Annotated in this window: 103 protein-coding genes, 1 tRNA gene and 1 pseudogene (2 of these 105 only partly in view); 56 read left to right on the top strand and 49 right to left on the bottom strand. The window is 67.4% G+C overall.

Annotation, left to right across the window (positions count from 1 at the left end):
* The 3 genes in view from ABD115_RS07365 to ABD115_RS07355 are tightly spaced (at most 1 nt apart) and all read left to right on the top strand, a layout consistent with a single transcriptional unit that may run on beyond the window.
* Positions 1-528: the 3' end of a DUF3375 domain-containing protein gene (locus ABD115_RS07365; protein WP_343959712.1), read on the top strand. 1014 nt of this gene lie to the left of the window's left edge; only the last 528 of its 1542 coding nucleotides appear in the window; its start codon lies off the left edge, out of view; its stop codon occupies positions 526-528.
* A 1-nt stretch (position 529) separates the two neighbouring features.
* Positions 530-1330, top strand: coding sequence for a DUF4194 domain-containing protein (locus ABD115_RS07360; RefSeq protein WP_343959896.1), 801 nt, complete (start codon positions 530-532; stop codon positions 1328-1330).
* Positions 1327-4683, top strand: a complete 3357-nt coding sequence (locus tag ABD115_RS07355; RefSeq protein WP_343959710.1) for an ATP-binding protein — start codon at positions 1327-1329, stop codon at positions 4681-4683. The genes ABD115_RS07360 and ABD115_RS07355 overlap by 4 nt, the downstream gene beginning before the upstream one ends.
* Before the next feature lie 8 nt (positions 4684-4691).
* On the opposite strand, the gene pdxY is transcribed toward ABD115_RS07355, so the two are convergent.
* Together pdxY and ABD115_RS07345 are read right to left on the bottom strand one after the other, a co-directional pair.
* Positions 4692-5546: a pyridoxal kinase PdxY gene (gene pdxY / locus ABD115_RS07350; RefSeq protein ID WP_343959708.1), complete on the bottom strand. Its 855-nt coding sequence runs from the start codon at positions 5544-5546 to the stop codon at positions 4692-4694.
* A 130-nt stretch (positions 5547-5676) separates the two neighbouring features.
* Entirely contained in the window at positions 5677-7131 is a 1455-nt protein-coding gene (locus tag ABD115_RS07345; protein WP_343959706.1) for an FAD-binding oxidoreductase, read from the bottom strand.
* A gap of 93 nt (positions 7132-7224) precedes the next feature.
* Here ABD115_RS07345 and gluQRS point away from each other — a divergent pair, with 93 nt between their 5' ends.
* Positions 7225-8193, top strand: coding sequence for a tRNA glutamyl-Q(34) synthetase GluQRS (gluQRS, locus tag ABD115_RS07340; RefSeq protein WP_382389085.1), 969 nt, complete (start codon positions 7225-7227; stop codon positions 8191-8193).
* 125 nt (positions 8194-8318) lie between these two features.
* On the opposite strand, the gene ABD115_RS07335 is transcribed toward gluQRS, so the two are convergent.
* Positions 8319-9926: an HNH endonuclease signature motif containing protein gene (locus ABD115_RS07335; RefSeq protein ID WP_343959894.1), complete on the bottom strand. Its 1608-nt coding sequence runs from the start codon at positions 9924-9926 to the stop codon at positions 8319-8321.
* Between ABD115_RS07335 and ABD115_RS07330 the strand changes: the two genes are divergently transcribed.
* A complete protein-coding gene (locus ABD115_RS07330) occupies positions 9906-10127 on the top strand; it encodes a hypothetical protein (RefSeq protein WP_343959903.1) in 222 nt (73 codons plus the stop codon). The genes ABD115_RS07335 and ABD115_RS07330 overlap by 21 nt on opposite strands.
* A 332-nt stretch (positions 10128-10459) precedes the next feature.
* Here the strand turns inward: ABD115_RS07330 and ABD115_RS07325 are convergent, their stop codons facing one another.
* Both ABD115_RS07325 and ABD115_RS07320 read right to left on the bottom strand, forming a co-directional pair.
* A complete protein-coding gene (locus ABD115_RS07325; RefSeq protein ID WP_343959702.1) occupies positions 10460-10804 on the bottom strand; it encodes a hypothetical protein in 345 nt (114 codons plus the stop codon).
* Between the two features lie 108 nt (positions 10805-10912).
* A complete protein-coding gene (locus tag ABD115_RS07320; protein WP_343959893.1) occupies positions 10913-11677 on the bottom strand; it encodes an SGNH/GDSL hydrolase family protein in 765 nt (254 codons plus the stop codon).
* A 304-nt stretch (positions 11678-11981) separates the two neighbouring features.
* Here ABD115_RS07320 and ABD115_RS07315 point away from each other — a divergent pair, with 304 nt between their 5' ends.
* The 4 genes from ABD115_RS07315 (at position 11982) to ABD115_RS07300 (ending at position 16523) form a co-directional block, all read left to right on the top strand.
* Complete coding sequence (locus ABD115_RS07315; protein WP_382389087.1) at positions 11982-13793, top strand: DEAD/DEAH box helicase; 1812 nt, start codon at positions 11982-11984, stop codon at positions 13791-13793.
* Positions 13794-13867: 74 nt separating this feature from the next.
* Complete coding sequence (ybaK, locus tag ABD115_RS07310) at positions 13868-14356, top strand: Cys-tRNA(Pro) deacylase (RefSeq protein ID WP_343959700.1); 489 nt, start codon at positions 13868-13870, stop codon at positions 14354-14356.
* A 158-nt stretch (positions 14357-14514) separates the two neighbouring features.
* Positions 14515-14600: transfer RNA gene (locus ABD115_RS07305), tRNA-Leu, on the top strand.
* Between the two features lie 249 nt (positions 14601-14849).
* Positions 14850-16523: an ABC-F family ATP-binding cassette domain-containing protein gene (locus ABD115_RS07300; RefSeq protein ID WP_343959699.1), complete on the top strand. Its 1674-nt coding sequence runs from the start codon at positions 14850-14852 to the stop codon at positions 16521-16523.
* Here ABD115_RS07300 and ABD115_RS07295 read toward each other — a convergent pair.
* The 4 genes from ABD115_RS07295 to ABD115_RS07280 form a co-directional block, all read right to left on the bottom strand.
* The gene (locus ABD115_RS07295) at positions 16520-17293 is read right to left on the bottom strand and encodes an SDR family NAD(P)-dependent oxidoreductase (protein ID WP_343959697.1); all 774 of its coding nucleotides are present in this window, start codon (positions 17291-17293) and stop codon (positions 16520-16522) included. The genes ABD115_RS07300 and ABD115_RS07295 overlap by 4 nt on opposite strands.
* 15 nt (positions 17294-17308) lie before the next feature.
* Positions 17309-18223, bottom strand: a complete 915-nt coding sequence (locus ABD115_RS07290; protein ID WP_343959695.1) for a M23 family metallopeptidase — start codon at positions 18221-18223, stop codon at positions 17309-17311.
* Between the two features lie 247 nt (positions 18224-18470).
* A complete protein-coding gene (locus tag ABD115_RS07285) occupies positions 18471-20222 on the bottom strand; it encodes an ABC-F family ATP-binding cassette domain-containing protein (protein ID WP_343959693.1) in 1752 nt (583 codons plus the stop codon).
* Between the two features lie 20 nt (positions 20223-20242).
* Positions 20243-21181, bottom strand: coding sequence for an EamA family transporter (locus ABD115_RS07280; protein ID WP_343959691.1), 939 nt, complete (start codon positions 21179-21181; stop codon positions 20243-20245).
* Positions 21182-21340: 159 nt separating this feature from the next.
* Here ABD115_RS07280 and ABD115_RS07275 point away from each other — a divergent pair, with 159 nt between their 5' ends.
* From ABD115_RS07275 to mshC, 3 genes are all read left to right on the top strand, one after another.
* Entirely contained in the window at positions 21341-22651 is a 1311-nt protein-coding gene (locus tag ABD115_RS07275; RefSeq protein ID WP_343959689.1) for a M20/M25/M40 family metallo-hydrolase, read from the top strand.
* 74 nt (positions 22652-22725) lie between these two features.
* Positions 22726-23595: an undecaprenyl-diphosphate phosphatase gene (locus tag ABD115_RS07270; protein WP_343959687.1), complete on the top strand. Its 870-nt coding sequence runs from the start codon at positions 22726-22728 to the stop codon at positions 23593-23595.
* Complete coding sequence (gene mshC, locus ABD115_RS07265) at positions 23592-24878, top strand: cysteine--1-D-myo-inosityl 2-amino-2-deoxy-alpha-D-glucopyranoside ligase (protein WP_343959684.1); 1287 nt, start codon at positions 23592-23594, stop codon at positions 24876-24878. Before ABD115_RS07270 ends, mshC begins: the two co-directional genes overlap by 4 nt.
* A gap of 52 nt (positions 24879-24930) precedes the next feature.
* On the opposite strand, the gene ABD115_RS07260 is transcribed toward mshC, so the two are convergent.
* The gene (locus ABD115_RS07260; RefSeq protein WP_343959682.1) at positions 24931-25959 is read right to left on the bottom strand and encodes a PAC2 family protein; all 1029 of its coding nucleotides are present in this window, start codon (positions 25957-25959) and stop codon (positions 24931-24933) included.
* Here ABD115_RS07260 and ABD115_RS07255 point away from each other — a divergent pair.
* From ABD115_RS07255 to lnt, 8 genes and pseudogenes are all read left to right on the top strand, one after another.
* Positions 25853-26578 (top strand): annotated as a pseudogene (locus ABD115_RS07255) (HAD family hydrolase); the annotation flags it as partial. The gene ABD115_RS07260 and the pseudogene ABD115_RS07255 overlap by 107 nt on opposite strands.
* 96 nt (positions 26579-26674) lie before the next feature.
* Complete coding sequence (locus tag ABD115_RS07250) at positions 26675-27814, top strand: tRNA (adenine-N1)-methyltransferase (RefSeq protein WP_343959890.1); 1140 nt, start codon at positions 26675-26677, stop codon at positions 27812-27814.
* A 68-nt stretch (positions 27815-27882) separates the two neighbouring features.
* Positions 27883-28821: a peptidylprolyl isomerase gene (locus ABD115_RS07245; protein ID WP_343959680.1), complete on the top strand. Its 939-nt coding sequence runs from the start codon at positions 27883-27885 to the stop codon at positions 28819-28821.
* 12 nt (positions 28822-28833) lie between these two features.
* Positions 28834-29883 carry a helix-turn-helix transcriptional regulator gene (locus ABD115_RS07240; protein WP_343959678.1) on the top strand — a complete coding sequence of 350 codons (1050 nt, stop codon included), beginning with the start codon at positions 28834-28836 and terminating at the stop codon, positions 29881-29883.
* On the top strand, positions 29880-30911 hold the full coding sequence (locus ABD115_RS07235) for a helix-turn-helix transcriptional regulator (RefSeq protein ID WP_343959676.1): 1032 nt from the start codon (positions 29880-29882) through the stop codon (positions 30909-30911). The genes ABD115_RS07240 and ABD115_RS07235 overlap by 4 nt, the downstream gene beginning before the upstream one ends.
* Positions 30912-30949: 38 nt before the next feature.
* Positions 30950-31846, top strand: a complete 897-nt coding sequence (gene tatC / locus ABD115_RS07230) for a twin-arginine translocase subunit TatC (protein ID WP_343959674.1) — start codon at positions 30950-30952, stop codon at positions 31844-31846.
* Positions 31843-34092 (top strand): DEAD/DEAH box helicase, encoded by a 2250-nt coding sequence (locus ABD115_RS07225; protein WP_343959672.1) that lies wholly within the window; start codon positions 31843-31845, stop codon positions 34090-34092. Before tatC ends, ABD115_RS07225 begins: the two co-directional genes overlap by 4 nt.
* Positions 34089-35744: an apolipoprotein N-acyltransferase gene (lnt, locus tag ABD115_RS07220; protein WP_343959670.1), complete on the top strand. Its 1656-nt coding sequence runs from the start codon at positions 34089-34091 to the stop codon at positions 35742-35744. Before ABD115_RS07225 ends, lnt begins: the two co-directional genes overlap by 4 nt.
* Before the next feature lie 30 nt (positions 35745-35774).
* On the opposite strand, the gene ABD115_RS07215 is transcribed toward lnt, so the two are convergent.
* Entirely contained in the window at positions 35775-36134 is a 360-nt protein-coding gene (locus tag ABD115_RS07215) for an RNA polymerase-binding protein RbpA (protein WP_343959668.1), read from the bottom strand.
* A 263-nt stretch (positions 36135-36397) separates the two neighbouring features.
* On the opposite strand from ABD115_RS07215, the gene ABD115_RS07210 reads away from it, so the two are divergent.
* From ABD115_RS07210 to ABD115_RS07190, 5 genes are all read left to right on the top strand, one after another.
* Positions 36398-37174 (top strand): SDR family oxidoreductase, encoded by a 777-nt coding sequence (locus ABD115_RS07210; RefSeq protein ID WP_343959666.1) that lies wholly within the window; start codon positions 36398-36400, stop codon positions 37172-37174.
* 377 nt (positions 37175-37551) lie between these two features.
* Positions 37552-42195 carry a glutamate synthase large subunit gene (gene gltB, locus ABD115_RS07205; protein WP_343959664.1) on the top strand — a complete coding sequence of 1548 codons (4644 nt, stop codon included), beginning with the start codon at positions 37552-37554 and terminating at the stop codon, positions 42193-42195.
* Complete coding sequence (locus ABD115_RS07200) at positions 42188-43654, top strand: glutamate synthase subunit beta (protein ID WP_343959662.1); 1467 nt, start codon at positions 42188-42190, stop codon at positions 43652-43654. The genes gltB and ABD115_RS07200 overlap by 8 nt, the downstream gene beginning before the upstream one ends.
* 173 nt (positions 43655-43827) lie before the next feature.
* A complete protein-coding gene (locus ABD115_RS07195) occupies positions 43828-44472 on the top strand; it encodes an NAD(P)-dependent oxidoreductase (RefSeq protein ID WP_343959660.1) in 645 nt (214 codons plus the stop codon).
* An 88-nt stretch (positions 44473-44560) separates the two neighbouring features.
* Positions 44561-46156, top strand: a complete 1596-nt coding sequence (locus ABD115_RS07190; protein WP_343959658.1) for a DUF7059 domain-containing protein — start codon at positions 44561-44563, stop codon at positions 46154-46156.
* Here ABD115_RS07190 and ABD115_RS07185 read toward each other — a convergent pair.
* Positions 46149-46901 carry a sulfite exporter TauE/SafE family protein gene (locus tag ABD115_RS07185; RefSeq protein WP_343959657.1) on the bottom strand — a complete coding sequence of 251 codons (753 nt, stop codon included), beginning with the start codon at positions 46899-46901 and terminating at the stop codon, positions 46149-46151. The genes ABD115_RS07190 and ABD115_RS07185 overlap by 8 nt on opposite strands.
* Before the next feature lie 160 nt (positions 46902-47061).
* On the opposite strand from ABD115_RS07185, the gene hisD reads away from it, so the two are divergent.
* The 3 genes from hisD to ABD115_RS07170 are packed head-to-tail and all read left to right on the top strand — an operon-like array spanning position 47062 to position 49957.
* On the top strand, positions 47062-48375 hold the full coding sequence (gene hisD / locus ABD115_RS07180; RefSeq protein ID WP_343959888.1) for a histidinol dehydrogenase: 1314 nt from the start codon (positions 47062-47064) through the stop codon (positions 48373-48375).
* Positions 48375-48878, top strand: a complete 504-nt coding sequence (nrdR, locus tag ABD115_RS07175; protein WP_343959655.1) for a transcriptional regulator NrdR — start codon at positions 48375-48377, stop codon at positions 48876-48878. The genes hisD and nrdR overlap by 1 nt, the downstream gene beginning before the upstream one ends.
* 8 nt (positions 48879-48886) lie before the next feature.
* Positions 48887-49957, top strand: a complete 1071-nt coding sequence (locus tag ABD115_RS07170; RefSeq protein WP_382389097.1) for a quinone-dependent dihydroorotate dehydrogenase — start codon at positions 48887-48889, stop codon at positions 49955-49957.
* A 96-nt stretch (positions 49958-50053) separates the two neighbouring features.
* On the opposite strand, the gene ABD115_RS07165 is transcribed toward ABD115_RS07170, so the two are convergent.
* The gene (locus ABD115_RS07165; protein ID WP_343959653.1) at positions 50054-50656 is read right to left on the bottom strand and encodes a DUF3043 domain-containing protein; all 603 of its coding nucleotides are present in this window, start codon (positions 50654-50656) and stop codon (positions 50054-50056) included.
* 118 nt (positions 50657-50774) lie between these two features.
* Here ABD115_RS07165 and ABD115_RS07160 point away from each other — a divergent pair, with 118 nt between their 5' ends.
* The 6 genes from ABD115_RS07160 to ABD115_RS07135 all read left to right on the top strand — a co-directional run bounded on the left by ABD115_RS07160 (position 50775) and on the right by ABD115_RS07135 (position 55151).
* Positions 50775-51125 carry a HesB/IscA family protein gene (locus ABD115_RS07160; RefSeq protein WP_343959651.1) on the top strand — a complete coding sequence of 117 codons (351 nt, stop codon included), beginning with the start codon at positions 50775-50777 and terminating at the stop codon, positions 51123-51125.
* Between the two features lie 137 nt (positions 51126-51262).
* Positions 51263-52135: an aa3-type cytochrome oxidase subunit II gene (gene ctaC, locus ABD115_RS07155; protein WP_343959649.1), complete on the top strand. Its 873-nt coding sequence runs from the start codon at positions 51263-51265 to the stop codon at positions 52133-52135.
* Between the two features lie 14 nt (positions 52136-52149).
* On the top strand, positions 52150-53793 hold the full coding sequence (ctaD, locus tag ABD115_RS07150; protein ID WP_343959647.1) for an aa3-type cytochrome oxidase subunit I: 1644 nt from the start codon (positions 52150-52152) through the stop codon (positions 53791-53793).
* 18 nt (positions 53794-53811) lie between these two features.
* On the top strand, positions 53812-54234 hold the full coding sequence (gene ctaF / locus ABD115_RS07145) for an aa3-type cytochrome oxidase subunit IV (RefSeq protein ID WP_343959645.1): 423 nt from the start codon (positions 53812-53814) through the stop codon (positions 54232-54234).
* A 9-nt stretch (positions 54235-54243) separates the two neighbouring features.
* A complete protein-coding gene (locus tag ABD115_RS07140) occupies positions 54244-54687 on the top strand; it encodes a GNAT family N-acetyltransferase (protein ID WP_343959642.1) in 444 nt (147 codons plus the stop codon).
* A gap of 2 nt (positions 54688-54689) precedes the next feature.
* Positions 54690-55151, top strand: coding sequence for a helix-turn-helix domain-containing protein (locus tag ABD115_RS07135; RefSeq protein WP_343959640.1), 462 nt, complete (start codon positions 54690-54692; stop codon positions 55149-55151).
* An 845-nt stretch (positions 55152-55996) separates the two neighbouring features.
* On the opposite strand, the gene qcrB is transcribed toward ABD115_RS07135, so the two are convergent.
* Genes qcrB through ctaE form a run of 4 tightly spaced genes read right to left on the bottom strand, consistent with a single transcriptional unit; the run spans position 55997 to position 60193 of the window.
* Entirely contained in the window at positions 55997-57610 is a 1614-nt protein-coding gene (qcrB, locus tag ABD115_RS07130) for a cytochrome bc1 complex cytochrome b subunit (protein WP_343959638.1), read from the bottom strand.
* The gene (gene qcrA / locus ABD115_RS07125) at positions 57607-58695 is read right to left on the bottom strand and encodes a cytochrome bc1 complex Rieske iron-sulfur subunit (RefSeq protein WP_343959636.1); all 1089 of its coding nucleotides are present in this window, start codon (positions 58693-58695) and stop codon (positions 57607-57609) included. The genes qcrB and qcrA overlap by 4 nt, the downstream gene beginning before the upstream one ends.
* A gap of 59 nt (positions 58696-58754) precedes the next feature.
* Positions 58755-59558, bottom strand: coding sequence for a cytochrome bc1 complex diheme cytochrome c subunit (qcrC, locus tag ABD115_RS07120; RefSeq protein WP_343959634.1), 804 nt, complete (start codon positions 59556-59558; stop codon positions 58755-58757).
* Positions 59559-59578: 20 nt separating this feature from the next.
* Complete coding sequence (ctaE, locus tag ABD115_RS07115; RefSeq protein WP_343959884.1) at positions 59579-60193, bottom strand: aa3-type cytochrome oxidase subunit III; 615 nt, start codon at positions 60191-60193, stop codon at positions 59579-59581.
* 168 nt (positions 60194-60361) lie between these two features.
* Here ctaE and trpD point away from each other — a divergent pair, with 168 nt between their 5' ends.
* Positions 60362-61432 (top strand): anthranilate phosphoribosyltransferase, encoded by a 1071-nt coding sequence (trpD, locus tag ABD115_RS07110; RefSeq protein ID WP_343959632.1) that lies wholly within the window; start codon positions 60362-60364, stop codon positions 61430-61432.
* Positions 61433-61446: 14 nt separating this feature from the next.
* Here trpD and ABD115_RS07105 read toward each other — a convergent pair whose 3' ends face one another.
* Positions 61447-62082, bottom strand: coding sequence for a phosphoribosylanthranilate isomerase (locus ABD115_RS07105; RefSeq protein WP_343959630.1), 636 nt, complete (start codon positions 62080-62082; stop codon positions 61447-61449).
* Between the two features lie 147 nt (positions 62083-62229).
* Between ABD115_RS07105 and ABD115_RS07100 the strand changes: the two genes are divergently transcribed.
* From ABD115_RS07100 to ABD115_RS07075, 6 genes are all read left to right on the top strand, one after another.
* Positions 62230-62910 (top strand): HAD family hydrolase, encoded by a 681-nt coding sequence (locus tag ABD115_RS07100; RefSeq protein ID WP_343959628.1) that lies wholly within the window; start codon positions 62230-62232, stop codon positions 62908-62910.
* A gap of 97 nt (positions 62911-63007) precedes the next feature.
* Positions 63008-64027 (top strand): phosphate/phosphite/phosphonate ABC transporter substrate-binding protein, encoded by a 1020-nt coding sequence (gene phnD, locus ABD115_RS07095; protein ID WP_343959626.1) that lies wholly within the window; start codon positions 63008-63010, stop codon positions 64025-64027.
* Positions 64024-64878 (top strand): phosphonate ABC transporter ATP-binding protein, encoded by an 855-nt coding sequence (gene phnC / locus ABD115_RS07090; protein WP_382389104.1) that lies wholly within the window; start codon positions 64024-64026, stop codon positions 64876-64878. Before phnD ends, phnC begins: the two co-directional genes overlap by 4 nt.
* Positions 64875-65669, top strand: coding sequence for a phosphonate ABC transporter, permease protein PhnE (gene phnE, locus ABD115_RS07085; protein ID WP_343959624.1), 795 nt, complete (start codon positions 64875-64877; stop codon positions 65667-65669). Before phnC ends, phnE (ABD115_RS07085) begins: the two co-directional genes overlap by 4 nt.
* Entirely contained in the window at positions 65666-66490 is an 825-nt protein-coding gene (gene phnE / locus ABD115_RS07080) for a phosphonate ABC transporter, permease protein PhnE (protein WP_343959622.1), read from the top strand. The genes phnE (ABD115_RS07085) and phnE (ABD115_RS07080) overlap by 4 nt, the downstream gene beginning before the upstream one ends.
* A complete protein-coding gene (locus ABD115_RS07075; RefSeq protein WP_343959620.1) occupies positions 66477-67349 on the top strand; it encodes a MurR/RpiR family transcriptional regulator in 873 nt (290 codons plus the stop codon). Before phnE (ABD115_RS07080) ends, ABD115_RS07075 begins: the two co-directional genes overlap by 14 nt.
* Before the next feature lie 5 nt (positions 67350-67354).
* Here the strand turns inward: ABD115_RS07075 and ABD115_RS07070 are convergent, their stop codons facing one another.
* From ABD115_RS07070 to ABD115_RS07045, 6 genes are all read right to left on the bottom strand, one after another.
* A complete protein-coding gene (locus tag ABD115_RS07070) occupies positions 67355-69379 on the bottom strand; it encodes a BCCT family transporter (protein ID WP_343959618.1) in 2025 nt (674 codons plus the stop codon).
* A 241-nt stretch (positions 69380-69620) separates the two neighbouring features.
* Positions 69621-69887: a hypothetical protein gene (locus tag ABD115_RS07065; protein WP_343959616.1), complete on the bottom strand. Its 267-nt coding sequence runs from the start codon at positions 69885-69887 to the stop codon at positions 69621-69623.
* Between the two features lie 436 nt (positions 69888-70323).
* Positions 70324-70887: a GNAT family N-acetyltransferase gene (locus ABD115_RS07060; protein WP_343959614.1), complete on the bottom strand. Its 564-nt coding sequence runs from the start codon at positions 70885-70887 to the stop codon at positions 70324-70326.
* A gap of 84 nt (positions 70888-70971) precedes the next feature.
* Positions 70972-71790, bottom strand: a complete 819-nt coding sequence (locus tag ABD115_RS07055) for a phosphatase PAP2 family protein (protein WP_343959611.1) — start codon at positions 71788-71790, stop codon at positions 70972-70974.
* Positions 71787-72704, bottom strand: a complete 918-nt coding sequence (locus ABD115_RS07050) for a TrmH family RNA methyltransferase (RefSeq protein ID WP_343959608.1) — start codon at positions 72702-72704, stop codon at positions 71787-71789. Before ABD115_RS07050 ends, ABD115_RS07055 begins: the two co-directional genes overlap by 4 nt.
* Positions 72701-73630, bottom strand: a complete 930-nt coding sequence (locus tag ABD115_RS07045; protein ID WP_343959606.1) for an alpha/beta fold hydrolase — start codon at positions 73628-73630, stop codon at positions 72701-72703. Before ABD115_RS07045 ends, ABD115_RS07050 begins: the two co-directional genes overlap by 4 nt.
* Before the next feature lie 108 nt (positions 73631-73738).
* Here ABD115_RS07045 and ABD115_RS07040 point away from each other — a divergent pair, with 108 nt between their 5' ends.
* Positions 73739-74437, top strand: a complete 699-nt coding sequence (locus ABD115_RS07040) for an exonuclease domain-containing protein (RefSeq protein ID WP_343959604.1) — start codon at positions 73739-73741, stop codon at positions 74435-74437.
* A gap of 78 nt (positions 74438-74515) precedes the next feature.
* Here ABD115_RS07040 and ABD115_RS07035 read toward each other — a convergent pair whose 3' ends face one another.
* Together ABD115_RS07035 and ABD115_RS07030 are read right to left on the bottom strand one after the other, a co-directional pair.
* Positions 74516-74764 carry a type B 50S ribosomal protein L31 gene (locus ABD115_RS07035; protein WP_343959602.1) on the bottom strand — a complete coding sequence of 83 codons (249 nt, stop codon included), beginning with the start codon at positions 74762-74764 and terminating at the stop codon, positions 74516-74518.
* A 160-nt stretch (positions 74765-74924) separates the two neighbouring features.
* Positions 74925-75719 (bottom strand): ABC transporter ATP-binding protein, encoded by a 795-nt coding sequence (locus ABD115_RS07030; RefSeq protein ID WP_343959600.1) that lies wholly within the window; start codon positions 75717-75719, stop codon positions 74925-74927.
* Between the two features lie 29 nt (positions 75720-75748).
* Between ABD115_RS07030 and serB the strand changes: the two genes are divergently transcribed.
* On the top strand, positions 75749-76387 hold the full coding sequence (gene serB / locus ABD115_RS07025; RefSeq protein ID WP_343959598.1) for a phosphoserine phosphatase SerB: 639 nt from the start codon (positions 75749-75751) through the stop codon (positions 76385-76387).
* 72 nt (positions 76388-76459) lie between these two features.
* Here serB and fabG read toward each other — a convergent pair whose 3' ends face one another.
* Positions 76460-77179 carry a 3-oxoacyl-ACP reductase FabG gene (gene fabG, locus ABD115_RS07020; protein WP_343959596.1) on the bottom strand — a complete coding sequence of 240 codons (720 nt, stop codon included), beginning with the start codon at positions 77177-77179 and terminating at the stop codon, positions 76460-76462.
* Positions 77180-77289: 110 nt separating this feature from the next.
* Here fabG and ABD115_RS07015 point away from each other — a divergent pair, with 110 nt between their 5' ends.
* The 4 genes from ABD115_RS07015 to ABD115_RS07000 are packed head-to-tail and all read left to right on the top strand — an operon-like array spanning position 77290 to position 79678.
* Complete coding sequence (locus ABD115_RS07015; protein ID WP_343959593.1) at positions 77290-77679, top strand: DUF3099 domain-containing protein; 390 nt, start codon at positions 77290-77292, stop codon at positions 77677-77679.
* Positions 77676-77912, top strand: coding sequence for a hypothetical protein (locus tag ABD115_RS07010; RefSeq protein WP_343959591.1), 237 nt, complete (start codon positions 77676-77678; stop codon positions 77910-77912). The genes ABD115_RS07015 and ABD115_RS07010 overlap by 4 nt, the downstream gene beginning before the upstream one ends.
* Entirely contained in the window at positions 77905-78762 is an 858-nt protein-coding gene (locus ABD115_RS07005) for an SURF1 family cytochrome oxidase biogenesis protein (protein ID WP_343959589.1), read from the top strand. Before ABD115_RS07010 ends, ABD115_RS07005 begins: the two co-directional genes overlap by 8 nt.
* The gene (locus ABD115_RS07000; RefSeq protein WP_343959587.1) at positions 78755-79678 is read left to right on the top strand and encodes a cutinase family protein; all 924 of its coding nucleotides are present in this window, start codon (positions 78755-78757) and stop codon (positions 79676-79678) included. Before ABD115_RS07005 ends, ABD115_RS07000 begins: the two co-directional genes overlap by 8 nt.
* Here ABD115_RS07000 and ABD115_RS06995 read toward each other — a convergent pair.
* The 6 genes from ABD115_RS06995 to sufB all read right to left on the bottom strand — a co-directional run bounded on the left by ABD115_RS06995 (position 79675) and on the right by sufB (position 85558).
* Positions 79675-81273: an ABC-F family ATP-binding cassette domain-containing protein gene (locus ABD115_RS06995; protein ID WP_343959585.1), complete on the bottom strand. Its 1599-nt coding sequence runs from the start codon at positions 81271-81273 to the stop codon at positions 79675-79677. The genes ABD115_RS07000 and ABD115_RS06995 overlap by 4 nt on opposite strands.
* 188 nt (positions 81274-81461) lie before the next feature.
* On the bottom strand, positions 81462-81848 hold the full coding sequence (locus ABD115_RS06990; protein WP_343959583.1) for a metal-sulfur cluster assembly factor: 387 nt from the start codon (positions 81846-81848) through the stop codon (positions 81462-81464).
* 23 nt (positions 81849-81871) lie between these two features.
* Positions 81872-82630 (bottom strand): Fe-S cluster assembly ATPase SufC, encoded by a 759-nt coding sequence (gene sufC / locus ABD115_RS06985; RefSeq protein ID WP_343959580.1) that lies wholly within the window; start codon positions 82628-82630, stop codon positions 81872-81874.
* Complete coding sequence (locus ABD115_RS06980; RefSeq protein ID WP_343959578.1) at positions 82627-82959, bottom strand: non-heme iron oxygenase ferredoxin subunit; 333 nt, start codon at positions 82957-82959, stop codon at positions 82627-82629. Before ABD115_RS06980 ends, sufC begins: the two co-directional genes overlap by 4 nt.
* Entirely contained in the window at positions 82959-84137 is a 1179-nt protein-coding gene (sufD, locus tag ABD115_RS06975; protein ID WP_343959576.1) for a Fe-S cluster assembly protein SufD, read from the bottom strand. Before sufD ends, ABD115_RS06980 begins: the two co-directional genes overlap by 1 nt.
* Positions 84138-84139: 2 nt before the next feature.
* Positions 84140-85558 carry a Fe-S cluster assembly protein SufB gene (gene sufB, locus ABD115_RS06970; RefSeq protein ID WP_343959574.1) on the bottom strand — a complete coding sequence of 473 codons (1419 nt, stop codon included), beginning with the start codon at positions 85556-85558 and terminating at the stop codon, positions 84140-84142.
* A gap of 230 nt (positions 85559-85788) precedes the next feature.
* On the opposite strand from sufB, the gene ABD115_RS06965 reads away from it, so the two are divergent.
* From ABD115_RS06965 to ABD115_RS06945, 5 genes are all read left to right on the top strand, one after another.
* Positions 85789-86727: a COX15/CtaA family protein gene (locus ABD115_RS06965; protein ID WP_343959571.1), complete on the top strand. Its 939-nt coding sequence runs from the start codon at positions 85789-85791 to the stop codon at positions 86725-86727.
* 145 nt (positions 86728-86872) lie between these two features.
* Complete coding sequence (tkt, locus tag ABD115_RS06960) at positions 86873-88993, top strand: transketolase (protein WP_343959569.1); 2121 nt, start codon at positions 86873-86875, stop codon at positions 88991-88993.
* A gap of 24 nt (positions 88994-89017) precedes the next feature.
* The gene (tal, locus tag ABD115_RS06955) at positions 89018-90127 is read left to right on the top strand and encodes a transaldolase (protein ID WP_343959567.1); all 1110 of its coding nucleotides are present in this window, start codon (positions 89018-89020) and stop codon (positions 90125-90127) included.
* Positions 90124-91674 (top strand): glucose-6-phosphate isomerase, encoded by a 1551-nt coding sequence (locus tag ABD115_RS06950; RefSeq protein ID WP_343959564.1) that lies wholly within the window; start codon positions 90124-90126, stop codon positions 91672-91674. Before tal ends, ABD115_RS06950 begins: the two co-directional genes overlap by 4 nt.
* Positions 91675-91765: 91 nt before the next feature.
* Entirely contained in the window at positions 91766-92281 is a 516-nt protein-coding gene (locus tag ABD115_RS06945; RefSeq protein WP_343959562.1) for a PaaI family thioesterase, read from the top strand.
* A gap of 105 nt (positions 92282-92386) precedes the next feature.
* Here the strand turns inward: ABD115_RS06945 and ABD115_RS06940 are convergent, their stop codons facing one another.
* The 9 genes from ABD115_RS06940 to uvrA form a co-directional block, all read right to left on the bottom strand.
* A complete protein-coding gene (locus tag ABD115_RS06940) occupies positions 92387-92752 on the bottom strand; it encodes an RNA polymerase-binding protein RbpA (RefSeq protein ID WP_343959560.1) in 366 nt (121 codons plus the stop codon).
* Positions 92753-92773: 21 nt separating this feature from the next.
* Positions 92774-93022 carry a preprotein translocase subunit SecG gene (secG, locus tag ABD115_RS06935; RefSeq protein WP_343959558.1) on the bottom strand — a complete coding sequence of 83 codons (249 nt, stop codon included), beginning with the start codon at positions 93020-93022 and terminating at the stop codon, positions 92774-92776.
* Positions 93023-93123: 101 nt separating this feature from the next.
* The gene (gene tpiA, locus ABD115_RS06930; RefSeq protein WP_343959556.1) at positions 93124-93948 is read right to left on the bottom strand and encodes a triose-phosphate isomerase; all 825 of its coding nucleotides are present in this window, start codon (positions 93946-93948) and stop codon (positions 93124-93126) included.
* Entirely contained in the window at positions 93945-95162 is a 1218-nt protein-coding gene (locus ABD115_RS06925; RefSeq protein ID WP_343959554.1) for a phosphoglycerate kinase, read from the bottom strand. The genes tpiA and ABD115_RS06925 overlap by 4 nt, the downstream gene beginning before the upstream one ends.
* A 38-nt stretch (positions 95163-95200) precedes the next feature.
* Entirely contained in the window at positions 95201-95818 is a 618-nt protein-coding gene (locus ABD115_RS06920; RefSeq protein ID WP_343959552.1) for a superoxide dismutase, read from the bottom strand.
* Positions 95819-95901: 83 nt separating this feature from the next.
* A complete protein-coding gene (gene whiA, locus ABD115_RS06915) occupies positions 95902-96876 on the bottom strand; it encodes a DNA-binding protein WhiA (RefSeq protein WP_343959550.1) in 975 nt (324 codons plus the stop codon).
* A gap of 58 nt (positions 96877-96934) precedes the next feature.
* Positions 96935-97813: an RNase adapter RapZ gene (gene rapZ, locus ABD115_RS06910; RefSeq protein ID WP_343959548.1), complete on the bottom strand. Its 879-nt coding sequence runs from the start codon at positions 97811-97813 to the stop codon at positions 96935-96937.
* A gap of 13 nt (positions 97814-97826) precedes the next feature.
* On the bottom strand, positions 97827-99845 hold the full coding sequence (gene uvrC, locus ABD115_RS06905; protein WP_343959547.1) for an excinuclease ABC subunit UvrC: 2019 nt from the start codon (positions 99843-99845) through the stop codon (positions 97827-97829).
* 10 nt (positions 99846-99855) lie between these two features.
* The gene (uvrA, locus tag ABD115_RS06900) at positions 99856-102894 is read right to left on the bottom strand and encodes an excinuclease ABC subunit UvrA (RefSeq protein ID WP_343959545.1); all 3039 of its coding nucleotides are present in this window, start codon (positions 102892-102894) and stop codon (positions 99856-99858) included.
* 157 nt (positions 102895-103051) lie between these two features.
* On the opposite strand from uvrA, the gene ABD115_RS06895 reads away from it, so the two are divergent.
* Together ABD115_RS06895 and ABD115_RS06890 are read left to right on the top strand one after the other, a co-directional pair.
* Positions 103052-103888: a siderophore-interacting protein gene (locus ABD115_RS06895; protein ID WP_343959543.1), complete on the top strand. Its 837-nt coding sequence runs from the start codon at positions 103052-103054 to the stop codon at positions 103886-103888.
* 96 nt (positions 103889-103984) lie between these two features.
* On the top strand, positions 103985-104383 hold the full coding sequence (locus tag ABD115_RS06890) for a VOC family protein (protein ID WP_343959541.1): 399 nt from the start codon (positions 103985-103987) through the stop codon (positions 104381-104383).
* A gap of 183 nt (positions 104384-104566) precedes the next feature.
* Here the strand turns inward: ABD115_RS06890 and uvrB are convergent, their stop codons facing one another.
* The gene (gene uvrB / locus ABD115_RS06885; RefSeq protein ID WP_343959539.1) at positions 104567-106654 is read right to left on the bottom strand and encodes an excinuclease ABC subunit UvrB; all 2088 of its coding nucleotides are present in this window, start codon (positions 106652-106654) and stop codon (positions 104567-104569) included.
* A gap of 69 nt (positions 106655-106723) precedes the next feature.
* Positions 106724-107761 carry an alcohol dehydrogenase catalytic domain-containing protein gene (locus ABD115_RS06880; protein ID WP_343959537.1) on the bottom strand — a complete coding sequence of 346 codons (1038 nt, stop codon included), beginning with the start codon at positions 107759-107761 and terminating at the stop codon, positions 106724-106726.
* Positions 107762-107908: 147 nt separating this feature from the next.
* Between ABD115_RS06880 and ABD115_RS06875 the strand changes: the two genes are divergently transcribed.
* A complete protein-coding gene (locus ABD115_RS06875) occupies positions 107909-108433 on the top strand; it encodes a DIP1984 family protein (RefSeq protein WP_343959535.1) in 525 nt (174 codons plus the stop codon).
* Positions 108434-108716: 283 nt separating this feature from the next.
* Here ABD115_RS06875 and ABD115_RS06870 read toward each other — a convergent pair whose 3' ends face one another.
* Both ABD115_RS06870 and ABD115_RS06865 read right to left on the bottom strand, forming a co-directional pair.
* Complete coding sequence (locus ABD115_RS06870; protein WP_343959533.1) at positions 108717-109943, bottom strand: winged helix-turn-helix domain-containing protein; 1227 nt, start codon at positions 109941-109943, stop codon at positions 108717-108719.
* Positions 109940-110782, bottom strand: coding sequence for a helix-turn-helix transcriptional regulator (locus ABD115_RS06865; protein WP_343959531.1), 843 nt, complete (start codon positions 110780-110782; stop codon positions 109940-109942). The genes ABD115_RS06870 and ABD115_RS06865 overlap by 4 nt, the downstream gene beginning before the upstream one ends.
* A 73-nt stretch (positions 110783-110855) precedes the next feature.
* Between ABD115_RS06865 and ilvD the strand changes: the two genes are divergently transcribed.
* Positions 110856-112715: a dihydroxy-acid dehydratase gene (gene ilvD, locus ABD115_RS06860; RefSeq protein ID WP_343959529.1), complete on the top strand. Its 1860-nt coding sequence runs from the start codon at positions 110856-110858 to the stop codon at positions 112713-112715.
* A gap of 221 nt (positions 112716-112936) precedes the next feature.
* Here ilvD and ndk read toward each other — a convergent pair whose 3' ends face one another.
* The 3 genes from ndk to ABD115_RS06845 form a co-directional block, all read right to left on the bottom strand.
* Positions 112937-113353 (bottom strand): nucleoside-diphosphate kinase, encoded by a 417-nt coding sequence (gene ndk / locus ABD115_RS06855; RefSeq protein WP_343959527.1) that lies wholly within the window; start codon positions 113351-113353, stop codon positions 112937-112939.
* Positions 113354-113477: 124 nt separating this feature from the next.
* Positions 113478-113987, bottom strand: coding sequence for a DUF4233 domain-containing protein (locus ABD115_RS06850; protein WP_343959525.1), 510 nt, complete (start codon positions 113985-113987; stop codon positions 113478-113480).
* Positions 113984-114052, bottom strand: partial view of a bifunctional folylpolyglutamate synthase/dihydrofolate synthase gene (locus ABD115_RS06845; protein WP_343959523.1) — the end only. 1278 nt of this gene lie beyond the right edge of the window; the window shows 69 of its 1347 coding nt (coding positions 1279-1347); its start codon lies beyond the right edge, outside the window — the gene reads right to left on this strand; it ends in the stop codon at positions 113984-113986. Before ABD115_RS06845 ends, ABD115_RS06850 begins: the two co-directional genes overlap by 4 nt.

Raw genomic sequence — 114052 nt, 5'->3', positions numbered from 1 at the left:
CGCAGCGTGATGGCGGGCCTGCAGGCCTGGGTGCCCGAGTCAAACGCGAGGGATCGCGTCGACCCGCTGCGCGCGCTGCCGACCGCCGGTATTCACCACCTGCGCCAGACCGTCAGCGACCCGCGGCCGCCGAACGCGCCTGCGCCGCTGCGCGACCCGGAGGCCGCAGCGAACGCCGCCGAATTCACCGATGCCGACACGCGCGCGTGGGGCGGCCCGAACTACGTCGAACTCGAGGCGTACGTCGCCGGGCTCGGGGGAGCCGAGTACGACCTCGCCGCAGCCTTCGACGGCATCGCCGACGACGCGAGCCGCCGCCCCGCCGACCTGCTTGGGCTCCTCGAGCTCGCGCACCGCGCCGGCATGACCGAGAGCGCCGACGTGTCGACGGTCGAGGCGATCCGCCCCGATGGCACGACGCGCACCTTCGCGTTCGCCGCGGTGACCGCGAATACGGCGACGCACGACACGGCGACGAACGATACGGCGACGAACAACGCCACAGCAGAAGCAGATGCAAATGAGTGAGATGACTGAGACAGAGACCGAGACAGCCATCGAGGCAGGCGTCGAGACCGTGCCCGTCGAGACCGTGCCCGACGCGTTCGTTGCCACGGCGCCGATGGAGCGCGACCCCGAGGAGATTTTTGTGGGGGATCGCGGTGTGCTCGACCCCGCCGTTCGCCGCGTGCTCGTGCGGCTGCTCCAGCGCCGCGTAGTTTTCGCCGATCGACACAAAGACGACTGGAAGGTGCTCCTCGAGAACCAGCAGGTCATCGAGTCACGCCTGCACGACCTGTTCATCAGGCTCGTCGTCGACCCCGAGCGCGGCGTCGCCTACAAGCAGCAGGTGCGCTCCGAGGAGCTCGATGTGCCGGTGCTGCTGCGCGACGAGGCCTACAACCGCGCCGAAACGCTCGTGCTCGTCTACCTCCGCACGGTCTACCAGCGCGAATCCACCGCGGGCGAACCGTCGGTGCGCATCGACGTCGAAGAGATCGAGCAGACCGTGCTCAGCTACTTCACCGACAGCGACGGCCCGACCGCGGCCCGCCAGAAGACAATCGAGAAGGCGCTCAACCGGCTGCGCAACGAGGGCATCATCGACGAGGAGTCCGAGGGTCGCTACCTCGTGACGCCGCTCGTCGAGGTCGTGCTCAGCGCCGACAGGCTCGGCGAGCTGCAGCGCTGGCTCAAGGATCAGGTGGCAGCGGATGCGGATCCGCCAGCCGCGGGCGTTAGCGCCGGCGCCGCAGACCTCGACCGCGCAGACGACGCCGGCACCGCGCCCGACACCACCGACAGCAACGACGAGGACACCGCATCATGACCATGCTCGACACTCTCTTTGGCCTCATCCCTGCGGCCTCGCGCGGTCAGCAGTGGGTCGCAGACGAGCTGCAGCTCGTGAACTGGGGCGGTTACGACGGCGCGCACCGCGTGAGGTTCTCGCCGCAGGCGACGCTCCTCTGCGGCGGCTCCGGCTCGGGCAAGTCGACGCTCATGGACGCGTACATCGCGCTCATGATGCCCCACACGACGCCGTTCAACGGCGCGTCGAACGGGGGAGTGGCCGGCCGTTCGCGCGGCGAGGAGCAGCGCAACATTCTCTCCTACGGCCGCGGCAAGCTCGACGAGTCGCGCACCGACGAGGGCACGAGGGTGCGCGTACTCCGCGGCGACGGCGAAGACACCTGGACAGCGATCGCGGCGACCTGGCTCGACCACGACGGCTCGCGCTTCACCGCGATCCGCGCCTGGTATATCCCCGCGACCGCGCGCATCATCGAGGACGCGGTGCGCGTGCGCGCGACGATCGATGGTCCGTTCGATCTCAGCCGGCTCGAGCAGGCGGCGACGCAGCGGCTCAGCGATGCCGCGGTGAAGGCCGCGGGCCTCGACACCTACTCGACCGACCGCGAATTCTCGGCGAAGATCCACTCGGTGCTCGGCATTGGGGCCTCTGGCGCCGGCGCGAAGGCGATGAGCCTGCTCGCGCGCATCCAGGCGGGCCAGCAGATCACGACGGTCGACGAGCTGTACAAGCGCATGGTGCTCGAAGAGCCCGACACGCTCGCCACCGCCGACGCCGTCGTCGAGCACTTCGACGAGCTCGAGAGCACCCGCATGCGCATGGTCACCGCGCAGCGCCAGGTGAAGGCGCTGCGGCCGATCCGTGAAATGCGGGGGCGGATCGTCGCCGCGGCCGACCAGCTGCGCCTCATCGATGACATCGGCAGGTTCGACGACCCCGAGTCGCTCTCCTCGCTCTGGCGCACGGGCCGCAGGCTCGAGCTGCTGCGCGACGTCGAAGCGGAGCTGCAGCAGGACAAGGCCGCCGCCGACACCGAGGTGCGCACACAGCAGGCGCTCGCGTCGGCCGCCGAGGCCGAGCGCGACGGCCTCGTCGAGGTGCTTCGAAACGCCGGCGGCGACCAGATCGAGCGCGCTGAGCGCGACCTCTCGATCATCGAGAAGCAGCTCGACACGGTGGCCGCAACCAGGCGCCGGTTCGACGAGGCGATCGCCCCGATCGGCGAGGAGGCGGGAACCGAGAAGGCGTTCAGGCAGCTCATCGCCCGCGCGCAAGCAGCGCTCGCCGACCCGCAGGCCAAACTCGACGTGCGTGACGCGTATGCCGACGCACGCGGCAAGACCAACGCGCTGCGCGAGCAGGTGTCAGATCTCGCGAAAGAGAGCGGCCGCGCAGAGGGGCTCAGGGGCAACATCCCCGGTCACCTCCACGAGGCCCGCGAGCTCCTCGCGAGCGCCGCGGGCATTCCGATCGAGGAGCTGCCCTTCGTTGGCGAGCTGATCGAGGTGCGCACCGAGTTCGAGCCGTGGCGGCAGGCGTTCAACCTCGCCCTCGGCGGGTTCGCGACGACACTGCTCATTGACACCGCAAACCTCGGCAAGTTTCGCCAGGCCATCAACGAGGTGCGCCTGCCCATGCGGCTGCGCTACGAGGGCGCCCACACCGACCGAGGCTGGCACGCCAGGCTCGACGCGGCCAAGCTGCCCGGCCGCCTAGAGTTTCGCGACACCCCGTTTACGGGCTGGCTCATGGATCGCCTCGAGGAGCAGTTCGGCTTCGTCTGCGTCGACACCGCGGCGGCGCTGTCAGATCACCGCATGGCGCTGAGCATCAGCGGCCAAATGTCGCAGGGCTCGCGCGGCGCGCACGGCGGCCACGGCCGCTCGAACGTGCTCGGGTTCTCGAACCAGCGCAGGCTCGACGAGCTCGCGAACCAGGCGGGAGACCTCTCGGCCCGCCTGACCGCGGCAACAAAGATCGAGAAAGAGGCCGCGGCTGCCCTCGACGCGCTCGATGCCCGGCACGCCGCCTACGCGAAGATCAGTGCACTCACCTGGGATCAGGTCGATGTAAAGACCCTCGAACAGCAGCGCGACAAGTGGACGGCGCTCGTCGCCGAGCTCGTCTCCGGCAACCCGAAACTCGAACCACTCAAGCAGCAGATCAACGATCTGAAGCTCAAGCTCGTCGAGCTGCAGAAGGCTGTTGGGCGTGCAGAGGCGCGGCAGGAGAAGATCGCTTCCGACTGGGCCCACATCACCGATGAGGTCGACGAGGCGCAGCGCGCCGTCGACGACGCCGAAGATGCGGATCGGGTGCTCGACGCCGCGCAGCTTTCCTACCTCGACGAGCGATTTGAGGGCACGACCGGCAAAGCCGCGCGCAGCAAGCTCGAGGCGCTCGCACGATTCGACGCGGCGCTCGATACCGCCTCGAAGCTACTCCACGACGATCAGGCCGCAGCACAGGCGACGCTCGAGGAGCAGCGCACAGGCCTGAAGCGTGCCCTCGAGGCGTTCCTAGAGAGCTGGCCGAACCCGAACCTGCGGGCCGACCCCGACTCCTCAATGAAGGACTTCGAGCGCATCCTTGCGGAGCTCGAGACGAGTGGGCTGCACGAACTCGAGACCGAGTGGAAGCACAGCCTGCTGAAGCTCTCGGGCAACGATCTCACGAACCTCGATTCGTCGCTCAGCCGCGCGCTGCGCGAGATCAAGGAGCGCATCGAGCCGATCAATGCGATCATGCGCGACCTCCCGTTCTACGACGACGAACACCGGCTGCAGATCACGCCCCGCGAGAACCAGTCGGAGGCGCGTCGCCGCTTCCGGGCGGAGCTGCGCGACGTACGCACGCTCATCGGCGAGGCCGAGACCGATGCCGATCGCGAGGTCGCCTACGAGCGGATGAAGAAGTTCATCGGGCGGATCCGCCGCAGCGCCCCCGACTTTGCCGAACTCGTTGATGTTCGCAACCACGTGCGGGTGAGCGCCGAGAAGATTCACGCCGTCACCAAGCAGCACGCGGCACTCTACGACCACATCGGGGAGAAGTCGGGCGGCGAATCGCAGGAGCTCATCGCGTTCATCGTCGGTGCCGCGCTGCGTTACCAGCTCGGTGACGCCGATGCCGAGCGGCCGCGCTACGCGCCGGTCTTCCTCGACGAGGCGCTCATCAAGGCAGACGCGCACTTCACGAAGCGCGCGATCGGTGCGTGGCGGGGCCTCGGCTTCCAGCTGGTTATCGGCGCGCCGAACGATAAATACAGCGCGATCGAGCCGCACGTCGACGTCGAGTACGACATCTTGAAGGACACGACGGGCCGCTCGTGGGCGAAGCCGAAGGTGGGGCTGCCGGCGGTCGCGTAGCGGGCGGGTTACCGCACGCGGCGCGCGTCGAACTGCATCGCCGGGTGCGCGTAGGCCTCCTGCGACTCGACGAGCTGCAGCTCGCGCTGGCCCGAAGCGAGCGTGTTCTCGAGCAGCGTGAAGACGCTCGACGCGGTGCGGGCGAGGGCCCCGGCGGCGCTCCCCGTGCCGAGCAGATGAGCGGTGAAGAGGGCGGCGGTGACGTCGCCCGAGCCGTTGGCCTTGAGCGGCAGCTTCGGGGTCTCGATGATCCACGCCTCGTCGCCGGTGACGGCGAGCATCTCCATGACGTTGTCGTCCGCGCGCTCGGGCCGCTGCACGCTCGTCACGAGCACGGTGCTCGGGCCGAGCTCGCGAACCCTGTCGACTGACTCGAGCGTTGACTCGAGTGTCGTCGGGTTCGTGTTCGTGATGAAGCCGAGCTCGAACTGGTTTGGCGTGATGAGATCTGCGTGCGGCACGACGCGATCGCGAATGAGGTTCTGCACCTCTGGCGCGACGTGGCATCCCGAGGTGGCGTTACCGAGAACGGGATCGCACGCGTAGATGGCGTTCGGGCTGTGGTGCTTCACGCGATCCACCGCGTCGAGAATCGCATCGCCGATGTCGTCGCCGCCCTGGTAGCCAGAGAGCACCGCGTCGACGCCCTCGAGCCCACCGCGCTCCTCAATGCCCGTGACGATCTCGCGCACGTCGGTGCCCGTGAGCATCGGCCCGCGCCAGGCACCGTAGCCGGTGTGGTTCGAGAATGCGACGGTGTAGACGGGCATGACCTCGACGCCGATTCGCTGCAGCGGGAAGACGGCGGCGGAGTTGCCGACGTGGCCGTAGGAAACGGAGGACTGGATCGACAACATGCGCATCTTTCGATCCTGCCACTGGACCTCCCGGTGATCCACTTTGGCCCGGCTCGGCTGGACCAATCGGTGGCTTGTGCTCCCGTGCTTCCGTGCTCACGCGGTCCTGTGGGCCCGTCCTCCCGCGGCGCTGCGGCTAGATGCCGCGACCCGGGGTGAGGATCCCGCGCGGATCGAGCGCGTCTTTGATCGCGCGCTGCACGTCGATCGCGACCTCATCGAGCTGCCAGGGGAGCTCGTGCTGCTTCACCTGGCCGATGCCGTGCTCGCCAGTGATCGTGCCGTCGAGCGACAGCGCAAGTCGCGTGATGTCGTCGATGAGCGCATCTGCGGCGGCGATCCCGCTCGGCGTATCGGGCGCCGCGACCTTACAGTGCAGGTTGCCGTCACCGGCGTGCGCGACGCTCGCGACCTCGATCCCGTGCTGTTCAGAAATCTCGGCGACACCCGCGAACATCTCGGCGAGGCGTGAGACGGGCACCCCAACATCGCAAGCGATCTTCAGCCCGCGGGCGCTGAGCGCAGGATTCGACTTGCGCCGTGCTTCCACCAGGGAATCGTCGGCTGCGATCGCCGATTCTGTTGCGCCGTTTGCTTCGCACAGCGTAAGAATCGCCTCCGCATGGGCCGCGGCGTGCGGGCCAACGGTCTGGCCGACGAGCAGCGCGCCCGCCGGGATGCGCATTCCTGATGGGAAGACCTCCTCGATCGCGCGTACGGTAAACGCATCGAGCAGCTCGAGCACCTCGGGGCGCGACGGCGACGCCACGATGTCGGTGACCGCGCTGCCCGCCGCGGCGAGGCCGTCAAAGTCTGCCCAGAACGTCACCGGGTCGCCCTCGGGCAGCGACTCGAGCCGCACTACGGCCTCGACGATCACGCCGAGCGTTCCCTCGGAGCCCACGAAGAGTCGGGTGAGGTCGTAGCCGACGACGTTCTTGCGGGTGCGCGCCCCGGTGCGGAGAACGCGGCCGTCGGCGAGCACAACCGTGAGCGCCGCGACCCAGTCAGAAGTGACGCCGTGCGCAACGCAGCGCAGCCCGCCGGCGTTCGTCGCGATGTTGCCGCCGACGGTGCAGGTGTGCACGCTCGCGGGGTCGGGCGGGAAGAAGAGGCCGTGTTCGTGCGCTGCGGCGTCGAGATCGGCGGTGATGACGCCGGGCTGCACCGTGGCGAGTCTGTCTTGCGGGGCGATCTCGACGATGCGGTTCATGCGCTCGAGCGACACAATGAGCCCGCCATCGTAGGCGGTCGCGCCCCCAACCAAGCCCGTGCCTGCACCGCGCACGCTCACGGGTATGTTCCGCGCGTGCGCCCACCCGAGCGCCGAGGCGACGTCTTCGGCAGAAGTTGCGAGCACCACGCCGAGGGCCTCACCTGAGAAGACGGCGCGCGACGAGTCGGTCTCGTAGAGGGATACGATGCTGCGCTCCGTGACGAACCGGCCGCGGAGAGCTGCCGTCAGGTCAGTGAAATCGATGGTGGAGTGGGCGCTGGCGGCGCGGGTGTTGTTGGTGCCAGTGTCAGCGGTGTCATCGGTGTCAGCGGTGTCACCTTCGTTGCCGTGTAGCCCTGAGTCGTGCGTTTCCACGCTGTGCTCCCTCATGGTTGCGGTGAGTGCGAACGCGGCGCTGGATGGCCGCGGTGCCGTGTGGCTCAAGCGTAGCGCGCGCGACGTGGCAAGATGGAGCCCGTGAACGATGCGCCGCGGGACAGTGACGAAGCCGCCAACGAGTCGGGTGCCGGCCGCTACGCCCCAAGCCCTTCAGGTGACCTGCACCTCGGCAACCTGCGCACGGCGCTCGTCGCCTGGCTGTTCGCGCGGGCAAGCGGCCGCCGCTTCCTCATGCGGATCGAGGATCTCGACCGGGCGCGCGACGCCGGCGCGGCGGCAGCGCAGCTGGCAGACCTCGCGGCGCTCGGCATTGATTGGGACGGCGAGCCCGTTCTGCAGACTTCCCGAGGCGCGGCCCACGAGGCGGCCATCGCGCAGCTTGCGGCAGCCGGGTTTGTCTACGAGTGCACCTGCACCCGGAAAGACATTCTCGCCGCCCCGACCGCCCCGCACGCCCCACCCGGCGCCTATCCCGGCACCTGCCGCGACCTGAGCGATGACGAGCGCGAGGCCGCGCGGGCACGCATTGCGCCGAGGCTGCCCGCGCTGCGACTGCGGGCCCCGGCGGGGGAGTCGTCGCTCGCGTTCGATGACCTGTTGCTGGGAAACGTCGTTGGTGACATCGACGATCTCGTGTTGCGTCGCGGCGACGGCACGGTGGCCTATAACCTCGCGGTCGTGGTTGACGACGACGCGATGGGCGTCGACCAGATTGTGCGCGGCGATGACCTCGCCTCGTCGACCCCGAGGCAAATCTTGCTGCAGCGGCTGCTGGGGTTGCGCACGGTGCCGCAGCTTCAGTACGCTCACGTGCCGCTCGTGCTTGGGCCAGGCGGGGCCAGACTGGCGAAGCGAGACGGTGCTGTGACGCTCGCAGACCTACGTGCAACCGGTGTCGGTGCGGCTGAGGTGCGTTCCTTGCTCGCTGAGTCATTGGGGCTAGCAGGCCACGGCGAGCCTGTCACGCCAGATCAGATCGTCGAACGCTTTGACCCGACGGCACTGCCGCGCGCTGCGTGGGCCTGGCCGGGGGTCTGAAACTTCCACGGGTGTCGCCCTCGACCCCGCGCAGGCCAACACCAACACCAACACCAACGCCAACACCAACACCAACACCAACACCAATGCCAACGGCTTAGGGCGCGACCTCGGCAAACCCAAACTTAGAACGCAGGGATTGCATCGTCGAGCGGGTCCTCGGCGTCATTCTCCCTGACCCGAGCGCGAATCTCTTCGAAAGTCTTCGAGGTTCGATGCCTTTCCGGCGTGTGTTTGCGGCGCTTGCCAGGGGCAGTTGGTTGCCACGAGGAGTTTGGGTGGCATTCATTGCCTCCCGTGGGTTCGCCCCCAATCTGTTGGTGGGGTGGTATCGACGCTGAAACTGTTTCATGGGCCCTAAAGCGAACCCGACTCGGCGGTTGCGATACGTGCTCATGGCCGGTGGGGCTTGTCCACGTCAGTACCCCTCCGTCGTGCTGCTCCACTCGCCAGTTGGAGTGGTGCTTCAAGACGTGATGGCCGCGGCAGAGTACGGCGAGGTTGTCGGTTGAGGTCGTCCCTCCCTTGGCAGCGTCAATAGTGTGGTCGACGTCGCTCCGACTTGCCTTCGCGCGGCACCCCGGAGCGCGGCAGTGCACATCGCGTGCTGCGAGGAAGCGAAACTGGGCCGGCGTTGGCCGGTAGCGCTCGACAGAGAGCACGGTCCCGCCGAAGTTGACGCTGACCACCTCCCAGGCGGCGGAGTCTGCCGCGATGCTCCGGCCCGCGGCGTCACTGATCGGCCCGTAGCCAATGAGCTCGGGCACGCCGCCGACGCGGGCCCGGTGAGCTGCTGAGTTGCCCCCGGGAGCGAGCGTGGCGGCAGCTCCGCCGGTAGCTCCGCCGGTAGCTCCGCCGGTAGCTCCGACGGCTGCTCCGGCGACCAATCCACCGACCAGCACCCCCTCCGCGCCGAGCCCGAGTGCGTGGCCTGGAACGATGACCTGCACCTGCGCGCGAACCCTCCGACCGACGGGGGTCGAGTGTTCCCCCGTCACGGGAACCTCGCCGACAAGGAGTATGTCTGCGAGCACGTCAGCTTCGACCTGTGGCAGCTTTCGCTCAGCGGTGGGGCCGGGGGTGCCTCTATCGGGCGCGGCTGCGCGGTCGGCTTTTGCGGCTGCGCGTTCGGCATCGATGACTGATTTTGCGACCTGCTTGACGCGATCTCGGATTGCGTAGGCTGTCGGCGCCGGCAGGAAGGCCGTGAGCTCCGCCATCCCGTCATCTGCCTCCCGCACCTGCACGCAGCGCCGCGCCGCGGCTTCCTCGTGCCGGTCAGCGACCGGGAGCTCGGCAAACTGGATCGCCAGCCGCCGTGCGATCGGGCGTAACCGATTGGGAGTCTCTACACGAGCGTGGGGGAGGATCGCTGCTTCATAGGCAGCGCGCCTGGCCTCGGCGGTAGCGCCCTCGAGCGACAAGAAGACTGCGGCCTCGTCGATGATCACGCCAAAGGACTGCGCGCCGTATGCGCCGCACGCGAGGCCGGCAAGCGCAGCGGGGAAGAGGTCGTGTGCCTGGTGCGCCGTGTCCATGAAGCGCGCTGCCTGGTGCTCTGACATGTGGAAGCGCGTGGAGATCTCCAGTCGTAGCGAGCGGTAATCGAGGTCAGGAGATGAGCGGCCTGCTGCCGACGACGACCGAGGGGCGCGTGAAGGAGCGCCGGCGAGGCTAGCGGGCCTGCCCGGGGCGCCCGCAACTTGCGCGGGGTGCCCGAACGTGCGGTGCATGATCTGGCCAAGGGCTCGGTACTGGATTGCCTCGGCGCGACGCGCGTGCCTGGTGGCTGCCTCGATTGCTTCGAGATCAGCGGCGTCAGCGAGGTCAGCGGCGTCGGCGAGATCGGCGAGGTCAGCGAGCGCGGCTGGAGCGGAGGAACCCAGCAGGGCGGGCGAATCGGGCGAATCGGTCGGATCACCCCGACCCCGTGAGTCTGGCGGATAGGGCTGCGGAGAAGGAGAATTAAGTAACATGCGTCTAGTGAAACACGCACGTCCGACATTCACAGTGACCGCGTTGGCGACTGAGCACGCACGGCCCAAACACCGCTTTCCGAAACCTGGTGACAGCGCTCCCTGCCCCTGCGCATCAGCCTCCCTGCGTGGCCGCGCGAACCCTGAGGGTGGCGGGGATCCCGACGACACTTCGCGGTCCCGGCAACTCGATGTCAGTTTGCCCCAGAAATCGGGCCGAAAATGTCTGGAACGTGGGGCAAACTGACATCAACTTCCCGCGCGGGGCGGATCCGCGGGCCGAAACGCCCCTACCGCTTCAGCGCGCGAATCACGCGCGCGAGCGCCCGGCCGGCAACCCAGACGAACGGTACGCCAACGGTGAGGAGCGCGATGAGGTTCGGCTCGAACTTCGTGTGGCCGTCGCGGGTGACGTACGCGCCGATGGGAAGCGACATGCCGCCCCCGCCGCCACCAGAGCCCTCGCCGCTCACGGTGCCGTCGGCCCCTCCGCCGCCCTCGCCTGCGCCGAACATGTAGCTGCCGACGGCGACCGGGAGAATCGTGGTCCCGTCGATCTCAACTGCCTCGCCGTAGGCCGTGTTGACCCCGGTCTGAGTTACGGTGTCTGCGATCTGCTTCGTGATGTTGGGCATGTCTCCACCCTACTTCTCAGGGCTCGACGAATGAAGTGCGACTTTCCCAGGAGTAGCTGCGCGTCGGTGTCGCTGCGCGTCGGTGCAGCCGCGCCTCGCGGGCGGCAGTTAGCCGTCGTGCCCGTGGCGCGGCTTGAGCGCCTGCGGCTCTGGCCGCTTCGCGGAGATGTCGTCGCCAGACGACACGTGCTTGATGCGGCGCACCACCCAAGGAACGAGGTGCTCGCGCGCCCAAACAACGTCTTCCTTACGGGCCTGCCGCCAGGTGCGCTCGGGGAGCGCAGGCGGGTCGAGCGGCCCGAGCTCGTGTGGAACGTTCAGCGCGTCGAGCGCCGCTCGGGCGATCGTGTGGTGGCCGAGCGCGTTCATGTGCAGGCGGTCGCCGGCCCAGTATCGACTGTCTTGCAGCTCTTCGATGGCCCACTGATCCACAACGTAGCAATCGTGGCGCTGGGCGACCTTGCGCACATTCTCATTGAAAATCGCGACCTTGCCGCGAATCGAGCGGAACACGGGCTGGAACGCGACATCGACGCCGGTGAAGATCAGCACGGTTGCGCCGGTCTCCTTGAGGCGCGAGACGATGTAGTCGAGCTTTGCGGCGACCTCGTCGGGGTCTGTGCCCGGGCGAATCACGTCGTTGCCGCCGGCACAGATGCTCACGAGGTCGGGGCGCAGCTCCATTGCGGTGTCGAGTTGCTCGTCAATAATCTGCTGGATGAGCTTCCCTCGCACCGCGAGGTTCGCGTACGCGAACTCCTCGTTGTGCTCGGCGAGCACCTCTGCGAAGCGATCTGCCCAGCCGCGAAGACCGCCTGGGCTCTCGGGGTCGGGGTCGCCGAGGCCCTCGGTGAACGAATCTCCAATTGCGATGAATCGCGACCAGGGGAGTTCGATATTGTCTGCAGAAGCTCCGTTCGTGCCGCCGGTCTGGCGTGAATCGTCAACCACGTGCTTTGCTCCTTCTAGCGGTCGGCTGTTGTTATAACTCCGATCGTATATGGCATCGGCTAGCCTGCCTATACGCCGATCTCTGCCTTGCGCTGACGCGACCGCTGCGGCGGCCCATGACGCGACCGACGACGCGACCGCGGTTTGCGAGGCGGCCCCACCGCGACTCGCGAGGCGGTGGCGCACTCAGGGCGACGCTGGGCGATCTTCGGTAGTCTAAGACGTTGTGATTGAATCGGCAGAAGACGGGACTCTCCTCCCGGGGACATTTGCCGCCGAGCACCTGCCGCCCGCCTACCCAGAGCGGGCCGCACGTGGCACCGCGGGCAGTCTCCGGGCCTGGCAGCAGGAGGCAATCAACCTCTACTTGGAACGTAACCCGCGCGACTTCCTCGCCTCGGCGACCCCCGGCGCGGGCAAGACGACGTTCGCGCTCAGGCTCGCGGCGACGCTCCGCGGCAACCAGACGGTGTCGCAGATCATCGTGGTCGCCCCCACCGAGCACCTGAAGGTGCAGTGGGCTGATGCGGCGGCGCGCGCGGGCATCAGGCTGAACCCCCGCTACTCAAACGCCGACGGCCTTTCGCTCGGGCGCCACTTCGACGGCGTCGTCGTCACCTACGCCCAGGTCGCGATGAAGCCTGTGCAGCACCGGCTGCTCACGGAGTACACCGACACCCTCGTCATCATGGACGAGGTGCACCACGGCGGTGACGCGCTGAGCTGGGGCGAGGCGATTCGCGAGGCCTATGGCACCGCAAAGCGCAGGCTCTCGCTCACCGGCACGCCGTTCCGCTCCGACGAGGCCCCGATCCCGTTCGTGCAGTACGCGCCGCAGGGTGACGGATCCCGCATCTCGCTTACCGACTACGACTACGGCTACGGTCGCGCGCTCGCAGACGGCATTGTTCGCCCCGTGATCTTCATGGTCTACGCCGGCAAGATGCGCTGGCAGACCTCCGCGGGCGAGGAGATGGAGGCGCGCCTCGGCGAGGGCAACACGAAAGACGTTACGAGTCAGGCGTGGCGAACCGCGCTCGACCCGGCAGGCGACTGGATGGGCAAGGTGCTCCGCGCGGCGGATCGTCGCCTCACCGAAGTGCGCGAGCACATTCCCGACGCCGGCGGGCTCGTCATCGCGACCGATCACGCCTCGGCGAAGGCTTACGCGCAGATGCTGCATCAGATCTCTGGCGAGGAGGTGGCGCTCATCCTCTCCGACGACGCGGGCGCCTCTGAGCGTATCGACAGTTACTCGGCGGGCACGTCTCGCTGGATGGTCGCCGTGCGCATGGTGTCGGAGGGCGTTGACGTGCCGCGCCTCGCCGTTGGCGTGTACGCGACGAGCTCGTCGACCCCGCTGTTCTTCGCGCAGGCGATTGGCCGCTTCGTGCGCTCGCGGCGCCGCGGCGAGGTCGCCTCGGTGTTCATTCCGAACGTGCCGCCGCTCATGGAGCTCGCTGCGCAGCTGGAGAAGGAGCGCAACCACGTGCTCGAGGGCCCGAAGTCGGCCGAAGAAATGTGGGATGCCGAGGCTGCGCTCATGGCGGAGGCCGAGCGCGAGGACAAGGCTTCAGACGAGCTCATCGAAGACGAGTTCAAGTATCAGGCGCTCGAATCAGACGCCCACTTCGATCGGGCGGTGTTCGACGGCGCAGAGTTCGGCGGATACGCCGAGGTCGATAGCGAGGAGGAGCTCGACTTCTTGGGCTTCCCCGGCATTCTTGAGCCGCAAGAGGTGCGCGCGCTCTTGCAGCAGCGACAGTCGAAGCAGGCGAGGCGCAGCGCGCAGAGCCAGGGCATTCTCGAGCACGCCCCCGAGAAGGCGGAGGCGCCGGAGGCGCTGCACCGCACGCTCGGCGAACAGCGCAAGCTCCTGTCGAGCCTCGTTGGCATGTACGCCCGAGTGAGCGGCGAGCCGCACAAAGACATTCACACCGAGCTGCGGCGCATGTGCGGCGGGCCGGCGGTGCCGCAGGCCTCGGTTACGCAGCTGCAGAAGCGCATCGACGTGCTCAGGCAGCGGCTGCGGCCGTAGGGGATGGCGGGCGGCGGTGCGCCCCTGCGCCCTGCGCCCCTGCGCCCCCGCGTGCGCACCGTAGGCTTGCAGGCATGGCGAAGCAGGCTGCCGGGGCGACCCCGGCGATGACGGCACTCACGAAGCTCGGTATCGACTACGTCGTGCGCGGTTACACGCACGACCCGGCCGAGTCTGATTTCGGGGGAGAAGCCGCGCGCGAGCTCGGCGTCGCGCCCGAACGGGTGTTCAAGACGCTGCTCGCAGACATCGACGGCACCCTCACCGTCGCAGTCGTGCCGGTGTCGGGCATGCTCGACCTCAAGGCACTGGCTGCCGCCGTCGGCGGTAAGCGCGCCCGCATGGCAGAGCCAGAGCTCGCGGAGCGCAAGACAGGCTACGTAGTCGGCGGCATCAGCCCCGTGGGGCAGCGCACGAGTTTGGCTACAGTCATAGACATATCCGCGCCCGAGATGCCAAGCATATTCGTCTCGGGGGGCCGCCGCGGGCTCGATATCGAGCTGTCGGCGGCCGATCTCGCGCGCGCCACGCGCGGCACGTTCGCGGCGATCGCAAAGCACTGATCTGGGGGCGGATCGGCCCGGTGATTGGGATCCGCGGGCTCCAGGTGCCGCATCACCGCTCGCGCCGCGCCCGGCTTCGCGGGGCGATTCGCTTTGCCTCGAGTTTCCGTGCTAAATTATTCTCTGTTCGGCCGGTGAGAAACCAGTCAGACAGATTCGCGCGGATGGCGGAATTGGTAGACGCGCTAGCTTGAGGTGCTAGTGCCCGTATTAGGGCGTGGGGGTTCAAGTCCCCCTTCGCGCACGTGAATCGAGTAAGGCCCCTGCTTCGGCAGGGGCCTTCTTGCGTTTCGCGTGGCCCGGCGCGGCCAGGCGCCCCGATCACCGGAACACACGATAATCACCGGAGCACACGAAGTTTGCGGCAATTAACGTGTGCGCTGGTGACTAACGTGTGCGCTGGTGACTAACGTGTGCTGTGATGACGAGTTGCTTCTTGCGCCCTTCGCAACAGGCAGGGTGCGCGCCCCGCGCACCGTGCTAGTTTTGCTCCATGGCTCATGTCGACATCGCCGCCGTGAGCTACACGCTCTCTGACGGGCGGCCACTTCTCTCTGAAATCTCCTTCGCCGTGGGCAGCGGTAAGCGGGTCGCGCTCATCGGCGCGAACGGTGCTGGCAAAAGCACGCTGCTGAAGATCGTCATCGGCGAACTCGCCGCAGACTCCGGTGCGATCGCCAAGACTGGCACGATCGGCGTGATGCGCCAGTTTATCACCGGCGGCACCGTGCGCGGGCTGCTGCTGTCGGTGTCGCCGCCGGCGCTGCGGGAGGCCGCCACGAGGCTCGCGAGGGCCGAGGAGAAGATGCACGAGGCCGGCACCGAGAAATCGCAGCTCGCGTTTGCGAACGCGGTTACGGCCTGGGGCGACGCCGGGGGCTACGACGCAGAGGTGCTGTGGGATACGTGCACGGTCGCGGCGCTTGGCGTGCCCTACGACGACTGCCGAGACCGTGCCCTCACGAAGCTGTCGGGTGGCGAGCAGAAGCGGCTCGCGCTGGAAGCGCTGTTGCGCGGCCCAGACGAGATCTTGATTCTCGACGAACCAGACAACTCGCTCGACGTGCCGGGCAAGCGATGGCTCGAGGAGCAGCTGCGTGCCACAGAGAAAGGTGTGCTGTTCGTCAGCCACGACCGCGAGCTGCTCGCGCGCACGGCGACGTCGATCGTCACCCTAGAGCTTGGGGCAGTGGGGAGCACCGCCTGGATTCACCCGGGCAGCTTCGCCACTTACCACGAGGCCCGCAGGCAGCGGTTCGCCCGCCTCGACGAGCTGCGCAAGCGCTGGGACGAGGAGCACGCCAAGCTCCGCGAGCTCATGCTGATGTACAAGCAGAAGGCCGCCTACAACTCAGACATGGCGTCGCGCTATCGCGCAGCGCAGACCCGCCTGGCACGCTTCGAGGAGGCCGGGCCCCCTGAGGAGCAGCCGCACGACCAGCACCTCGAGATGCGCCTGCAGGGCGGTCGCACTGGTAAGCGGGTGCTCGTGTGCGAGCGGCTCGAGCTCACGGGGCTGATGCTGCCGTTCGACTTCGAGGCCTGGTATGGCGATCGCGTCGCCGTGCTCGGCTCCAACGGCTCGGGTAAGTCGCACTTCTTGCGGCTGCTCGCCGCTGGTGGTAGCGACCCGGCCCCCGAGCATGCGCCCGTGAGCGAGGCCACGATAGCGCCGGTCGCCCACAGCGGGCAGGCGAGGCTCGGGGCGCGGGTACGGCCGGGGTGGTTTGCCCAGAATCAGGGCAGGCCAGACCTTGTCGGTCGCACGCTGCTCGAGATCTTGCACCGCGGAGACGAACACCGGGCGGGCATGCCGCGCGAGGAGGCCGCGCGGGCGCTGGCGCGCTACGAGCTTGCACGCTCGGCCGAGCAACTCTTCGAATCGCTCTCGGGCGGGCAGCAGGCAAGGTTTCAGATCTTGCTGCTCGAACTCGGGGGCGCGACGCTGCTGCTGCTCGACGAGCCGACCGACAACCTCGACCTGGTGTCGGCCGAGGCCCTGCAGCACGCGCTCAGCCGCTTCGCGGGCACCGTCGTTGTCGTCACGCACGACCGTTGGTTCGCGCGCGATTTCGAACGCTTCCTGATCTTCGGGAGCGACGGCTCGGTGCGGGAGTCGGCGACCCCGGTGTGGTCGGAGGCCCGGGTCGAGCGCGATCGGGGCTAGCGGAGCCCTGGGTCGTTTGTCGTGCCGAGCCGTTCGAGTAGGCGGTCGGGTAGCAGCGCGCGGAGCGGCAGCGCGAGCCGGTAGCGCCAGTCTGAGACGAGTACCGGCTTGCCCCGGTAGAGCGCGCGGAGCCCCTCGCGCGCGACCCTCCCGGTGTCGGCCCACGCGATCGACGGGAGCGCGGGGAGGTGATCTTCGCCCATGCGCTCGTGAAACTCGGTCGCGAGCAGCCCGGGGCACAGCGCCGTGACCCGGAGCCCGCTGGCCCGGTAGCGCGCGCTCAGCGAGCGCGACAGCGAGACCGCGGCCGCCTTGGCTGAGCCGTAGCTGCCGCTCGGCAAAAACGCTGCGGCGCTTGCGACGTTCAGGATCCACCCCGAGCCGCGCTCGAGCATTCCGGGCACTGCCGCGTGAGCGAGCCGCAGCGGTACCCACGAGAGCAGCTCATGCAGCCGGCGCTCCTCGGTGATGTCGCTCGCCTCAAAGCCCGCGTAGACGCCGAACCCGGCATTGTTGATGAGAATGTCGATGGGGCGCTCTTCGGCGCTCAGGCGCCCGGCCACGGCCTCCAGCGCAGCTGATGCCGTGAGGTCGGCGGCGAGTACCTCGACGTCGACCCCGTATCGACTGCGCAACACGTGGGCGAGCCGCTCGAGTCGCGCGGCGTCGCGGGCGACGAGCACGAGATCGACGCCGAGTGCCGCGAGCTGCCGCGCGAACTCCGTGCCGAGGCCCGCAGATGCGCCGGTGATAAGCGCACGATACGACATGGCCGCAGTGACTCGCTACTTGGCCGCGGCAGCAGCCGCGCGCTTGGCGGCCTTGTCGATCTGCTCCTGAATGTAGGGGAGCGGGTCGATGGGCACGCCCGATCGCCGGAGCGCGAGGTGCAGGTGGTCGCCGAATGACATGCCGGTGTTACCCACCCGGCCAATCTGGTCGCCGATCTCGATCGTGTCGCCGACCTTTCGATCGTGCGAATCGACCTGCATGTGGCAGTAGCGGCTCGTGAGGGTCTCCTCGCTGACCTTGTGCTGCAGTTTGATGCTGAAGCCGCAGCCGTCGTTCGCGTACCCGGCCTCGATGACGACACCGGAGCCGATCGCGAGCACCGGCGTGCCACCGGGGGCGGCGATGTCTTGGGCGTCGTGGAACTGTTCGACGGGGGCGGTGCGGTAGGCGAAGCCGTCGGTGAGCGGGTAGTCGCGATCGAACGCGTTGCGAATCTCGGTGTTCTCGAGCGTCGCGGGGTCGACGAGGCCGGCCTCTGGCGTGATCTGCTTGTACGAACCCGGGTCGACGCCAAGCTCGACCGAGCCGATCGCGTCGAGCGCGTCTTGTGAGCCAGAGGTCTGAGAGCTCTGCAGCTGCTGCGCAGCGTGAGCGGCCGCTGCGTCGACGTCGCCGAAGCTCGAGGAGAACGCCGGCATGGTCGTGGTCACAGCCAGTGTTCCGACGCACGCGAGCGAGAACGTAGCGGCGACGAGCTTCTTTGCCGTGCGACGCTTCGTTGGTGCGACCTGTGCGGTGAGAGTGTCAGGCTCCGTGGCTTCGGGGTTGCCGCCAAGGGTGAACTCTGGCAGCGGTGTCAGAAACAGCCCGCCTGGGGGAGTGCTCTCCTCCTGGTGAAGCTGTTGCTGTGCCTCCCGTAGGGAACGTCGACTCGGATACGCAGTCGGCTCTTGCGGGGAATCAGACATGTAGTAATCGTCAGCGGGAGATCGACTTCATGAAAGCACCGAACCGCTTCACCCGGGCCTCCATAGCTGGAATTGTGCAACCATAGCAGACCGAACAGCGCTCTGGCGAGTGTCGCGGAGCGCCCGCGAGGGGGGAGCGAGCGCGGGCTTCGACGGCCGTTTCGGCAACAATTCGGCAACGATTTAGGTAATGGGTTGCGAATCCAGGCGCTTGCGCGGGCAAGAAACTCCGGGCCTATCTGGGGTTTCATGACCGCTTTCCGGGCTCGAGTCGCAGCTCTTCGCCTGCCCAGCGACGGCGCAACCACCGGTCATGTGACGCGACAACGACGGTTCCTGTGAACTCCATGACAGCGCGCTCGAGGGCGTCGGCGAGCGCGAGCGACAGGTGGTTTGTCGGCTCGTCGAGCAGCAACAACTCGGGCGGCTCGGCGAGCAGAATAGCGAGCGCCAGTCGTCGCCGTTGGCCGACGCTGAGGGCGCCGAGCGGCTGCGACTCATCGCGCGCGGCGATCAGCCCAAACTGCGAGAGCGGAACAGCCTCGGCGAGTTCGGGCCTGACGCCGTCGACGTACGTCTCGCTCACGGTGCGCGCGGTGCCACGGCCGCTCGGGTCGGCGAACTCCGTATGCTGCCGCAGCAGGCCAACGCGCGGCGCCCCGGGCAAGCGAAGCTCGCCGGCGGTGAGCGCAATGGACCCGGTGAGCGCCCCGAGCAGCGTCGATTTCCCCGCGCCGTTCGGGCCGGTGACGAGCAGCTTCTTGCCCGTCTCGACACACACCGTGACGGGAGCGAGCCGCCCCGCGACGGCTGCGCCCGTGGCCACGATCGCCGGGCCATCATCGTTCGTGTCGCGCGCCCCGCGAATTCCCGCAAACGTGAGCTCGGCCGGCGGCTCCGAGATCTGTCTCGCAGCAAGCGCCTCGAGCCGGGATCTGGCGTCATTGACGCGGCGTGAGACCACCTTGGCGTTTCGATCGGCGTAAAACTTTTGCGCCATGCGGGTCTCAGTGCGGGGCTTCCACTCCTCGTGGCCGACGGTGTGGCTCGTGCCAACCGCCGCCCGCAGGCGGCGCAGCTCGCTCTGTTCCGCTGCGAACTGCTCCTCCCATCGCACTCTCGCCGCTGCGCGCGCCGCGAGGTACTCGCTGAAGTTACCTCCGAAGCGCGTGATGCCAATGCCGCTTCCTGTCCCGTCTTGCACGAGCGGGGCGGTGCGCATCTCGGGCTGCGGCGCCGGGTCGAGATCGACGAGTGCGGTCGCCGCCTCGTCGAGAAAGGCGCGGTCGTGGCTCGCGAATAGCACCGGGCTGCGCTGGCGCTGCAGCACGCGCACCAGGTACTCGGTCGCGCTGTCATCGAGGTGGTTGGTCGGCTCGTCGAGCAGCAGCACATCGGGCACGTTGAGCAGCACCCAGGCGAGCCCGAGGCGTGCGCGCTGGCCGCCGGAGAGCTCCCCGGTCAGTCGATCGCGCGGCAGCTCGGCGATGCCAAGGCCGGCGAGCATCTGTTCGACGGTCGCGTCAAGCTGCCAGGCGTCGAGCCGTTCGGCGTTGTCGAGCGCCGCGGAGTAGTCGCGTTCCGCGCTCGCGGGGTGCAAGCCCGAATGCTCTGTCGAGGGCAGCCCATTCGAGGCTCCCGCGAGCGCTGCGCCGGCGCGGTCGAGTTCGTCGAGCGCTGCCCGCACGGGGGCGGTCGCAGCGCGCAGAGCTTGTTCAATGGTGTGGCTCGGGGCGAAGGGCTGCTCCTGGTGGAGCAGGGCAACGCGAGCGGCGGTGGCCCCTGGGGTGACCGCGACTGCGCTGCCGCCGGCGGGCTGGTCGATTCCGCCGGCGATGCGCAGCAGCGTCGACTTGCCAGACCCGTTCTCGCCGATCAGGCCGACGCGGGAGCCCGCAGCGACCGTGAACGAAATGTCGGTGAGCACGCGGCGCGCGCCGAATGTTTGCGAGACCCCCTCGAACTTGAGATGCGTCGCCGCGGTGGGTGAGGTGTGCAATATGGAGGCTCCAACTGTGATCAAAGGGCCCGGCTGCGCCGAAGCTCGCCGATCTTTACGGTGATGACCCCGGCGACGATGAGCCCGGCGCCGAGCCACTGCAGCGGTGTCGGCACGACCGCGAGCAGCACGATCGTCCACACAATGCCAAACAGCGGCTCCGAATAGCCGGTGAAGCTCGAGACGGTCGCGCCCAGTCTGCGGGAGGCCGCCACCCCCAAGAGATACGACAGTACCGTAGAGATCAACACCATCCCCGCGACGACGAGCCACGGCGACACCGCAACACCGGCGATCTCCGTCTCGGCAGAGCTTACAGCGAACGGCAGCGCACCGGTGGCGCCGGCGACGAGCAGGGGCACAGCCCCAACGCACAGCCCGAGGCCGACGAAGGGCAGAGTGGGAATGCCGTGGTCGCTCGCGGCGCCGGTCGCGTAGTATGCGGCATTTCCGGCCGCGGCGATGAGCGCGAAGGCGATCCCGAGCGGGTGCAGCGAGACTCCGGCGAGCACGCCGGAGATTGCGACGACTCCGAGCACCGCGATGCCTGCGCCGAGCAGGGTGAGCGGCGACGGCGCGACGCGGCTTCGCGCCCACATCCAGAACACGAGCATCACCGGGCCCGTGAACTCGATGAGCAACGCCAGGCTCGGCGCAATGAATTGCACCGCGAGAAAGAAGGCGAGCTGGCACCCGGCGATGGCGAGCACACCGAACACCAGCAGCTGCGGCCACGCGCGCCGCACGAGGCCCCACTGGCCGCGCAGCATGATGAGGGTTGGCCAGAGCAACACGAGCGCCGAAAGCGTGATGCGCGCGGTCGTTGCTGCGCCGGCTGACCACCCCGCCTGCATCAGTGCGCTCGCGAAGCTGCCAGAGAGAGCGAACGAGGCGGCTGAGCCGACGGCGAGCAGAAACCCGGTCGCGGCTGTGCCCTGGCCAGGGTTGTGTGCCTGCATGAGACCCTCTCGACTTCGGCGGCGGTGGGCCGTACCCACGAGGCGACGTTCGCGTGTTCGGCGCCGGGCAAGCGAAGCGAGAAGCCCTCGCGCCCTAGCCCGAGCGTAACAGGGAGTATCACTGGTCGCACAGGGGCCGGAGCGGGCTATGGTGGGAGCATGGCTACCGAGCACGTTGGCGAACTGTCAGAGACCGCGAGGATCGCGCGCGACCTCATCCGCATCGACACCTCAAATCGTGGCGGGGGAGACGCGAACCCGGAGCGCCCGGCGGCCGACTACGTCGCCGCCTATCTGCGCGATCTCGGCCTCGACCCGGTGATCATCGAATCGGCGCCCGGCCGCGCAAGCGTCGTCGCCCGCGTGGCGGGGCGAGAAGCCGAGCTCCCAGCGCTCGTGCTGCACGGCCACCTCGATGTCGTGCCGGCCGACCCGGCAAACTGGTCGGTCGACCCGTTCGCGGGCGTTGTGAAAGATGGCCTGCTGTGGGGGCGCGGCGCCGTCGACATGAAAGACATGGACGCCATGATTCTCACGGCGATCGCCGAGCTGCTGCGCGCGGGCGAGAGGCCCCGGCGCGACGTCGTGCTCGCGTTCTTCGCCGATGAGGAGAACGGCGGCATCTACGGCTCGCACCACCTCGTCGAACACCACCCCGAGCTGTTCGAGGGAGCCGGCACCGCAATCAGCGAGGTCGGCGGCTACTCGATCGACATCGCTGGCAACCGCGCCTACCTCATTCAGACGGGAGAGAAGGCGCTCGACTGGATCAGGCTGCGCGCCCGAGGAACCGCCGCGCACGGCTCGCGCGTCTGGCACGACAACGCGGTGACGCGCCTCGCGGAGGCGGTCGCCGCGCTCGGCCGGCACGAGTGGCCGATCGCGCTGTGCGATACGACGCGCGAGCTCGTCGACGAGATCGCGCGACTTGTCGGGGAGGATCCGCGACAGATCAACCCGGAGGAGCTCGTGCTGAGCCTCGGCAAGGGCGCGGGTTTCGTGCAGGCGAGCCTGCGAAATACTTCGAACCCGACGGTGCTCACGGCGGGCTACAAACACAACGTGATTCCAGACACCGCCGAGGCCCTCGTCGACGTGCGCACGCTGCCGGCCGAGCGCGACGCGGTGCTCGCCCAGATCCAAGAGATCGTGGGCGAAGACATCGAGATCGAGACGGTGCACTCCGATATTGGGCTCGAGGTGCCGTTTGCCGGGGAGCTCGTCGAGGCGATGAGGGCGGCGCTTGAGGCCCATGACCCCGGGGCCAAGGTGCTGCCGTACCTGCTCTCGGGTGGCACCGACAACAAGGCGCTCGCGCGGCTCGGCATCACCGGTTACGGTTTCGCGCCGCTCAGGCTGCCGGCCGACCTCGACTTTCCCGGGATGTTCCACGGGGTAGACGAGCGCGTTCCCCTTGACGCCCTTGATTTCGGGCACCGCGTGCTCGCCGATCTGCTCCGCTCCTACTGAACCCACAGTGGCGTGTGAGCTAGTCTTGACGACGGCTCGCAGCGCGCGCCACGAGACGGAAGGCCACTCACCGCATGGGTATTTTCGAGGCGATCATCCTCGGCATCGTTCAGGGGCTCACTGAGTTTCTGCCGGTTTCTTCGAGCGCACACCTGCGGGTGACGAGCGAGCTGCTCGGCATTGGCGATGCGGGGGCGGCGTTTACCGCGATCACGCAGATCGGCACCGAGGCCGCGGTCATCGTGTTCTTCTGGCGCGACATCGTGCGCATCATCGGGCGCTGGGCCAAGTCGCTCTCGGGCAAGACTGTGCCGCGCAACGACCCCGACGCGAAGATGGGGTGGTGGATCATCCTCGGCACGATACCGATCGTGGTGCTTGGGCTGCTTTTCCAAGACGCGATCGAGACGACGCTGCGCTCGCTGTGGTTCACCGCGATCTCACTCATCGTGTTTGGCCTGCTGCTCGGCGTCGCCGATCGCGTCGGGCAGAAGGTGCGCCCCATCGAGAAGCTCACCTGGAAGCACGGCCTCATCTACGGCCTCGCCCAGGCCGCCTCACTCATTCCCGGGGTGTCGCGCTCCGGCGGCACGATCACCGCGGGCCTCTTCATGGGCTACAAGCGCGAGGCCGCGGCCCGCTACTCCTTCCTGCTCGCAATCCCGGCCGTGCTCGGGTCTGGGTTCTACCAGGTCTTCAAGGTCATCAAGTCGCCCGAGAACCAGACGCCTTGGAGCATGACGATCGTCGCCACCGTGGTCGCGTTCGCGATTGCCCTCGTGGTCATCGGGTTCTTCATGCGCTACATCTCGAAGCGCAGCTTCATGCCGTTCGTGATCTACCGCGTGCTCATCGGCGCGGCCATCATCGTGCTGCTCATCACCGGGGTGCTCACCCCGGGCGGAGAGGTGCCCGCAATTGCTTGGGAGGGAGCCGCCCAGTGAGAACCTGGACCCCGCCCGTGACCCCCAAACTCCCGGGGCACGGAGAAGCACCACGCCTGTTCAACACCGCGAAGGGCCGGCTCGAACACCCGGCGATTCAAGACGGCCGCGCGACGCTGTATGTGTGCGGCCTCACGCCCTACGACGCGACCCACATTGGGCACGCGTTCACCTACACGACGTTTGACACCATGCAGCGGGCGTGGCGCGACGCCGGCATCGAAACGGTCTACGCCCAGAACATCACAGATGTCGACGACCCGCTGCTCGAGCGGGCGAACGCCACCGGGGTTGACTGGCGCGCCCTCGCCGACGAACAGATTGGGCTGTATCGCTCCGACATGCACAGGCTCGGCATGCTGCCACCCGAGCACTTCGTCGCCGTCACCGAGGCGATCGAGGAGATCGCCTACGGAGTGAAGCAGCTCGTCGAGCGCGGCTTCGCCTACAGCGTCGCAACGCCAGACTCCGCCGCCGGCGACGATATCTACTTTGACGTGCGCGGCGCCCAGAAGGATTCGCAGTGGCGCCTCGGTGACGTCGCCCCCTACGACAGGTCGCTGCTCGAAACACTGAGCGCAGAGCGCGGGGGAGACCCCGAGCGCGAGGGCAAGCGAGACGTGCTCGATCCGCTGCTGTGGCGCGCGGCCCGCGCCGGCGAGCCGAGCTGGGAGTCGCCCGTCGGTGAGGGGCGGCCGGGGTGGCACATCGAGTGCACCGTCATCGCAAGGCAAGCGCTCGGCGACCTCTTCACCGTGCAGGGCGGCGGGCACGACCTCGTGTTCCCGCACCACGAGTTCACCGCCGCGCACGCGACTGCGATCACCGGCAAGCCGCTCGCGCACGCGTTCTGCCACGCAGCGCTCGTGTCGTACGAGGGCCACAAGATGTCGAAGTCGCGCGGCAACCTCGTGTTCGTGTCGAAGCTGCTCGACGGTAGCCACGCCGGGCACTGCGTCGACCCGGCCGCGATTCGCCTCGCGCTGCTCGCTAACCACTACCGCAGCGAGTGGGAGTGGTTCGACAGCGACCTCGAGCGCGCCGAGCGCAGGCTCGCAGCCTGGCGCGAGGGGCTCGGGCGCACGGGAGGGGAACTCGTCTCGGCGACGACGGTGCTGCAGCAATTGCGCGCGGCCCTCGCGAACGATCTCGACACGCCGGTGATGCTCGCCACGCTCGACGCCGCGCTCGACGCGGGCGTTGACGACCCGGGTCTCATCGCCGACGCGATTCAGTCGCTGCTCGGCGTGCAGCTCGTGCGACCGGAGGGCTGCCAGGCCTGACGCTCACCGGGCAGCGGGCAGCGGGCACCTGGCAGCATGACGTTGCTGCTGGCTAGTTGCCCGGCGCCTCATCGGAGTCATCGTTCTCGGGTGCGTTGCCTGGAGCAGCGGCGGTGTCGCCGGCTGCCGGGTCGCCGGCTGCCGGGTCGCCGGCTGCCGGGTCGCCGCCAGGCTGCTCGTCGACACGCGAGTCTTGCTCGAGGAACTTCTCGAACTCGGCTGCGAGGGCATCGCCGGTGGTCTCGGCAGCAAGCGCCTCGTCGCGGGCGTCTTCGAGGCTGCGAATGTAGCGCGTCATATCGTCGTCGTTCTCGGCGATGCGATTGATGTTGCTCTCCCAGTCGGTGGCCTGAGCGAACAGCTCGCCGCGCGGAATGACGATGTCGAGTAGCTCCTCGAGCTTGTCGAGAATCGCGAGGGTGGCCTTCGGCGAGGGCGCCGAGTGCACGTAATGCGGCACCTGCACCCACAGCGACAGGCTATCGATCGTCGCCGCCTCGAGCGCCATGTCGACCGCTGAGACGATGCCAATTGGCCCCTCGTAGTCGCTGCGCTCAGCGCCGTAACGCTCCCGCAGCTCGGGGTCTTCGGCCGAGACGCTCGTGATGATTGGCCGCGAGTGCGGCGCGTCGGAGTACATTGACCCGAGCAGCACAACGAGGTCGACCCCCCACACCTCGGCGAGCTCGACGATCTCGTCGGCGAAGCCCTCCCAGTCACGACCCGGCTCATAGCCAGGTAAAAAGAACAGGTCGTGTACGGGCGAGCCGTCGATGCGCGTGATCGATTCGTGGCCGGCGGCCGGCTCCGCTGCCGGGGCTCCCGGCCGGTGCACCGTGCCATACAGCCGAGTGTCGGGCCACTCGATCGACCGCTGCCCGTGCTCGTCACGCAGCATTCTGGGGCGTTGCAGCTGCAGATCGACGAAGCTTTCGCCCCCGATGATGTGGAGCAGCTCGGCGCCCTGCAGCCTGATGAGATGCTGCAGCGCCTCGGTTGTCGCGTCGCCGGCATCGCTCCAGCCCTGGAACGCGGCGATGAGCACGCGGGGCGCGAGTTCAGCGTCGGTCGAATGGTTCACACACTCCAGACTATCTCGCGACTGGGGGAGCTCGCCGACCGGAGGTAGGATTAACCAAATGACGACTCAGACGACCACCGCCCTGCCAGCGGCAGCCCTGTGGGACATGGACGGCACCATCATCGACTCCGAGCCGCTCTGGATAGAGGCCGAACTCGCGATGCTTCGCCGCTACGGCCTGAGCTTCCCCGAGGGCATGGAAACCGAGCTCGTCGGCCTCGGGCTGCGGGCCGCGGCCGCGCACTTCCAAGACTTTGGTGTGCCGCTGAGCGCTGACGAGATCATCGACGAGTGGAGCGAAGCGCTCATTGCGGGCGTCGCCCGCACGCGCCCGAACTGGGTTGCTGGCGCGCCCGAGCTGCTCGCGGGGTTTCGCGAGCTCGGGATCCCGAACGTGCTCGTCACCATGTCGGTGCGGCGCATCGCCGACGCCGTGGTTGCGCTGTTGCCAGAGGGCACCTTCGCCGCGATTATCGCTGGCGACGAGGTCGAACACGAGAAGCCACACCCAGACCCGTACCTGCGCGGCGCGGCCGCCGTTGGCGTCTCGCCCACCAACTGCGTCGCCTTCGAAGACTCGCGGCCCGGTGCGGCGGCGGCCGTTGCGGCCGGCGCGGTGACGATCGCTGTGCCCGGCATCGTACCGCTGCCCGCGGGCGCCGCTCACGTCGTGCGCGAGAGCCTCGTCGGCCTCGACGCCGCAGGGGCGTGCGCGCTGTGGGCGGAGCACGCCACAAGCGCGGGCAGCGCGGGCAGCGCGGGCAGCGCGGCTAGCGCCACCGACGGGGCCGACGCTCCGGCGCTCAGCGGCCCGTTCCGCTTCGGCGACCGCGTGCAGCTGACCGGCCCCAAGGGGCGCATGAACACCATCACGCTCGAGCGCGAGGCAGAGTTTCACAGCCACAAGGGCATGATTCGGCACGCCGACATCGTCGGGCTCCCAGACGCCTCAGTCATAGCGAACAGCAGCGGCGAGGAGTACCTCGCGCTGCGGCCGCTGCTCTCAGACTTCGTGATGTCGATGCCGCGCGGTGCGGCGATCGTGTACCCGAAAGACGCGGCACAGATCGTCTCGCTCGCCGACATCTTCCCTGGTGCCCGCGTCGTAGAGGCCGGCGTCGGCTCGGGGGCGCTCTCGCTGCATCTGCTGCGCGCCGTTGGCCCAGAGGGCGAGGTGCACTCGTTCGAGCGCCGCGAGGAGTTCGCCGAGATCGCGCGCGCCAACGCCCGGGCCTACGCCGGGGCCGACCCCGCGAACTGGTGGGTGCGGGTCGGCGACCTGCAGCAGGAGCTGCCGAACGCGCTTGCGGCGGGCACCGTCGATCGAGTGGTGCTCGACATGCTGGCCCCGTGGGAGTGCGTCGACGTGACCGCCGACGCGCTCGCGCCCGGCGGAGTGGTGATTTGCTACGTCGCCACCGTGACCCAGCTCTCGCGCACGGTCGAGCAGCTGCGGCGCTCGGGGCGCTTCACGCACCCGCAGGCCTCGGAAACGATGGTGCGCGGCTGGCACGTTGAGGGCCTCGCCGTGCGCCCAGACCACCGGATGGTCGGCCACACCGGCTTCCTCGTCACGGCGCGCAAGCTCGCTCCGGGCACGAACCTGCCGAGCCTGAAGCGGCGCGCCTCGAAGAGCGATTTCTCTGAGGCCGACATGGCGAGCTGGCTGCCCGACATGGGCCCAGACGGCGACCCAGGGGCCTGGAGCGAGGAGAGTGTCGGCCAGCGCGTCAAGAGCGACAAAATTCTGCGCAAGAAGGCGCGGGAGGCGCAGCGCATCGCCGAGCACCGCGCCGGCGTCGATGCTGCGGGTGCGCCGGCCGCTCCCGAGACCACTGACCACGCGGGCGCGTAACGCCCGAACCCCAGCGATAGCCCGGTAGGATGGGCTGGTTCGCATTCGACGCACTCGAGAGGTGTTCCATGCTTCGTCGCATTGCCCCAGCGGTTCTTACCGTCGCCGTATCCGCCGCAGTTCTCACCGGCTGCAGCTCGACCGATGTCGTCGAGGTGGATCGCGGTGAGTGCGCGCCCTCGCTTGGCGCCGGAGCACTCAGCGACAGCGTCGTTGTGCTCGGCGGTTTTGGCACCGAACCTGAGGTCTCGATTCCGACCGACACGGAAATTCCCGTGTCGCAGCGATCGATCGTTGACGCCTCGGGCGTCACGCCCGGCGCGAAAGTCGCGGAGAACGACACGATCGCCTCGGTTAACTTCGCGTTCTACGACCAGGCGACCGGCGACAAGCTGTTCTCGAGCGCGGGCTTCGGCGGCAAGTCGGATGGCAAGGAGTTCTTCGTGCTCGCCGAGGAGATGCTCAACCCGTTGAGCGCCGCCGTGCAGTGCGCAGTTCCGGGCGAGCGCGTCGTGCTCGCGATGAGCCCGCAGGATGCGCTGCCGCTGAGGCAGCAGCTCGGCGGCACCGCGGATTCAGCCCTCGTCGCTGTGATGGACGTCGAGGGTGTCTCTGGCTTCAAGGCCGAGGGGCGATCGAAGGGGCTGCCAAACGGCTTCCCTGCCGTCGTCACCGACGAGACAGGTCAGCCCGGGCTCGTGCTCCCACCGAGGGACGCGCCGGTCGGCATGAAGTCGGGCGTTCGCGTCGTTGGCGACGGCGAAGAGGTCACTGAAGACGAGCGGTTGCTCGTGCAGATGTTCGCGGTGAGCTGGGACGGCTCGGTGCTCACGAACACGTGGGCCTCTGGCGGCCCGCAGCTCATGCCGGGTGAGGTTGAGGCCGCAGCGCAGGGACTGACCTTCCGCACGGAGCTCACCGGCAAGAAGATCGGTTCGCAGGTGGTCATCACCGAGGGCGGCGAGAACGCCCGCGTTGTCGTGCTCGATATTCTCGCGGCGGGCTAGTTCGGCTGCACAGTGGCCAGGTCGAGGGTTCCGAGCGAAGAGCGCGTTTTTAGCCTGGTGCTCGCACTGGTTGCGAGCTCCAGCGGGCTGACGAAGCACGAGCTGCTCTCTTCGGTCTACGGGTACTCCGACCGCTACCGCGAGAACACGCAGCGCGCCTCGCTCGAGCGACAGTTCGAGCGCGACAAGGAGCAGTTGCGCCAGCTCGGCATTCCCGTCGAGACGATCGACTCGCCCGGCGAGCCTGGCAACAACCAGCTGCTGCGCTACCGCATCTCGAAGGCGGCGCTTGAGGTGCCAGAGGGGCTCACCTTCAGCGACCGCGAGCTGATGATGCTGCGCATGGCCGTGCTCGCCTGGCGGGAGGGGAGTCTCACCGACGAGGCCAGGCGAGCTGCGATGAAGCTCGAGTCGCTCGGCGGCGGGCGAGACGCCCTGAGCCTCGGCGTGAGCGCCGGGTTCGGCATGTCTGAACCCTCGGCCCCGGCGCTGCTCGGCGCGATCGAGGCCGGCCAGATTGCGGAGTTTGGCTATCAGCTGCCGCAGCGCGACCTGCCGCTCGCCCGCAGGGTGTTTCCGCTGCAGCTGCATCGCTTTGAGGGCAGGTGGCACCTCATCGCGTTTGATGCTGATCGTGCAGCCACCCGCGTCTTTCTGCTCGCCCGCATTGCCGGGCAGGTCTCCGTGCGAGACTCCCGTGCCGATGAGCCTGAACGGCCGGCAGACGCAGCCGAGCGCGTGGCGCAGGCGGTGGCCGAGCTGCAGCAGCTGCAGCGCGACACTCGGGTGCGACTGCGGGTGCTGCCGCGCACTCGCGCCGAGGCACGATTCTCGCCGGGGGCCGACGCGACGATCGAGCCCGATGGCTCGCGCGTGCTCGAGTTCGGCACGACAGATCTGCACGAGCTCGCGGCGCTCGTCGCAAGCTACGGCTCTGAGGCGGTCGTGCTCGAGCCCGCGGTGCTGCGCGACGCGGTGGTGTCGCTGTTGCGCGCCGTCGACGCAGTGCACGGCGGCGAGCGTGCCGCGGGTCTCAGCGGCGGAATGGGGGAGGGCGCATGAGCCGTTCGTTGCTCGCAGCAGACCGGGTGCTGCTGTTGCTCTCACTGGTACCGTACCTGCGCGAGCACGGGCCGACGCGGGTCGCTGAGCTTGCGGAGACCTTCGAGGTGGATCCGCGCACGCTGCGATCGCTCATCGGCTTTCTCGGCACCGCGGGGATTCCGGGCGAGACCCTGTCGTATCAGCACAACGACCTCTTCGACATCGACTGGGACGCGCTCGAACAAGACGACACAGTGTCGCTCACTCACACCGTCGCGATCGAGGAGACGCCGCGCTTCTCTGGGGCAGAAACAGCGGCCCTGTTGGCTGGCCTAGCCGCGCTGCAGCCGCTGCTGTCGCCCGCCGACGCCAGGCTCGCCGCCGAGCTCGGCGCGCGGCTCGGCGAGGCCATGGGTCGGGCCGAGGTGCCGGCCGTCGTCGTCTCTCAGGCAGAGCCCCGCGACGAGCTCGCGGTGCTCGTTCGGGCGATCGAGCGCGGCGCGCCTGTGCGCTTTAACTACCGCGACGCCACGGGTGCCGAGAGCAGTCGCACCGTGCTGCCCGAGACGCTGACAGAGCGCGAGGGCGTGTGGTATCTCCACGGCTTCAACGTCGAGCGGCAGGCACAGCGCACGTTCAGCGTGGCCCAGCTGACCGAGCTCACCGAGCTGACCGGTGGCGCCGTGCCAGCGGGGGGCAGCACCGCGGGGCAGGCGGCACCATCGTCACCTGCCAGCTCCGGCGGCAGCGGCCGGCCGGCCGCAGAGGAGCGACAGGGCAGCGAGATGCTTGCGCTCGTGCCGGTACGCCTGCTCGGCGCGATTCGCGGCTTCGCGCCCGAGGTCGTCTCCGACCCCGAGTCGGCAGGGCTCGCTATCGCCGTGCCTCCCGGGCGGGCGCTCGTGCGGGTCGAGGCGTGGCACTCAGGCGCGGCGGTGCGGCTCGCGCAGCACGGCCCCGGCGAGATCGAGATCGTCGCCCCGCCTGCGGCGCGCGCCGCGGTGAGCGCCTGGGCCGAGGCCGCACTCTCGGCGTACGGCGAGTAGCGCGGCTGTTCTAAGCCGGGAAACGATACACTGTCGCCATGGCGAAACAGGCGCGGTCGGCGCGCAACCGAGAGGGGCGCATGAGCCTCGGCGAACACCTCGTCGAACTCCGCAAACGCCTGATCTACGCTGCGATTGGGCTCGTGCTCGGCCTCATCGGCGGCTGGTTTCTCGTTAACCCGGTGTGGGACATGCTGCGCAAGCCGATCAACGACCTGCAGCTCCAGGGGCGCGAGGCGACCCTGGCATACGGCTCGATTACCGAGGCGTTCGACCTGCGCATTCAGATCGCGCTGTTCATCGCCGTGGTGATCACCGCGCCGATCTGGCTGTATCAGATCTGGGCGTTTCTTGCCCCCGGGCTCACGCGACGTGAGAAGCTCTACGGCGTCGGGTTTCTGGCGGCCGCGGTGCCTTTGTTTCTCGGCGGGGTGTTCGCCGCCTGGATGGTGCTGCCCAACATCGTAAAGCTGCTCGCGAGTTTTCAGCCGATCGAAGACGCCTTCTTCTTGCAAGCTCGGCTCTATATCGACTTTGCGGTCAAGCTGCTCCTCGCAGTCGGCGTCGGCTTCGTGATGCCGGTCGTGCTCGTCATGTTGAACTTCGTTGGCATTCTGCGCGGCAAGACGATTCTCAAGAGCTGGCGCGTCGCGATCATCGTGATCGTGCTGTTCGCGGCGATCACGACGCCCGCAGCTGACCTCTGGAGCATGTTCTTGCTCGCAGCGCCGATGGTCGTGCTCTTCTTCATCGCCGTCGGCATCGCGCTGCTGCACGACCGCAGGGCCGACAAGCGCAGAGCAGCCGAGTTCGAGGAGTACGGCCTTGATCTCTCGGAGCCAGACCTCAGCGAATTCGACGACGACGCGGGCGCTTCGGCGAAGCCCTCGAAACCCTCGGCTCCCAAACCCCGAAAGGTGCGCGGCGACACGTGAACGACTCGGCCCTTGCCCACTTCGAATCGCGCCTTGAGTACCCGCTCGACCCGTTCCAGCGCAACGCCTGCGAGCGGCTCGAGGCCGGTCGCAGCGTGTTGGTCGCGGCCCCAACGGGGTCGGGTAAGACGACGGTCGCCGAGTTCGCGGTCTATCTCGCGAGGCGCGAGCGCGACGCAAAGATCTTCTACACCGCCCCGATCAAGGCGCTCTCAAACCAGAAGTTCCACGAGCTCTGTGCCGAGTACGGCGAGAGCGAGGTCGGCCTGCTCACGGGCGACGTGAACATTCGCGGCAACGCGCCCATCGTGGTGATGACCACCGAGGTGCTGCGCAACATGATCTACGCCGACTCCGAGGCGCTCCAAGACCTCGCGTTCGTGGTGCTCGACGAGGTGCACTACCTCGGCGATCGCTTTCGCGGCGCGGTGTGGGAGGAGATCATTCTGCACCTGCCGCGCACGGTGCGGCTCGTCTCGCTGTCGGCGACGGTGTCGAACGCCGAGGAGTTCGGCGACTGGATGCACGCGGTGCGCGGCGAGACCGACGTTGTGCTCTCGGAGCACCGGCCGGTGCCGCTCTACCAGCACGTGCTCACCACGAAGGCGCTGCTGCCGCTGTTTGTCGGCCGCGACGGCGAGCTCGCGCGGGGCGGCAGGGTGAACCCCGAGCTGCGTGTGCTCGGCGGCAGGGGTCGCGGATCCACCGGCGACCGGCGGCGCTCGCGCGGCGGCCCCCCACAGCGCAGGGCGAGGCGCATCTCGCGCGGCGACATCGCGCGCGCGCTCGACGAGACCCGGCTGCTGCCCGCGATCGTGTTCATCTTCAGCCGCAACGGTTGCGACCAGGCCGTGCGGCAGTGCCTGTACGAGGGCATCGCGCTCACGAACCGCGAGGAGCGCGAGGAGATTCGCCGCGTCGCGCACAAGCTCGTCGACAGCCTGAGCCCCGAAGACCGCCGCGTGCTCGAAACACGCGAGTGGATCGCGGGCCTCGAGCGCGGCGTTGCCGCGCACCACGCTGGGCTCTTGCCCGCGTTCAAGGCCGTGGTCGAGCAGCTGTTTCAGCGCCGGCTCGTGAAGCTCGTGTTCGCGACAGAGACGCTCGCGCTCGGCATCAACATGCCAGCGCGCGCCGTTGTCATCGAGCGGCTCGACAAGTTCAACGGCGAGCAGCGCGTGCCGCTCACCACGGGTGAATTCACGCAGCTCACCGGCCGGGCGGGGCGCCGCGGCATCGACGTCGAGGGGCACTCGGTCGTCGTGTGGAGCGACGCGGTCGACGTCGACGAGCTCTCGCAGCTCGCAGGCACCCGCTCGTTCCCGGTGAAGTCGACGTTCAGGCCGACGGCAAACATGGCGGTCAACCTGCTGCAGCGCCTCAGCTACGAGCAGGCGCGCGACACGCTCGAGCTGTCGTTCGCGCAATTCCAGGCAGACCGAGCGGTCGTCGACCAGGCGCGCGAGCTCCAGGCGGCACAGGCGTCGCTCAAGGGCTACGAGGCCGCCGCCGCCCGCGCGAGCGGCTCCGACAAGAAGCGCTGGGAAGATCGCGCGCGCAAGCTTCGCCGCCAGCTCGAGCGCGGCAGGCGCCAGGTCGCAAACAAGACAGGCACGATCGCCCGCACCTTCGAGCGCGTCGTCGAGGAGCTCGTCGAGCTCGGCTATCTCGAGGGCGACACGAAGCGCGGGGAGCTCTTAGTGGCGCCCTACGGCGAGCTGCTCAGGCGCATCTATGGCGAGCGCGACCTACTCATTGCCGAGTGCCTGCGGCTCGACCTCTGGCGCGGGCTCGACGCGCACGGGCTGGCGGCGATGTGCTGCGCGCTCACCTACGAGCCCCGCCGCGATGACGAGGCGGTGGATCGCGGCCCCGGCGGCAAGTTCGGTCAGGCCTTTGACAGGGTGCTCGACCGGTGGATCGTGCTCGACGATCTCGCAGAGCACTACCGCCTGCCTCGCGCCGACATGCCGCACGCTGGCCTCGCTGCCGCGATGTATGACTGGGCGAAGGGCGTCACGCTCGAGCGCGTGCTCGAGTCGAGCGGTCTCGGCGCCGGCGACTTCGTGCGCTGGGCCAAGCAGACGATCGACCTGCTCGACCAGGTCTCGCAGGCCTGTGACGTGGCGGTCGCGCACGCGGGGCTCGCCGACGACGCAGTGCGGCTTGGTGTGCTCGGCGGGCTCGCGCGCGACGCGAAACGCTCGATTCGCCGCGGCATCGTGGAGGCGTCGAGCACATCGTGAGTGCTGAGAAAGCAGGCGCCGCCATGTCTGATGGCCTCGCCACGTCGACGACGCTCAGCGGCCCTCCGGCCGTCGCGCGGCTGCCGTGGTGGATCGCGCTGCCGGCGGCCGGGCTCGGCGGCTGGCTGTTCGACCTCGCGAACCCCGGGGCAGCGATCTGGCCGCTCGTGTTCCCTGCGCTACTGCTCATACTTGCGAGCTGGTGGCAGCAGCGCATCGGCGTCGCCGCCCTCGCCGGGCTCGCGGCCGGAGCCGCGTTCTGGTTCTCGCACCTGAGCTGGCTGACGCTGTACCTCGGGCCGGTGCCCTGGCTCGCGCTCGGCAGCGTTATGACCGCGTGGTTCGTGTTGCAGGGCATGGTGACCGCGGTCGCAACCCGCGGGATCGCGCGCATGGGCGCCCGGAGGCGCCTGCCGGGCGCGGCGATCGCCGCGGCACAGGCCGTAGCGGCCTCTGGCATCTGGGTGCTGCGCGAGGGCGTGCAGGGCAGCTGGCCCTACGACGGTTTCGCCTGGGGCCGGGTCGCCCACGTGTTCGCGGAGAGCCCGCTTGGCGCGCTCGTCTCCTGGCTTGGCTTCGCGGGGCTGAGCGCCGCCGCGGTGCTCGCGATGGCGTGCATCGTTGCTGCGGCTGCGGCCACGCGCGCAGGCCTTCGCGCGGCGCTTCGCGGGGGAGCCGCGGCGGCCCTCGTTGTCGCAGTCGCGGGCGTCGGGCTCGCGTTCGTGCCGCCGGCTGAACTCGACCGCACCGGCGAGCTGCGCGTTGCCGCGGTGCAGGGCAACTCGAAGTCTGGCATCTTTGACAACCGCGAGGCAGGCGATGTCTATGCCGACCACGTGCTGGCGACAGAGCGCCTGCTTGACGAGCTCGAGGCCTCCGGTGACGGCGTCGACGTGATCGTGTGGCCCGAGAACTCGGCGGAGTTCGCGATCACCGACAATCCGCTTCGCGGGCGCGAGGTTGCGCTCCTATCGCAGCGAGCTGACGCTCCCATCATCGTTGGCTCGATCCTTGCAAACGACGACGGCACCTACACGAACAGTTCCGTGGTGTGGGGGCCAGACGGTCAGGCCGAGTCGGCCGCCGGCACGCGCTACGACAAACGCTTCCCCGTGCCGTTCGCCGAGTATATGCCGAACCGCGATTTCTTCCACGCGCTCGCGCCCGAACTCGTCGATCTCGTGCAGCTCGAGTACGCGCACGGGCAGTTCGCCCCAGTGCACGGCGTGCCGGCGCTCGGCCGCGAGGTCGTCGCGGGCGTTGCCATCTGCTTCGACATCATCTTCGACGATCAGGCGAAGCGCATGGTTGACGAGGGCGCCGAGGTGATCTTCGCGCCGACGAACAACGCCGACTTCGGCCGCACCGACGAGAGTGTGCAGCAGCTGCAGATAGCGCGGCTGCGCGCCATCGAAACGGGGCGCGCGGTCGTGAACATCTCGACGGTCGGCACGAGCCGCATCATCGCGCCCGACGGTACGAATGTCGACGCGCTCGAGCCGTTCACGAGCGGCGCCATGGTCGCGACGGTGCCGCTCGTGAGCGGTACAACCCCCGCGGTCGCGGCGGGGGCGCTCGGCTCGACCCTGTGGATGCTCGCGGGCGCAGCGGGCATCGTCGTCGGCGCAGTCGGGCTTCGCCTCAGGCGGTAGCGCTAGCGGCTGAGGGCGTGGCTGCGGGCGCTAGCCTTCGGTGCCTCGTCGCGCGCGCAGCAGCTTCAGGCGCTCGGCGAGCAGCTCCTCGAGCTCCTCGCGGGAGCGGCGCTCGATGAGCATGTCCCACGGGGTGCGCTGCGACGACTCCTTCGCCTCGAGCTCGGCGCGGGCGGTGCGCCCGGCCTCGTCGTCGAGAAACCCGACCTCGCCCGAGCGCTGATCAACCCACTCGGGCGGCGGCTCTGCGTCGGCGTCGAAGACCACGGCGAAGCTCACCCCCTTATCGGTGATGTACTCGACCGTGCGGCGCGGGGAGAGCTCGACTCCCGTCTCGCCCTGCAAGCTGGTCGAACCGATGCGTGAGCCCTTAAGTGTTCGATCGGCCATGAAAGCCTCCCTCGCCGTCGGCGGCGAAGTGTGGCGCCCTCTGGGTTGACGCTGCGTGGGTTGCACTGCCGCCGAGTTCTTCGCAGCGTATCGCGAATCGGGCGCCGAGTACACCCTTTGTTCGAGGAGCGGGTATCGCAGGTGCTGTGAGTGCACCATTTCTCGGCCGCGCCACGCGCGCTGACCATGCCGGCGCGATCCGGGCGGTGGGCTACGCTTGAACTCGTTCATCCGCCGAATACGCACCCAGAGGGAACCACACAGTGACTGAGAACGCCGCACCACACACGCTCGATGCCGGAAGCCTCGCAGGCCGCAGGGCACTCGTTACCGGATCGTCGCGCGGCGTCGGCGCCGACACCGTGCGCTACTTCGCAGAGGCCGGCGCAGACGTCGTCGTGAACTTCCGCAACAAGGCACCGCGCGCCGAGAAGCTTGGCGCGCAGCTTCGCGAGCTCGGCGTGCGCGCACTGGTGCAGGGCGCTGACCTCACCGACGAGGCGTCGGTGCAGGCGATGATGGCCGAGATCAAGGCCGAGTACGGCGGGCTCGACATCCTCGTGCTCAACGCCTCGGGCGGCATGGAGTCTGGCATGGCCGAAGACTACGCGCTGCAACTCAACCGCGACGCGCAGTTGCGCGTGCTCGACGCCGCCCTGCCCCTCATGGGCGAGGGCTCGCGCGTCGTGTTCGTGACGAGCCACCAGGCCCACTTCATTCGCACCACCCCGACCATGGCCGAGTACGAGGCCGTGGCACTGTCGAAGCGTGCGGGCGAAGACGCGCTGCGCGAGCGCATCCCCGAGCTCGCCGAGCGCGGCATCGGGTTCGTTGTCGTCTCAGGCGACATGATCGAGGGCACTGTCACCGCGACGCTGCTCAACCGCATGAACCCGGGCGCGCTCGAGGAGCGCCGCGAGCAGGCGGGCAAGCTCTACAACGTCGCCGAGTTCGCCGCCGAGGTCGCACGCGCCGCGGTCGAAGAGGTGCCCGCTGACAACACGCGACTCGTCGGAGACGTCACGAGCTTCGGCGCGTAGCCGACAGTCGGGTGGCCGCAGGGGCGGGGCCGGGGAGGGAAACCTCTCCGGCCCCGCCCCTTGTCGTTCTCCAGAGGGGCCGCGAGGGGGCTGCGAGGGGGCTGCGAGGGGAATGCGCAGGCTATGAGCTTGGCCTGCAAATTGTGTGGTGTGCGGCCCACGGGTGCCTGGATCGAAGAATTTGCCATTTGTGGGCGTGCTTTCCCGCAAGATATGCATAAAGTGCGCTCGACGATTAGGTTTGCCGAAGAAAGTGGTGCTACATTCAAACCCCCGCAGCTGCCGCGAGGGCGCGGGTGCCGTGAAATAGCTCCGTGCACGAGCGTGTCAGCCGCACCGACCGGGTCGCCGACGTCCCGCCGAGAGAAAGGACGTCGATGCCTCAATCGATCGATCCCGCACGCGCCACAGCGAATGCGCTCCCTCCCGCGATCGGCCTCTACGATCCCGCCGAGGAGCACGACGCGTGCGGCCTCGCCTCGGTGGTGTCGCTCGCCGACGGGCCCAGCCACGAGATCGTCGAGCTCGCGCTCGAGGCCCTCGAAAACCTTGAGCACCGCGGAGCGGTTGGATCCGACGCCGGCACGGGCGACGGCGCCGGAATTCTCACCGAGCTGCCTGACCGGCTCATCCGCGCGAAGTGCGAGGTGGCGGGCCACACGCTGCCTGCTCCGGGGGAGTACGCCGCCGGCCTCGTCTTCCTCCCGGCCTCGTCGACCGAGCGCCGCGCGGCCCGGTACCGCATCGCAGCGATCGCAGCGGATGAGGGGCTCACCGTCGTCGCGTGGCTCCCCGTCGCAGTCAACGAGCAGGTGCTCGGCGCGAGCGCGCGCGCAGCGTCACCCGTGATCGAGCAACTCGTGGTGGCGCTTACCGGCGTGGGCGACACGCAGCAGCTGGAACGTCAGGCGTTCCGCGCCCGCAAGCGCACCCAGCACGAGACCGGCATCTACCTGCCGTCGCTGTCGGCCAGAACCATCGTCTACAAGGGCATGGTCACGACCCTGCAGCTGCCTGGCTTCTACGACGATCTCGGAGACGACGCCTACGAGACCCGCTTCGCGATCGTGCACTCCCGCTACTCCACCAATACGTTCCCGTCGTGGCACCTCGCCCAGCCGCTGCGCCTCGTCGCCCACAACGGCGAGATCAACACCGTGCGCGGCAACCGCAACTGGATGCGCGCCCGCGAGGCGCAGCTCGCCTCCGACACGCTCGGTGACGTCGCGCCGCTGCTGCCGATCTGCTCGCCCGGCGGCAGCGACTCGGCGAGCTTCGACGAGGTGCTCGAGCTGCTCGTACTCAGCGGGCGCTCGCTCGCCCACGCGCTGGCGATGATGGTGCCAGAGGCGTGGGAATCGAACGCCGAGCTCGACGCAGAGCTCGTCGACTTCCTCGAGTATCACTCGCTCGTCATGGAGCCGTGGGACGGCCCGGCCGCGATGATCGCGACCGACGGCACCGAGCTCGTCGCGCTGCTCGACCGCAACGGTCTCAGGCCAGGGCGCTACCTCGTCACGCACGACGGCCTGCTCGTGATCGCGAGCGAGGCGGGCGTGCTCGACCTCGCGCCCGAGCGTGTCGCGCGGCGCGGCAGGCTGCGGCCGGGCCGCATGCTCGCGGTGAACATCGACTCGGGCACGATTCGCGGCGACGAGGAGGTGAAGCGTGAGCTCGCCGTGCTCGCCCCCTGGGGCGAGTGGCTCGAAGCGGGTCGCATCAGGCTCGCAGATGAACCAGAGCGCGAGCCGCTCGTACACCCGCCCGCCTCGATTCTCAGGCGCCAGCGCACGTTCGGCTACACCGAGGAGGAGCTCCGGCTGATCCTCACCCCGATGGCCCAGGGCGGCGGCGAGCCGCTCGCCGCGATGGGCTCCGACACGCCGATCGCCGTGCTGTCGGAACGTCCGCGGCACGTGCACGACTACTTCGTGCAGCAGTTCGCGCAGGTCACGAACCCGCCGCTCGACGCGCTGCGGGAGGAACTCGTGACGAGCCTTCGGGCGGGCATCGGGCCGCAGCAGAACCTCCTCACCCAGTCCGCGACGCACGCCAGGCAGGTGATCCTCGACTTCCCGGTGATCGACAACGATGCGCTCGCGCGGATCCAGCACTTCGGCACCGACCCTGAACGCGAGCGGTCCGTGACGATCCGCGGGCTGTACCCGGTAGATTTCGGCGCGAAGGGCCTCGCCGAGCGCCTCGACGCGATGTGCTGGGAAGCGAGCGCCGCGATCAAGGCTGGCGCCGAGTTCATCATTCTTTCCGACCGCGACTCGAACAAAGACCTCGCGCCCGTGCCGTCGCTGCTCGCGATCTCGGCCGTGCACCACCACCTCATCCGCGAGGGCGAGCGCATGCGTGTCGCCCTCATCGCTGAGTCGGGCGATGTGCGCGAGGTGCACCACGTCGCAACCCTCATCGGCTACGGCGCGGCCGCCGTGAACCCGTATCTTGCGATGGAGAGCGTCGGGCTGCTCGTGCGCGACGGCTCGATCGCTGGCCTCACCGAGGAACAGGCGATCGCGAAGCTCATCACCGCCCTCGGCAAGGGCATGCTCAAGGTGATGAGCAAGATGGGCATCTCAACGGTCTCCTCGTACTGCGGGGCGCAGACCTTCGAGGCTATCGGCCTGTCAGCCGAGGTCGTCGACCGGTACTTCACCGGCACGAGCTCGAAGCTCGGCGGCGTCGGGCTCGACGTGCTCGCGGCCGAGGTTGCTTCCCGCCACCGTGCCGCCTACCCAGACGACCAGGCCGCGCTCGCCCACAAGGGCCTCGACACCGGTGGCGAGTACCGCTGGCGGCGCGGCGAGGAGCCGCACCTGTTCGACCCCGAGACGATCTTCAAGCTGCAGCACGCAACCCGCACGGGCAAGCGCGAGATCTTCGCCGAGTACACGCGCCGCGTGAACGAACAGCAGGAACGGCTCATGACGCTGCGCGGGCTGTTCCGGTTCTCACCCACGCGCGAGCCGGTTCCCGCTGACAGCGTCGAACCCGTCTCCGAAATCGTGAAGCGCTTCGCAACCGGTGCGATGAGCTACGGCTCCATCTCGCCAGAGGCCCACGAGACCCTCGCGATCGCGATGAACTTGCTCGGCGGCCGCTCGAACACGGGCGAGGGCGGCGAGAGCGAGGAGCGGCTGCTCGACCCTGCCAGGCGCAGCGCGATCAAGCAGGTCGCGTCGGGCCGCTTCGGCGTGACGAGCATGTACCTCACCCACGCCGACGAGATCCAGATCAAGCTCGCCCAGGGCGCAAAGCCAGGCGAGGGCGGCCAGCTGCCGCCAGGCAAAATGTACCCGTGGATCGCCCGCACGAGGCACGCGACCCCGGGCGTCGGTCTGATCTCGCCGCCGCCCCACCACGACATCTACTCGATCGAAGACCTCAAGCAGCTCATCTTCGACCTGAAACGCGCGAACCCCGCCGCGCGAATCTCGACGAAGCTCGTCGCCCAGAGCGGCATCGGGCCGGTCGCAGCAGGCGTCGCGAAGGCGCTCTCAGACGTGATCCTCGTGTCAGGGCACGACGGCGGCACCGGCGCGAGCCCGATGAACTCGCTCAAGCACGCCGGCTCGCCGTGGGAGCTGGGCCTCGCAGAGGTGCAGCAGACGCTCATGCTCAACGGCCTGCGCGAGCGCGTCGTCGTGCAGGCAGACGGGCAGCTGAAGACCGGCCGCGACGTGGTCATCGCGGCGCTCCTCGGGGCCGAGGAGTTCGGTTTCGCCACCGCGCCGCTCGTCGTGTCGGGCTGCATCATGATGCGCGTCTGCCACCTCGACACCTGCCCCGTCGGCGTCGCCACGCAGAACCCGGAGCTGCGCGAGCGCTTCACCGGGCAGGCCCAGCACATCGTGAACTTCTTCACGTTCATCGCCGAGGAGGTGCGCGAGATTCTCGCGAGCCTCGGCTATCGCTCACTCGATGAGGCGGTCGGCGACACCGCGGCCCTCGACGTCGACGAGGCGGTGCGCCACTGGAAGGCCGAGGGGCTCGACCTCACCGGCGTGCTCCGCGGGCCCGTGTTCGAGGAGGGGGAGCCGCGCCGGCATGGCGCTGCCCAGGATCACGAGCTGGAAAAGCACTTCGACGCGCAGCTCATCGCGCTCTCGAGCGACGCGCTCACGAGGAGCGAGCCCGTGATCATCGACCTGCCGATTCGCAACGGCGATCGCGCGGTCGGCACCATGCTCGGCCACGAGGTCACCAAGCGCTTCGGGGCCACAGGCCTCGCGCCCGAGACCATCGACGTCACCCTCACGGGCTCCGCCGGGCAGTCGCTCGGCGCGTTCCTGCCCCCCGGCGTCACGCTCAGGCTCATCGGCGAGGCGAACGACTACGTCGGCAAGGGGCTGTCGGGCGGCGAGATCACGATCCGTTCGCACGGAACTGTGGACCAAGCCACAGGCGAACACAACGTTGTTGCCGGCAACGTGATCGGCTACGGCGCGACGAGCGGGTCGCTGTGGATCGCAGGCGCGGTCGGCGAACGCTTCCTCGTGCGCGGCTCGGGCGCGACCGCCGTCGTCGAGGGCGTCGGAGACCACGCGCTCGAGTACTTCACCGGCGGCTTCGCGCTCGTGCTCGGGCCCACCGGGCGAAACTTCGGCGCGGGCATGTCGGGCGGCGAGGCGGTGATCCTCGACCTTGACCCAGAGCGCGTCAACGCCGCCGAGCTCGCCTCCGGTGCGTTGCAGCTGCAGCCGCTCGGCGGGGCGTCTCCCGCGCAGGGAGGCGAGGCCCGCTCGGCACAGGGCGGGGATGCGCAAGCGGCACTCGAGTTGCGGATCCGCGACCTGCTGCGCCGCCACGTCGAACAGACCGGCTCGCCCGTCGCGAGCGATCTGCTCGCGGGGTTCGCAGAGCGCCCGGCAGCAACCCTCGCCCGGTTCACACGGCTCATTCCCCGCGGCTACGCCCGCGTGCTCGACATTCGCGAGCGTGCGGCGGCGGCCGGCATCGACCCCGACAACGGCTCGGTGTGGACAGAAATTCTGGAGGCAACCCATGGCTGATACGCACGGCTTCTTGAAGGTTCGCGAGCGTGAGCTCGCACCGAAGCGACCGGTCGCGCTGCGGCTGCTCGACTGGCGCGAGGTGCAGGAGCGCGGCGACGCCGCCGTCATCGGCCGGCAGGCATCGCGCTGCATGGACTGCGGCGTCTCGTTCTGCCACCAGGGCTGCCCGCTCGGCAACCTCATCCCCGAGTGGAACGATCTCGTGCACCGCGGCCGCAGCCGCGAGGCCATCGAGCGGCTCCACGCGACGAACAATTTCCCCGAGTTCACCGGCCGCGCCTGCCCGGCGCCGTGCGAGTCCGCCTGCGTGCTCGGCATCAACCAGCCGGCCGTCACGATCAAGCAGATCGAGAACCACATCATCGATGAGGCGTTCGCGCGGGGGTGGGTGACGCCGCAGCCGCCCGGCCGACTCACCGGCAAGACCGTCGCGGTCGTCGGATCGGGCCCCGCCGGCCTCGCCGCGGCACAGCAGCTCACCCGCGCAGGGCACACGGTCGCCGTCTACGAGCGCGACGAGGAGCCGGGCGGCCTGCTGCGATTCGGCATCCCCGACTTCAAGCTCGAGAAATCGCTCGTCGCGCGCCGCATCGAGCAGCTCAGGGCCGAGGGCACCCGCTTCCGCTGCGGTATCGAGATCGGCAGGGACATGAGCTGGGGCGAGCTGCGTCGGCGCTTCGATGCGGTGATCGTCGCGACGGGGGCGACCGTGCCCCGCGACCTCGCGCTTCCTGGCCGCGAGCTGGCGGGGATCTACCCGGCGATGGCATACCTCACCGCGGCGAACCGAGCGCAGGGCGAGGGTTCACCGAGCGCTGCTGGTAAGCACGTCGTCGTCATCGGCGGCGGCGACACCGGAGCCGACTGCGTCGGCACCGCGCACCGCCAGGGCGCCTTGAGCGTCACGAGCCTCGCCATTGGCAAGCGGCCGGGCACGCTCCGCCCGGCCGGGCAGCCGTGGCCGACGCACCCGACGCTGTTCGAAGTGTCGAGCTCTCACGAGGAGGGCGGCGAGCGCAGCTACCTCGCCTCGACCGTCGAGTTTCTCGGTGGTGAGAGTGGCGCGGGCGGCGGGAGTGGCGCGGGCGGCGCCGTCACGGGGCTGCGGGTCGCCGAGACAGGGTTTACCGCGGCGGGTCGCGAGCCGGTGCCGGGCACCGAGCGAGTGATTCCGGCCGACCTCGTGCTCATCGCGATGGGCTTCACCGGGCCCGAGGCGATCATCGACCCCGCGTTCAGGCTCCCTCCGGCCCAGGCCGGCGCGTTCGCTCGCGAGCGCGATTTCAGCACAGCGCAGGCGGGAGTGTTCGTCGCAGGTGACGCCGGGCGCGGTCAGTCGCTCATCGTCTGGGCGATCGCCGAGGGGCGAGCGACGGCCGCCACGGTGGATCGCTACCTCACGGGCGCGACCGTGCTGCCGAGCCCGGTCGCCGCGACCGATCGGGCATTCGGCTGACGGCCCGTGGCCGCCTGCTGACGGGGCAAAGCTGTTGGCCTGGGCCGCACCTGGCGGCTTGTTCGCCGTGCGAGTACAAGAAGCGCCTGAAGCCCGCTCACAGCGACCTGGGGACTATTCTCGAAACAGCTGACGCAGTAGCACCGGCGTAATTTCAGGGAAAGGCCCAAGAGATGACTTCGACAGTAGTGTTTGGCGGCTCAGGTTACGCGGGCTCCCACATAGTAGAAGCCGCCGCTGTACGCGGGCTCCCGGTGACGAGCGTGACGCGCCGCGAGGCGGCAACCCAGATCGCCGGGGTCACCTACCGAACCGGCTCACTCCTTGATGCGACCGATCGCGCCGCGGCCCTCGACGGGGCTGACGTTGTGATCGTCGCCGTCTCGCCTCGCGGCGACATGGTCGGCCAGGTGCGCGCCGCCATCAAGGCGATGGCCGCCGACGCCGAGGCCGCTGGCGTGCGCCTCGGCGTGATCGGCGGCGCTGGCTCGCTCCACGCAACCGAAGATGGGCCGATGCTTGCTGAGACCCCGGAGTTCGGCGACGAGTACCGACCAGAAGCCCTCGAAATGGCCGGCGTGCTCGAAGACCTGCGCGCGAACTCGGGCGCCCTCGACTGGTTCTTTGTCAGCCCAGCGGGCGATTTCGGCCCGTGGGTCGCGGGGGAGTACCGAGGGGAATATCGCGTCGGAGGCGACGTGCTGCTCACCGACGATCAGGGCATCTCGGCGATCGGCGGCGCCGATTTCGGTGTTGCGATCGTTGACGAGATTGAGGAGCCGGCTCACAACCGCGAACGCTTTACCGTCGCCTACTGATCGAATGGCTTCAGGGACTCGGTCGCAGCGGTGCCCGGAGCCTCACAGGCGCCCAGTCGGGGCGCCTGTGAGGCGCTACGCTTGACGGGTGAATTCCGGGCTCATCTCTCAGCTGCGCGGCGACCTTCTCGCCGCCGACTATTCGACCACAACCGTTGCCGCGCTCTGGGGCGCCACAGCAGAGGCTGCGCGGCTGCGGGGAGTCTTCCAGCCGGCCAAGCGGGTCCTCTCGCAGCGCGAGCAGACTCCGCTTGTGACCCTCGCGCGTGTGTTTCTGCTGGGCGAGGCCGTCGACTGCGAAGCGCTCGACCGCGCGCTCCCGCGGCTGGGGTCGGGCGGGGCGGCGCAGCTCGGGCTCGTCGCGGCCAAACCGACCGGCGAGTTTCGGGCGGCGCTCTCTCTCAACCCCGTCGCTCGACCCGCCCAGCCGCCGCCGCAGCCGCAGCCGCAGACGACACCTGACGCCTCGGCGGGCGGGGCCCCCGCCAGCTGGTGGATCATCTCCGACCTCGACGATGAGCTGCGCGGCGGCCCGGCTCGGCCCGACCACGTAATGGGCGTTGGCGGCGCGACGCGCACACTCATTGCGCAGATTCCGCCGATCCGCCCCGAGACGGCTCTCGATCTTGGCACGGGCTGCGGCATCGTCGCGCTCGCGCTCGCCGAACTTGGCGCGAAGCGCATCGTCGCGAGCGATATTTCGGAGCGAGCGCTCGAATTCGCGCGAGCGAACGCCGAGCTCAACGACTTCGCCGGGCGCATCGAGTTTCGCGCCGGTTCGCTCTTCGAGCCGTTCGCGGGGGAGCGCTTCGACCTGATCGTGTCAAACCCGCCATTCGTCATCACGCCGCGCGGCGACGAGCACGCCGAGCGCTACGACTACCGCGACGGCGGCATGACCGGCGACGAGCTCGCGGCGAGCGTCGTGCGGGCCGCGCCGCGGTACCTCGCCGCCGCGGGCTCGCTGGTGTGCCTCGCGAACTGGGAAACGGAGTGGGGCGGGCACGGCCTCGAGCGGGTCGCCGGGTGGATCCGCGACGCGGCGGAGGGCAGCGGCTCCGCCGTCGATGCCTGGGTGATCGAGCGCGACCGGGTTGACACCGTGCAGTATGCCGAGACCTGGGCTCGTGACGGCGGCGCCCGGCCGGGGCAGCCCGAGTTCGCAGCGCTCCTTGGCGCGTGGCTCGACGATTTCGGCGCGCGCCGCGTGGTGAGCGTTGGGCTGGGGGCGATCCACCTGCGCCGCAACCCGAGTGCCGAGCTCGGCCCAGACGCATCGGTGATTCACATTGATCAGGCGACGGGTGCGCTCGCGAGCGACGCGCTCGGCGCCTCGCTCCGCGACGCGTTCGACTCGGGATGCTGGGCCGCACGCGCCAGCGACGAGGCGGTGCTCGCGACGCGGTGGGTTCGCGCCACCGGCGTCGTCGAGGAACGCAGGTACACGCCGGGCGAGGAATCGCCGAACGCAATCTCGCTCGCCACCAGCGAGCCGATTGAGCGCCGGGTCGTCGCAGACACCCTGCTCGCCGCGGCCGTCGGCGTGTGCGATGGTGAACTCACGCTCGGCCAGATCGCCGACGCGCTCGCCACGCTGCTTGAGGTCGACGCAGACGCGGCCGCCGAGGCGCTCGTCGCTGGCGCCCGCGAGCTCGCGTGGTTTGGAATGCTGCGGGCTAGTTGAGTAGGCCGACGAGCCCAGTGATGAGGGTCGCGGCGGCGCCCGCGCAGGCCAGCACGATCACGAAGCGCCGAACCTGCGTCGGGGTGACGAAGCGCAACAGCTTCTCGCCGCCGGCGATGCCAAGAAGAATCGCCGCGAGCATGATGAGCCAGTACCACCACGCCGTGTCGGGCAGCCCGGTCGGATTCAATGCGAGCTTCGCGCCTGCAGAGGCAAACCCCGTGACGACAAAATACGGCTGCAGGGTGGCGGCGAACGACACCTGGGGCCACCTCGTGAGCACCGCGTAGGCGCTCACCGCCGGGCCGCCGACGCCCGCGAGTGCATTCGTGAGGCCCGAGGTGAGCCCGGCGATGGCGCGGGGTGTCTTCGGCTCGGTAGTAATGCGCTCGCTCGTGAACACCGCGGAGAGGCCGAGGGCGAGCAACACGATCGCTCCGACGGCGACCGACATCACATCGGCCTCAAGCAACTGGGCGAGCCAGGCGCCGAGGGCCGCGCCGACGACGGAGAACGAGGCGAGCCAACGAAACATCGACCAATCGATCGAGCGCCACACCCGGGGCAGAATGAGCACGCTCGACACGATACCGAGAATGTTCACGAGCAACACGCCTGAGTGGCCGCCGAGCAGGAGCGTCATGAGTGGCGAGACAAGCAACGCAAACCCGAGCCCCGCCATGCGCTGGGCGGCTGCTCCGACCACCGTGACGAGCACGATCAATACACCGACGGTGAGTGTCACAACGCCACCGCCAGCGCCGCGAGACCGAGCGCGGAGGGCTGAGTGGCGGGGAGGAGTCGCTGCGGGCACTGCATGAACCCCATTGTTTCAGGTTTCGCAGCGCACCGCCGGTGGTGACGATGCGCGCCGGGTGTCGCGGCCTCGGTAGACTGGTGAGGTGATGCGTACGATCGATCTCCGCAGCCGCGAGCTCTCCCGCGGCGAGCTGCTCACCCTCGTGCCGCGCGCCGCCCTCGGCGCAGATGACGCAGTCGAGCGGGTTCGCCCGCTCGTCGCGGCGGTTGCCGAGCACGGCGAGGCTGCGCTGCGCGACCAGGCCAGGCAGTTTGACGGGGTCGAGGGCCACGCGCTGCGGGTTCCGGCCGAGGCCGTGGCCTCGTCGCTGGCTAATTGCCCTGATGACGTCAGGGCCGCGCTCCTGGAGCTCATCGCCAGGCTGCGACTCGGCTCGGCAGCCCAGGTGCCGTCGACGCGGGTCACGGTCATCGGCGAGGGAGCGCGAATCACGCAGCGCTGGCAGCCCGTGTCACGGGTAGGTCTGTACGCGCCGGGCGGCAAGGCTGCCTACCCCTCTTCGGTGATTATGAACGCGGTGTCGGCGCAGACCGCTGGCGTGCCGAGCCTCGCGCTCGCCTCGCCGGCGCAGGCAGACAACGGCGGTCTCCCACACCCCGCCGTGCTGTGGGCGGCCGCACTGTGCGGCATCGACGAGGTGTACGCGATCGGTGGTGCGGGCGCGATCGCGGCGTTTGCGCACGGGGTGCCCGAGATCGCCCTCGAACCCGTCGACGTCGTCACCGGCCCGGGCAACGTCTTCGTCGCCGCGGCCAAACGGGTCGTCAGCGGCACCGTTGGCATCGACTCCGAGGCGGGTACGACCGAGATTCTGGTGATCGCAGACGGCACAGCGAACCCAGCCTATGTCGCGGCCGACCTCATCAGCCAAGCAGAGCACGACGAGGCGGCGGCCTCAGTGCTCGTCACCGATGCGCCGGAGTTCGCCGAGCTCGTGCTCGGGGAGATCGAGCGCCGTGTGCCGAACACCCGCCACGCGGAACGGGTGCGAGCCGCGCTCACCGGGCCGCAGTCGGCCGTGATTTTGGTCGACGATCTCGCCATTGCGGTGCGGGTGTCGAACGCGTACGGGCCCGAGCACCTCGAGATTCAGACCCGCGACGATGAGGCCGTGCTCACTGGCATCAGCGATGCGGGCGCCATCTTCGTCGGTGGGTACACGCCGGTGAGTCTCGGCGACTACCTAGCCGGCTCCAACCACGTGCTCCCGACAGGAGGCACGGCCCGTTTTGCTGCCGGGCTTGGTGCGCACACGTTCTTACGGCCCCAGCAGATCATTCACTACGATCGCACGGCGCTTGCCGCGACCGAGCAGCCGCTGCTCACGCTCGCGGGCGCCGAGGGGCTGCCCGCCCACGGCGAGGCCGTCAGCGCTCGCTTTGAACAGGAAGGCTCCTGATGCACTGCCCATTCTGCCGCCACTCAGACAGCCGAGTTATCGACTCGCGCACCGCCGATGACGGCATGTCGATTCGCCGCCGCAGGCAGTGCCCCGAGTGCGGCAAGCGCTTCACCACAACCGAGACCGCGAGCCTCACGGTAATCAAGCGCTCCGGGGTTGTTGAGCCGTTCAGCCGAGAGAAGGTTATGGACGGGGTGCGCAAGGCCTGCCAGGGGCGGCCCGTGACCGAGGCCGATCTCGCGTTGCTCGCGCAGCGCGTCGAAGAATCTCTCAGGCTCACCGGCGTCGCTCAGTTCGAGACGAACGATATCGGCGTCGCGATTCTGCCCCACCTCCGCTCGCTCGACGAGGTCGCCTACCTGAGGTTCGCGAGCGTGTACCAGGCGTTTGACTCGCTCGACGACTTCGAAGAGGCGGTGCGCGAGCTGCGAGCTACCCGCGCAGGAGCGGCCGCGGCCGGTGCCGCCGCAACCGACCCGGCGTCAGCCGCCGACAAGTAGGAGGCCGCGTGCCAACCCCAGCAACTCAGTCGTCGACAACCCCCTACCGCCTGCTCTTCAACACGGTATTCAAGCGCATGGACCCGGAGCGCGCGCACCACCTGGCGTTCGGCGTCATTCGCGCGCTGCCGGCGCTCGGTGGGCTCGTTCGTCGGTTCTGCGCGCCGCACCCGTCGCTCAGAGTGCACGCGCTCGGCCTCGAGTTTCCGAGCCCCTTTGGCCTCGCCGCTGGGTTTGATAAGAACGCAGCTGGCATCGCTGGCCTCGGCGAACTCGGCTATGGGCACGTCGAGGTCGGCACGGTCACCAGGCACGCCCAAGACGGCAACCCGAAGCCGCGCATGTTTCGCCTCGTCGACGACCGCGGGCTCATCAACCGCATGGGCTTCAACAACGGCGGCTCGGCCGCTGCCGTGCCGCGCATCGAGCGCGCAAGGATGCGCCGTCACCGCCCGGTTATCGGGGCAAACATCGGCAAGAGTCGCGTGACCGAGGTCGCCGACGCGACGGCCGACTACGTGTGGAGCGCCGAGAGGCTGGCGCCGGTGTCTGACTACCTCGCGGTGAACGTGAGCTCGCCAAACACCCCCGGGCTGCGCGGTCTCCAAGAGGTTGAACTGCTCGAGCCACTGCTCGCCGAAGTGAAGCGAGCAGCGGGGGAGACCCCGCTGCTCGTGAAGATCGCCCCAGACATGGCAGACGAGCAGATCGATGGCATCGTAGCGCTCGCCGTGAGGCTCGGGCTCGACGGCATCATCGCCACCAATACGACTGTCTCGCGCGAAGGCTTGCGCGCTGCACCTGACGCTGTCGCGGCGATGGGGGCTGGTGGCCTATCCGGCGCGCCGCTCGCGGCACGCTCCCTGGCCGTGCTGCGCCGCATTCGAGCGACGGCGCCCGCTGGGTTCTGCGTCATCTCGGTCGGGGGAGTGACGACCGCAGCCGACGTCATCGAGCGACTCGCGGCCGGGGCGACCCTCGTGCAGGGGTTCACAGCGTTTATCTACGAGGGCCCGCTGTGGGCGCGCAAGATCAACCGGGGGTTGCGCCGGGCGGGTTGGCGCCAGAATGCGGCCTGACGATGCGCAGGTGAGCGCCCCGTAAAAAGCAACAACGGCCCGGACTAGTCCGGGCCGTTGTGCGTTGCGGATCCGCCCCGCGCTGGTGTCTCCCAGTTACTGCGGGTACTGACGGCGCTTCACCTGCGGTTTCGGCATGCGCAGCATGCGGAACTGCATCGCGCGCATCGCGCCGTACCACTTGAAGCCTGGCTGTACATTGCCCTCGCCAAACTTCTCGGTCAGCTTCTTCTTCAGAATAAACGTGAGCACGAACGCGTCGATAATGGCGAGGGCGAGGAACGCCCAGACAAAGAACACGCCGTAGACCTGCACCCAGCCGGGGAACAGGGCGACGATGAGAAAGATCACCATCACGGGAATGAGCAACTCGCCGGCGCTCCAGCGTGCGTCGACATAGTCGCGCACGTACCTGCGCTGCGGCCCGCGGTCGCGCTGGGTGAGGAAGCGCTCCTCGCCGGCCATCATGCCCGCCCGTGCGCGCTCACGCGCCTCGTTCTGTGCTGCGCGCTGCTGCTTGCGCAGCTCCTTGTCTTGGGAGCCAACAATGGGTCGGGCGTTGGCGGCCTGCGCGGCTCGACGCGAAGGTGTCGGGCGGCCTTTGCCCTGCGCCTCGTTCGCGACACTCTGCGTCGAATCGGGCGTCTCATCTCGCTTGCCAGCACTCATGATCGTCTGCGGTTTCCTCTCATCAGACACCCGTGTGTGTCTGTCTACGTCATAGCAAGCGTACCGTCTCGAACGGGCGTAGACTGGTGCGCATGGCCTGTACCCGGGTTACGACCGGGTTTGCTGGCACGAAAGCGAAGGAGAAGGCATGAGTGAGGACACCGCGGTGCGCGCACACGACGTTGCGCTGAGTTCGGCCGCGCAAGACAAGGTACGCAGCCTGCTGCATCAGGAGGGCCGTGACGACCTTCGGCTCCGCATCGCCGTTCAGCCCGGTGGGTGCTCAGGGCTGATCTACCAGCTGTACTTCGATGAACGCGAGCTCGACAACGACGCCATTGTTGACTTCGAGGGGGTCGAGGTAGTCGTCGACCAGATGAGCGTTCCGTACCTGTCTGGTGCAACGATCGACTTCGAAGACACCATTCAAAAACAGGGCTTCACCATTGACAATCCAAATGCTCAGGGAAGCTGCGCCTGCGGCGATAGCTTCGCCTAGGAAATAAATTGCCCGTGTTCGGCGCGACACCCCCATTTGCGTTCGGGGAACGCTCAGGTTCGCGCTAAGCTAACAGGTAGTCATCAGTTTCGCCTGCCTGCGTGGGCAATGACCGGTATGAATTCGAAAGGTATGCGGTGCGTTCCAATCGTGTAAACAAATGGGTTGCAGCCCCTGTCGCCATCGGTGCGGCTCTTCTGCTCGCTGGCTGTACTCCCGAACAGCAGCGCGGATTCCTCCCAGAGGGGTCCACTAACGCTACGAACCACACCGAGGGCATCACTGCGCTCTGGGTGAACTCGTGGATCGTGCTGCTGGGTGTTGGTGTCATCACCTGGGGCCTCATCATTTGGGCAACCATCGCGTACCGACGCCGCAAGGGCCAGACCGGCCTTCCCGTGCAGCTTCGCTACAACATGCCCATTGAGACCTTCTTCACGGTCGTCCCCGTGATCCTCGTGCTCGGCTTCTTCGCGTTCACCGCGCAGGAGCAGGCAAAGATCGAGGCTCGCTACGACAACCCCGAGAACGTTGTCGAGGTCTACGGCAAGCGCTGGGCGTGGGACTTCAACTACATCACCGACGACGTGCACTTCCAGGGTGTGCAGGTGAAGACCGACGAGAAGGGCTCGGCACTGCCCGAGACCATGCCCGTGCTCATGCTCCCCGTCGACAAGACGACGGAGATCCGCCTGGAGACGCGCGACGTCATCCACTCCTTCTGGGTCGTTGAGTACCTCTACAAGAAGGACATGATTCCGGGCCAGACCAACTACATGAGCTTCACGCCGACTGAGACCGGCACCTTCATGGGTAAGTGTGCAGAGCTCTGTGGGCAAGACCACTCGATGATGCTGTTCGAGCTTCAGGTCGTTGAGCAGGCAGAGTACGACGCGTACGTTGCTTCGCTCCGCGCTGAGGGCAACACCGGTCGCATCGGCGATGAGGCGAACGCCAACATCGAGTCGTTCTACGGCGACAAGGCCCAGGCCCAGAACGAGAAGAAGTAACGAGGGATAGAGAGATGAAGAAGGGTAACATCATCGTTTCGTGGATGACCTCCACGGATCATAAGGTGATTGGGTACATGTACCTGATCAGCTCCTTCGTGTGGTTCTTGATCGGTGGCCTGATGGCCCTGCTGATCCGCGCGCAGCTGTTCGCTCCCGGCCTCGAGGTCATCGCGACCAAGGAACAGTACAACCAGCTGTTCACGATGCACGGCACGATCATGCTCCTCATGTTCGCAACCCCGCTGTTCGCGGGCTTCGCGAACGTCATGATGCCGCTGCAGATCGGCGCCCCCGACGTCGCCTTCCCGCGGCTGAACGCCTTCGCGTTCTGGCTGTACACCTTCGGCTCGCTCATCGCAGTCGGCGGCTTCCTGACCCCGCAGGGCGCGGCATCGTTCGGTTGGTTTGCGTACGCGCCGCTGTCTGAGGTCACCTACTCACCCGGTGTCGGCGGCAACCTCTGGGTGCTCGGCCTCGGCATCGCCGGCTTCGGCACCATCATGGGCGGCGTGAACTTCATCACGACCATCATCACGATGCGCGCGCCCGGCATGACGATGTGGCGCATGTCTGTGTTCACCTGGAACACGCTCGTCACCTCGCTCCTGGTCATCCTCGTGTTCCCGGTGCTCGCAGCAGCGTTCTTCGCGCTTGCGGCAGACCGCATCTTCGGAGCGCAGATCTTCAGCGGTGAGGGCGGAGCAATTCTCTGGCAGCACCTGTTCTGGTTCTTCGGCCACCCCGAGGTGTACATCATCGCGCTGCCGTTCTTCGGCATCGTCTCCGAGATCTTCCCGGTGTTCAGCCGCAAGCCGATCTTTGGCTACAAGACGCTCATCTACGCGACGATCGCGATTGCTGCACTCTCGATGACCGTGTGGGCGCACCACATGTACGTCACCGGTTCCGTGCTGCTGCCGTTCTTCGCCCTGATGACGATGCTCATCGCGGTTCCGACCGGCGTGAAGATCTTCAACTGGCTTGGCACCATGTGGCGCGGCTCGATCACCTTCGAAACCCCGATGCTGTGGTCACTCGGCTTCCTCGTGACCTTCGTCTTCGGTGGCCTCACCGGCGTGATCCTGGCGTCGCCCGCGCTCGACTTCCACCTCTCCGACACCTACTTCGTCGTGGCACACTTCCACTACGTCGTCTTCGGAACCGTCGTCTTCGCGATGTTCGCTGGCTTCTACTTCTGGTGGCCAAAGTGGACCGGCAAGATGCTCAACGAGCGCCTCGGCAAGATCCACTTCTGGGTGCTGTTCGTCGGCTTCCACACGACCTTCCTCGTGCAGCACTGGCTCGGCGTCATGGCTATGCCCCGCCGCTACTACACCTACCTGCCTGAGGACGGCATCACCTGGGGTAACCAGCTGTCGACCGTTGGCGCGGTTATTCTCGGCGCATCGATGCTCCCGTTCCTCCTGAACGTGTACATCACCGCACGCCGCGCGCCGAAGGTCACCGTGAACGACCCGTGGGGCTACGGCCGCTCGCTCGAGTGGGCGACCTCTTGCCCGCCGCCGCGCCACAACTTCACGTCGATCCCGCGTATTCGCACCGAGTCTCCTGCGTTCGATCTCAATCACCCCGAGGTGAGTGGCATCGAGCAGCCGAAGCCGGCGTCGATTCCCGATTTCGCCGAGCAGAAGTAGCCTGAGGAGTTATTCGCTATGAAATCGAACATTGTAATCCTCTGGATTCTCACGGCGTACTTCGTCGTGCTCGGCACGGTGTACACCGGCTGGAACCTCATCACTCACGGCTACGTTGAGTGGGCAGGAAGCTCCGCGATCTATGGCGGCGCCTTCCTCGCCGGCTTCATCGCTGTGTACCTCATGCTGGTGCAGCGCAAGCAGGGCGGCGTGCTCATCGAGGATCGCGAGAACTCGGACATCGATGACGGCGACCCCGAGATCGGCGAGTTCAGCCCGTGGAGCTGGTGGCCGTTCATGCTGTCGCTCGCGATCTCGCTCTTCGTGCTCGGCCTGTGCCTCGGGTTCAACTTCTGGATCTCGTTCCTGTCGATCCCGCTGTGCATCGTCGGCATCGTTGGCTGGGTCTACGAGTACTACCGCGGACACTTCGCGAGGTAATCACACACCGTGGCTATTTCAATCCGCCGGGGCCAGGCCGAGGACGCGAGTGCGCTCCTCGGCCTGGCCCGTCAGTTCACCACCGGACGCGAGCCTATTGGGCGTGACGACTTTCAGGTCGCCTACGACAACGTGCTGCGCCGCCGCGACCAAGAGACGAACGTGCTCTTCGTCGCCGAATCCGACGGCGCCGTCGTCGGGTACTCCCTGATGACCGTCTCCCGGCTGCTTCACGCGCCGGGCCTCACTGCCCACCTGCAGGAGATCGTCGTCGACGAAGGCTCCCGCGGGCTCGGCGTTGGCGATCGCCTGATCGCGGCGAACGAGCACTACTGCATGGGGCGCGGTGTGCGTCAGCTGTCTGCATCGACAGCGCGCATCGGATCGTTCTACAACCACCGCGGCTTCGAGGCCGTAGGTGAGCACTACCGCAAGCTCCTCGAGCTGGAGTAGCGGTGAGCAGCGCCTCACCGAGCGCTGCTCCCGGGGCCCGTCGTCCGCGGCGGCGCCCCGGGGAAAACCGTGCCGGCCTCATTGCCGCCGGCACAATCGAGTTCGGGCTCCACGGCTACGCCGCAGCGCAGACCTCCGCGATCGCGGAGCGAGCCGGCGTATCTCAGCCCAATGTCTACGCGAACTTTAGCTCGAAGCGCGAGCTCTTTCTCGCATGCGTGCGCGCGCTCTCGCCCGACGCCCTCGCGAGCGGCACGCCCGCAAGCGGCACGCCCGCGCGTGGTTCTGCTGGAGCGCCGGAGCTGTTGCTGTACCAAGCGGTTGCCGCGGCAGCTGGCGCTGAGCTCGCCGCGGAACTGCCCGCCGCGCTCCGGGAGCTTCGCGACCAGGTCGGCAACGACCGCTTCCATCAAGCGCTGCTAAGCGCAGCCGCGAGGTTGTTATTGGCCGACCCCGGTATGTGAGCGCCGGCGCCCGGCAGCTCCTGACGCGGCCCTAACTGCGCCTCTCGCCGACCAGCGTGATTGCGTTGAGAGCGTGGTGGGCCGCTAGGGGCTGCTCGCGCGCTCCCTCCGTGCCTGCCCATTGCGAGCGCTCGGTTCCTGCCTCTTACGCGCGCTCTGTGCCCGCCCAGTGCGAGCGCTCAGTGCCTGCCCCTTTGCGCCCGCTCTGTGCCTGCCCCTTACGCGCGCACCGTTCCGCGCACGAGTGTGCACCGTGCCCCCCTCACTTGCGAGCTTGAGGCCCACTGCACCCAGCTGCACGCCTTGCCCTCTCTCGGGCTACACGCGGGGCCGTCTGGGGCCGTACGCGTCACACGCTGGGGCCACACGACCTGCCCGCTGGGGCCGCACGTGGCCCTTGGTTTGTGGTGTTGCCACGGCGAGCCCTGCACATGTCACCGACCCCTAGCCCTATAGCCGAGGCAAAGCGGGTGTGCTCGGAGGAAGGGTAGGGGGTTGGAGCGCGTTGGGAGGCGCTGCAACGCCGGCTCCACTCGGCACCGTGGGGCCGGGCGCGCTCAGACGTCGCGCACGTGCACCAGCTGAGACAACGGCCCCGCCAGGGGCGCACAGCCTCACAGCCTCACAGCCTCACAGCCTCACAGCCTCACAGCCTCACAGCCTTACAGCCTCACAGCCGCGCACACGCGCGCACACATACACTGGCGCGCTCCCGCACAGGCCGTGCGCCGGCACCCGCACCCGCGCTCCCGCACAGGCCCGCCCCGGGAGCACGCCAACCAACAAACGCAGGAACCCCCGTCGAGCAAATAGCTCGACGGGGGTTCCTGCTAGCGGGGGAGAGCCTAGTGGCCCTCGTGCTTTGCCTGTTCGATCTCACCCTGGGTCGGCGGCACGATGCGATCCTCGAAGAACCAGCGCGTGAAGCCTGCCCGCAGGCGCTTAGAGAACGGAATGCGGCCATCGTCGTTCGGGCGAAGCATGACGGGTGCGTAATCGTGGTAGCTGACAAGCTCCCAGCGCTCGTAGTCGCTGACGGGCTTGTGTACCTCGACGAACTCGCCGCCTGGCATGCGCACGATGCGACCCGACTCGTAGCCGTGCAGGGCGATCGAGCGATCCTTCTTCTGCAGCGCGAGGCAGATGCGCTTCGCGAGGAAGTAGGCGATGATCGGCCCAATGATGAGCAGCGCCTGGAGCGTGTGGATCACGCCTTCGATCGACAGCTGGAAGTGCGTCGCCATGAGGTCGGAGCTCGCTGCTGCCCACATGACCGCGTAGAACGTGACACCGGCTGCACCGATAGCGGTGCGGGTCGGGGCGTTGCGCGGGCGGTCAAGGATGTGGTGCTCGCGCTTGTCGCCGGTCACCCACGCCTCGATGAAGGGGTAGATTGCGACGAGAACGATGAAGCCGCCCATGATGATCACGGGAACGAGCATGTTCCACGACCAGGTGTAGCCGAACCACTCGGTCTCCCACCCCGGCGGAATCAGACGCAGCATGCCATCGGCGAAGCCAATGTACCAGTCAGGCTGAGTACCGGCAGAAACGGGTGACGGGTCGTACGGGCCGTACATCCACACGGCGTTGATTCCGAAGAACGTCGCGATGAGCACGATGACACCGAACACGATGAAGAAGAAGCCGCCAGCCTTCGCCGCGTATGCGGGAAGCACGGGGTAGCCAACAACGTTGCCCTGGGTCTTGCCCGGGCCGGGGTACTGCGTGTGCTTGTGGATGACCACGAACATGAGGTGCAGCGCGACGAAGAGAATCACCAGCGCGGGGAGCACCATGATGTGGAGCATGTACAGGCGACCAACGATGTCGACGCCGGGGAACTCGCCACCGAAGAACAGGAACGAGAGCCAGGTGCCAACCACGGGGAAGGACTTGAGCAGGCCGTCGATGATGCGCAGGCCGTTGCCCGAGAGCACGTCGTCGGGGAGCGAGTAGCCGGTGAAGCCCTCGGCCATCGCGAGGATGAAGAGCACGAAGCCGATCACCCAGTTGAGCTCGCGCGGCTTGCGGAATGCGCCCGTGAAGAAGATACGGAGCATGTGCAGGCCGATTGAGGCGACGAACAGCAGGGCGGCCCAGTGGTGCACCTGGCGCATGAGCAGGCCACCGCGCACCGAGAACGACAGGTCGACCGTCGAGGCCATAGCGCCCGACATCTCAATGCCCTTCATGGGAACGTAGGCGCCGTCGTAGACGGTCTCGATCATCGTTGCCTGGAAGAACAGCGTGAGGAACGTGCCCGAGAGCAAGATCACCACGAAGCTGTAGAGGGCAACCTCGCCGAGGAGGAACGACCAGTGGTCGGGGAAGACCTTCCGACCAAACTCCTTGACGGCGACGCCAACCTTGGTTCGCTCGTCGATGTAGTTCGCCGCTTTGGCGGTGAATGTGCTTGAACCGCTCTGCTGAGTCGGCTGTTCAGTTACGGTGCTCACTTGAGGCGCTCCCAGTAGCTCGGACCAACAGGTTCAGTGAAGTCGCTGCGCGCGATGAGGTAACCATCGGCGTCGACAGTGATGGGCAGCTGGGGCAGCGGGCGCTTAGCCGGGCCGAAGATGACCTTCGCCTCGTCGGCGACGTCGAACTGCGACTGGTGGCAGGGGCACAGCAGATGGTGCGTGTGCTGCTCGTTCAGGGCAACGGGGCAACCGACGTGCGTGCAAACCTTCGAGTACGCGACGATGCCGTTGTACGACCAGTCCTTGCGCTCGTCGCGCTCCTTGAGATCCTTCTCATCGAGACGGATGAGCAAGACAATCGCCTTGGCCTTCTCGTTGAGCACATCCTTGGCAGTGCCAAGGTTCTCGGGAACAACGTGGAAGACCGAACCGATGGTCACGTCGGCGGCGCGAATGGCCTCGCCAACCTTGTGACCGCCGTTGTCGCGAGCGAGGCGAATGCCCTTGTCCCACATCGTGTGCCGGAGCACCTCAACCGGATCGATGTCCTGCGGTGCGAGGCTACGCAGCAGCGTGATGCCGGGGAGCGGGAACGCGATCAGCGCACCGAGGAGGCTGTTGCGAACGAGCGTGCGGCGGGAGAAGCCAGACTCCTCATCTGCGACCTTGAAGACCTCGGCGGCAACCTCACGGGTGGCCTCGTCGCTCGGCGCCGGGTGACGCAGATCGATCGCCTCGACGTCAGACATGAGCGCCTTGCCCCAGTGGACCGCGCCAATACCGAGCGCGAGCAGTGCGAGCGCCATGCCGGAGCCGACAAACACGGTGTGGAGGCGAATAGCCGCCTCTTCACCCGTCTCGATCGGGAAGAACATGTAGGCGAGCACCGAACCGAGGCTGCCAACGATTGAGAGGTAGAAGAGGGAATAGACGGCGCGCTCGGCGCTCTTCTCCTTCTTTGAATCCAGCTCCGTCACACGCTTTCGGTGCGGGGGAAGGCCCGGATTCTGCACGGCGTCACTCGAAATGACTCCGGCGCCAGCCGAGGCCAAATCAGCGCCGTGGCTCTGGGCGGCAACGACGGCGTTATCGCCGCCGCTGCTCTTCGCTTCCTCTGCCATTTTGCTCCTTGATTCCTGAAAAGTGTAGATACTGTGCGAGTTCGATGAGTCGTTGCTGACTAGTTCGACTTCGCGGTGACCCAAACAGTGAGTGCGACGATCGAGCCGAGCCCGATGATCCAGATGAAGAGACCCTCAGCAACCGGACCGATCGACCCGAGCGAGAAGCCGCCAATGGCCGGCTTGTCCTCGATGTACTTGAGGTAGGTGATGATGTCGGCCTTCTGCTCCGGCGTGATGTTCGCGTCGCTGAAGACGGGCATGTTCTGGGGGCCGGTTACCATCGCGTTGTAGATGTGCGTCGGCTCGACACCGGTCAGCGGGGGAGCCCACTTACCCTGGGTCAGCGCGCCACCGGCGCCAGCAACGTTGTGGCACATTGCGCAGTTGATGCGGAACAGCTCGCCACCGCGCGCTGCGTCACCCTCACCGGCGAGCAGCGCCGGGTCGGGCAGCTCGGGGCCGGGGGCCAGCGAAGCGACATACGCGGCCATCTGCAGCGTCTGCTCCTCGGTGAACTGTGCGGGCTTGACCATGCCCTGCGGGCCCTGGAAGGCGAGTGGCATGCGCCCCGTGCCAACCTGGAAGTGCACGGATGCGGCGCCGACGCCAATCAGCGAGGGGCCATCGGTGCCGCTGCCCTCTGCGCCCATGCCGTGGCAGGTAGCGCAGTTGGCGGCGAACAACTTCTCGCCCTCTTTGATGACAGCGGGGGAGGTGAGATCAACCTCTGCCGTAGCCGACGTGGTGCTGATGCCTGCGTATGCGGCGCCCGTAACGACGAGTCCGACTGCCAGCAGGGCTGCGGTTGCAAGTGGGTGACGACGCCCAGTCTTTGCGGAGTTCTTCTTGGCGCGAGCCATGATGTCTATTGCTCCTGACTCTACTTAATGATGTAGATGATGAAGAAGAGGATGATCCAGACGATGTCGACGAAGTGCCAGTAGTACGACACGACGACGGCGGTCGTCTCCTCCTTGTGCGTGAAGTTCTTGACCGCGTAGATGCGGCCAATCACGAGGAGGAAGGCAAAGAGGCCGAGCGTCACGTGAATGCCGTGGAAGCCGGTGGTGAGGTAGAACGCGGAGCCGTACGGGTCGCTTGCGAGGGTGATTCCCTCGGAGACGAAGACTGCGTACTCATAGGACTGGCCGGCGACGAAGATCGCGCCCATAAAGAAGGTGAGGAAGAACCATTCAACGGTTCCCCACTTCGCTGGGCTCCAGCCGGTGCGGCGTGGCTGCATCCGCTCGGCCGCGAACACGCCCGCCTGGGCGGTGAACGAGGAGAGCACGAGGATCGTGGTGTTAATCGCCGCGAAGGTGAAGTTGTGCTTTGCGGTCTGTTCGGCCCACAGCTCTGGGTTCATCGCCCTGAGAGTGAAGTAAATCGCGAACAGGCCAGCGAAGAACATGACCTCGCTGCCGAGCCACACGATCGTGCCTACGGCGACGCCGTTTGGTCGCTTCACCGTGGGCACGGCTGACTTGGTATTCATAGTGGTCGTTGTCACCCTTCCATTATGGCTGAAAGTTTGGTGTGGATTTTCACTGATCCTCGGCGCGCCGAATAATCTGTGCCAAATACCGTTACAGCCTACCCCGCTTGCTCACCTTCATGGACCACTTCGCCCGGGGCGCGGCGTGTCGTCACCTAGGATTGTCTCATGACTGAAGATCGGACCTGGCCAGCGATTCTCTCGACCCTTCTCGCGGGAGAGGATCTCAGTGTTTCGCAGGCAGAGTGGGCCATGTCCCGGTTTATGACCGGCGCGGCAAGTGGCGCCCAGATCGGCGGCTTTCTCGTCGCGCTGCAGGCAAAGGGCGTGTCAGTCGAGGAGGTGATTGGCTTTCGCGACGCGATTCTCGAGGAGGCGGCCCCGCTCAAGCTGCCCATTATGTCTCTCGATATTGTGGGAACCGGGGGAGACCGCTTCGGCACCGTGAACATCTCGTCGATGGCTTCGATCGTCGCAGCTGCTGCCGGCACTCCCGTCGTGAAGCACGGCAACAAGGCCGCAAGTAGCCTCTCTGGCTCGTCAGACGTCTTCACCTCGCTCGGTGTGAACCTGCAGCTCGACGGCGACCAGCTGGCCCGCTCGTTCGATGAGTCTGGCATTGCTTTCGTGCACGCCTCCCGCTTTTTGCAGGGGTTCAAGCACGTCGCCGCTCCGCGCGCCGAACTCGGCATACCGACGGTATTCAACTTTCTCGGCCCACTGTGCAACCCGGTGCGGCCAGAGGCCTCAGCCGTCGGTGTCGCCGACCTGGAGCGTGTTCCGATCTTTGTTGGCGTCTTCCGCCTGCGCGGCGCCTCGGCGCTCGTGTTCCGCGGCGACGACGGCCTCGACGAGCTGACAACGACTGGGCACTCGCGCATCTGGGAGGTGAGCCGCGGCGGCCTCACCGAGCACGATCTCGAACCGCGCGATCTCGGCATTCCACGGGCTGAGATTTCTTCGCTCATTGGCGGCTCGCCCGAAGAAAATGCGGATGTCGTACGGCGCGTCTTGGGCGGCGAGAAGGGCCCGGTACGCGACATCGTGCTGCTGAATGCCGCAGCGGGTCTTGTTTCGTTCGACATCGCCTCGCGCCCGGAGTCTGTTGAGACGCCGCTGCTTGCGCGGCTGCGCGAAAAGCTCGCGCTCGCCGAGTCGGTGATTGACTCCGGTGCTGCCCAGGCGAAGCTCGAGTCGTGGATCGCGGCGACCCAGGCGGCAGGCGCGCTCGAGAGCTAGATGTCGCCAGCGCGCTAGGTGTCGCCCGCGACTGTGGCCCCACCAGCGCGCGCCGCGGTGATAAACGCGGAGATGAGTGAGCTGCTCTTCACCCCAGGTGCAATCTCGACGCCGCTTGACACGTCGACGCCCGAGGGCCTCGCGATCGCGATCGCCTCGGCGACGTTCGCCGGGGAGAGCCCGCCGGCGAGCAGCCAGTTGTCGCCGAGCGTTTGGCCGGCGAGTAGCCCAAGGTCCCATGGTTCACCCGAGCCGGCTGCGGCCCCGTCGACGAGCAGGCGCTCCTCGCCGAAGTCGCCAGCGCGCAGGCCCGGGTCGCGCGCGAGGCTTGCTGCGCGCCAGATTCGGGGGTGGATCTTCGCGGCCGCAGCAAAGTCGTCGGCGCTGTAGCCGCCGTGAAGCTGTAGCACGTCGAAGCCCAGTCGTTGCGCGGTCGAGGCCGCCTCGACCGCGGGCATCTCTCGCACCACGAGCACGGTGTCGACGCCCGGGCTCGCCTCGCGCGCGGCGCTGAGTACAGCGCTCGCCTGTGCCGCAGTCGCGTGACGCGGGCTCGGCTCGCTCATAACGACGCCGACGGCGTCTGCGCCGCTGCGTGCAGCGTGTGCAGCGTGGTTCGAATCGGTGAGCCCGCAAATCTTGATGTACATCGCCGATAGTGTAGCGCGGCGCTTTGGGCATTCGGTCAGCAACTGTTCACGGTCGGTTCATGCCGAGGGGTCATCTCGTCCATGTGCGGGCGTCACGATGGACACTGCGTCCACGGTCGGTGGGCGTCACCCCACCGAAAGGCAACCGTGAGCGCTCTTCCCGTGCTGATCTTCGACTTTGACGGCACCGTCTCGCTTGGACCGGGCCCGGTGCGCGCCTACGCGACGGCGGTTGCCGAGCTCGGTGGCGGCGGATCGGCGCTCACCGCCGACATCGATCGGCGACTGCAGCGCGACGCCGGCCGCTCTCTCGACGGGTACGAAATCGTCAGGGAGGTTGCCCTCGCGCACGGTGTGGGGGAGCAGCAGCTGTCGCGCGGGTATCTCGCGAGCAGAGAGCTGCTCGCCACTCCAGCAGCGCCGGTGGAAGTGCCGAGCGGGCTCGAGACGTTTTTGCGGGGCGCGCGCGCCGAGCGGATTCTGCTCACGAACGCCCCGCGTACCCGCATCGATGCCGCCCTTGCTGCGCTGGGCCTCGCGGGTGCGTTCGACCGCGTGATCACCGATGCTGGCAAGCCCGCCGGGCTCGTCGCGCTGCTCGAGGAGCTCGACGCGACCGGTGAGCGGCGACGAGTACTGAGCATCGGCGACGTGTGGCGCAACGACCTCGCGCCCGCGCACGACCGGGGCCACACGACCGCGCTCGTCGGCGGGCTTCTTCCCGTCGACGCGACGCCAGACTTCGCGGCAGAGACCGTCACCGATTTGCTCCCCGACTTTCGCCGTTGGCTGTCTGACCCCGCACCGGCAGCGGTGTCAGACAACTAGCGGCCGCACGCTGGCGCCAGCAACGACGCGGCGCCAGCGCTGCCCCGATACCCCTCAGACCCTCAACCCACCGCTCTACTAAGTGCAAAGGAAACTCATGCGAACCACTTATTCCCGTGCCCTCACGCGCCGTTCAGGCGCGCTTCGTACCGCGGCCGTCGGCGCGGCGCTCGCGGCACTCACCCTGACCGGTTGCTCGGCGGCCGCAGGGGATGCCGAGGGCAAGCCGGCGCAAGACACCGAAGCGGCACAAGACCCCAGCTCGCTCGTGCTCGCCCTCGTGCCCTCGCAAGACCAAGATGGGCTCGTCGACACCGCAGCCCCGCTCACCGACTACCTCACCGAGGAGCTCGGCATCGAGGTCACCGGCGTCGTCTCGAAGGACTATCAGGCCGCGGTCGAGGCGATGGGCGCTGGCCAAGCGCAGATCGGCTTCCTGCCGTCGTTGCAGCTGTGGCAGGCGAACGACATGTACGGCGCTGAGACCGTGCTGCAGACAGAGCGCAATGGAAACATTACCTACCCTGCGCAGTTCATGACGAACAACCCAGACAAGTACTGCGAAGACACCCCGGTTGAACGCGACGGCAAGCTGTTCTGCAACGGCGCCGATGCCATGGCTGGCCCCGCTGGGCTCGACAGCATCGAGAAGATGCAGGGCGCTAAGGTCGCCGTACTCGGGCCGGGCTCCCCGGCGGGCTACATCTACCCGATGCTGGCGTTGCAGGAGGCTGGGTTCAACACCGACACCGACATTCAGCAGGTACCTGTCACCGCGAACGACGCAGCCGTGCTCGCCGTCTACAACGGCGACGCCGAGGTCGGTTTCAGCTTCTGGGACGCGCGCGACATCGTCGCAAAAGACACGCCAGACGTGGGCCAGAAGGTCGTGGTGTTTGCGATGACCGAGGAGATTCCGAACGACGGCGTAGCGCTGTCGAGCGACCTTTCGCCCGAGCTCAAGCAGCGCATCACCGATGCGCTCGAGGAGTTCTCGAACACGCCAGACGGCTCTGCGATTCTCGAGAGCATCTACTCGATCACGAAGCTCGCACCCGCCAACCCCGACTCGCTCGACGTTGTCGCGCGCGCCGCCGAGGCGCTGGGCCTCCAGTGAGCTCACACCCCGTAGGTTCGCTTGCGGGCCAGTGGGCGGGGTCGGCCACTGTCGCCGACCCCGCCCACTGGGCGATCTCGCTGCGCGATGTCACTGTGCGTTACCCAAACGGCACCGTCGGGCTCAACGGCGTGTCGCTCGACATCCCAGCGGGCTCGATGGTCGCAATTGTCGGGCTTTCTGGGTCTGGCAAGTCGACGCTGATCCGCACCATCAACGGGCTCGTTCCCGTGACCGCGGGCACGCTCACTGTTGGCGGCTGCGCCGTCGACGGAGCTCGGCCGCGGGCACTGCGCGCGCTGCGAGGGGAGATCGGCATGGTGTTCCAGGGTTTCAACCTTGCTGGCCGCGCCTCCGTGCTGCAGAACGTACTCGTCGGGCGCCTCGCGCACACACCGCTCTGGCGCACCCTGATCGGGCGCTACCGGGGCTCCGACAAGCAACTCGCGTACGAGGCACTCGACAGCGTGGGCATTCTGCCGAAGCTCTACGCGCGCGCCTCCGACCTCTCGGGCGGCCAGCAGCAGCGCGTCGCCATCGCCCGAGCGCTCACGCAGCAGCCAAAGATCGTGCTCGCCGACGAGCCGGTGGCGAGCCTCGACCCGCCAACGGCCCACAGCGTGATGGGTGACCTACGCCGCATCAACGAAGAGCGTGGCATCACCGTGCTCGTGAATCTGCACCTGCTCGATCTCGCCAGGGAATACGGCGTGCGGCTCATCGGCATGCGAGCTGGCGAGGTCGTCTACGATGGGCCCGCGGCCAGCGCGAGCGACGCCGATTTTGAGCGCATTTACGGCCGCCCGATCGCCTCGGGCGATCGCCTGGCGGGCGATGGGGCCGCACGATGACCGAGCTCGCCCTTCCGCCGAGGCCACGCGGCGGCTATCGCGGCCCAGCGATCGCGCTCGGGGTGCTGGCGGTGACGGTGGTGATGTGCCTCCCCGGGATCGGAATTGGCGTCGACCTCGGCGCGATAGCACGCAACTGGCAGAACGGCGCAGACAAGATCCTGAAGCTACTCGCGCCAGACTGGTCGTTCTTTCCGCGCACCATCGCACCGTTCGTCGAGACGCTGCAGATGGCCGTGATCGCGACGGCCGTCGGATCCGCCATCTCGCTGCCCGTGAGCTTTTGGGCCGCGCGCAACACGAACCCGAGCGCGCCGTTTCGGCTCGCGGTGCGGGCGATGCTCAACATCGTGCGCGCCGTTCCCGATCTGCTCTACGCCGCCATTCTCGTCGCGATGGTGGGGGTGGGCGCACTGCCTGGCATGCTCGCCCTCGTCGTGTTCAACATTGGGATTCTCGTGAAGCTCGTCTCCGAGGCCCTCGACGCGAACGACACCGGCCCGCTCGAGGCTGGCCGCGCCGTCGGGGCTACGCAGCCACAAATCAATCGCACCCTCGCCCTGCCCGACGCCTGGCCAGCCTTCGCGAACCAGGCGCTGTATGTGTTCGAACTCAACGTGCGCGCGTCTACCGTGCTCGGGCTCGTCGGCGCCGGCGGCCTTGGCCTACTCATCGACGCGGTGCGCACGTTCTACCGCTACGACCAGCTGTCGCTCATCATTCTGGAGATCCTCATCATCGTGATCGTTATCGACACCGTCAGCTCCGCGATTAGGCGGCGACTCGTATGAGCGTGCAGACTACGCGGCAGCTCGCCCTCCCGCCACGCCCGCGCCGCCCGCTGCGGGCGGTCGCGTGGGCAGTGATTACGCTCGCCGTGGTCGTGGCGTTCTGGTCGATCGAAGTCAACTGGCAGCGGCTTGGAGACCTGCCCTCCGAGATCGCCCGCTACTTCGGGCTGATGTTTAGCTCGCCAAACTGGGAGAAACTTCCCGAGGCGCTCTGGCAGACCTGGCGCAGCCTTGAGATGGCGTGGGTGGGTACTGTGCTCTCGATTCTGCTCGCCACGCCGCTCAGCCTGCTCGCGGCCCGCGGATTTGGCCCCGCGTGGCTTCGCGAGCTGCTTCGCGGGCTGTTCTCGCTCATTCGCGCGGTGCCCGAGATTATCATCGCCATCGTCATTCTGTCGGTGACCGGGCTCACGCCATTCACGGGGGCGCTCGCGCTCGCGGTCAACGGTATCGGAACGCTCGGCAAGTGGGGGTACGAGGCTGTTGAGGCCGTGCCGCAGGGGCCAATCGAGGCAGCTCGGGCCGCCGGCGGCGGTACGTCAGAGGTGTTGCGCTGGGGCGTCTGGCCGCAGGCAGCGCCGGCCTTCTGGTCGTTTTGGCTCTATCGCTTCGAGATCAATGTGCGCTCGTCTGCGGTGCTCGGGCTCATCGGCGTTGGGGGCATCGGCGACATGCTCACCTCGTACACGCAGTACCGCGAGTGGGCGACCGTCGGCGTGTTGCTCATCGTCGTTATCGCGGCTACGGTGCTCGTCGATTGGGCGTCGGGCGCAATTCGTCGCCGCATCACCGAGGGAGGCCGGGCTCGTGGCATGGCATAGCGAAGCGCCGCCAAGCGCGCGGGCGGCCGCGATGGTGCACGCCCTCCAGCCGAGTGAGCGGCAGGTCATCGAACTCGTGACAGCGAGCCCAACGGCCGCGATTGAGTGGACGGCGCAGGAGGTAGCCGAGCGCGCCGGAGTCGGCCGCACCACGGTGATGCGAGCCTGCCAGTCGCTCGGTTACCGTGGGTACCCGCAACTGCGCGTCGCTCTCGCCGCGGAGCTTGGCGCGGCCCAGGCAGCCGGCGGTCGGGTCGGGCCGGCAGGCGGCGAGCCCTCGGCGCTCGACCGGATTGTGCACGAGATCGGCGAGACCGCGCGCTCCCTCGTCGCGAGCGCGAGCATGCTCGACGGGGAGGCGATCGACGGTGCGGTGGGGCGGATCGCCGGGGCCCAACGAGTGCTGGTGGTTGCGAACGGTCTCTCGTCTGCCGTCGCATCGGGTCTTGCCATGCGGCTTTCGTCGCACGGCAGGCACGCAGAATTCATCGCCGACTCGCTCGCTCAGCAGATCTCCGCTCGGCATCTCTCGGTGCGCGATGTCTGCGTTGTGGTGAGCGGGTCGGGCGCCAACGACGCGAGTCTGCGCGCGGCGGCGGCCGCAGGAGCTGCCGGTGCGAGCGTGATCGCGATTACGTCGTTTGCTGCCTCGGCGCTCAGCGAGGCAGCCGACCTTGCCCTCGTGATCGCACCCTCGGGGGTGACGTTTCGAGACGAGCTGGAGCACGCCTCGCGGGTGTCGCTGCTACTCTTCGCCGAGGTGCTCGTTCGGGCTGTTGTTCGTGCAGCCGGGGGCCGTGCTCAAAGCGCGCACGCGCACACCCTCGAGGTCATTTCAGAGCACCTCGAGGGGGAGTAGCGGCGCTACGGAGCGTCTGTCTCATCACCGTGCCTGCCGCGCGGGGCAGCCTCGTCGGTCTCGGTGTGTGGGGCGGGCTCGGGCGTTTGCTCCGGCTCGGGCGTAGGCGACGGTTGCTTCTCGCCGACCACGAGCGAGGCGTCGCCCGAGGCGATGTTCCCAGGGCGGTCAGGCCCCTTCGGCTGAATCTTGCCCGGGTCGAGCGTGCGCTGAATGTCTTCGGGCGTGACTCGCTCGATCGGCCCCGTCGTCGCGTCGACGTACCAGTCGGTCAGCGCCGGGTCAGAGCTGTCGAAGCCCGCGCCGGCGCCCTCATCGGCGGGCACCTCGCTTGTGCCGAAGACGAAATCATCACCGTACTCGTCGATGCCCCGCCGCACGCCCTGGGCGATCGCCGCGCGGGCATACTGCCGCCTGATGATGTACGGGTCGGTGCGCAGATCCTTCGCCCACGACACCATGATGCCCATCACGATGAAGGCGAATGGCAGCGCCGACACAACCATCAGCGACTGTAGCCCAGACAGCGCGTCGCGGCCGCCGGCGAGTAGCAGCGAGATCGCAATGAGGCTGAGGAGCAACCCCCAGAGAATGGTGACCCAGCGCGAGGGCTCCGGGCGGCCAGCCTGAGACATCGACGCCATCACGATCGATGCAGAGTCGGCCGCCGTCACAAAGAACACAATGACGGCGACCATAGCGATGATTGAGGTCACCATGGCGAAGGGAAGCCGCTCGAGAATGCGAAAGAGCACCTCTTCGCCCGAACCGCCCGACTGCAGCTCCTCGCCTGCGAGCGTCATGGAGATCGCTGTGCCGCCGTACACGACGAACCAAGCGATAACGATCGCAGAGGGGACAAGCACAACCGTGGTGACGAACTCGCGCAGCGTGCGACCGCGTGAGATTTTCGCGATGAACATGCCGACGAACGGAGTCCACGACACCCACCAGGCCCAGTAATAGGTCGTCCAGCTCGAAAGAAACTCCGCGGTCTCGGGGCCCTGGTTCGGGTTGCGGGCGAGCATAGTCGGCAACTGGCCGAGGAACTCGACGAGTGAGGTCGGCAGAAAGTTCAGGATGTAGATCGTTGGCCCAACCACGAGCACGAACAGCCCGAGCGCGCCGGTGAGCATCATGTTGAGATTCGAAAGTCGACGAATGCCGCGCTTCACCCCAGAGACCGCCGAAGCGATGAACAGCGAGGTGAGAATAGCGATCGCGCCGACGAGGAAGGCGTTGCCCATCGGGCCGAGCCCAGTGACCATGCGAAAGCCGCTCTCGATCTGCAGTGCACCGATGCCGAGCGAGACAGCGGTACCGAACAGCGTCACGATGATCGCGAAGACGTCGATGAACCGGCCAAGCACACGGTGGCTGCTGCCGGGGAACACGGGCTCGAAGAGCGCCGAGATCAGGGGAGCGCGGCCACGACGGTAGGCGCTGTAGGCGATGGCTCCGCCGACCAACGCGTAGAAAGCCCACGCGATCGGGCCCCAGTGCAGCACCGTCTGGGCGAGAGCGGGTAGCGCCGCCTCCGCGGTTCCGGGTTCGACGTCGATGCCGGGCGCCGGCTGCAAGAAGTACGTGAGCGGTTCGAGCGGCCCGTAGAAGAGCAGACCGATGCCGAGGCCCGCGGCGAAAAGCATCGAGATCCACGAGGTCGTGCTGAACTCTGGCTCCTCGTCATCGGCACCGAGCCGAATGCCGCCGGTGCGCCCATAGCCCACCACGAGCATGAACAGCGCGACGGCGACGGCGAGGGCTCCGAACATCCAGCTAAAGTGCTCGGTCACCCACGCGAGGGAGGTCGCGCCCACGGCAGCGAGGTTGTCGGGAGCGGCAAACGCCCAGACGATAACCGCGACAGTGAGCGTGAACGTGGTGCCGAGCACAATCTTGTTCGTCGGAAACTTCAGGCCGGTCTGCTCGACGCCGATGCCCGGAAGCAGACCCGGGTGCGGCAGCGGGGGAGGCGTGGGTTCCGTGATCTTGCGCGCTCGATGACCGGATTGCTCGGAAAGTGGCATGGGCCCTGTGTCTCCTTTGCTCCGCCGAAGCGGCGGCCGTGGGTTACACGTTAAAGCTACTGTTCCGGTGTGTCGCTGCCTAGACCGAATCCGTTACGCAACACCAGTTGTCGAGAGCGATCCTCGACACGAACAGGGCTTTCTGGCGTTATCGATTCGTAATGACAGTTGGGCGCGTCGGGGAGGGGCTGCGCCTGGGGAGGGGCTGCGCTGGGGCGCGGCATGGGGCGCTCCGGGCACCCTAGTTTTCGGTTGCAGGCTCATCGGCGCGGCGCGACCGCAGGTAGCTCGCGGCCCACACTGCGCACCCGGCGATCGCTGCGCCGAGTGCCACGGGCACCATATGGAGGGGGAGTGGCGCCCACTCGCGTTCGCCGGCCAGCGCCTGCAGCGCGCGACCCGCGAACGCACCTCCCGTAATGAGTGCCCAGAGCGCAAGAGCAAAACGCGCCACCCGCCCGGGGCGACTCCAGTTCACGCTCCAGCGCGGAGCTGTGCGTTGGCGCATTGGTTCTCTCCACGGTGCTGCTCGAGAAAGGCCGGGGCCGGACACGCACTGCAGGGCTGGTGATTCTGCAGCGCAGCGGGACCAGCTTAATTGGCGAATGTGTATCAGTCGAGCGGGCCCGCTCTGGCTAACCTGACATAATATAGATTATCGAAATGACGGTGGGTTGCGTTGGGCCCGAGCGTTTGTGCGCATGGAGATGCGTAATCTAGGCAATCTGCTCGGCGCCGCACAGAACGGGCCAGAAGCTTGCTATTGAGTGTAGAAAGGCCGGGTTAGTGCAGGTGCGTCACGCCCAAATGCGGGCCTCACGCCCAAATGCGGGCCTCGCGCCCAAGTGCGGGCCGCAAGCCAAGCGCCGACCTCGGGTCGAGCGCCGGCCTCGGGTCGAGCCCCGCAGATGCGCTGGCAGGGCCGAGGCAGGCGGGCTGCGTAGCTATACGGGCCACGCCTGAGCGTGCGCCGGCGATGGGCCGGCGCCGGGTCGAACCAGCTCGGCCGTCCAGCACGGCACCGTCTTGCCGTCGCGCCCCAGAATCGCGCCGGGCGCTTCGCCGGTGTACGCAAAGCCCGAGCGCTGCACGGTGCGCAGCGAGGCTACGTTGCCGATGTGCGCCTCCCAGCGCACTCGCTCGAGGTCGGTGCGCTCGAAGGCAACCGCAGCGACAGCGCTGACCGCAACTGACATAATCTGTCGCCCGCGGTGCGGTGCCCCCAACCAGTACCCGAGCATGCCGCTCGGCAACCGCAGCCCAATCACGCCAAGCAGCGGTCCCACCGCTTCGTCGCGAATAGCCCAGGTCCACTCACTGCCTTGGCGCCACGCAGTCGGGGCGTACTCCCCCACAAACGCTGCGGCATCGGCGAGCGTGTAGGGCCAGGGCGTTGACATGAATCGTTCGAACACCGGTTCGCTGCAGTACTCGGCGACGGCGGCTGCGTCGTCACGGCGTAGCTCCGTGAGCACAATCGTTGGCGTCGTGACCAAAAAGGGTTCCATGCTGCAACGCTACTCCCCTGCCCTCCGCACTGCGAGGCGTGGCGGGCAGGGCGTGGCGTGCAGGGCGTGGCGGGCAGGGCTGCGCTACCCGGCCTTGGGTGAGTACGCGAGCACCGCGACCCGCAGCAGTGAGTGTGCAGCGAGCAGCGACACTCCAATTGTGCCGAACTGCCCTGCGTTGAGCATCAAGTCGGCGCTCCCCGAGCGCCAGGCAACGAGGGTGAGCACGAGCGATGCGAGGGCCAGCAGCCAGCCAGCAAGCGCGAGCCCGATTGACACCGTGCGCAGCAGCCAGACGGGAACCGGGCGGCGCAGCGGCGTGAGTAGCGTTACGCCGGCGAAGCCCACCACCGCGAGCGCGAGCGCGCCGAGCACGTCGCTTGGCCGATGCCAGCCGTAGCCCAGTAGCTGCCAACTCACCACCCCGAGCAGCACGGCCCCGGCGAGGGCGAGCACTGCGCGAAGCTGCCGGGGCGCCGCAAAGATAGCGGCGCCAACTACCGTCGCAAATACAGTCATATGCCCGCTCGGGAATGAGTTCTCGGCGGCGAGAGTCAGGAGCTCGGGCCTGCCCAGCACCTCAGATTTCAGCAGCTGCGAGGCGACGATTGCCACCGCCGGCACGAGAGTGACGGTGAGCGCGCGCGCGATTCCGTGCACCCACAGTGCTACAAGCCCGAGCCCGATAAGGGCGGCGGCAATTGCCAGGGGCGACACCAGGCTGAGGGGCGCTGGTGGCTGCGTATTAAATTGGGAGGCCGAAAGCAGATTGTCTTCAACGGCCTGCCCGGTCGAGCTCAGCACGCCGAAGATGTATGCGCCGGCGCCGATGGCGACCCAAAACAGCAGAATCCAGAGCACCCGCAAGCGTCGGCTCGCGTCTGAGGCGATGGGAACACTCACTCGGCGCCTCCCCCGTCAGGGGTCGCAGGCACAGGCACAGGCACAGACACAGACCTCGGCCCAGCGCCGTCGGCACGCGCAGCGCTCGAAGCGCTCGAGGCACGGGCGTCGCCAGTGCGCACTGCCCACAGCGCGAGCGCCGCCGCGGTCGACACGTTCAGCGAATCGACGCCGTGCTCCATGGGAATGATGACGGAGCGCGTCGCCGAGGCGAGGGCGCGATGAGACAGCCCCGGCCCCTCAGACCCGAACATCAGCGCGAGTCGATCGGGCAGATCGTCGACGAAGTCTGCGAGATCCGCTGCATCGTCGCGCAGCGCGAACGCGACAAGCTCGTAGCCCGCGTCTCGAATCAGTGGGCCCGCGTCGCGCCAATCTGGTAGGCGCGCCCAGGGCACCTGCAGCACCGCCCCCATCGACACGCGCACGGCGCGCCGATACAGCGGGTCGGCGCACGCAGGGCTGAGCAAGACTGCGTCGGCGCCCAGCGCGGCAATCGAGCGGAAAATCGCGCCGACGTTCGTGTGATCCGTCAGATCCTCGAGCACGACGACGCGGCGCGAGGAGCGGAGCAGCTCTGCGGGGTCGAGCGGCGCGGGTCGGTGCATGGAGGCTAGCGCGCCGCGATGCATGTGAAAACCTGTGAGCGACTCCAGCTGCGCGGAGGTGCCGACGAACGCCGGCACCTGTGGGTAACGCGCGAGAATCGGCTCGAGCTTCGGCACCCATTCCTCGAGCAGCAACAGCGAGCGCGGCTTGTGCCCGCTGGCGAGCGCGCGCTCAATGACCTTCGGTGACTCGGCAAGATAGAGACCCTCGGCTGGCTCGCGCACGCGCCGAAGCTCGACATCGGTCAGCTTCGTGTAGTCGGCGAGCTCTGGTGCTGAGAGGTCGACGATGGGGGTGAGTATCACGCCTGCGACTCCCCCGCGGTCTCGGGAGCCGGGCCGGGCTGCGCGGCCGAGGCAAATGCGGCTGCGCGGAGCGGATCAACGAACGACGCAATCCGCGCGACCGTGTCGCCGACCGCCTCGTAGTGCACCAGGTGCCCGGTCCCGGGCAGAATGAGCAGCTCAGCGTCAGGCAGCAGCCGCGTGAGATCGAGCTGCTTTGCAAGCGGAGTGATGTCGTCGCGCTCCCCAGCGATGAGCAGCGTTGGCATGTCGTAGGCCGCAGCAAACTCGGCGACGGTGTGCGACACCGAGGCGCGGAACGCGGCGAGCAGCGACACGGAGTCTGCGAACACGGAGAAGTACCTGTCGTGTTGGTCGTGGATCCACCCGCGCAGTTCGCGGTCTCGCGTCTTGGCCATCACCTCGCTCATCACCCTGACAATCAGCGGGTTTCCGAGCACAGCGCGCGCGCCCCGCTCCGGCAGCGCCGCGGCGACCCGATAGTAGGCAATGGCGAGCTGGGTGAGTAGGGCCTGAGGCCCCTCGAGGGCCGGCGCCGAGATCGGGTTAATGAGCACCGTGCGGGTGGATCTCGCGCCCTGCGCGAGCCCCGAGCTCACGACGAGCGAGCCGAACGAGTGGCCGAGAATCATGCCTCCGCCTGGCGCAACCTGCTCGGTAAACGCGACGAGCCACTCGCCGAACAGGTCGAGGTCGTGCTCGCGACCCGGAATCGCCGGCGTGAGCCCGAAGCCTGGCAGGTCTGGCACGTGGATGGCGAGCGTCGGCAGGGCCTCGGCGAGCGCCTCCGCGATGCCCTGCAGGCCGTGATGGTCGCCTCGGAAGCCGTGCACGAGCACAACGGGCTGCCCCGCGGGGTCGCCGAACACCCAGTCTCGGGTGTCGGTGCCGAGGGTGGGCACGAGTTGGGGCAGCTGATCTGGCACAGAGTAGATGCTACCGGGCCGCGGCTGGCACTCCTCTGCACACGCGCCGGGTGGGCGGGCGCAATGTCGCAGGCAGTCGCTACTATCGAGTGAGGCGAAAGGATCACCGTGAACGACGTACTCCCCCTCTGGGCGACCCAACTAGCAGTTTTCGACACCGAGACCACGGGCGTCGAGACCGACTCCGCACGGATAGTCAGCGCCACGCTCGCCCTGCTCAGCGAGCACGGCGAGGTTTCTGAGCGCTACGACTGGTTGCTCGACCCGGGCGTCGAGATTCCAGATTCCGCGGTGCGCGTGCACGGCATCACGACCGAGGTTGCGCGGGCCAGCGGCATCGCAGCGGCGGTCGGCGTGCAACAGATCACCGACCGCATCGCGCAGGTGATCGACAGGGGGCTGCCGCTCGTTGTCTACAACGCGCCGTACGATCTCTCGCTGCTCAGAGCCGAGCAGCGCCGTCACGGCGTCGCTACCGCCGACATTGCGCCGGTGCTCGACCCGCTCATCATCGACAAGCAGCTCGACCGCTACCGCAAGGGCAAGCGCACGCTTGTCGCCGTGGCCGAGCACTACGGCGTCGCCCTCGGTAATGCCCACGATGCGGGCGAAGACGCGATCGCCTCGGGCAAGGTGATGCAACACCTCGCCCGCAAATACGCGAACACGCTCCCGAGCGAGCTCGAAGAGATTCACGCCGCGCAGATCGGGTGGGCGAAAGCGCAGGCCGAAAACTTTCAGGAGTACATGCGGCGGGTGCGCGACCCCAACTTCGTCGCTGAGGGCGAGTGGCCGGTTCGGTCGTAGCTGCCGCGTCTGCCCGACACAGCGAAAGGGCGGGCGATCCACAGAGGATCGCCCGCCCTTTCGCGTTGCTTCGGTTGCTTACGCGCCGAACGCCTTGAAGCGCTGGTTGAACTTCTCAACACGACCGGCCGAGTCCATGATGCGCTGCTTGCCCGTGTAGAACGGGTGCGATGCGCTGGAGATCTCGACGTCGAGCACCGGGTAGGTGGTGCCGTCGAGCTCGATGGTCTTGTCGCTCGTGAGGGTCGAACGCGTGAGGAAGGTCTCCCCCGACGCGAGGTCGCGGAACACGATGGCGTTGTACTCGGGGTGAATCTCGGTCTTCATGACTGTCCTTCGATATTGTTGCGTCTCGCTGATTCGGCGGAATGGCCGAACGCAGAAGTCTTGCGGCGTCACCGCACCAAGGATCAATATTAGCAGATCACGGGCGGCAATGTTGTCGTTGGCGCGTCTTCGCGCCGGTGTGTCGGAATATCCCGGGCAACTAGCTCGCGGCCGGGCGCGCGGTCGCGGCGAATCGGCCGTTGTTCACGCTGAGCTCAAACGCCATGCCAAACGTTGCCTCGAGATTCGCCGCCGTCAGCGTCTCAGCGATGGGCCCAGCCGCCTGAATCTTCCCGTCGCGCACGAGCAGCACGTGCGTGAACCCGGGCGGAATCTCCTCGACGTGGTGGGTGACCATGACCATCGCCGGTGAGTACGGAGACTGCGCGAAACCCGAGAGCATCTGCAGCAACCGCTCGCGCGCACCGAGGTCGAGGCTCGCGCTCGGCTCGTCGAGTAGCAGCAGTTCGGGGTCGGTCATCACGGCCCGCGCGATCAGGGTGCGCTTGCGCTCCCCGTCGCTCAGCGTGCCAAAGGGCTGATCAGCGAGCTCGAGCAGGTCCCACTCGGCGAGCACGCGATCCGCCTGGCGCACGTCGATCGCGTCGTATTGCTCGTTCCACCGGCCCTCAACCGAGTACGCCGCTGTGAGCACCACGTCGCGCACGAGCTCGTTCGGCGGAATGCGCCGCGCGGTCGCGCTCGACACGAACCCAAGCCGGGCACGCAGCTCGAAGATATCGATCTTGCCGAGCCGGTTGCCGAGCACGTCGACCGTGCCCGTCGTCGGAAAATCGTTCGCGGTGACGAGCTTGAGAATCGTGGTCTTGCCCGCACCGTTTGGCCCCAAAATGACCCAGCGCTCGCTGTCGTCGACCTCCCACGTGATGGAGTCGAGAATTGGGCGGCGATTGCGAATGTAGCTCGCGTCAGTGAGGCTCAGCACGGTCGTCATGTGCTCAAGCCTATCTCTAGACTGGGGCTATGAGCGTTACCCCACTCGTCGTTCTCGACTGCGATTCCACAACCATTCAAGATGAGGTCATCGAGCTGCTCGCCGACGTCGCTGGCACCCGCGAGCTCGTCGCCGAGGTGACCGAACGCGCGATGCGCGGGGAACTCGATTTCGCCGAGAGCCTCGTCGAGCGCGTTGCAACCCTGCGCGGCACTTCCGAGTCAGCATTCGCCGAGGCATATGAACGCGTGCGCCTCTCCCCCGGCATTCGAGAGCTCATCGCCGCGGTGCACGAGCGCGGCGGCAAGGTCGGGGTCGTGTCGGGCGGGTTCCACGAGGTGCTCGACACGATCGCCGAAGATCTCGGGCTCGATTTCTGGCGCGCAAACCGCCTCGAGGTCGTCGACGGTGTGCTCACCGGGCGCACCGTAGGCCCCATCATCGATGCCGAGGCGAAGGCCGTGGCGCTCGCCGAGTGGGCGGCCGCGAGCGGTATTCCGCTCAGCGCAACGGTCGCTATCGGCGACGGCGCGAACGACCTGAAGATGATGGCGGTCGCGGCGGTCGGCGTTGGCTACAACGCGAAGCCGATCGTGCAGGAGCAGGCTGACCTGTCGATCTCGCACGACCTCTCGCTCGCGATACCGGTACTCGACCGACTGGGCTAGCGGCCCGGGCCCCGGGCTAGTGCCCGGGGCTGGGCTTGCGCTCCGGGGCCGGGCTTGAGCTCCGGGGGCGAACTAGTGCCCCATGCCGAGGCCGCCGTCAACGGGAATGACGGCGCCCGAGATGTAGGCAGCGTCGTCGCCCGCGAGGAACGCGACCGCGCCGGCGATCTCGGCAACCTGGCCAAAGCGGGCAGCCGGAATCGACGCGAGGTACTGCTGCTGCTGCGCCTCGGGCAGCACCGCCGTCATGTCGGTGTCGATGAAGCCTGGCGCGATGACGTTCGCGGTGATGCCGCGGCCGCCGAGCTCGCGCGTGAGTGAGCGCGCAAAGCCAACGAGCGCCGCCTTCGACGATGAGTAGTTGATCTGCCCGGCGGAGCCATAGAGCCCGACGACCGAAGAAATCAGCACGACGCGCCCGAAGCGCTGCTTGAGGAGGCCCTTCGACGCGCGCTTGACGACGCGGAACGTGCCGGTGAGGTTCGTGTCGATCACATCGGTGAAGTCTTCCTCAGACATGCGCAGCAGCAGGGTATCGCGGGTGATGCCGGCGTTTGCTACGAGCACCTCAACCGGGCCGAACTGCTCCTCGACCTCAGTGAATGCGCGATCGATCGAGGCGGAGTCGGTCATCTCGGCTCGCACGGTGAGCGCGCCCTCGGGGCCCTCGCCGGAGCGCGACGTCACCGCGACCCGGTGCCCGTCGGCGATCATTCGTTCTGCGATGGCGTAGCCGATGCCGCGGTTGCCGCCCGTGATAAGTACGGTGCGCGAAGTGGTGCTTGCGTTCATGCCCCTCAGCCTACCGAAGACCCGGGAGACTCATCGGCCCCGGCGTGCCGCCATCGCTCAGGCGAAGCCACGCTTGAGCCCGTAAACTAGGGCTGTTGAAGAGGGAGCCGATGCCAAAAAAGAGCGGCGCGCAGCCGAGCTACAGGGTCACCTCGGCGGGAGTGAACCCCGCCGAGGATCGCGCGCATCGCATGAAGATGTACTTCATCGCGATGACGTTGCGCGTGCTCTGCGTGCTGTCACTGTTTTGGGTGCACGGTTGGTGGGTCATTATCCCGGCAATCGGCACCGTGGTGTTCCCGTGGTTCGCGGTGATGGTGGGCAACGCCGTCGCGCACGGTGGCGAGGAGCAGGTTGCCGCGCTGGATCCGCGGGAGCTTGACGCGCCCGAGCCCGAGCAGGCGCCAGCCGATCATGCTGCCGGTGACACGCTGCTCGTCGTCGACGTTGAGCCGGTGCGGCGCTCCCCCGACCGCGGTGCGAGTGAGGAACCAGCATGACCCAGATCGGCATCAGCCTCGGCGGCCCGCTCGAGCACGCCCACACCTGCTCCCGTGCGGGCTGCCGCGATGAGGCGCAGTGGGCGCTGCGATGGCGCAACCCGAAGATTCACGCCGTAGACCGACGCAAGACTTGGCTCGCCTGCGACGAGCATCGCGACGTACTCGCGGCGTTTCTCACCGACCGGAGCTTTCCGCTCGAAATCATTACCGTAGGAGAACTCGATGACTGAACAGCGCGTTGGGTGGTCGTTTCTGCGGTCGAAACGTTGGATCGGGTACTTCGCCCTCTTCGTGATCTTCGCGATCGCCTGCGTATACCTCGGCAACTGGCAGTTCGATCGCCGGGCGCAGGCCCGCGCAGAAATCGACCGCATCGACAACAACTACGACGCCGCGCCGGTGCCGCTCGCTGAGGCACTCCCAGACACCGACGATTTCAACATTGACGAGCACAAGTGGCTCACCGTCACGCTGACGGGAAGCTACGACGAGGGCCTCGTGCTCGCCCGCAACCGGCCAGGGCCGAGCGGAGTCGGCGCCGATATCATCGTCCCGTTTCGCACTTCCGAGGGGCGGGTCTTCTTCGTCGACCGCGGGTGGATGCTCGCGAGCGGCACAGAGATCGATAGGGCGCTCGCGGCTGCGCCCGCGGCCCCCGAAGGCCAGGTCGATGTCGTCGTTAGGCTGCGTGCGAGCGAACCAGAGGTCGATGGTCGAAGCTCGGCGGGGCGAACGGTTGCGAGCATCAACATTGCCGAGATCGCCGAGGTGAGCGGCGTCACCGACGCCTACTACTCCGGCGCCTACGGCATGCTCGTCTCTGAGACCCCGAGCGCCGAGCACGGAGTGCTCCCGCCGAAACCCGAGCGCGATGAGGGCCCACACCTCTCATACGCGTTGCAGTGGTACGTCTTCATCATCATCGCGGCGATCGGCGTGGCCTACGCCGCACGCCAGGAGTTCAAGAACCTCAACGCGGGCAGCGACGAGGTGCTCGCTATGGAGCAGAAGGAGCGCCAGCGCAAGAAGCGACGCGGCCCGAGCGACGCCGATGTTGAGGATGCGCTGCTCGATGCTTAGCGGGCGCACACACGGCGCGCGGTTCAGCCGCGGCCTGCGGTCGGTAACGCTGCTCGGCGCGCTTGCCGCCACCGCGGCGCTGCTCGCGGGGTGCGCCGCCGAGCCCGACCCAACCGTCGCCCGCGATGCGCTCCGAGAGGTCACGGCGGAGCCAGCCGCCCCAGATGCGCTCGAAGAATACGACGCAGAGGCCCACCCCGAGCCGATTGTCGAGCCGCTCGAGTGCTCGCCCTATCTCGTCATCACGGCGCGCGGCACGGGCGAGCCGAAGAAGAAGCAGCTCCTCGGCCCCGTCGCCCGCGCGATTTCGGCGGCCAGGCCAGGCGAGGTCGAGCGGCTCGAGCTCGACTACCCAGCAGACACCGAGATCAACGCGGGTGCGACGCTTGGCGCCCGTACGCTCATCGACACGCTCAACCTGCAGGCGGAGAGCTGCCCCGATCAGCGCACAATTCTGCTCGGTTACTCCCAGGGAGCGCTCGTGATTGGCGACGCGCTGGCCGCGAGCGACGCGCGCCTCGTTGGAGTGAACGTCGGCGCCGTCAGCGAGGCAGCGGCCGAAAGCGTGCTCGCCGTGGTGCTGTACGGCAACCCGCGCTTCGTTGGCGCCGACCCGAGCGGCTACGGCAGCTACTCCCCCGACACCAACGGCATTCTCCCGCGGCCGCCCGGCAGCTTCGCCGGCTACGAGGGCAGGCTGCGCGACTACTGCGTGAGCGACGACTTCATCTGCCAGGCCACCCTGTCGATGGAGGAGGCGGGGCATGTCGCCTATTACGACAACGGCATGCAGAGCGACGGCGCGGCATACGTCATCACGCGGCTCGGGCCGATTACCGAGCGGGCCGAGCCGGAGCCGGAGCCGACGGAAGAAAGCCCGAGCCCCAGCCCCAGTGCTGGTGCGGAGGTTGGCTAGGCGAGCTCGATGAGCTCGAGGTACTCCTTCGACCAGTGATCTTCGGTGCCCTCGGGCATGATGAGCACGCGCTCGGGGTTGAGCGCCTCAACTGCGCCAGGGTCGTGCGACACGAGCACGACGGCTCCCGTGAAGTGCGCGAGCGCGTCGAGAATCTCGAGGCGGCTCGCTGGGTCGAGGTTGTTCGTCGGCTCATCGAGCAGCAGCACGTTTGCGCTCGACACCACGAGGCGCGCGAGCGCCAGCCGGGTCTTTTCGCCGCCCGAGAGCACCCCGGCTGGCTTCAGCACATCGTCGCCGGTGAACAGGAACGAGCCGAGCACCTTGCGGGCTTCGGTCTCGGTGAGGTGCTGTGAGACAGACACCATGTTCTGCAGCACGCTCGCTTTCACATCGAGGGTCTCGTGCTCCTGGGCGTAGTACCCCACCTTCAGGCCGTGGCCCTCGATGATCGTGCCGGTATCGGGCTCGTCTACCTGAGCGAGGATGCGCAGCAGCGTCGTCTTGCCCGCGCCGTTCAGGCCAAGAATGACGACCTTCGAGCCGCGGTCGATCGCGAGGTCGACGCCAGCGAAGATCTCGAGCGAACCGTACGACTTCGAAAGCCCCTCGGCCATGATCGGGGTCTTGCCGACGGGAGCCGGGTCGGGGAAGCGGAGCTTCGCGACGCGATCCACCTGGCGCTCCTCCTCGAGGCCCGCCAGCATTCGATCAGCTCGAGCAACCATCTGGTGCGCGGCCGCGGCTTTCGATGCCTTCGCGCCGAAGCGTGCGGCCTGGTCCTTGAGCTGAGACGCCTTCTTCTCGACGTTGACGCGCTCCTTGCGGCGCCGCTCCTCGTCGGCTGCGCGCTGGCGCTGGTACAGCTTCCAGCCCATGTTGTAGACGTCGATCACCTGGCGGTTGGCGTCGAGGTAGAAAACACGGTTCACGGTCTCCCCCACGAGATCGATGTCGTGGGAGATGATGATGACGCCGCCCTTGTAATTTTTGAGGAACTCGCGGAGCCACACGATCGAGTCGGCATCGAGGTGGTTCGTGGGTTCGTCGAGGATCATCGTGTCGGCGTCTGAGAACAGAATGCGCGCGAGCTCGATGCGGCGGCGCTGACCGCCAGAGAGCGTCTTCAGTGGCTGATCGAGGATGCGGTCGGGCAGCCCGAGGTTGTGCGAGATCGACGCGGCCTCGGCCTCGGCGGCGTAGCCACCGAGCGCCTGGAAGCGGTCGGTGAGATTTCCGAAGCGCTTCATCGCCTTCTCTGCGATCTTCGGGTCGCTCGACCCCATCTCTTCCGAAGCCTTCGCGATGTTCTTGTTGAGCGTGCCGAGCCCGCGGGCATCGAGGATGCGGTGCCTGGCGATCTGCTCGGGGTCGCCTGTGCGCGGATCCTGCGGCAGGAAGCCGAGCTCGCCCGAGATCTGGATCGATCCCTCCGCCGGCTGCAGCTCCCCCGACAGGGTGCGCGTCAGCGTCGTCTTGCCCGCGCCGTTGCGCCCGACGAGGCCGATCTTGTCTCCCGGGTGCACGCGGAACGAGACCTCGCCCATGAGGCGCCTGGCGCCGACGTCGATCGCGAGATCTTCAACAACAATCACTGGGTACGCTCCTGAACACTGCCTGCCCGGCGTGCGCAGGGCAACCTATCTAGTCTACCCGAGTCAGTGGTGCCGCGTCGCTGGGGGCGAACTGCGGGCCAGGTATCACCAGAAACGACGAGAGCGGGTGCCGCCAGAACGCTAGATTCCGGCGGCACCCGCTCAACCGCAGTACGGTGACGGAAACGTCAGATGCTGAAGCCCAGGGCCCGCATCATCTCGCGGCCGTCATCGGTGATTCGCGCCGGCGTCCACGGTGGCATCCACACCCAGTTGATGCGGAACGCAGCGACGAGGCCGTCGAGGGACTCTGCGATGTCGTTTTCGATGACGTCGGTGAGGGGGCACCCGGCGCTCGTGAGTGTCATCGAGATGACGAGCGCGTCGTGCTCTTCGTCGTACGCAAGGTCGTAAATCAGGCCGAGGTCGACGATGTTGACACCGAGCTCGGGGTCGGAGACGTTTTTCAACGCCTCGACGGCCTGTTCCCGGAAGTCAGGGTCGATCGAGACGGGCGCGGTGGCGACGGCAGCCGCCGCCTCCGCACCGGTCTCGGTGGTCGTCTCTTCGCTCATACGCTTAGCCTACGCCCTCTGGCTTAGGCGTCAACGAGGAAGCGGTCGTAACCCTCAGCCTCGAGCCGGTCTGCGAGCTCGGGGCCACCCTGCTCGGCGACGCGCCCGTTGACGAACACGTGCACAAAGTCGGGCTTGATGTAGCGGAGGATGCGGGTGTAGTGGGTGATGAGCATCACGCCAAGGCCGGTGCCGTCCTTCGCGCGGTTGACGCCCTCCGAAACGATCTTCAGCGCGTCGACGTCGAGACCTGAGTCGGTCTCGTCGAGCACGGCAAACTTCGGCTTGAGCAGCTCAAGCTGCAGAATCTCGTTGCGCTTCTTCTCGCCGCCCGAGAAGCCCTCGTTGACGTTGCGCGATGCGAACGACTCGTCCATACGGAGGTTCTTCATCGCGTCGCGTACCTCGCCCATCCAGGTGCGGATGGCGGGAGCCTCGCCGTCAATCGCGGTCTTCGCGGTGCGGAGGAAGTTCGCGTTCGTGACGCCGGGGATCTCGACGGGGTACTGCATCGCGAGGAACAGGCCTGCCTGTGCGCGCTCGTCGACCTCCATCTCGGTGACCTCGACGCCGTCGAGCAGAATGGAGCCGCTCGTGACCTCGTAGCGCGGGTGACCGGCGATCGCGTAGGCGAGGGTCGACTTGCCCGAGCCGTTGGGGCCCATGATTGCGTGGGTTTCGCCCTGCTTCAGGGTGAGGTTCACGCCCTTGAGGATTTCCTTGGCACCCTGCTCAGTTTCTACGCTGACGTGCAGGTCCTTGATCTCGAGAACGGAGCTCATAGTTCAATCTCTTTCGTAACAGTGGGGTCAATAAAGATGTCGCCGTCTTCGATTTCGACGACGTAAACGGGAACCGGCTCGTAGGCCGGGAGGTTGAGCGGCTTGCCGGTGCAGAGCGAGAAGGCCGAGCCGTGCGCCCAGCACTCAAGCGTGTCGCCCTCGACGAAACCCTCGGAAAGACTGATCTCGCCGTGGGTGCAGGTGTCGCCGATGGCGTGCACCTTTCCTTCGCTGTCGAGCACAACCGCCATCGGAACACCGTCAAGCACAACCCTGGTGGCCTGGTCTTGTACGAGCTCCGACAGCGCAATCGCCTTCTGTCGCGCCATTACGCAAGCACGCTCTGCTCAAGCTCTGACTCGATTGCGGCCTGCAGGCGCGCCTCGATCTGCTCGTTGCCGATGCGCTGGATAACGTCGATGAGGAAGCCGCGCACGACAAGCTTGCGCGCCTCATCTTCGGAGATGCCCCGGCTCTGCAGGTAGAAGATGTGCTCCTCGTCGAAACGGCCAGTCGTCGACGCGTGGCCTGCGCCCTCGATGTCGCCGGTCTCGATCTCGAGGTTCGGGATCGAATCGGCGCGTGTGCCCTCGGTGAGGGTGAGGTTGCGGTTCTCTTCGTAGCTGTCGGTGCCGGCCGCGACGCGGCGGATGAGCACGTCGCCGATCCACACGGCGCGCGCACCCTCACCCTGCAGCGCGCCCTTGTAGGCGACGCGGCTGCGGGTGTGGGGTGCGTTGTGGTCGATGTAGACCTGGTGCTCGAGGTGCTGGCCTGCGTCGGCGAAGTACGCGCCGTAGGCCTCGCCGTTCGCGCCCTGCGCATCGAGGTGGATCGAGGGGTTCACCCGCACGATCTTGCCGCCGAGCGACACCACAATGTGCTGGAGATTCGCGTCGCGGCCAACGGTAGCGTTGTGCGTCGCGAGATGCACGGCCTCGTCGTTCCATTCCTGGATCGACACAACCTTGAGGGTCGCACCATCGCCGACAACGATTTCGACGGTCTCGGTGAGGTTCGCGTCGCCCGAGTTCTCGAGAATCACGACGGTGTCGGACTGCGGGGCAGCCTCGATGATCGTGTGCGCGGCCGCGGCTTCGGTGGTGAGCGCGGAGCGCTTCACCGTGACCGTCTGGCGCTCGTGGCTCGTGAGCAGAATACGCTGAGCGCTTTCGACCTGGCCCCACGCGTTCGCAGCGGCCTGATCTTCGGGTAGGCCAGCGCGGCCGACGAGATCCGAGTCCATCGCGACGCTCGACACCTCGACGCCCTCGGCCTCGGAGACCTCGATCGCCGAGCTGGCGCTCGCGAGTTCGCCACCGGTGAGTGACTTAAGCTCTGCGACGGGCGTGTACTTCCAGTTCACCTCACGACCGGTGATCGCCGGGAAATCGGCGATGTCGGCCGACTTCAGGCGCTCCGAGCGCGTCTGCACCGGGGCACGATTCGCCCAGTCTCCGTCGGTGTGTGCCTTCGCACCGTGCTGTTCAGTTTGAAGCGTAGTCATCGTTAACCGACGGATCCTTCCATGCTCATCTCGATGAGTTTGTTCAGTTCGAGCGCGTACTCCATCGGGAGCTCGCGAGCGATGGGCTCGATGAAGCCGCGAACGATCATCGCCATCGACTCCTCTTCGGAGAGGCCGCGGCTCATCAGGTAGAAGAGCTGCTCCTCGCTCACGCGGGTGACTGTCGCCTCGTGCGCGAGGGTCGCGTCGTCGGTGCGAATGTCGATCGCGGGGTAGGTGTCAGAGCGCGAGATGGTGTCAACGAGCAGTGCGTCGCAGACAACCGAGTTCGCCGCATGGTGCGCGTTCGCTTCGATGCGCACCTCGCCGCGGTAACCGGAGCGGCCGCCACCACGGGCGATCGACTTCGCGAGAATCGAGGACTTGGTGTGCGGCGCGAGGTGAATCATCTTCGCGCCCGTGTCCTGATGCTGGCCGGGGCCAGCGAACGCGACCGAAAGCGTCTCGCCCTTCGCGTGCTCGCCGGTGAGGAAGATCGACGGGTACTTCATGGTGTACTTCGACCCGATGTTGCCGTCGACCCACTCCATGGTGGCGCCCTCTTCGGCGATCGCGCGCTTCGTGACGAGGTTGTAGACGTTGCTCGACCAGTTCTGAATCGTCGTGTAGCGAACGCGGGCGTTCTTCTTCACGATGATCTCGACGACTGCCGAGTGCAGCGAGTCAGACTTGTAGATCGGCGCGGTGCAGCCCTCGATGTAGTGCACGTAGCTGTCTTCGTCGGCGATGATGAGCGTGCGCTCGAACTGGCCCATGTTCTCCGTGTTGATGCGGAAGTAAGCCTGGAGCGGGATCTCGACGTGCACGCCCTTCGGTACGTACACGAAGGAACCGCCCGACCAGACGGCCGTGTTCAGCGCGGCGAACTTGTTGTCGCCAGACGGAATGACGGTGCCGAAGTACTCCTGAAAGATCTCCGGGTGCTCCTTGAGCGCGGTGTCGGTGTCGAGGAAGAGCACACCCTGCTCCTCAAGATCCTCGCGAATCTGGTGGTAGACGACCTCAGACTCGTACTGCGCGGCAACGCCCGCGACGAGGCGCTGACGCTCGGCCTCGGGAATGCCGAGGCGCTCGTAGGTCTCCTTGATCTCGTCTGGCAGCTCTTCCCAGGTCGTCGCCTGCTTCTCGGTCGAGCGGACGAAGTATTTGATGTTGTCGAAGTCGATCTCCGTGAGGTCTGCGCCCCAGGTAGGCATCGGCTTTCGATCGAAGATTTGCAGCGCCTTCAGACGGCGCTCAAGCATCCATTCGGGCTCGTTTTTCAGCGCCGAAATGTTGCGAACTACCTCTTCGCTCAGTCCGCGTTTGGCCGTCTCTCCGGCCTCGTCGCTGTCGTGCCAGCCGAACTCGTATTGGCCAAGGCCTTCGAGTTCGGGGCGGTCGATCAGTACCTCAGGCATGATCATTCCCTCTCTCTTTTCGCGCTCCCAAGAACCAAATCCCCAAGTGCTCTCGGACGGTTCCCTGCGATGGTGCAGTAGTCTGGGCGTCGGACAAACTCGACGTGCTCACTAATCGTCAGACGTTTCGATTGCCGCACTAAACCACAGCTTCCGAGTCTACAGCCTTTCGCATAAAAACGGGCGAGACTGGCGAGTTTCACTGGGAGCTTAAAAGTTAAGGAGACCCCGTGTCAGGCGCAACCAGCGTGACCGATTACAGCCCCGCGCGCGTGGAGCAGCCACAGCTCCCGCGGTTTCTGCGATTCTCGGCGTGGGCATCGTTCGTGCTCAACGTGCTTATCATCGCAACTGGCGGTGCCGTGCGGCTCACGGGCTCTGGTCTTGGTTGCACTGAGTGGCCGCTCTGTACCCCGGGCTCACTCGTTCCGACCGAAGAGATGTCGTACCACGCGATCATCGAGTTCGGTAACCGCACCATCAGTGGGCCGCTGCTGCTCGCGGCCCTCGCGGTTGTGGTCATTGGATGGCGGATCCGCTACGCGCGCCGCGACCTGTTCGTACTCTCGTGGCTCGTGCTCGGGCTCGTGCTGCTCCAGGCGGTTGTCGGCGGTTTCATCGTCTGGGAGGAGCTCGCCGCGGTGCTCGTCGGGTTCCACTACACGGTCTCGCTCATCATCGTGTGCATCACGGCGGCATACCTGGCGAGGCTGTACGAGGCGGGCGGTGCTCGCGAGCTCGCCGTGCCACGCGGCTACGCGATCCTCACTCACATCACGACCCTCGCGATGGCCGTCGTGATCATCCTTGGCGTGATCACGACCGCGAACGGGCCGCACTCCGGCGACGAGAACGTCGTACGCAACGGATTCGACGCGACGCTCCTGAGCCACCTGCACGCGTGGCCCGGTTACATCGCCTTCGCGCTCGCGCTCGCGCTCGCCGTGTGGGCGTTCGCGCAGAAGCTGCGGCCGCTTGCATGGGCCATCACGCTGCTCGCGGTGCTGATCGTCCAGATCTTGGTCGGCGTGTACCAGGCGCGCAACGGGCTGCCCCCCGTGCTCGTTGGCGTTCACATGGTGCTGGCCTCGCTCACCGCGGCAACGATGACGGTCGCCGTGCTCCGGCTCAAGCGCCCGCTCGTCGAACGCGTCGCGCAGCAGCGCTAGCCAACACAGGCCAGCCCGGGAGCTCCGGGCTGGCCTTTCCCTGAGGCAAAGTGGCCAGATTGGGTCGCCTGCCGCACACCCACGGCGCGCGGCTGTCGCTAGAATTACAGAGTGTGCGCGCAGGGTGCACTGGAGGCATCGAACGATGCCCGATTCTGGTTGCGGGAAAGGCAGGCCATTGGCTAACGGACTTGAGTGGACAGAGCTCGACGATCGCGCGGTAGACACCGCGCGGGTGCTCGCGGCAGACGCCGTCGAGAAGGTCGGGAACGGCCACCCTGGCACGGCGATTAGCCTGGCCCCCGTCGCGTACCTGCTACACCAGAAGGTGATGCGCCACGACCCGAGTGACGCGAAGTGGATCGGGCGCGACCGCTTCATCCTCTCGGTCGGCCACTCGTCGCTGACGCAGTACGTGCAGCTCTACCTCGGCGGCTACGGCCTCGAGCTCGACGATCTCAAGGCGCTCCGCACCTGGGGCTCCAAGACTCCAGGCCACCCCGAGTACGGCCACACCGATGGTGTCGAGATCACCACCGGCCCGCTCGGCCAGGGCCTCGCCTCTGCCGTCGGCTTCGCCTACGCCGCACGCTACGAGCGCGGCCTGTTTGACCCCGAGGCCGCGCCCGGCACGAGCCCCTTCGACCACAACATCTACGTCATCGCGGGCGACGGCGACCTCCAGGAGGGCGTCACCGCCGAGGCCTCCTCGCTCGCAGGCCACCAGGAGCTCGGCAACCTCATCGCGATCTACGACTCCAACCAGATCTCGATCGAAGACGACACCGACATCTCGTTCTCCGAGGACGTCGCGATGCGCTACGAGTCGTACGGCTGGCAGGTCATCGAGGTTGACTGGAAGAAGACCGGCAACTACGTCGAGGACGTCGCCGAGCTGAATGACGCGATCGAGGCAGCGAAGGCCGAGACGACGAAGCCGTCGCTCATCATCCTGAAGACCATTATCGGCTGGCCCTCCCCCGGCAAGCAGAACACGGGCGGCATTCACGGCGCCAAGCTCGGCGCCGAAGAGCTCGCTGGGCTGAAGAGCGCGCTCGGCTTCGACCCCGAGGAGCACTTCGCCGTTGCCCCCGAGGTCATCGCGCACTCCCGCAAGGCGGTCGAGCGCGGCGCGGCCGGCCGCACGCAGTGGCAGGAGTCGTTCGACGCCTGGGCCGCCCAGAACCCCGAGCGCAAGGCGCTGTTCGACCGCGTCGAGGCGCAGGAGCTCCCCGAGGGCGCGCTCGAGGCGCTCCCGACCTTCGAGCCGGGCGACAGCGTCGCAACCCGCGCAGCGAGCGGCAAGGTGCTCGCGGCCCTCGGCCCGATCATGCCCGAGCTGTGGGGCGGGTCGGCAGACCTCGCCGGCTCGAACAACACCACGATCCCCGGTGCAGCGTCATTCGTCCCAGCGAACCACTCGACGAGCACCTGGACGGGCGACCAGTACGGGCGTGTGCTGCACTTCGGCATCCGCGAGCACGCGATGGGGTCGATCCTCAACGGCATCCAGCTGCACGGCAAGACCCGCAGCTACGGCGGCACGTTCCTCATCTTCAGCGACTACATGCGCCCGGCGGTTCGCCTCGCGGCGCTCATGAACGTGCCAAGCATCTTTGTCTGGACGCACGATTCGATCGCCCTCGGCGAGGATGGCCCGACGCACCAGCCGATCGAGCAGCTCGCGACGCTGCGCGCGATCCCGAACCTCGCGATGGTGCGCCCCGCCGACGCAAACGAGGTGTCGATCGCGTGGCACGAGATCCTCACCCGCCACGCGGGCCCGACGGGCATCGCGCTCACCCGCCAGAACGTGCCGGTGCTCCCCCGCGGCGGCGAGTTCGCTACGCACGAGCAGGCGGCCGAGGGCGTGCGCCGCGGCGCCTACGTGCTCGCCGACAGCGCGACCGGTTCGCTCGACGTGATCCTCATCGCAACCGGCTCCGAGGTGCAGCTCGCCGTTGAGGCGCGCGAACGGCTCGCAGCCGACGGCATCGGCGCACGCGTCGTGTCGGCGCCGTCGCTCGAGTGGTTCGCTGAGCAGACCGACGAGTACCGCGAGAGCGTGCTCCCGACGGCCGTCACCGCGCGCGTGAGTGTCGAGGCAGGGCTCTCGCTCGGCTGGGAGCGCTACGTCGGCGATCGCGGCCGGTCGGTGTCGATCGAACACTTCGGCGCCTCGGCTGACTACGAGACGCTGTTCCAGAAGTTCGGCATCACCACCGACGCCGTCGTCGCGGCGGCCCACGACTCGCTCGCCAACTGACCCTCCCGGCCACGAAAGGCAGACATGACTAACGAACGTACCGCGGCGCTTACCGCAGCCGGCGTGAGCATTTGGCTCGACGATCTCTCCCGCTCGCGCATTGAGAGCGGCCAGCTCCAGCAGCTCATCGACACCGTCGACGTCGTCGGAGTGACGACGAACCCAACGATCTTTCAGAACGCCATCGGCTCGGGCGTCGGCTACGGCGATCGCATCGCAGACTGCGCTGCGCGGGGTCTTGACGCCGCGGCCACGATTACCGAGCTCACGACCGCCGACGTCGCCGACGCCTGCGATATCTTCGCTGGTATCTATGCGGCAACGGGCGGCACAGACGGCCGGGTCTCGATCGAGGTTGAGCCGGGTCTCGCGCGCGACACCGCGGGCACAATCGCACAGGCGAGGGAGCTCTGGGCAAAGGTCGACCGCGAGAACGCGATGATCAAGATCCCGGCAACCGTAGAGGGCCTCGAGGCGATCTCCGAGACCATCGCGGCAGGCATCAGCGTCAACGTCACGCTGATCTTCAGCCTCGAGCGCTACCGCCAGGTCATCAACGCCTACCTCACCGGGCTCGAGCGGGCTCGCGCGGCGGGGCACGACCTCGCGAAGATCCACTCGGTCGCTTCGTTCTTCGTGTCGCGCGTTGACACCGAGATCGACGCCCGCCTCACCGCGGTCGGCACTCCCGAGGCGCTTGCGCTGAAGAGTCAGGCAGGCGTGGCAAACGCTCGCCTGGCCTACGAGGTCTACGAGCAGGCATTTTCGAGCGAGCGCGCGAAGCTGCTGCTCGGTCTCGGCGCACACGCGCAGCGACCCCTCTGGGCCTCGACCGGTGTGAAAGACCCGGCGCTCCCCGACACGCTGTACGTCACCGAGCTCGCCGCGCCGAATACCGTCAACACGATGCCCGAGGCAACGCTGAACGCCCTCGCCGACCACGGCGAGGTGCGCGGCGACGCGGTCAGCGGCAGCTACGTCGACGCAAACCAGGTGCTCAACGCGGTCGACGCCCAGGGCGTCGACTACGCTGCGGTCACCGAGCAGCTCGAGGTCGAGGGGCTTGCGAAGTTCGTTGCTTCGTGGAACGACCTCACCGAGACCGTGGCGGGTGCGCTGAAGGCGGCCAATTGACGATCTCGCTGACGGGGGTGAGTGAGCGCCCCGGCTCTGCCGAGGCGCTCACATCCCTCCTCTCCGCCCGGTTCGCGTCGCGCCTCTTCGCAAAAGACGCCACGCTCTGGGGCGAAGCAGCGGCCGCCGAGGCAGCGGTGCGACTCGGCTGGACAGACGCCACCGGGGCCGCACTCGACCTCATCGACGGCGCCGAGCGGCTCGCGAGCGAGTACCGAGCCGCCGGCATCGACCGCATCGTGCTCTGCGGCATGGGCGGCTCGAGCCTCGCACCGCTGGTCATCGCGCCGGCACTCTCTGTGCTCGACTCGACGCACCCCGACGCCGTGCGTGCGGCGCTTGAGGGCGACCTGCAGCGCACCGCCGTCGTCGTGAGCTCGAAGTCGGGCGGCACCGTCGAGACGCTCAGCCACCTCGCAGCGTGGGAAGGCGCGTTTGCGGGTGCCGGCATCGATGCAGCCGAGCGCATCGTTGTGGTCACCGACCCCGGCTCGACGCTCGCGGAGCGTGCAGCAGCGTCGGGCATGCGGGCCTTTCTTGCCGACCCCACAGTGGGAGGCCGCTTCTCGGCCCTCACCGCGTTTGGCATTGTGCCGTCGGTGCTCGCCGGGGCCGACTTCCGGCCGATTATCGCCGAAGCAGCCGCGGTGCGCCACGACCTCAGCGCCGACTCAGGCGAAAACCCCGCGCTCGCGCTCGCTGCTGCGCTGCACGCCGACCTGCCCGAGCGCTTCGTGCTCGAGCTGCACCCCGACGGTTCGCTGCCCGCTGAGCTTGGGCTGTGGATCGAACAGCTCGTCGCGGAGTCGACGGGCAAGCAGGGGCACGGGCTACTTCCGGTCGCGCTGCCCGTCGGCGCGGCGGGCACGCGATCCACCGCCGCGCTATCGCTTGGGTTCGGCCTGAGCTCCCCTGCGGGCGCTGATGCACGGCCGGCCGGCGAGCTGTTCGTCTCCGCGCCACTCGGAGCACAGCTGCTGCTCTGGCAGGTCGTCACTGCCGCGCTCGGCTTTCTGCTCGGCGTCGACCCGTTCAACCAGCCAGACGTCGAGGCCGCGAAGATCGCCACCAGGGCGTCGTTGGGTGGCGCCGCCGCGCCGGTAGCATCGCCGCCGGCGGCCTCTGACCTGCTTGCGGAGCTTCGCCGCGTTGCCCCGGCAGACGGGTACCTCGCAATCCAGGCATACGTAGATCCGACGGCTCCCGAGATCGCCGAGCAGCTCGAGCGGCTCCGCTCCGCACTCGGTGAGGAGCTCGGCATCGCGGTGACAGCGGCGTACGGGCCGCGCTACCTGCACTCCACTGGCCAACTGCACAAGGGCGGGCCGCAGCAGGGCGCCTTCTTGCAGCTCATCGACGTGCCCGTGCGCGACGTGGTCATCCCGGGCCCCGAGGCCGGTGCCGAGCTGCGCTTTGGCGAGCTGATGCGAGCACAGGCCCGCGGCGACGCGAGTGTGCTGCGCGCGCGCGGGAGGGCCGTCGTCACCGTCGAACGGGAGCACGTCGAGGGCTATCTCGCAGAGCTCATCGCAGGCTGCGCCCGCTAGCGAGGTGCGGCCCGCGGTGGCGCTACCGCCCCGCTCATGTTAGCGTCCACTTACGGAACTATCCGTCTGGACTCAAGAACGGAGCGATGCAGTGACGCAACGCGAGCGACTACTCCGCTGGGAAGACCCCGCCCCGAACTATATCGCCCAGCGGGGCATGACGGGGCTCGAAATGCTCACGGCGATGCGCGACGGCGAGCTCCCGGGGCCGCCAATAGCCGCGGCCATGCGAATGGCGCTCACTGAGGTCGAGGCGGGCCGCGCCGTGTTCGTGTGCGACCCCGACGAGTCGCTCTACAACCCCTTCGGCACCGTGCACGGGGGCGCGGTCTGCACCGTGCTTGATTCGGCAACCGGCTGCGCCGTCGGCTCCACGCTCGCAAGGGGCATGAGCTACACCTCGATTGAAATTAAGGTGAGCTTTCTGCGGCCCATTACCGAGCGCACCGGCCGGCTCACCGCGACGGGCACGGTCACAAAACCCGGGCGCCGCGTGATGTTCGCAGATGGCGCCCTCACCGACGACGCTGGCACGCTCCTGGCGACCACAAGCGGGTCGTTTCTCGTGTTCCCGACTCCGGCGCCTGAGGCGCACGCGGAGGGCTAACCACGCAGGCGCAACGAAGAGGCGGCCAGGAAGATACTCCTGGCCGCCTCTTCGTGTGCGTCTGGTCGACCGAACTGCGGCACTTCGCGCCGCTGCAGCTTGGCGCTACGCCGTGAGCTTCGCAGTGCCTCGGCGCTGGCGGAGCTTCAGCAGCGCCGCCTCGAGCAGCTCTTCGGCCTCTTCGGGGGTGCGCCGCTCCTTCACGTAGGCGAGGTGCGTCTTGTAGGGCTCGTTCTTCGCGAGCTCCGGTGGGTTCTGCTGATCTTGCCCGGCGGGCAGGCCCGTCGAGGGCGAATCGATCTGCTCGGGAATGTCTTCGTCTGAGACATCGGCCGCAAAGTAGCGAACCGTCTCGTTGCCGAGCGCGTCCCAGTACGAGACCTTCTTACGTTCTGCACGCACGCCGTGATCCATCTCGCCCATGGGGCCGGATCCGACGCGCGCACCGCGAATGGCGTTACTGCCTGCCACGGGTGACCTGCTTTCGAAAAATTAAATGAGTGTGAAGCGCTCGACGAGGCCGATGCCAACGATCGAGAAGAACCACACGAGTGACACGATGATCGTGAGCCTGTTGAGGTTGCGCTCAGCGACGCCTGAGGAGCCGAGGCTCGACGTGACGCCACCACCGAACATGTCGGAGAGCCCGCCGCCGCGCCCCTTGTGGAGCAGCACGAACAGGATGAGCAGCAGGCTCGTCAGCACGAGCAGCGAGATCAGGGCGATCTTCAGTACGAGCAAAATTGGTGCCTTTCACAACGAGGCGCAGTAAGTCAGCCTCCAGTATAGCCGGTATTCGCGTTTCGCCGGGTAGCCGCGACGGGCGCGTGGCGCTCCGGGCGCTAGACGGTCACGTGCTTTTGGAACTGAGCGATGCGGCTGAACTCGTCGACCTTCAGGCTCGCTCCGCCAACGAGCGCGCCGTCGACGTTGGGCTGCTTGAGGTAGCTCGCAACGTTCTGGCTCGACACGGAGCCGCCGTACAGCACCCGAGTAGTATCTGCGACGGCATCGCCGCGCTCGGTGCGCAGCAGTTCTCGAATCGCGAGGGCGACCTCCTCTGCCTGGGCCGGGGTCGCCGGGTCACCGCTGCCGATCGCCCACACGGGCTCGTAGGCGACCACAAACTCAGCGCCCTCCGGCAGCTTGCCGAGAGCGGCCCTGAGCTGCCGCAGCGGAATCGCCGCGGCGCCGTGCTCCTCGAGATCTGCGGCGGTCTCGCCAACGCAGATCACGGGCACCATGCCCGCGGCGCTCGCGGCGCTGGCCTTGAGCCCGATGAGTTCGTCGCTCTCGCCGTGGCCGCCGCGCCGCTCAGAGTGGCCGACGATGACGTATCGGGTGTCGAGCCGCGCAAGCATGGCAGCAGAGATATCGCCCGTATAGGCACCGGCCTCGTGCGGGGAGACGTCTTGCGCGCCGAGTGCAACGGCGAGCTTGTCGGCTGCCAGCAGCGTCTGCACGGAGCGCAGGTCGGTGAACGGCGGGAAGACCGCGATCTCGGCCTCGGCGTAGTTGTGCTGCGCGTCTTTCAGACTCCAGGCGAGCTTCTGCACAAAGGCGATGGCCTGCAGGTGGTCGAAGTTCATCTTCCAGTTGCCGGCAATCAGCGGGGTGCGCTTCACCTGTGTTGTGGCTTGCGGTGCGGGTGCGGGTGCGTCGTTCATGCGAGGACCTCCAGTCCGGGCAGCGATTTGCCTTCAAGGTATTCGAGGCTCGCGCCTCCGCCAGTTGAGATGTGGCCAAATGCGTCGTCGGCGAAGCCGAGGGCGCGAACGGCCGCGGCCGAGTCTCCCCCGCCGACGACCGTGAAGCCTTCGGTCTCGGTGAGCGCGCGCGCAACGGTACGGGTGCCCTCAGCGAAGGCCGCCATCTCGAAGACGCCCATCGGGCCGTTCCAGAACACGGTCTTCGACTCGGCGATGACCTTGGCGAACGCCGCCGCAGATTCGGGGCCGATGTCGAGACCGAGCCCGGTCGCGCCGAAGCTGCTCGTCTCGATGGCATTCGCCGGGACGACCTCGTGTGCCGCGTCGGCGGCAAAGCCAGCAGCAACGACAATGTCGGTCGGGAGCACGATGGTGACACCGCGCTCGGACGCCGTGCGCAGGTAGCCACGCACGGTGTCGAGCTGGTCTTTCTCGAGCAGGCTGGAGCCTACGGCGTGACCCTGGGCGGCGAGGAAGGTGAACACCATTCCCCCGCCGATAAGCAGCGTGTCGACACGCTCGATGAGATGGGCGATGACGCCGAGCTTGTCTGACACCTTCGACCCGCCGAGCACGACCGCGTAGGGCCGCTCGGCCTTTTCGGTGAGGCGCTCGAGCACCTCGAGCTCGGCGGCGACGAGCCGGCCGGCGGCGCTCGGGAGCAGCTGCGCGAGATCGTAGACGCTCGCCTGCTTCCGGTGTACGACACCGAACCCGTCAGAGACGAACGCGTCGCCGAGCTCGGCAAGCGCCGCGGCGAAGCCACGCCGCTCAGCGTCGTCCTTGCTCGTCTCCCCCGGGTTGAACCGCAGGTTTTCGAGCAGCACCACATCACCGTCTTCAAGGGCCGCAACGGCGGCGGTGGCGGCTTCGCCGACGGTTTCGTCGACGAAGCCAACCTCCGCACCGAGGAGTTCGGCCATGCGCTCGGCCACCGGGCGGAGTGAGTACCGCTCGTCGGGCGCCCCGTCAGGGCGCCCGAGATGGCTAATCGGCACAATTCGAGCGCCGGCATCGCGCAGCTCACGAATGGTCGTGAGCGAGGCGCGGATCCGCCCGTCGTCGGTGATCGTCTTCGCGCCGCTCGCATCTGTGGCGAGCGGCACGTTGAGATCACAGCGGACAATTACCGTTTTCGAGCCGAGTGGCCCGAGCGAATCGAGTGTGCGCATGGTTCCTTAGGGTGAGCGGGTGCTGGGTGGCGCGTGGCTTAAATCAGGCCGGGGGTCTGCGCGCGCGCTGCCTCGAGCCGCTTCGCAACGTCTTGCCAGTTCGCGATGTTCCAGAAGGCCTTCACGTAGTCAGCGCGAACGTTGAGGTAGTCGAGGTAGTACGCGTGCTCCCAGCAGTCGAGCATGAGCAGCGGAACGGTGCCAGCGGGGAGGTTGCCCTGCTGGTCGAACATCTGCACGATGTTTGCGCGCTGGCCGAGCGTGTCCCACGCGAGCACGGCCCAACCCGAGCCCTGCACGCCCATCGCGGTCGCGGTGAAATGCGCCTGGAACTTCTCGAAATCGCCAAAGTACTCGTCGATTGCCGCAGCGAGCTCGCCCTCTGGCTTGCCGCCGCCGTCGGGCGACATGTTGTTCCAGAAAATCGTGTGGTTCACGTGGCCGCCCACGTTGAACGCGAGATCCTTCTCCAGCTTGTTGACCGGTGCGAGGTTACCCGACTCGCGGGCCTCGGCGAGCTGCTCGAGCGCAGTGTTTGCTCCGGTGACGTACGCCTGGTGGTGCTTGTCGTGGTGCAACTGCATGATCTTGCCGCTGATGTGCGGCTCGAGGGCAGCGTAATCGTAGGGCAGTTCAGGGAGTGAGTATGTGGTCATTGCAGCTCCATTTCTCTTCAGTGTTTCAATCGCCAGTCTATTGCGGTAACCCTCGGGGTGCCGAGTGTTCGCTGCTGGCTAGATCACACGAGTTCCTCAGGTACGCTCGCCTCAGTTCCAGGGATGCCCTGGTCCTCGGCGGCCTTGTCGGCCATCGCGAGCAGCCGGCGAATTCGCCCGGCAATCGCGTCCTTCGTGAGCGGCGGATCGGCGCGCGCGCCCAGCTCGTCGAGGCTTGCCTCGCGGTGCGTGAGCCTGAGCTTGCCCGCGTAATTCAGGTGGTCGGGCACATCGCTTCCGAGAATCTCGAGCGCGCGCTCCACGCGCGCGCACGCCGCGACCGACGCCTCGGCCGAACGGCGAAGGTTGGCGTCGTCAAAGTTCACGAGCCGGTTCGCGGTGGCGCGGGTCTCGCGCGCCTTGCGCAGGTTGTCCCAGGCGGCACGGCACTCGTCGGCGCCCATCAGGCCGAGCAGCGTGCCAATCGCCTCGCCGTCGCGCACAAGCAGCTTTGACACGCCACGAATATCGCGGCTCTTTGCGTCAACTCCGATGCGGCTTGCCGCCCCAACGAGCGCCATTGCGGTCTCGCTGCTCGGGCACACGACCTCGAGGCTCACCGTGCGGCCGGGAGGAGTGATCTTGCCGCGCGCGAGGAACGCGCCGCGCAGCGCCGCTGCGAGCTCTTTCGCGTCACCGGTGGTGATGCGATTGGGCAGGCCGCGGATCGGCCGGCGCCGCTGATCAAGCAGTCCGAGCTGACGGGCGAGCGTCTCGCCATCGATCACGCGAACGAGGAATTGCGGTGCGCCGGGGCGCACACTCGTGGGGGGCAGCTGGCGGGCCTCGGCGCGCACGCCGTAGAGCTCCGCAAGGTCTTTTCGCACGCGCTGAACCGTCTGCGGGGTGTGCAGTTCAGCTTCAAGGGCAATACGCCCGTTGATCGTGTGTAGGCCGCCAGACAAGCGCAGGATCGTGGCGAGTTCCGCCATTCGTTCCCCGGTCCGTTGCACGGGGAGCTTCACCAGCTCGCTCATGACATCGGCGGTACTCGGCACAGACATTCCTTTCGAAACAGGTGAATAGCAAACTAGAGGGGGCGAACGACGCCCCCTTCTACTCGCGACCGAGGTCGCGGTGGCGGAGCTGAACGCTCACACCTGGCAGACTGGCAAGCCGGTCTGCGAGCTCACGGGCAACTGCCACGGAGCGGTGCTTGCCGCCGGTGCACCCGACGGCGAGCGATGCGTGTCGCTTGTTCTCGCGTTGGAACCCGGCGAACACCGGGGCGAGGGCGGCAACGTAGGCGTCGATGAACTCGGTCGCACCCTCACGGCTCAGGACGTAGTCCTTCACCGCGGGGTCGACGCCTGTGAGCGGACGAAGCTCGGGTTCCCAAAACGGGTTCGGGATGAACCGCATGTCAACCATGAGATCCACGTCGGTCGGTGCACCGTATTTGAAGCCGAAGCTCATGACGGTAAGTTGCAGGCCAGCGACGTCGTCTGACGAAAACATTTCGCGCGTTGCGGTTGTCAGCTGGTGCACGTTGTAGTTCGACGTGTCGACCACAACGTCGCTCGTCGCACGCAGCTCCTGCGAGCGCTCGCGCTCGAGCCGAATGCCCTCGAGCAGCCCGCCCGCCTCGACCTGCAGGGGGTGCGGGCGCCGCACGCTCTCGTAGCGGCGCACGAGAATGTCGTCTGCTGCGTCGAGGAAGACGACGCGAACCGTCGCAGACACGCGCAGCTCCTTCACCGTCTCCTGGATGTCGGCGAACAGATCACGGCCGCGCACATCGACCACCGCAGCGATCTTGGGCAGCGCGCCGCCCGACTTGTCTGCCATGTCGGCGAGCGTCTTCACCATTGACAGCGGGAGGTTGTCTACGACATACCAGCCAAGATCTTCAAGGGTGTTCGCGACGGTGCTGCGGCCTGCGCCTGACATTCCGGTCACGATCAAAATTTCTTGACCGTTCACGACATCATTCATCGTCTACTCCCTCTTACTCGGTAACTGGTGTGTGCCCCGGCTCGGTGCCTCGCTCGAAGTCTCGTTCGATGTCGCGCTGGGGGTCAGCGCCCGACTGTGCATCGACAATCTTAGCGTCAGGCGCGGGGTTTCGGAGTCGGGTAAGGTGTCCGAGAATCTGCTCGGCCGTGCGCTCCCCGATCCCAGGCACGGCAGCCATCTCGCTCACTGACGCCGCACGCAAGCGCGCAGCCGAACCGAAATGCCGAAGCAGCTGTTGCACGCGCTTCGGGCCGAGCCCCGGAACGTCGGCGAGTTGCGAGGCGATGGCCTCACTGCGGCGCTTTCGCTGGAAGGTGATGGCGAAGCGATGCGCCTCATCGCGTGCGCGCTGCACGAGGAACAGTGCCTCGCTCGTGCGCGGCAGAATCACCGGGAACGGGTCGTCTGGTAACCACAGCTCCTCAAGCCGCTTGGCGATGCCACAGAGCGCGATATCGGTGATACCGGCCTCGCTGAGCGCGCGGTGCGCGGCCTTCACCTGCGGCTCGCCGCCGTCAACGATGATGAGCTGCGGGCGTGCACGGTACGCGCCGCTCGGCAGCTCCCCCGCCTCCCTCGCAAGATTCAGCTGCGCCGCGCGCCTCGTCACGACCTGGTAGATCGAATCGGTGTCGTCGGTCGTGTCTTCGATGCGGTACTTGCGGTACTCGCTCTTCGCGGGCAGCCCGTCCTCGAAGACCACGAGCGAGGCGACCACGCCGGTGCCCTGCAGGTGAGACACATCAATACATTCGATGCGAAGCGGCGCCTCGGGCATGTCGAGGGCCTGCTGCAGTTCGGCGAGCGCGTCGGTGCGCGAGGTGATGTCGGCGGCGCGCTTGAGCTTGTAGCGCATGAGATTCTCGCCGGCGTTGAGCGTGGCCCGGTCCATTAACTGGGCCTTGTCGCCGCGTTCGGGGGTGCGGATCCGCACCTTTCCACCGCGCGGGCGCCCCCTCGCGAGCGTCTCCTCGAGCGAGGCGAGCCCATCTGGCAGCTCGGGCACGAGCACCTCGGGCGGCGGCTCGTGCCCGCCCTCGTACGCGGTCTGCAAAACCTGCTCAAGCAGCCGCCCGGGCGAGTCGTCGAGCTCGACGTCGACTATCCAGCTACGCTCGCCGCGCACGCGCCCGCCGCGAATAATGAACTGGTGCAGCGCGGCAGAAAGCTCGTCAACCCTGAGCCCGAACGCGTCAACGTCGACCTCGTGGCCGAGCACGATCGCGTTCTTCTCCATCACGTGCTCTACGGCCGCGACCTGGTCGCGCAGCCGCGCCGCGTCTTCGTATCGCTGCTCGGCGGCGGCGTCTTTCATCTCGCGCTGCAGCCTGCGAAACTGCGTCTGGTAGTTACCCGAGAGAAACGCCACGAGCTCGCTCACGCGCTCGCGGTGCTCGGCAACGGTTACCGTGAAGGAACACGGGCCGGCGCAGCGCCCAATCTGCCCGGCGAGGCACGGCTTGCCGCTCGACATCGCCCGTCGGTAGTCAGCGTCGTTACAGGTGCGAATCGGAAACGCCTGCTGCAGCAACGACGCCGTCTCGCGAATCGCCCACACCTTCGGGTAGGGGCCGAAATATTTCGCGCCCCTGATTTTTTCGTTGCGGGTGATGACGAGCCTGGGCGCCTCCTCAGCGAGTGTCACCGCGAGGTAGGGGTAGGTCTTGTCGTCTTTAAATTGCACGTTAAACGGAGGCTTGTACTCCGTGATCCACGTGTGCTCGAGCACGAGCGACTCGGTGTCGCTCGCTACGACAGTCCAGTCGACATTCGCCGCGAGCGACAGCATGCGGCGCGTTCGCGGCATGAGCGAGTGCATCGGCTGGAAGTAGTTCGCCAGCCGCGCGCGCAGGTTCTTCGCCTTGCCGATGTAGAGCACCCGCCCGTGCCGATCAGAGAATCGGTAGACGCCGGGGCTCGTGGGGATCTCGCCCTGGGCAGGCTTGAAGGCGTCGCGGGGGTCGGCGGGGGCCTCGGCCTCCGCTCCCCCGCGAAGCGGATCCTCGCTCATGAGCGTGGCCTCACGCCGACGCCCGTGCGGCGGCTGGCGCCTTCTTTGCCGGCGCCTTCTTTGCTGGCGCCTTCTTAGCTGGCGCCTTCTTTGCTGGCGCCGCCTTCGCGGGCTGTGCGACCGCGGGCGCAATGGCCTTGCGGCCGGTCTTCGCGACGGGCGCCTTCTCGAGCGCTTCGGCGAGGAACTGGCCGGTGTGGCTGCCCGCGTGCTTCGCGACATCCTCGGGGGTACCAACGGTAAGAATCGTGCCGCCGCCAGAGCCGCCCTCGGGGCCGAGGTCGATGACCCAGTCGGCGCTGCGGATCACGTCGAGATTGTGCTCGATCGTGATCACCGTGTTGCCCTTGTCGACGAGACCGTTGAGCACGAGGAGGAGCTTGCGCACGTCTTCGAAGTGCAGGCCCGTGGTCGGCTCGTCGAGCACGTAGATGCTGCGGCCGTTCGAGCGCTTCTGCAGCTCGGTCGCGAGCTTCACGCGCTGCGCCTCGCCGCCCGAGAGCGTGGTCGCGCTCTGCCCGAGTCGCACGTAGCCGAGGCCGACGTCGACGAGGGTTTTCATGAAGCGGTGGATCGACGAGATCGGCTCGAAGAACTGCTCGGCCTCGGCGATGGGCATCTCGAGCACCTCGGCGATGTTCTTGCCCTTGTAGCGCACCTGCAGCGTCTCGCGGTTGTAGCGGTTGCCGCCGCAGACCTCGCAGGCGACGTAGACGTCGGGCAAGAAGTTCATCTCGATCTTCAGCGTGCCGTCGCCGGCGCACGCCTCGCAGCGGCCGCCCTTCACGTTGAAGCTGAAGCGGCCGGGCAGGTAGCCGCGGGTCTTCGCCTCCTGCGTCTCGGCGAAGAGGTTGCGGATCTTGTCGAACACGCCCGTGTAGGTCGCGGGGTTCGAGCGCGGCGTGCGCCCGATCGGCGCCTGGTCGACGTGCACGACCTTGTCGAGGTGTTCGAGCCCGGTGACCCGGGTGTGTTTGCCAGGCACCATGCGGGCGCCGTTGAGCTGGTTCGCGAGCACACGGTAGAGCACGTCGTTCACGAGCGTCGACTTGCCGCTGCCCGAGACGCCGGTGACTGCCGTCATCACGCCGAGCGGGAACGTCGCGTCGACGTTCTGCAGGTTATTCGACCGGGCACCGACGACCTTGAGCTCGCGGTTCTTGTCGCGCTTGCGCCTCGTCTTCGGCGTCTCGATCGCGCGGCGGCCCGACAGGTAGTCGCCCGTCACCGAGTTCGTGTTCGCTCGCAGCTCTGGCAGCAGGCCGGAGTGCACGACGGTGCCGCCCTCGACGCCCGCGCCCGGGCCGATGTCGACGAGCCAGTCGGCCGCCTCGATCGTCTCCTCGTCGTGCTCGACAACGATGAGCGTGTTGCCGAGGTCGCGGAGCTTCACGAGCGTCTCGATGAGCCTGCGGTTATCGCGCTGGTGGAGGCCGATCGACGGCTCGTCGAGCACGTACAGCACGCCGGTGAGGCCAGAGCCGATCTGGGTCGCCAAACGGATGCGCTGCGCCTCGCCGCCCGAGAGCGTGCCTGCGGCGCGGGCGAGGGTAAGGTAGCCGAGGCCGACCTCGATGAGGAAGTCGAAGCGGAGGCGGATCTCGCGCAGCACCTGCGCTGCGATCTTCGCGTCGCGCTCGCTGAGCTCGACGGCGTCGAAGAAGTGCTTCGCGTCGAGCAGGCTGAACTCGCCGACGCTCGCGATCGACTCGTCGTCGACCGTGACCGCGAGCACCTCTGGCTTCAGGCGCTGGCCGTTGCAGACGTGGCAGGGCACCTCGCGCAGAAACTCGGACCAGCGCTCGCGCCGGTTGTCGCTCTCGGCCTCGGCGTACTGGCGCTCGATGAACGGGATGACGCCCTCGAATCCGCTCGTGTACTTCACCTCGCGGCCGAAGCGGTTCTTCCAGCGCACGTTGACCTTGAAGTCGTTACCGCGGAGGATCGCCTCTTGGATGTCTTCGTCGAGCTCACCCCACGGGGTCTTGAGCGAGAAATCGAGGTCTTTCGCGAGGCCCACCAGCAGTTTTTCGTAGTACTGGTAGAGGCTCTTGCCCTGGCTCGTCCAGGGGATGATGACCCCCTCGCTGATCGAGAGCTCGGGGTCGCCGAGCACGAGATCTTCGTCCACCGACATGCTCGTGCCGAGGCCGGAGCACGTCGGGCACGCCCCGAACGGCGCGTTGAACGAGAACGTGCGCGGCTCGATCTCGGTGAGCTGCACCGGGTGCTGGTTCGGGCACGAGAGGCGCTCGGAGAACACCTGCGTGCGATCGTCTGCCTGCGCGTCACGATCCACATAGTCGATCTGCACCGTGCCGTCGGCGAGGCGCAGCGCGGTCTCGAGCGAGTCGGTGAGGCGGCCGAGCCCGTCTGGCGAGGCGACGAGACGATCGATCACGACGGAGATGTCGTGCTTGATCTGCTTCTTGAGCTTCGGCGGGTCGCTGAGCTGGATGAGCTCGCCGTCGACAATCGCGCGGGAGTAACCCGTCGCCGCGAGCTCCTGGAACAGGTCGACGAACTCGCCCTTCTTCTTGGAGACAACGGGCGCGAGCACCTGGTAGCGCGTGCGCTCCTCGAGCTGCATCAGCCTGTCGGCGATTTGCTGCACTGTCTGCGAGGCGATCCGCTCGCCGCACACTGCGCAGTGCGGAATGCCGATGCGCGCCCAAAGCAGTCGCATGTAGTCGTAGATTTCGGTGATCGTGCCAACCGTCGAGCGCGGGTTGCGGTTCGTCGACTTCTGGTCGATCGACACTGCGGGGCTCAGGCCCTCGATGAAGTCGACGTCAGGCCGATCCACCTGGCCGAGAAACTGGCGCGCGTACGCCGACAGCGACTCGACGTAGCGGCGCTGTCCCTCCGCAAAAATCGTGTCGAACGCGAGGCTCGACTTGCCGCTGCCCGACAGGCCAGTAAAGACCACGAGGGAGTCGCGCGGGATCGACAGATCGACGTTCTTCAGGTTGTGTACCCTGGCGCCCTGCACGCTGATGTGGGCGTGCGCTGCAGAGGAGCGGATCGGTGTTTTGCTCTGTGAAGTCACTCCCCCAGCTTAGCGTCTCCCGGCCGAACATTCGAACATGTGTTCTAGCATTTTGCGTGTTCGCTTCCCGCTAACCAGGCAGCACGCGCCTGGCATTGTTTGCGCCGGTGTGGGAGGCTGGGTGCCGCACGCAATCATCTGATGAATGAGGTTTGACATGACTCCAGCCGCGCCAGCACAGTCTCAGCGCCCCGTACGACCACAAATTGTGCTCGAGGTGCTGCAGCGAGTACAGCTCAGCCGCCACCTCGTGCGCATCGTCGCCGGCGGCGCCGGCGTAGCCGAAATCGAGCCGCTCACGCACACCGACGCCTACAGCAAGATGCTCTTTCAGCACCCCGAAACCTCACTCACACCGCCCTACGACCTCGACGCGCTGCGCGAGGCGCTCCCCGCAGAGCAGCTCCCAACGACCCGCACCTACTCCGTGCGACGTGTCGATCACCGCGCCGGCGAGGTCTGGATCGACTTCGTTGTGCACGGCGACGAGGGGCTCGCCGGGCCATGGGCCAACGGCGCCAAGCCGGGCGATCCCGTCGTGCTGCGCGGAATCGGCGGCGGCTACGCACCAGACCCCGAGGCCGACTGGCACCTGCTCGCCGGCGACGAATCGGCGATCCCTGCGATAGCCTCGGCGCTTGAGGCCATGCCGGCAGACGCGCAGGGCGTCGCTCTCATCGAGGTAGACGCCGAAGCAGACGTGCTCGATCTCGTGCACCCGGCCGGGATTGAGCTGACTTGGCTGTTTCGCCGCGGCGCCGCCGCTGGCACGACGGACATACTGGTCAATGCGGTGCGGGGGGCCGAGTGGCTGCCAGGCAGGGTGCAGGTGTTCGTGCACGGCGAGCGCGGCGCGATGAAAGCGCTGCGCCCCTACTTCACCGACGAGCGCGGGGTGGATCGGGCCGAGCTCTCGCTCTCGCCCTACTGGGCATACGGTCGCCGCGAGGATCGCTTCCAGGCCGAGAAACGCGAGCCGATCGGACAGATCTAGCGCCCACACGTCGCACGGCTCGACGCACGCATGACCGCGCTCGTTGGCCTTCGCCCATGGCATGCGAGATGCCCGCCAGAGCAATAGGATCAGCATATGAGCCTCACTTTTGACTTCGTCGGCATCGTCACCACCGACCTCGCGGCCTCGCTCGCCTTCTACAGGGATCTCGGCCTCGACATTCCCGCCGACGCAGCGAACGAGCCGCACGTAGAGGTGGTGCTGCCCAACGGAATGCGGGTGGGGTGGGACACCGTCGAGACCATTCAGGGGTTCGATACCGAGTATGTCTCGCCCACAGGCAGCCATCGCGTCGCATTTGCGTTTCAGGCCGGCTCCCCCGCCGAGGTCGACGAGGTGCACGCGCGGCTCATCGCAGCCGGGCACCGCAGTAGGGTCGCGCCGTGGGATGCCTTTTGGGGCCAGCGCTACGCAACAGTCATGGACCCAGACGGTAACGCGGTAGATCTCTACGCCGCACTCCCCGCGGCGTAAGCGCTGCGGCCCGTGGGGCCCGCGAACCCTGCACTTCCCTCCGAGCGCACCCACTTATTGCGCCGTGTACGGGTGGGGTCTCGGAGACAGGTGCAGGGTTCAGGGCGTTCTTGGCGCAGCCGCCCAGGGCGCAGCCGCCCAGGGCGCAGCGAGCTCGCGCAGCCGGGGCCCGGGGCACCGCCCCTAGATGTGGCCCGCGGCGTCCATGCTGCGCAGCTCGCGCTTCATCTCCGACACCTCGTCGCGCAGCCGCGCCGCGAGCTCGAACTTCAGCTCTTCGGCAGCGAGCAGCATCTGCTGCGTGAGGTCTGCGATGATCTCCTCGAGCTTGTCTGCACCCTCGGCCCCGATCGCGCCCGCGCGCGAGGCGGCCTTGCCCTTTGCTCGCTGCGGCGAGCCCTTCTGCGCGTGCCTCGTCGCCCGATTCGCGAGCACCTCGTCGGTGTCGGCAGCCTCGCGGTTGAGCACCTCGGTGATGTCGCCGATCTTCTTGCGCAGCGGCTGCGGGTCGATGCCGTGCTTCGTGTTGTACTCGACCTGAATCTCCCGGCGACGATTCGTCTCTTCGATCGCGAGCTGCATCGACGGGGTGATGCGGTCGGCATACATGTGCACCTCACCGGAGACGTTACGGGCCGCGCGACCGATCGTCTGAATGAGCGAGGTCGACGAACGAAGGAAGCCCTCCTTGTCGGCGTCGAGAATGGCGACGAGCGAGACCTCCGGCAGGTCCAGGCCCTCGCGCAGCAGGTTGATGCCGACGAGCACGTCGAACACGCCCGCTCGCAGCTCGGTGAGCAGCTCGACGCGCCTGAGCGTGTCGACGTCGGAGTGGAGGTAGCGCACCTGCACGCCCGCCTCCTCCATGAAGGTGGTGAGCTGCTCCGCCATCTTCTTCGTGAGCGTCGTGACGAGCACGCGCTCGTCGCGCTCCACGCGCCGCCGCACCTCTTCGAGCAGGTCATCGATCTGCCCCTCGGAGGGCTTGACGACGATCTCGGGGTCGACGAGCCCTGTCGGGCGAATGATCTGCTCGACGACGCCGTCTGCGAGCCCCATCTCGTACTTGCCAGGGGTCGCAGACAAATAGACTGTCTGGCCGACGCGCTCCTTGAACTCGCCGAACTTCAGCGGCCGGTTGTCGAGCGCGCTCGGCAACCTGAAGCCGTGGTCGACGAGCGTGCGCTTGCGCGAGGAGTCGCCCTCGTACATCGCACCGATCTGCGGCACCGTGACGTGCGACTCGTCGATCACCACAAGGAAGTCGTCTGGGAAGTAGTCGAGCAGGCAGTGCGGCGCCTCGCCCGGCTTGCGGCCGTCCATGTGCATCGAGTAGTTCTCGATGCCGGAGCAGAAGCCAATCTGCTCCATCATCTCGAGGTCGAAGGTCGTGCGCATGCGCAGCCGCTGCTCTTCGACGAGCTTGTTTTGCGACTTGAGCTCGGCTGTGCGCGATTCGAGCTCGTCCGAGATGTCGTGCATCGCGCGGTTCATCACCTCGCGACTGGCAACGTAGTGCGACCCGGGAAACACCGAAACGCTGTCGACCTGCTTCACAACGTCGCCCGTCAGCGGGTGCAGGTAGTAGAGCGCCTCGATCTCGTCGCCGAAGAACTCGATGCGAATCGCGAGCTCCTCATACATCGGAATGATCTCGACCGTGTCGCCGCGCACCCTGAAATTGCCGCGCACGAACTCGATGTCGTTGCGCTGGTACTGCATCTGTACGAACCGGCGTAGCAGCACGTCGCGGTCGAGCCTGTCGCCGACCTGCAGCGGCACCATCGCCTCGTAGTATTCCTCTGGCTTGCCGAGGCCGTAGATGCACGACACCGTCGAGATCACGACGACGTCGCGTCGGCTGAGCAGCGAGTTCGTTGTCGAGTGTCGCAGCCGCTCGACCTCGGCGTTCACCGAGGAGTCTTTCTCGATGAACGTGTCGGTCTGCGGCACGTAGGCCTCGGGCTGGTAGTAGTCGTAGTAGCTCACGAAGTACTCGACAGCGTTGTTCGGCATGAGCTCGCGGAACTCGTTCGCGAGCTGCGCCGCGAGCGTCTTGTTGTGCGCGAGAATCAGCGTCGGCCGCTGCACCTGCTCGATGAGCCACGCAGTCGTCGCCGACTTGCCCGTGCCTGTCGCGCCGAGCAGCACGACGTCGGTCTCGCCCGCGTTGATGCGCTTGGCGAGCTGCTCGATCGCCTGCGGCTGATCACCGCTCGGCTCATACTCGCTGACGACCTCGAATGGGCGAACGCTGCGGGTTGCTTCCATGCCTCCAAGCATAAACCTCTGAGGCCCACATTCGAAACTTTGTTCGCATAGAGCGAGCGAGGGTAGCTCCTACGGCACGAGCACCGCGCGGCCCTGAATCTTGCCGTGGTGCAGATCGTCGAATGCCTGCACCGCGTCGTCGAGCGCGTACCGCACGACCTCGACCGAGATCTTGCCAGCGGCAGCGAGCGCGATCACCTGGCGCATGTCGGCGCGGGTGCCGCCGTAGGCCCGCTCAATGTTCACGCCCCACGGCAGCGCGCCGCCGCCCGCGACGTACGGGAAGCTGCCGCCCCCGAGGCCGACGAAGCGGATCGCGCCTCCCCCGCGCACGACCGCGGTCGCGAGGTCGACAGTCGGCTGCACGCCGACGAAGTCGAACACCACGTCTGCGCCGACGCCGCCGGTTTCGTCGAGGATCCGCCCAGCGGCATCGCCGTCGCTCGGCAGCGCGAGATCGGCGCCGTGACTCTCGGCGAAGGCGAGTTTCGCTTGGTCGGTGTCGAGCGCGATGATGCGCGCGCCAGTCGTCGCTGCGAGAATCTGCAGCGCCATGTGCCCGAGCCCGCCGAGCCCGATTGTCACGACCGTGGCGTCACCCGTCATGCGGTCGCGCACGGTGTTGATCGCGTGCATCGGGGTGAGCGCGGCGTCGGCGAGCGGTGCGGCCTGCACCGGGTCGAGCTCGCCGATCGGGTCGAGGTGGCGGGCCTTCACGGCGATGAAGTCGGCCATGCCGCCGGGGCTGCCAATGCCGGGCGAGAGCGGCGCGAGCCCGTCGCGCGGGGCGACGACCTCGCACTGATTGTCGCGACCCGACAGGCACTCGCGGCAGCGCCCGCACGACAGGATCAGCGAAACGATCGCGCGGTCGCCGACACTCCAGCCGGTCACCCCCTCGCCAAGCTCGGCGACCGTGCCGGCGACCTCGTGCCCGAGCGTACTTCCGATGAGCGGGTTGTCGTCACCGAGCCCAATGATTGAGATATCGGAGTGGCACACGCCCGCGCCTCCCACCTGGATGAGCACCTCATCTGCCCCGATCTCGGGCCGCGGCTTCTCGCGGAGCTCTACCGTGTTGTGCTTGACATAGGTCACTGCGCGCATTGAAACACTCCCGGTTCTCGTCGGATCGGGCCGCCGCCGGTGGCAGGCCTCGCTGACTCCGAGCGTACGCCCACTCGGCTCAAAAAGCTCCTGTGTTGACGTGATAATCTGGCCGTCTTGTCAGGGCCAGGGGAAGTGGGATCACCGGTGAAACTCGCAGAAGCGCTCGCACTGCGCGCAGACACACAGAAGCGGATCGCCCAGCTGCGTGCGCGCGTCGCCGCGAACGCGCAGTTTCAGGAGGGCGACACCCCTGCGGAAGATGCTGGGGCGCTGCTCGCCGAGGCCGAGCTCGCAATCGGCGAGCTCGAGGCGCTCGTGCGCAGCATCAATGCGACGAACTCAGCAATTCAGCTCGACATCGCCCCGAAGTCGCCGGCAGGCGGCCGCCGCAGGCAGCAGACAGCCGGCCAGGCAGCGACCCCCGTCACGATGACCGACGCGCTCGCACGCCGCGACAGCCTGCGGCTGCGCCACGCGGTGCTCAGCGAGGCCGCAGACGCGGCCCAGGGAAGTAGCGGCTTCAGACAGCTGCGCTCGGAGCTGCGCCAGGTGTCGGCACTCGCGGTGCCTGAGCTGCGCACCAAGGCCGACGCGCTCGCGCGCGAGCTCCGGGAGCTCGACGCCCAGATTCAACAGGCGAACTGGCTGAACGACCTCGTCGAGGGATAACCGCACCACACAATTTCACACAGGCGAGTCGGTACCGATTCGATCAGCGGGCACACCCCGCGCCAGACGGGCAACTCTGGCTCTTGCAGGGTGGCGGGCAGCCCACGCATCACAGCGCAGCCCAGCACTGCGTACACGTGACTGCTCACCGCGCACAGCGCACTACCGCGTGCCGGGGTCGAATCGGGAGGGTGGGTTCGGGGACTCTTCGCTTGGCAAGACGCCGTGAAGGCGACCGTCGCGGCAGCGGGCTCCGCGCCCGAGCAACGCTAGCCGAGCAACGCTAGCCGAGCACAGGCAGCGCGAGGTTTCCGACCCCGCTCACGCGGATGTCGCCGAGCCCCTGCCACTCTGCCGCCTGGCGCAGCAGCGTCGCCGCGACCTCGGGGGTGTGTGTCGGCGCGCCATGCTCCCGCCAAGCCGCCTGCACGAGCAGCGCTCCGCCCTGGCGATCGGCCTTCAGGTCGATGCGCCCCGCGAGCTTGCCGCTAACCATCAGCGGCAGGCAGTAGTAGCCGAACTCGCGCTTCTCCTGCGGCGTGTAGATCTCGATGCGGTAGTGGAAATCGAACATGCGCTCGGCGCGCGGGCGAAACCAGACGACAGGGTCAAACGGTGTGAGGAGCGCGTTCGGCGCGAGCCTCCCCGGCACGCGCGCGTCGCGGTGGATCCACGCTGCCTCCGGCTTCCCAGCCCTCGTGAGCCAGCCCTCGACGGTGACTGGCAGCAGCTCCCCTGCCTCTTCGAGCGCGCGCACCGCAACGCGCGCCTCCGCCGCTTTCAACCGGTGGTAGTCGGCGAGATCGGCGAGCGTCGCAACGCCAAGCGAGCGCGCGGCGCGGGCAACGAGTTCGCGCTGCGCGGTGGCCCTGTCGATCTCCCCGAGGTGCGCCTCGTCAATGACCTGCTCGGCCAGCGCATAGCGGCGCTGGAAGCCCTCGCGGCCGGCAGAGACGACCTCGCCGGCGGCGAACATCACCTCGACTGCCTGCTTAGTCTCGCTCCAGTCCCACCAGGGCCCGCGTTTCTCCCGCGGCCCATCCTCAAGCTCGCGCACAAGCTGCGGCCCGTTCGCGCGCAGCCGGTCGCGCACCGCGTTGATTGTCGATGCGACGCGCTCGCGCCGTCCGTCGCGGTCGTGCTTTGCCCGATAGTCTGCCATGCGCCAGCCGAACAGCGGCCTGTCTTGCACGGGAATGAACGCGGCCTCGTGCGCCCAGTACTCGGTAAACTCCCCGCTCTGCCACAGCTGCCTGTCGAGCCGCTCGCGGTCATATTCGCCGTGCCGCGAGAACACGGGCATGTAGTGGCTGCGGGAGAACACGTTGACTGAGTCGATCTGCAGCACGTGCAGTCGCTCGAGTGCGGCGTCGAACGGGCGTCGCTTCGCGATCTTCGCCACATTCGAAAAGCCCTGGGCGGCCAGGGCGACGCGACGCGCCTCGGCCGCACTGAGCGATTCGGCGGCACTGCGGGTTTCGAGAGGTGACGCTGCTGCGTGTCGGGTCATGAGTCAACGCTACCCGGAGCCACCGACATTCCGGTCTCGCTCTGCGGGGCCTCGGGCACGGGCGCGTAGATCACGACGTGGAGATCGGCGGCGTCAGACGGCACGAGCCTGTGGTGCTCAAACACGAGCTCGCCGGCCGTCGGGTGGGTGAACGTGCGCTGCCGCGACGTGAACCTGCCGACTGCCTGCTCGGCCCACTGGGCTCGGAAATCTGCGCTGAGCTCGGTGAGCGAGTCGACGAGGGCGCGGTGGCGCTCGGAGCTGAGGCGCACCCCTGACTCGGCGCGAAACTCGGCGAGGAAGCTGCGGCTGTCGCGCTCCCAGTTGGGTAGCAGCTCGCGGTTGCGCGGATCGGTGTAGATGATTCTGAGCAGGTTGCGCTCGGCAGGCGGCGTTGTCGCAATCGGGCCGTAGAGCCACTCGTAGCCAGCGTTCCACCCGACGATCGTCCAGTCGCTCGTGAGAATGAAGGCCGGGAAGTCGAGCGCGCGAATGAGGTTTAGCAGGTGAACCGGGGCCTCGTTCGGCGGGGCCGGGGGCTGGGTGCGGCCGGGGCTCGCGAGCGCGTACACGTACTCCGCTTCGGGCTCGGTGAGGTGGAGCACACGCGCGACGGCTGCGAGCACCTGCTCCGATGCGTTGATCTCGCGGCCCTGCTCGAGCCACGTGTACCAGCTCACGCTGATGCCGGCGAGCGTCGCGACCTCCTCACGGCTGAGCCCGACCTCGCTGCGGCGGTTGCCGGGCGGCAGCCCAAGGGCCGCGCGCGACTGCGAGCGCCTGCGCGTCGTGAGAAACTCACCGAGTTGAATGCCCCGCGGGGTGCGCTGCCGAATCATCAGATCATAGTACTCCCAGTACTAGTACCAACGCTAACTTCCCCACCGCCCAAAGCTCTGGCTGAATAGTGGAATGCCCACCTATCGCTCATTCACAGTCACCCACGGCCGCAACATGGCGGGAGCCCGCGCGCTGCTCCGCGCCGCCGGAGTCAACGGTGCTGACCTCGGGCGTAAGCCCATCATTGCCGTCGCGAACTCTTTCACCGAGTTCGTGCCTGGCCACACGCACCTCGCCCCCGTGGGGCGCATCGTCTCCGACGCGATCATCGAGGCCGGCGGCATTCCCCGCGAGTTCAACACGATCGCGGTCGACGACGGCATCGCGATGGGCCACGGCGGCATGCTGTACTCGCTCCCCTCCCGCGACCTCATCGCCGACTCGGTCGAGTACATGGTGAACGCGCACTGCGCCGACGCCCTCATTTGCATCTCCAACTGCGACAAGATCACCCCCGGCATGCTGCTCGCAGCGCTCCGGCTCAACATTCCGACCGTGTTCGTATCCGGCGGGCCCATGGAGTCGGGCCGCGCGGTGCTCGCGAACGGCATGGTGCGCACGCTCGACCTCGTCGACGCGATCTCCGACGCCGTGAACGAGAACATCTCCGACGAAGACATGCAGAAGATCGAGGAGTCGGCGTGCCCGACCTGCGGATCCTGCTCCGGCATGTTCACCGCGAACTCGATGAACTGCCTCACCGAGGCAATGGGGCTCTCGCTCCCCGGCAACGGATCCACCCTCGCGACCCACACCGCACGCAAGGCGCTCTACGAGAATGCCGGCAAGACCATCGTCGATATCACCAAGCGTCACTACGACGATGACGACTACACGGTGCTCCCCCGCAGCATCGCGACCCCCGAGGCCTTCGGCAACGCGATGGCGCTCGACATCGCGATGGGCGGGTCGACGAACACGATCCTCCACCTGCTCGCCGCGGCCCACGAGGCGGGTGTGAACTTCGGCCTCGACGAGATCGACGCCGTGTCGCGCCGCGTGCCGTGCCTCGCGAAGGTGGCCCCCAACGTCGCGAACGGGAAGACGTACTACATGGAGGATGTGCACCGGGCTGGCGGCATCCCCGCGCTGCTCGGCGAGCTGCGCCGCGGCGGTCTGCTCGACGAGACCGTGCACACCGTGCACTCGAAGAATCTCGGCGACTGGCTCGACGAGTGGGACGTGCGCGGCGGCAAGGCGACCGAAGAGGCGTTCGAGCTCTGGCACGCGGCCCCCGGAGGCGTGCGCTCGTCGACGGCGTTCTCCCAGTCGGAGCGCTGGCGCGAGCTCGACCTCGATCAAGAGAATGGCTGCATCCACTCCGTCGAGCACGCGTACTCGAAGGACGGGGGCCTCGCCGTGCTGCGCGGCAACATCGCCGTCGACGGCGCTGTCGTGAAGACCGCCGGCGTCGACGAGTCGATCTGGACGTTCTCGGGGCCGGCCGTGGTGTGCGAGTCGCAAGACGAGGCCGTCGAGAAGATTCTCAACAAGCAGGTCAACGCGGGCGACGTCGTCGTGATCCGCTACGAGGGGCCCAAGGGCGGCCCTGGCATGCAGGAGATGCTCTACCCAACCTCGTTCTTGAAGGGCCGCGGCCTCGGCAAGCAGTGCGCGCTCATCACCGACGGCCGCTTCTCGGGCGGCACCTCGGGGCTGTCGATCGGGCATGTCTCGCCCGAGGCAGCGAGCGGGGGCATGATCGCGCTCGTCGAAGACGGCGACATCATCTCGATCGATATTCCGACCCGGGCACTCACGCTCGAGGTGCCTGCCGAGGAGCTCGAGCGCCGCCGCGCAGCACTCGAGGCAGGCACCGGGTACCGCCCGAAGAACCGCGAGCGCGCGGTCTCCGACGCGCTGCGCGCCTACGCCGCGTTCGCGCAGTCGGCAGACAAGGGCGCGGTGCGGGTCATCCCCGACACGTTCTAGGCGGATCCGCGACCGTTGACGTCGTCGCCACCTAACGACGAAAGCCCGCGCTCGCGAAAGCACACGAAGTTCACCAAAGCACACGTTAATGCGGGCAAACTTCGTGTGCGCTGGTGAACTTCGTGTGCTCTGGTGGGCGCGGCTGGCGCCCCTTGCAACGAGCAGAGCCCGCGCCCGGAACATTCCCGGGCGCGGGCTCTGCCGCGTGATGAGGCTACGACCTACGCGAACCAGAGGCCGAGCTCGCGCTCGGCCGAAAGGGTCGAATCCGAGCCGTGCACGAGGTTCTGCTGCACCGCGAGGCCCCAGTCGCGGCCAAGGTCGCCGCGGATCGTGCCGGGCGCGGCGACGGTCGGGTCGGTGGCGCCCGCGATCGAGCGGAAGCCCTCGATGACGCGCTCCCCCTCGGCGCGCACGGCGACAACGGGGCCCGAGCTCATGAACTCGATGAGCGGCTCATAGAACGGCTTGCCCTCGTGCTCTTCGTAGTGCGCTGCGAGCAGCTCGCGGCTCGGGGTCAGCATGCGCAGGCCACTGATCGTGTAGCCCTTCGCCTCGACGCGGCGGAGGATCTCGCCGGTCAGGCCGCGGGCAACGCCGTCAGGCTTAACGAGGATGAGAGTTTGCTCGGTGGACATGAAGCTCCTGTTCGAGTGGTGAGTACTGCGGTACCCAGTGTAGTGAGGAAGGTGGGGTGGCCGGGCGGGCAGGTCGCGGGGCGGCCAGGCGCCCGGCCGGGCGGCCAGGCGCCCGGCGGCGCGCTCAGTCGGCCTGAGCGAGCAGCGCCGCGTTGTCGCGGTCGATCTTGCCGCCGCGCACGATGCAGTACACCCACAGCGCGGTGAAAATCCCGCCGACAAACAGCGCGGCCGGCAAGATGAAGGCGGTCGCGAGCATGAGCACGTGGGTCACCCAGCCGAGGCGGATCCCCACCTCGCCGAAGCGGATCGTCGCGAGCGACACAATGCACAAGAGCGCGAGCACGCCGCCGATGACGAGCCCGAGCCAGCGCGGATCGGTGATGCCGAGACCGAAGATCGTGAGCCCGATAAGCACGACGATGATGAGCTCGAACCCGAGCACGATCGACGCGAGCGCCTTGCGTGTGGATCGTTCGCCACTCCGGCCGCCAGAGATCCGCATCGCCGAGTTGTGAGCCGCGGCTTCGGACGGCGAGAGCACGAGCTCCTCGTCGGCGCCGTCGTTCGGCCCGCTGATCCCCTGGCCGCCCGGGCCTGCACCGCGCCCGCCGTTTGGTGGAAGCGTGGTCATGCGATACCCCATTTCTCGGAACGTGAATGCGTGATGGCTTCGCCGGCGAGCAGCACCGAGCCAAC

The organism is Leucobacter albus (assembly GCF_039528015.1).
Lineage (GTDB): Bacteria > Actinomycetota > Actinomycetes > Actinomycetales > Microbacteriaceae > Leucobacter > Leucobacter albus.
This window is presented reverse-complemented; position numbering and strand designations above follow the sequence as displayed.

What these genes read in the sequence shown, in the direction of transcription:
- ABD115_RS07360 (WP_343959896.1), top strand. Translation starts at nt 530, where the DNA reads ATGACTGAGACAGAGACCGAGACAGCCATCGAGGCAGGCGTCGAGACC.
- ABD115_RS07355 (WP_343959710.1), top strand. Translation starts at nt 1,327, where the DNA reads ATGACCATGCTCGACACTCTCTTTGGCCTCATCCCTGCGGCCTCGCGC.
- pdxY (WP_343959708.1), bottom strand. Translation starts at nt 5,546, where the DNA reads ATGCGCATGTTGTCGATCCAGTCCTCCGTTTCCTACGGCCACGTCGGC.
- gluQRS (WP_382389085.1), top strand. Translation starts at nt 7,225, where the DNA reads ATGGAGCCCGTGAACGATGCGCCGCGGGACAGTGACGAAGCCGCCAAC.
- ABD115_RS07335 (WP_343959894.1), bottom strand. Translation starts at nt 9,926, where the DNA reads ATGCACCGCACGTTCGGGCACCCCGCGCAAGTTGCGGGCGCCCCGGGC.
- ABD115_RS07325 (WP_343959702.1), bottom strand. Translation starts at nt 10,804, where the DNA reads ATGCCCAACATCACGAAGCAGATCGCAGACACCGTAACTCAGACCGGG.
- ybaK (WP_343959700.1), top strand. Translation starts at nt 13,868, where the DNA reads ATGGCGAAGCAGGCTGCCGGGGCGACCCCGGCGATGACGGCACTCACG.
- ABD115_RS07300 (WP_343959699.1), top strand. Translation starts at nt 14,850, where the DNA reads ATGGCTCATGTCGACATCGCCGCCGTGAGCTACACGCTCTCTGACGGG.
- ABD115_RS07295 (WP_343959697.1), bottom strand. Translation starts at nt 17,293, where the DNA reads ATGTCGTATCGTGCGCTTATCACCGGCGCATCTGCGGGCCTCGGCACG.
- ABD115_RS07290 (WP_343959695.1), bottom strand. Translation starts at nt 18,223, where the DNA reads ATGTCTGATTCCCCGCAAGAGCCGACTGCGTATCCGAGTCGACGTTCC.
- ABD115_RS07280 (WP_343959691.1), bottom strand. Translation starts at nt 21,181, where the DNA reads ATGCAGGCACACAACCCTGGCCAGGGCACAGCCGCGACCGGGTTTCTG.
- ABD115_RS07275 (WP_343959689.1), top strand. Translation starts at nt 21,341, where the DNA reads ATGGCTACCGAGCACGTTGGCGAACTGTCAGAGACCGCGAGGATCGCG.
- ABD115_RS07270 (WP_343959687.1), top strand. Translation starts at nt 22,726, where the DNA reads ATGGGTATTTTCGAGGCGATCATCCTCGGCATCGTTCAGGGGCTCACT.
- ABD115_RS07245 (WP_343959680.1), top strand. Translation starts at nt 27,883, where the DNA reads ATGCTTCGTCGCATTGCCCCAGCGGTTCTTACCGTCGCCGTATCCGCC.
- ABD115_RS07235 (WP_343959676.1), top strand. Translation starts at nt 29,880, where the DNA reads ATGAGCCGTTCGTTGCTCGCAGCAGACCGGGTGCTGCTGTTGCTCTCA.
- tatC (WP_343959674.1), top strand. Translation starts at nt 30,950, where the DNA reads ATGGCGAAACAGGCGCGGTCGGCGCGCAACCGAGAGGGGCGCATGAGC.
- ABD115_RS07215 (WP_343959668.1), bottom strand. Translation starts at nt 36,134, where the DNA reads ATGGCCGATCGAACACTTAAGGGCTCACGCATCGGTTCGACCAGCTTG.
- gltB (WP_343959664.1), top strand. Translation starts at nt 37,552, where the DNA reads ATGCCTCAATCGATCGATCCCGCACGCGCCACAGCGAATGCGCTCCCT.
- ABD115_RS07200 (WP_343959662.1), top strand. Translation starts at nt 42,188, where the DNA reads ATGGCTGATACGCACGGCTTCTTGAAGGTTCGCGAGCGTGAGCTCGCA.
- ABD115_RS07195 (WP_343959660.1), top strand. Translation starts at nt 43,828, where the DNA reads ATGACTTCGACAGTAGTGTTTGGCGGCTCAGGTTACGCGGGCTCCCAC.
- hisD (WP_343959888.1), top strand. Translation starts at nt 47,062, where the DNA reads ATGCGTACGATCGATCTCCGCAGCCGCGAGCTCTCCCGCGGCGAGCTG.
- nrdR (WP_343959655.1), top strand. Translation starts at nt 48,375, where the DNA reads ATGCACTGCCCATTCTGCCGCCACTCAGACAGCCGAGTTATCGACTCG.
- ABD115_RS07160 (WP_343959651.1), top strand. Translation starts at nt 50,775, where the DNA reads ATGAGTGAGGACACCGCGGTGCGCGCACACGACGTTGCGCTGAGTTCG.
- ctaD (WP_343959647.1), top strand. Translation starts at nt 52,150, where the DNA reads ATGAAGAAGGGTAACATCATCGTTTCGTGGATGACCTCCACGGATCAT.
- ctaF (WP_343959645.1), top strand. Translation starts at nt 53,812, where the DNA reads ATGAAATCGAACATTGTAATCCTCTGGATTCTCACGGCGTACTTCGTC.
- qcrA (WP_343959636.1), bottom strand. Translation starts at nt 58,695, where the DNA reads ATGGCAGAGGAAGCGAAGAGCAGCGGCGGCGATAACGCCGTCGTTGCC.
- qcrC (WP_343959634.1), bottom strand. Translation starts at nt 59,558, where the DNA reads ATGGCTCGCGCCAAGAAGAACTCCGCAAAGACTGGGCGTCGTCACCCA.
- ctaE (WP_343959884.1), bottom strand. Translation starts at nt 60,193, where the DNA reads ATGAATACCAAGTCAGCCGTGCCCACGGTGAAGCGACCAAACGGCGTC.
- trpD (WP_343959632.1), top strand. Translation starts at nt 60,362, where the DNA reads ATGACTGAAGATCGGACCTGGCCAGCGATTCTCTCGACCCTTCTCGCG.
- ABD115_RS07105 (WP_343959630.1), bottom strand. Translation starts at nt 62,082, where the DNA reads ATGTACATCAAGATTTGCGGGCTCACCGATTCGAACCACGCTGCACAC.
- phnD (WP_343959626.1), top strand. Translation starts at nt 63,008, where the DNA reads ATGCGAACCACTTATTCCCGTGCCCTCACGCGCCGTTCAGGCGCGCTT.
- phnE (WP_343959624.1), top strand. Translation starts at nt 64,875, where the DNA reads ATGACCGAGCTCGCCCTTCCGCCGAGGCCACGCGGCGGCTATCGCGGC.
- phnE (WP_343959622.1), top strand. Translation starts at nt 65,666, where the DNA reads ATGAGCGTGCAGACTACGCGGCAGCTCGCCCTCCCGCCACGCCCGCGC.
- ABD115_RS07070 (WP_343959618.1), bottom strand. Translation starts at nt 69,379, where the DNA reads ATGCCACTTTCCGAGCAATCCGGTCATCGAGCGCGCAAGATCACGGAA.
- ABD115_RS07065 (WP_343959616.1), bottom strand. Translation starts at nt 69,887, where the DNA reads ATGCGCCAACGCACAGCTCCGCGCTGGAGCGTGAACTGGAGTCGCCCC.
- ABD115_RS07060 (WP_343959614.1), bottom strand. Translation starts at nt 70,887, where the DNA reads ATGGAACCCTTTTTGGTCACGACGCCAACGATTGTGCTCACGGAGCTA.
- ABD115_RS07035 (WP_343959602.1), bottom strand. Translation starts at nt 74,764, where the DNA reads ATGAAGACCGAGATTCACCCCGAGTACAACGCCATCGTGTTCCGCGAC.
- ABD115_RS07030 (WP_343959600.1), bottom strand. Translation starts at nt 75,719, where the DNA reads ATGACGACCGTGCTGAGCCTCACTGACGCGAGCTACATTCGCAATCGC.
- serB (WP_343959598.1), top strand. Translation starts at nt 75,749, where the DNA reads ATGAGCGTTACCCCACTCGTCGTTCTCGACTGCGATTCCACAACCATT.
- fabG (WP_343959596.1), bottom strand. Translation starts at nt 77,179, where the DNA reads ATGAACGCAAGCACCACTTCGCGCACCGTACTTATCACGGGCGGCAAC.
- ABD115_RS07015 (WP_343959593.1), top strand. Translation starts at nt 77,290, where the DNA reads ATGCCAAAAAAGAGCGGCGCGCAGCCGAGCTACAGGGTCACCTCGGCG.
- ABD115_RS07010 (WP_343959591.1), top strand. Translation starts at nt 77,676, where the DNA reads ATGACCCAGATCGGCATCAGCCTCGGCGGCCCGCTCGAGCACGCCCAC.
- ABD115_RS07005 (WP_343959589.1), top strand. Translation starts at nt 77,905, where the DNA reads ATGACTGAACAGCGCGTTGGGTGGTCGTTTCTGCGGTCGAAACGTTGG.
- ABD115_RS07000 (WP_343959587.1), top strand. Translation starts at nt 78,755, where the DNA reads ATGCTTAGCGGGCGCACACACGGCGCGCGGTTCAGCCGCGGCCTGCGG.
- ABD115_RS06990 (WP_343959583.1), bottom strand. Translation starts at nt 81,848, where the DNA reads ATGAGCGAAGAGACGACCACCGAGACCGGTGCGGAGGCGGCGGCTGCC.
- sufC (WP_343959580.1), bottom strand. Translation starts at nt 82,630, where the DNA reads ATGAGCTCCGTTCTCGAGATCAAGGACCTGCACGTCAGCGTAGAAACT.
- ABD115_RS06980 (WP_343959578.1), bottom strand. Translation starts at nt 82,959, where the DNA reads ATGGCGCGACAGAAGGCGATTGCGCTGTCGGAGCTCGTACAAGACCAG.
- sufD (WP_343959576.1), bottom strand. Translation starts at nt 84,137, where the DNA reads ATGACTACGCTTCAAACTGAACAGCACGGTGCGAAGGCACACACCGAC.
- sufB (WP_343959574.1), bottom strand. Translation starts at nt 85,558, where the DNA reads ATGCCTGAGGTACTGATCGACCGCCCCGAACTCGAAGGCCTTGGCCAA.
- tkt (WP_343959569.1), top strand. Translation starts at nt 86,873, where the DNA reads ATGCCCGATTCTGGTTGCGGGAAAGGCAGGCCATTGGCTAACGGACTT.
- tal (WP_343959567.1), top strand. Translation starts at nt 89,018, where the DNA reads ATGACTAACGAACGTACCGCGGCGCTTACCGCAGCCGGCGTGAGCATT.
- tpiA (WP_343959556.1), bottom strand. Translation starts at nt 93,948, where the DNA reads ATGAACGACGCACCCGCACCCGCACCGCAAGCCACAACACAGGTGAAG.
- ABD115_RS06925 (WP_343959554.1), bottom strand. Translation starts at nt 95,162, where the DNA reads ATGCGCACACTCGATTCGCTCGGGCCACTCGGCTCGAAAACGGTAATT.
- ABD115_RS06920 (WP_343959552.1), bottom strand. Translation starts at nt 95,818, where the DNA reads ATGACCACATACTCACTCCCTGAACTGCCCTACGATTACGCTGCCCTC.
- rapZ (WP_343959548.1), bottom strand. Translation starts at nt 97,813, where the DNA reads ATGAATGATGTCGTGAACGGTCAAGAAATTTTGATCGTGACCGGAATG.
- uvrC (WP_343959547.1), bottom strand. Translation starts at nt 99,845, where the DNA reads ATGAGCGAGGATCCGCTTCGCGGGGGAGCGGAGGCCGAGGCCCCCGCC.
- ABD115_RS06895 (WP_343959543.1), top strand. Translation starts at nt 103,052, where the DNA reads ATGACTCCAGCCGCGCCAGCACAGTCTCAGCGCCCCGTACGACCACAA.
- ABD115_RS06890 (WP_343959541.1), top strand. Translation starts at nt 103,985, where the DNA reads ATGAGCCTCACTTTTGACTTCGTCGGCATCGTCACCACCGACCTCGCG.
- uvrB (WP_343959539.1), bottom strand. Translation starts at nt 106,654, where the DNA reads ATGGAAGCAACCCGCAGCGTTCGCCCATTCGAGGTCGTCAGCGAGTAT.
- ABD115_RS06880 (WP_343959537.1), bottom strand. Translation starts at nt 107,761, where the DNA reads ATGCGCGCAGTGACCTATGTCAAGCACAACACGGTAGAGCTCCGCGAG.
- ABD115_RS06870 (WP_343959533.1), bottom strand. Translation starts at nt 109,943, where the DNA reads ATGACCCGACACGCAGCAGCGTCACCTCTCGAAACCCGCAGTGCCGCC.
- ABD115_RS06865 (WP_343959531.1), bottom strand. Translation starts at nt 110,782, where the DNA reads ATGATTCGGCAGCGCACCCCGCGGGGCATTCAACTCGGTGAGTTTCTC.
- ilvD (WP_343959529.1), top strand. Translation starts at nt 110,856, where the DNA reads ATGCCCACCTATCGCTCATTCACAGTCACCCACGGCCGCAACATGGCG.
- ndk (WP_343959527.1), bottom strand. Translation starts at nt 113,353, where the DNA reads ATGTCCACCGAGCAAACTCTCATCCTCGTTAAGCCTGACGGCGTTGCC.
- ABD115_RS06850 (WP_343959525.1), bottom strand. Translation starts at nt 113,987, where the DNA reads ATGACCACGCTTCCACCAAACGGCGGGCGCGGTGCAGGCCCGGGCGGC.